Source organism: Thermococcus sp. LS1, assembly GCF_012027395.1.
GTDB lineage: Archaea > Methanobacteriota_B > Thermococci > Thermococcales > Thermococcaceae > Thermococcus.
Map to the genome: position 1 here is coordinate 219,975 of NZ_SNUJ01000001.1, position 110,636 is coordinate 330,610.

General features: G+C 53.2%; 114 protein-coding genes and 3 tRNA genes (2 of these 117 cut by a window edge). 60 read left to right on the plus strand and 57 right to left on the minus strand.

Features of this window, described 5'->3' with window-relative positions; translation table 11 throughout:
• Positions 1-120, minus strand: partial view of a thiamine-phosphate synthase family protein gene (locus E3E26_RS01230; RefSeq protein ID WP_167899557.1) — the beginning only. The gene continues 771 nt to the left of window position 1, outside the view; 120 of the gene's 891 nt are visible here — the first part of the coding sequence; the start codon lies at positions 118-120; the stop codon falls past the left edge of the window.
• Positions 121-239: 119 nt separating this feature from the next.
• Here E3E26_RS01230 and pyrB point away from each other — a divergent pair, with 119 nt between their 5' ends.
• Genes pyrB through E3E26_RS01245 form a run of 3 tightly spaced genes read left to right on the plus strand, consistent with a single transcriptional unit; the run spans position 240 to position 3,237 of the window.
• Positions 240-1,172: an aspartate carbamoyltransferase gene (gene pyrB, locus E3E26_RS01235; RefSeq protein WP_167899558.1), complete on the plus strand. Its 933-nt coding sequence runs from the start codon at positions 240-242 to the stop codon at positions 1,170-1,172.
• A 2-nt stretch (positions 1,173-1,174) separates the two neighbouring features.
• Positions 1,175-1,630, plus strand: coding sequence for an aspartate carbamoyltransferase regulatory subunit (pyrI, locus tag E3E26_RS01240; protein ID WP_167899559.1), 456 nt, complete (start codon positions 1,175-1,177; stop codon positions 1,628-1,630).
• Positions 1,631-1,674: 44 nt separating this feature from the next.
• Positions 1,675-3,237, plus strand: a complete 1,563-nt coding sequence (locus E3E26_RS01245; RefSeq protein ID WP_240911646.1) for a D-glucuronyl C5-epimerase family protein — start codon at positions 1,675-1,677, stop codon at positions 3,235-3,237.
• Here the strand turns inward: E3E26_RS01245 and E3E26_RS01250 are convergent.
• Positions 3,214-3,804, minus strand: a complete 591-nt coding sequence (locus E3E26_RS01250) for a hypothetical protein (RefSeq protein WP_167900085.1) — start codon at positions 3,802-3,804, stop codon at positions 3,214-3,216. The genes E3E26_RS01245 and E3E26_RS01250 overlap by 24 nt on opposite strands.
• 127 nt (positions 3,805-3,931) lie before the next feature.
• On the opposite strand from E3E26_RS01250, the gene E3E26_RS01255 reads away from it, so the two are divergent.
• The 4 genes from E3E26_RS01255 to E3E26_RS11345 all read left to right on the plus strand — a co-directional run bounded on the left by E3E26_RS01255 (position 3,932) and on the right by E3E26_RS11345 (position 7,161).
• A complete protein-coding gene (locus E3E26_RS01255; RefSeq protein WP_167899561.1) occupies positions 3,932-4,732 on the plus strand; it encodes a hypothetical protein in 801 nt (266 codons plus the stop codon).
• A complete protein-coding gene (locus E3E26_RS01260) occupies positions 4,729-5,301 on the plus strand; it encodes an AAA family ATPase (RefSeq protein WP_167899562.1) in 573 nt (190 codons plus the stop codon). Before E3E26_RS01255 ends, E3E26_RS01260 begins: the two co-directional genes overlap by 4 nt.
• A complete protein-coding gene (locus E3E26_RS01265) occupies positions 5,298-5,876 on the plus strand; it encodes a hypothetical protein (protein ID WP_167899563.1) in 579 nt (192 codons plus the stop codon). The genes E3E26_RS01260 and E3E26_RS01265 overlap by 4 nt, the downstream gene beginning before the upstream one ends.
• Before the next feature lie 208 nt (positions 5,877-6,084).
• Positions 6,085-7,161, plus strand: coding sequence for a DUF835 domain-containing protein (locus E3E26_RS11345; RefSeq protein ID WP_167899564.1), 1,077 nt, complete (start codon positions 6,085-6,087; stop codon positions 7,159-7,161).
• Between the two features lie 40 nt (positions 7,162-7,201).
• Here the strand turns inward: E3E26_RS11345 and glmM are convergent, their stop codons facing one another.
• The 9 genes from glmM to E3E26_RS01310 all read right to left on the minus strand — a co-directional run bounded on the left by glmM (position 7,202) and on the right by E3E26_RS01310 (position 15,343).
• Entirely contained in the window at positions 7,202-8,551 is a 1,350-nt protein-coding gene (gene glmM / locus E3E26_RS01275) for a phosphoglucosamine mutase (protein ID WP_167900086.1), read from the minus strand.
• Positions 8,552-8,610: 59 nt separating this feature from the next.
• Complete coding sequence (locus tag E3E26_RS01280) at positions 8,611-9,060, minus strand: hypothetical protein (RefSeq protein WP_167899565.1); 450 nt, start codon at positions 9,058-9,060, stop codon at positions 8,611-8,613.
• A gap of 260 nt (positions 9,061-9,320) precedes the next feature.
• Positions 9,321-10,037 (minus strand): hypothetical protein, encoded by a 717-nt coding sequence (locus E3E26_RS01285; RefSeq protein WP_167899566.1) that lies wholly within the window; start codon positions 10,035-10,037, stop codon positions 9,321-9,323.
• Positions 10,038-10,070: 33 nt separating this feature from the next.
• Positions 10,071-10,454, minus strand: a complete 384-nt coding sequence (locus tag E3E26_RS01290) for a hypothetical protein (RefSeq protein WP_167899567.1) — start codon at positions 10,452-10,454, stop codon at positions 10,071-10,073.
• Positions 10,455-10,458: 4 nt separating this feature from the next.
• Positions 10,459-12,153 carry a CGP-CTERM sorting domain-containing protein gene (locus E3E26_RS01295; protein ID WP_167899568.1) on the minus strand — a complete coding sequence of 565 codons (1,695 nt, stop codon included), beginning with the start codon at positions 12,151-12,153 and terminating at the stop codon, positions 10,459-10,461.
• Between the two features lie 13 nt (positions 12,154-12,166).
• Positions 12,167-12,913, minus strand: a complete 747-nt coding sequence (locus tag E3E26_RS01300) for a hypothetical protein (protein ID WP_167899569.1) — start codon at positions 12,911-12,913, stop codon at positions 12,167-12,169.
• Positions 12,910-14,304, minus strand: a complete 1,395-nt coding sequence (locus tag E3E26_RS01305; protein WP_167899570.1) for a hypothetical protein — start codon at positions 14,302-14,304, stop codon at positions 12,910-12,912. The genes E3E26_RS01300 and E3E26_RS01305 overlap by 4 nt, the downstream gene beginning before the upstream one ends.
• Positions 14,304-14,435, minus strand: a complete 132-nt coding sequence (locus E3E26_RS11235) for a hypothetical protein (RefSeq protein ID WP_255453686.1) — start codon at positions 14,433-14,435, stop codon at positions 14,304-14,306. Before E3E26_RS11235 ends, E3E26_RS01305 begins: the two co-directional genes overlap by 1 nt.
• Before the next feature lie 122 nt (positions 14,436-14,557).
• On the minus strand, positions 14,558-15,343 hold the full coding sequence (locus E3E26_RS01310; RefSeq protein ID WP_167899571.1) for a BtpA/SgcQ family protein: 786 nt from the start codon (positions 15,341-15,343) through the stop codon (positions 14,558-14,560).
• 150 nt (positions 15,344-15,493) lie between these two features.
• Here E3E26_RS01310 and E3E26_RS01315 point away from each other — a divergent pair, with 150 nt between their 5' ends.
• Genes E3E26_RS01315 through E3E26_RS01340 form a run of 6 tightly spaced genes read left to right on the plus strand, consistent with a single transcriptional unit; the run spans position 15,494 to position 23,384 of the window.
• Positions 15,494-18,712, plus strand: coding sequence for a transglutaminase domain-containing protein (locus E3E26_RS01315; RefSeq protein WP_167899572.1), 3,219 nt, complete (start codon positions 15,494-15,496; stop codon positions 18,710-18,712).
• Positions 18,705-19,691 carry a hypothetical protein gene (locus E3E26_RS01320; protein ID WP_167899573.1) on the plus strand — a complete coding sequence of 329 codons (987 nt, stop codon included), beginning with the start codon at positions 18,705-18,707 and terminating at the stop codon, positions 19,689-19,691. Before E3E26_RS01315 ends, E3E26_RS01320 begins: the two co-directional genes overlap by 8 nt.
• Positions 19,692-19,698: 7 nt before the next feature.
• Positions 19,699-20,670, plus strand: a complete 972-nt coding sequence (locus E3E26_RS01325) for an AAA family ATPase (RefSeq protein ID WP_370520083.1) — start codon at positions 19,699-19,701, stop codon at positions 20,668-20,670.
• Between the two features lies 1 nt (position 20,671).
• Positions 20,672-21,925, plus strand: coding sequence for a DUF58 domain-containing protein (locus tag E3E26_RS01330; protein WP_167899575.1), 1,254 nt, complete (start codon positions 20,672-20,674; stop codon positions 21,923-21,925).
• Positions 21,922-22,770 carry a hypothetical protein gene (locus E3E26_RS01335; protein WP_167899576.1) on the plus strand — a complete coding sequence of 283 codons (849 nt, stop codon included), beginning with the start codon at positions 21,922-21,924 and terminating at the stop codon, positions 22,768-22,770. The genes E3E26_RS01330 and E3E26_RS01335 overlap by 4 nt, the downstream gene beginning before the upstream one ends.
• A gap of 38 nt (positions 22,771-22,808) precedes the next feature.
• Positions 22,809-23,384 (plus strand): PH domain-containing protein, encoded by a 576-nt coding sequence (locus E3E26_RS01340; RefSeq protein WP_167899577.1) that lies wholly within the window; start codon positions 22,809-22,811, stop codon positions 23,382-23,384.
• A 39-nt stretch (positions 23,385-23,423) separates the two neighbouring features.
• Here the strand turns inward: E3E26_RS01340 and E3E26_RS01345 are convergent, their stop codons facing one another.
• From E3E26_RS01345 to E3E26_RS01355, 3 genes are all read right to left on the minus strand, one after another.
• Positions 23,424-25,580 carry an alpha-amylase family glycosyl hydrolase gene (locus tag E3E26_RS01345; RefSeq protein WP_167899578.1) on the minus strand — a complete coding sequence of 719 codons (2,157 nt, stop codon included), beginning with the start codon at positions 25,578-25,580 and terminating at the stop codon, positions 23,424-23,426.
• 40 nt (positions 25,581-25,620) lie between these two features.
• The gene (locus tag E3E26_RS01350; protein ID WP_167899579.1) at positions 25,621-26,283 is read right to left on the minus strand and encodes a DUF257 family protein; all 663 of its coding nucleotides are present in this window, start codon (positions 26,281-26,283) and stop codon (positions 25,621-25,623) included.
• 64 nt (positions 26,284-26,347) lie between these two features.
• Complete coding sequence (locus E3E26_RS01355; RefSeq protein ID WP_167899580.1) at positions 26,348-27,643, minus strand: TldD/PmbA family protein; 1,296 nt, start codon at positions 27,641-27,643, stop codon at positions 26,348-26,350.
• Between the two features lie 142 nt (positions 27,644-27,785).
• Here E3E26_RS01355 and E3E26_RS01360 point away from each other — a divergent pair, with 142 nt between their 5' ends.
• Positions 27,786-28,388: a hypothetical protein gene (locus E3E26_RS01360; RefSeq protein ID WP_167899581.1), complete on the plus strand. Its 603-nt coding sequence runs from the start codon at positions 27,786-27,788 to the stop codon at positions 28,386-28,388.
• Here E3E26_RS01360 and E3E26_RS01365 read toward each other — a convergent pair.
• Complete coding sequence (locus tag E3E26_RS01365) at positions 28,385-29,746, minus strand: TldD/PmbA family protein (protein ID WP_167899582.1); 1,362 nt, start codon at positions 29,744-29,746, stop codon at positions 28,385-28,387. The two genes, E3E26_RS01360 and E3E26_RS01365, sit on opposite strands and share 4 nt — an antisense overlap.
• A gap of 82 nt (positions 29,747-29,828) precedes the next feature.
• Here E3E26_RS01365 and E3E26_RS01370 point away from each other — a divergent pair, with 82 nt between their 5' ends.
• Together E3E26_RS01370 and E3E26_RS01375 are read left to right on the plus strand one after the other, a co-directional pair.
• Positions 29,829-30,338, plus strand: coding sequence for a metalloregulator ArsR/SmtB family transcription factor (locus E3E26_RS01370; RefSeq protein ID WP_167899583.1), 510 nt, complete (start codon positions 29,829-29,831; stop codon positions 30,336-30,338).
• Positions 30,335-30,589, plus strand: coding sequence for a hypothetical protein (locus tag E3E26_RS01375; protein WP_167899584.1), 255 nt, complete (start codon positions 30,335-30,337; stop codon positions 30,587-30,589). The genes E3E26_RS01370 and E3E26_RS01375 overlap by 4 nt, the downstream gene beginning before the upstream one ends.
• On the opposite strand, the gene E3E26_RS01380 is transcribed toward E3E26_RS01375, so the two are convergent.
• Genes E3E26_RS01380 through E3E26_RS01390 form a run of 3 tightly spaced genes read right to left on the minus strand, consistent with a single transcriptional unit; the run spans position 30,586 to position 32,871 of the window.
• A complete protein-coding gene (locus tag E3E26_RS01380) occupies positions 30,586-31,035 on the minus strand; it encodes a universal stress protein (protein ID WP_167899585.1) in 450 nt (149 codons plus the stop codon). The genes E3E26_RS01375 and E3E26_RS01380 overlap by 4 nt on opposite strands.
• A 3-nt stretch (positions 31,036-31,038) precedes the next feature.
• Positions 31,039-32,316, minus strand: coding sequence for an SLC13 family permease (locus E3E26_RS01385; RefSeq protein ID WP_167899586.1), 1,278 nt, complete (start codon positions 32,314-32,316; stop codon positions 31,039-31,041).
• A gap of 9 nt (positions 32,317-32,325) precedes the next feature.
• Positions 32,326-32,871, minus strand: coding sequence for a universal stress protein (locus E3E26_RS01390; RefSeq protein ID WP_167900087.1), 546 nt, complete (start codon positions 32,869-32,871; stop codon positions 32,326-32,328).
• Between the two features lie 117 nt (positions 32,872-32,988).
• On the opposite strand from E3E26_RS01390, the gene E3E26_RS01395 reads away from it, so the two are divergent.
• Complete coding sequence (locus tag E3E26_RS01395) at positions 32,989-34,908, plus strand: S16 family serine protease (protein ID WP_167900088.1); 1,920 nt, start codon at positions 32,989-32,991, stop codon at positions 34,906-34,908.
• Here the strand turns inward: E3E26_RS01395 and E3E26_RS01400 are convergent.
• From E3E26_RS01400 to E3E26_RS01410, 3 genes are all read right to left on the minus strand, one after another.
• Complete coding sequence (locus E3E26_RS01400; protein WP_167899587.1) at positions 34,903-36,180, minus strand: phosphoadenosine phosphosulfate reductase family protein; 1,278 nt, start codon at positions 36,178-36,180, stop codon at positions 34,903-34,905. The genes E3E26_RS01395 and E3E26_RS01400 overlap by 6 nt on opposite strands.
• A gap of 90 nt (positions 36,181-36,270) precedes the next feature.
• Positions 36,271-37,377: a M20 family metallopeptidase gene (locus E3E26_RS01405; protein ID WP_167900089.1), complete on the minus strand. Its 1,107-nt coding sequence runs from the start codon at positions 37,375-37,377 to the stop codon at positions 36,271-36,273.
• A gap of 341 nt (positions 37,378-37,718) precedes the next feature.
• Positions 37,719-37,796 (minus strand) — tRNA-Ala (locus E3E26_RS01410).
• Between the two features lie 372 nt (positions 37,797-38,168).
• On the opposite strand from E3E26_RS01410, the gene E3E26_RS01415 reads away from it, so the two are divergent.
• Entirely contained in the window at positions 38,169-39,437 is a 1,269-nt protein-coding gene (locus tag E3E26_RS01415; RefSeq protein WP_167899588.1) for an NADP-dependent malic enzyme, read from the plus strand.
• A gap of 31 nt (positions 39,438-39,468) precedes the next feature.
• A complete protein-coding gene (locus E3E26_RS01420; RefSeq protein ID WP_240911615.1) occupies positions 39,469-41,100 on the plus strand; it encodes an acyl CoA:acetate/3-ketoacid CoA transferase in 1,632 nt (543 codons plus the stop codon).
• Here E3E26_RS01420 and E3E26_RS01425 read toward each other — a convergent pair.
• The 5 genes from E3E26_RS01425 to E3E26_RS01445 are packed head-to-tail and all read right to left on the minus strand — an operon-like array spanning position 41,097 to position 45,016.
• The gene (locus tag E3E26_RS01425; RefSeq protein ID WP_167899589.1) at positions 41,097-41,615 is read right to left on the minus strand and encodes a FumA C-terminus/TtdB family hydratase beta subunit; all 519 of its coding nucleotides are present in this window, start codon (positions 41,613-41,615) and stop codon (positions 41,097-41,099) included. The genes E3E26_RS01420 and E3E26_RS01425 overlap by 4 nt on opposite strands.
• Positions 41,606-42,454 (minus strand): fumarate hydratase, encoded by an 849-nt coding sequence (locus tag E3E26_RS01430; protein WP_167900091.1) that lies wholly within the window; start codon positions 42,452-42,454, stop codon positions 41,606-41,608. Before E3E26_RS01430 ends, E3E26_RS01425 begins: the two co-directional genes overlap by 10 nt.
• A 60-nt stretch (positions 42,455-42,514) precedes the next feature.
• On the minus strand, positions 42,515-43,438 hold the full coding sequence (locus E3E26_RS01435; protein ID WP_167899590.1) for a hydroxyacid dehydrogenase: 924 nt from the start codon (positions 43,436-43,438) through the stop codon (positions 42,515-42,517).
• Entirely contained in the window at positions 43,435-44,082 is a 648-nt protein-coding gene (locus tag E3E26_RS01440; RefSeq protein ID WP_167899591.1) for a TIGR00153 family protein, read from the minus strand. Before E3E26_RS01440 ends, E3E26_RS01435 begins: the two co-directional genes overlap by 4 nt.
• Positions 44,083-44,116: 34 nt before the next feature.
• A complete protein-coding gene (locus E3E26_RS01445) occupies positions 44,117-45,016 on the minus strand; it encodes a 2-dehydropantoate 2-reductase (RefSeq protein WP_167899592.1) in 900 nt (299 codons plus the stop codon).
• Positions 45,017-45,061: 45 nt separating this feature from the next.
• Here E3E26_RS01445 and E3E26_RS01450 point away from each other — a divergent pair, with 45 nt between their 5' ends.
• The 6 genes from E3E26_RS01450 to E3E26_RS01475 all read left to right on the plus strand — a co-directional run bounded on the left by E3E26_RS01450 (position 45,062) and on the right by E3E26_RS01475 (position 49,618).
• The gene (locus tag E3E26_RS01450) at positions 45,062-45,781 is read left to right on the plus strand and encodes an RNA methyltransferase (RefSeq protein WP_167899593.1); all 720 of its coding nucleotides are present in this window, start codon (positions 45,062-45,064) and stop codon (positions 45,779-45,781) included.
• Positions 45,768-46,307 (plus strand): methylated-DNA--protein-cysteine methyltransferase, encoded by a 540-nt coding sequence (gene otg, locus E3E26_RS01455; RefSeq protein WP_167899594.1) that lies wholly within the window; start codon positions 45,768-45,770, stop codon positions 46,305-46,307. The genes E3E26_RS01450 and otg overlap by 14 nt, the downstream gene beginning before the upstream one ends.
• On the plus strand, positions 46,283-47,320 hold the full coding sequence (locus E3E26_RS01460; protein WP_167899595.1) for a tetratricopeptide repeat protein: 1,038 nt from the start codon (positions 46,283-46,285) through the stop codon (positions 47,318-47,320). The genes otg and E3E26_RS01460 overlap by 25 nt, the downstream gene beginning before the upstream one ends.
• 30 nt (positions 47,321-47,350) lie before the next feature.
• Positions 47,351-47,830, plus strand: coding sequence for a CBS domain-containing protein (locus E3E26_RS01465; RefSeq protein WP_167899596.1), 480 nt, complete (start codon positions 47,351-47,353; stop codon positions 47,828-47,830).
• A gap of 6 nt (positions 47,831-47,836) precedes the next feature.
• Positions 47,837-49,003, plus strand: a complete 1,167-nt coding sequence (locus E3E26_RS01470; protein WP_167899597.1) for a cation:proton antiporter — start codon at positions 47,837-47,839, stop codon at positions 49,001-49,003.
• A 279-nt stretch (positions 49,004-49,282) separates the two neighbouring features.
• Entirely contained in the window at positions 49,283-49,618 is a 336-nt protein-coding gene (locus tag E3E26_RS01475) for a nascent polypeptide-associated complex protein (protein WP_167731613.1), read from the plus strand.
• 39 nt (positions 49,619-49,657) lie between these two features.
• Here E3E26_RS01475 and E3E26_RS01480 read toward each other — a convergent pair whose 3' ends face one another.
• Complete coding sequence (locus E3E26_RS01480) at positions 49,658-50,017, minus strand: carboxymuconolactone decarboxylase family protein (protein WP_167731612.1); 360 nt, start codon at positions 50,015-50,017, stop codon at positions 49,658-49,660.
• A 110-nt stretch (positions 50,018-50,127) separates the two neighbouring features.
• Between E3E26_RS01480 and hflX the strand changes: the two genes are divergently transcribed.
• Complete coding sequence (gene hflX, locus E3E26_RS01485; protein WP_167899598.1) at positions 50,128-51,414, plus strand: GTPase HflX; 1,287 nt, start codon at positions 50,128-50,130, stop codon at positions 51,412-51,414.
• Here hflX and E3E26_RS01490 read toward each other — a convergent pair.
• Entirely contained in the window at positions 51,394-52,356 is a 963-nt protein-coding gene (locus E3E26_RS01490) for an inorganic phosphate transporter (RefSeq protein WP_167899599.1), read from the minus strand. The two genes, hflX and E3E26_RS01490, sit on opposite strands and share 21 nt — an antisense overlap.
• A gap of 228 nt (positions 52,357-52,584) precedes the next feature.
• Here E3E26_RS01490 and E3E26_RS01495 point away from each other — a divergent pair, with 228 nt between their 5' ends.
• The 9 genes from E3E26_RS01495 (at position 52,585) to E3E26_RS01535 (ending at position 60,766) form a co-directional block, all read left to right on the plus strand.
• Positions 52,585-53,142 carry a pyruvate/ketoisovalerate ferredoxin oxidoreductase subunit gamma gene (locus E3E26_RS01495; protein ID WP_167900092.1) on the plus strand — a complete coding sequence of 186 codons (558 nt, stop codon included), beginning with the start codon at positions 52,585-52,587 and terminating at the stop codon, positions 53,140-53,142.
• 39 nt (positions 53,143-53,181) lie between these two features.
• Positions 53,182-53,499: a 3-methyl-2-oxobutanoate dehydrogenase subunit delta gene (locus E3E26_RS01500; RefSeq protein ID WP_167899600.1), complete on the plus strand. Its 318-nt coding sequence runs from the start codon at positions 53,182-53,184 to the stop codon at positions 53,497-53,499.
• 10 nt (positions 53,500-53,509) lie between these two features.
• The gene (porA, locus tag E3E26_RS01505; protein WP_167899601.1) at positions 53,510-54,697 is read left to right on the plus strand and encodes a pyruvate ferredoxin oxidoreductase; all 1,188 of its coding nucleotides are present in this window, start codon (positions 53,510-53,512) and stop codon (positions 54,695-54,697) included.
• A gap of 5 nt (positions 54,698-54,702) precedes the next feature.
• The gene (locus tag E3E26_RS01510) at positions 54,703-55,638 is read left to right on the plus strand and encodes a 3-methyl-2-oxobutanoate dehydrogenase subunit beta (protein ID WP_167899602.1); all 936 of its coding nucleotides are present in this window, start codon (positions 54,703-54,705) and stop codon (positions 55,636-55,638) included.
• A 62-nt stretch (positions 55,639-55,700) separates the two neighbouring features.
• The gene (gene porD, locus E3E26_RS01515) at positions 55,701-56,018 is read left to right on the plus strand and encodes a pyruvate synthase subunit PorD (RefSeq protein ID WP_068665414.1); all 318 of its coding nucleotides are present in this window, start codon (positions 55,701-55,703) and stop codon (positions 56,016-56,018) included.
• An 11-nt stretch (positions 56,019-56,029) separates the two neighbouring features.
• Positions 56,030-57,214, plus strand: coding sequence for a pyruvate synthase subunit PorA (porA, locus tag E3E26_RS01520; protein WP_167899603.1), 1,185 nt, complete (start codon positions 56,030-56,032; stop codon positions 57,212-57,214).
• 10 nt (positions 57,215-57,224) lie between these two features.
• Positions 57,225-58,220 carry a pyruvate synthase subunit PorB gene (porB, locus tag E3E26_RS01525; protein WP_167899604.1) on the plus strand — a complete coding sequence of 332 codons (996 nt, stop codon included), beginning with the start codon at positions 57,225-57,227 and terminating at the stop codon, positions 58,218-58,220.
• Positions 58,221-58,353: 133 nt separating this feature from the next.
• Positions 58,354-59,271: an Mrp/NBP35 family ATP-binding protein gene (locus E3E26_RS01530; protein WP_167899605.1), complete on the plus strand. Its 918-nt coding sequence runs from the start codon at positions 58,354-58,356 to the stop codon at positions 59,269-59,271.
• 130 nt (positions 59,272-59,401) lie between these two features.
• Positions 59,402-60,766 (plus strand): hypothetical protein, encoded by a 1,365-nt coding sequence (locus tag E3E26_RS01535; RefSeq protein WP_167899606.1) that lies wholly within the window; start codon positions 59,402-59,404, stop codon positions 60,764-60,766.
• Here E3E26_RS01535 and E3E26_RS01540 read toward each other — a convergent pair.
• From E3E26_RS01540 to E3E26_RS01555, 4 genes are all read right to left on the minus strand, one after another.
• Positions 60,750-61,484, minus strand: coding sequence for a DUF2110 family protein (locus E3E26_RS01540; RefSeq protein ID WP_167900093.1), 735 nt, complete (start codon positions 61,482-61,484; stop codon positions 60,750-60,752). The two genes, E3E26_RS01535 and E3E26_RS01540, sit on opposite strands and share 17 nt — an antisense overlap.
• 41 nt (positions 61,485-61,525) lie before the next feature.
• Complete coding sequence (tfe, locus tag E3E26_RS01545) at positions 61,526-62,062, minus strand: transcription factor E (RefSeq protein ID WP_167899607.1); 537 nt, start codon at positions 62,060-62,062, stop codon at positions 61,526-61,528.
• 142 nt (positions 62,063-62,204) lie between these two features.
• The gene (locus E3E26_RS01550) at positions 62,205-62,489 is read right to left on the minus strand and encodes a hypothetical protein (RefSeq protein WP_167899608.1); all 285 of its coding nucleotides are present in this window, start codon (positions 62,487-62,489) and stop codon (positions 62,205-62,207) included.
• Between the two features lie 113 nt (positions 62,490-62,602).
• Positions 62,603-63,496, minus strand: coding sequence for an ADP-dependent ribose-1-phosphate kinase (locus tag E3E26_RS01555; protein ID WP_167899609.1), 894 nt, complete (start codon positions 63,494-63,496; stop codon positions 62,603-62,605).
• Between the two features lie 142 nt (positions 63,497-63,638).
• On the opposite strand from E3E26_RS01555, the gene E3E26_RS01560 reads away from it, so the two are divergent.
• A complete protein-coding gene (locus E3E26_RS01560) occupies positions 63,639-64,232 on the plus strand; it encodes a regulator of amino acid metabolism, contains ACT domain protein (protein ID WP_167899610.1) in 594 nt (197 codons plus the stop codon).
• On the opposite strand, the gene E3E26_RS01565 is transcribed toward E3E26_RS01560, so the two are convergent.
• A complete protein-coding gene (locus E3E26_RS01565) occupies positions 64,222-64,497 on the minus strand; it encodes an acylphosphatase (protein WP_167899611.1) in 276 nt (91 codons plus the stop codon). The genes E3E26_RS01560 and E3E26_RS01565 overlap by 11 nt on opposite strands.
• A gap of 73 nt (positions 64,498-64,570) precedes the next feature.
• Here E3E26_RS01565 and cutA point away from each other — a divergent pair, with 73 nt between their 5' ends.
• Together cutA and E3E26_RS01575 are read left to right on the plus strand one after the other, a co-directional pair.
• Positions 64,571-64,885: a divalent-cation tolerance protein CutA gene (cutA, locus tag E3E26_RS01570; protein WP_167899612.1), complete on the plus strand. Its 315-nt coding sequence runs from the start codon at positions 64,571-64,573 to the stop codon at positions 64,883-64,885.
• Positions 64,858-65,466 (plus strand): DUF99 family protein, encoded by a 609-nt coding sequence (locus tag E3E26_RS01575; protein ID WP_167899613.1) that lies wholly within the window; start codon positions 64,858-64,860, stop codon positions 65,464-65,466. Before cutA ends, E3E26_RS01575 begins: the two co-directional genes overlap by 28 nt.
• Positions 65,467-65,559: 93 nt before the next feature.
• Here E3E26_RS01575 and E3E26_RS01580 read toward each other — a convergent pair whose 3' ends face one another.
• Genes E3E26_RS01580 through E3E26_RS01640 form a run of 13 tightly spaced genes read right to left on the minus strand, consistent with a single transcriptional unit; the run spans position 65,560 to position 76,797 of the window.
• Positions 65,560-66,396, minus strand: coding sequence for a universal stress protein (locus E3E26_RS01580; protein ID WP_167899614.1), 837 nt, complete (start codon positions 66,394-66,396; stop codon positions 65,560-65,562).
• Between the two features lie 49 nt (positions 66,397-66,445).
• Positions 66,446-66,985: an Lrp/AsnC family transcriptional regulator gene (locus E3E26_RS01585; protein WP_167899615.1), complete on the minus strand. Its 540-nt coding sequence runs from the start codon at positions 66,983-66,985 to the stop codon at positions 66,446-66,448.
• A gap of 38 nt (positions 66,986-67,023) precedes the next feature.
• Complete coding sequence (locus tag E3E26_RS01590) at positions 67,024-67,329, minus strand: DUF6092 family protein (RefSeq protein ID WP_240911616.1); 306 nt, start codon at positions 67,327-67,329, stop codon at positions 67,024-67,026.
• A complete protein-coding gene (locus E3E26_RS01595; RefSeq protein WP_240911649.1) occupies positions 67,298-67,813 on the minus strand; it encodes a nitroreductase family protein in 516 nt (171 codons plus the stop codon). The genes E3E26_RS01590 and E3E26_RS01595 overlap by 32 nt, the downstream gene beginning before the upstream one ends.
• Before the next feature lie 21 nt (positions 67,814-67,834).
• Positions 67,835-68,875: an aminopeptidase gene (locus E3E26_RS01600; RefSeq protein ID WP_370520064.1), complete on the minus strand. Its 1,041-nt coding sequence runs from the start codon at positions 68,873-68,875 to the stop codon at positions 67,835-67,837.
• Complete coding sequence (locus E3E26_RS01605) at positions 68,868-69,530, minus strand: aspartate/glutamate racemase family protein (RefSeq protein ID WP_167899617.1); 663 nt, start codon at positions 69,528-69,530, stop codon at positions 68,868-68,870. Before E3E26_RS01605 ends, E3E26_RS01600 begins: the two co-directional genes overlap by 8 nt.
• 22 nt (positions 69,531-69,552) lie before the next feature.
• A complete protein-coding gene (locus E3E26_RS01610; RefSeq protein ID WP_167899618.1) occupies positions 69,553-70,635 on the minus strand; it encodes a DUF917 domain-containing protein in 1,083 nt (360 codons plus the stop codon).
• A gap of 14 nt (positions 70,636-70,649) precedes the next feature.
• Positions 70,650-71,336 carry an aspartate/glutamate racemase family protein gene (locus E3E26_RS01615; RefSeq protein WP_167899619.1) on the minus strand — a complete coding sequence of 229 codons (687 nt, stop codon included), beginning with the start codon at positions 71,334-71,336 and terminating at the stop codon, positions 70,650-70,652.
• On the minus strand, positions 71,336-72,292 hold the full coding sequence (locus tag E3E26_RS01620; RefSeq protein WP_167899620.1) for an ABC transporter ATP-binding protein: 957 nt from the start codon (positions 72,290-72,292) through the stop codon (positions 71,336-71,338). The genes E3E26_RS01615 and E3E26_RS01620 overlap by 1 nt, the downstream gene beginning before the upstream one ends.
• A complete protein-coding gene (locus tag E3E26_RS01625; RefSeq protein ID WP_167899621.1) occupies positions 72,279-73,256 on the minus strand; it encodes an ABC transporter ATP-binding protein in 978 nt (325 codons plus the stop codon). The genes E3E26_RS01620 and E3E26_RS01625 overlap by 14 nt, the downstream gene beginning before the upstream one ends.
• Positions 73,253-74,107, minus strand: a complete 855-nt coding sequence (gene nikC / locus E3E26_RS01630; RefSeq protein WP_167899622.1) for a nickel transporter permease — start codon at positions 74,105-74,107, stop codon at positions 73,253-73,255. The genes E3E26_RS01625 and nikC overlap by 4 nt, the downstream gene beginning before the upstream one ends.
• Positions 74,108-74,116: 9 nt before the next feature.
• Entirely contained in the window at positions 74,117-75,136 is a 1,020-nt protein-coding gene (locus E3E26_RS01635) for an ABC transporter permease (RefSeq protein ID WP_167899623.1), read from the minus strand.
• A 44-nt stretch (positions 75,137-75,180) separates the two neighbouring features.
• Positions 75,181-76,797 carry an ABC transporter substrate-binding protein gene (locus E3E26_RS01640; protein ID WP_370520065.1) on the minus strand — a complete coding sequence of 539 codons (1,617 nt, stop codon included), beginning with the start codon at positions 76,795-76,797 and terminating at the stop codon, positions 75,181-75,183.
• A gap of 248 nt (positions 76,798-77,045) precedes the next feature.
• Between E3E26_RS01640 and gcvT the strand changes: the two genes are divergently transcribed.
• From gcvT to E3E26_RS01710, 14 genes are all read left to right on the plus strand, one after another.
• Positions 77,046-78,242 (plus strand): glycine cleavage system aminomethyltransferase GcvT, encoded by a 1,197-nt coding sequence (gene gcvT / locus E3E26_RS01645; protein ID WP_167900097.1) that lies wholly within the window; start codon positions 77,046-77,048, stop codon positions 78,240-78,242.
• 31 nt (positions 78,243-78,273) lie between these two features.
• The gene (locus E3E26_RS01650) at positions 78,274-79,101 is read left to right on the plus strand and encodes a DMT family transporter (protein ID WP_167899624.1); all 828 of its coding nucleotides are present in this window, start codon (positions 78,274-78,276) and stop codon (positions 79,099-79,101) included.
• Positions 79,102-79,143: 42 nt separating this feature from the next.
• Positions 79,144-79,283: transfer RNA gene (locus E3E26_RS01655), tRNA-Trp, on the plus strand.
• Between the two features lie 209 nt (positions 79,284-79,492).
• On the plus strand, positions 79,493-79,729 hold the full coding sequence (locus E3E26_RS01660) for a hypothetical protein (RefSeq protein WP_167731608.1): 237 nt from the start codon (positions 79,493-79,495) through the stop codon (positions 79,727-79,729).
• A 107-nt stretch (positions 79,730-79,836) separates the two neighbouring features.
• Positions 79,837-80,964, plus strand: coding sequence for a fructose-1,6-bisphosphate aldolase/phosphatase (fbp, locus tag E3E26_RS01665; protein ID WP_167899625.1), 1,128 nt, complete (start codon positions 79,837-79,839; stop codon positions 80,962-80,964).
• Between the two features lie 155 nt (positions 80,965-81,119).
• Positions 81,120-83,081: a glyceraldehyde-3-phosphate:ferredoxin oxidoreductase gene (gene gor / locus E3E26_RS01670; RefSeq protein ID WP_167899626.1), complete on the plus strand. Its 1,962-nt coding sequence runs from the start codon at positions 81,120-81,122 to the stop codon at positions 83,079-83,081.
• Positions 83,082-83,171: 90 nt separating this feature from the next.
• Entirely contained in the window at positions 83,172-84,434 is a 1,263-nt protein-coding gene (locus E3E26_RS01675; protein ID WP_167899627.1) for an NAD(P)/FAD-dependent oxidoreductase, read from the plus strand.
• Positions 84,435-85,037: 603 nt separating this feature from the next.
• Positions 85,038-86,915, plus strand: coding sequence for a hypothetical protein (locus E3E26_RS01680; protein WP_167899628.1), 1,878 nt, complete (start codon positions 85,038-85,040; stop codon positions 86,913-86,915).
• A gap of 51 nt (positions 86,916-86,966) precedes the next feature.
• Positions 86,967-87,914, plus strand: coding sequence for a carbamate kinase (gene arcC / locus E3E26_RS01685; RefSeq protein WP_167899629.1), 948 nt, complete (start codon positions 86,967-86,969; stop codon positions 87,912-87,914).
• A gap of 47 nt (positions 87,915-87,961) precedes the next feature.
• Complete coding sequence (locus E3E26_RS01690) at positions 87,962-88,804, plus strand: ATP-dependent Clp protease proteolytic subunit (RefSeq protein ID WP_167899630.1); 843 nt, start codon at positions 87,962-87,964, stop codon at positions 88,802-88,804.
• A 146-nt stretch (positions 88,805-88,950) separates the two neighbouring features.
• On the plus strand, positions 88,951-89,853 hold the full coding sequence (locus tag E3E26_RS01695; RefSeq protein ID WP_167899631.1) for a coiled-coil protein: 903 nt from the start codon (positions 88,951-88,953) through the stop codon (positions 89,851-89,853).
• Positions 89,854-89,862: 9 nt separating this feature from the next.
• Positions 89,863-91,569, plus strand: a complete 1,707-nt coding sequence (gene arcS / locus E3E26_RS01700; RefSeq protein ID WP_167899632.1) for an archaeosine synthase subunit alpha — start codon at positions 89,863-89,865, stop codon at positions 91,567-91,569.
• 2 nt (positions 91,570-91,571) lie between these two features.
• Positions 91,572-92,630, plus strand: coding sequence for a hypothetical protein (locus E3E26_RS01705; RefSeq protein ID WP_167899633.1), 1,059 nt, complete (start codon positions 91,572-91,574; stop codon positions 92,628-92,630).
• 37 nt (positions 92,631-92,667) lie between these two features.
• The gene (locus E3E26_RS01710) at positions 92,668-92,964 is read left to right on the plus strand and encodes a DUF2103 domain-containing protein (protein WP_167899634.1); all 297 of its coding nucleotides are present in this window, start codon (positions 92,668-92,670) and stop codon (positions 92,962-92,964) included.
• Positions 92,965-92,980: 16 nt separating this feature from the next.
• On the opposite strand, the gene E3E26_RS01715 is transcribed toward E3E26_RS01710, so the two are convergent.
• Complete coding sequence (locus E3E26_RS01715) at positions 92,981-93,421, minus strand: emp24/gp25L/p24 family protein (protein ID WP_048055101.1); 441 nt, start codon at positions 93,419-93,421, stop codon at positions 92,981-92,983.
• Positions 93,422-93,546: 125 nt separating this feature from the next.
• Complete coding sequence (locus E3E26_RS01720) at positions 93,547-94,182, minus strand: hypothetical protein (protein ID WP_167900098.1); 636 nt, start codon at positions 94,180-94,182, stop codon at positions 93,547-93,549.
• A gap of 100 nt (positions 94,183-94,282) precedes the next feature.
• On the opposite strand from E3E26_RS01720, the gene E3E26_RS01725 reads away from it, so the two are divergent.
• The 3 genes from E3E26_RS01725 (at position 94,283) to E3E26_RS01735 (ending at position 97,962) form a co-directional block, all read left to right on the plus strand.
• Positions 94,283-94,894, plus strand: a complete 612-nt coding sequence (locus E3E26_RS01725; protein WP_167899635.1) for a class I SAM-dependent methyltransferase — start codon at positions 94,283-94,285, stop codon at positions 94,892-94,894.
• A 35-nt stretch (positions 94,895-94,929) separates the two neighbouring features.
• Positions 94,930-95,007: transfer RNA gene (locus tag E3E26_RS01730), tRNA-Gly, on the plus strand.
• Positions 95,008-95,241: 234 nt separating this feature from the next.
• On the plus strand, positions 95,242-97,962 hold the full coding sequence (locus E3E26_RS01735; protein ID WP_167899636.1) for a right-handed parallel beta-helix repeat-containing protein: 2,721 nt from the start codon (positions 95,242-95,244) through the stop codon (positions 97,960-97,962).
• Positions 97,963-98,032: 70 nt separating this feature from the next.
• Here E3E26_RS01735 and lrpA read toward each other — a convergent pair whose 3' ends face one another.
• Positions 98,033-98,458, minus strand: coding sequence for an HTH-type transcriptional regulator LrpA (gene lrpA, locus E3E26_RS01740; RefSeq protein ID WP_167899637.1), 426 nt, complete (start codon positions 98,456-98,458; stop codon positions 98,033-98,035).
• A gap of 70 nt (positions 98,459-98,528) precedes the next feature.
• Complete coding sequence (gene rlmD, locus E3E26_RS01745) at positions 98,529-99,782, minus strand: 23S rRNA (uracil(1939)-C(5))-methyltransferase RlmD (RefSeq protein ID WP_167899638.1); 1,254 nt, start codon at positions 99,780-99,782, stop codon at positions 98,529-98,531.
• Positions 99,783-99,890: 108 nt separating this feature from the next.
• Between rlmD and E3E26_RS01750 the strand changes: the two genes are divergently transcribed.
• Together E3E26_RS01750 and E3E26_RS01755 are read left to right on the plus strand one after the other, a co-directional pair.
• Positions 99,891-100,106 carry a helix-turn-helix transcriptional regulator gene (locus E3E26_RS01750; protein ID WP_167710965.1) on the plus strand — a complete coding sequence of 72 codons (216 nt, stop codon included), beginning with the start codon at positions 99,891-99,893 and terminating at the stop codon, positions 100,104-100,106.
• Between the two features lie 50 nt (positions 100,107-100,156).
• A complete protein-coding gene (locus E3E26_RS01755) occupies positions 100,157-100,990 on the plus strand; it encodes a MinD/ParA family protein (protein ID WP_167899639.1) in 834 nt (277 codons plus the stop codon).
• Here E3E26_RS01755 and pyrE read toward each other — a convergent pair.
• Entirely contained in the window at positions 100,940-101,497 is a 558-nt protein-coding gene (gene pyrE, locus E3E26_RS01760) for an orotate phosphoribosyltransferase (protein ID WP_167899640.1), read from the minus strand. The two genes, E3E26_RS01755 and pyrE, sit on opposite strands and share 51 nt — an antisense overlap.
• Positions 101,498-101,605: 108 nt before the next feature.
• Between pyrE and E3E26_RS01765 the strand changes: the two genes are divergently transcribed.
• Positions 101,606-102,325, plus strand: coding sequence for a hypothetical protein (locus E3E26_RS01765; protein WP_167899641.1), 720 nt, complete (start codon positions 101,606-101,608; stop codon positions 102,323-102,325).
• On the opposite strand, the gene E3E26_RS01770 is transcribed toward E3E26_RS01765, so the two are convergent.
• From E3E26_RS01770 to E3E26_RS01790, 5 genes are all read right to left on the minus strand, one after another.
• Positions 102,315-103,994, minus strand: coding sequence for an ATP-dependent DNA ligase (locus E3E26_RS01770; RefSeq protein WP_167900099.1), 1,680 nt, complete (start codon positions 103,992-103,994; stop codon positions 102,315-102,317). The genes E3E26_RS01765 and E3E26_RS01770 overlap by 11 nt on opposite strands.
• A gap of 49 nt (positions 103,995-104,043) precedes the next feature.
• Positions 104,044-104,946 carry a pantoate kinase gene (locus E3E26_RS01775; RefSeq protein WP_167899642.1) on the minus strand — a complete coding sequence of 301 codons (903 nt, stop codon included), beginning with the start codon at positions 104,944-104,946 and terminating at the stop codon, positions 104,044-104,046.
• 63 nt (positions 104,947-105,009) lie between these two features.
• Positions 105,010-106,668 (minus strand): Na+/H+ antiporter NhaC family protein, encoded by a 1,659-nt coding sequence (locus tag E3E26_RS01780; protein ID WP_167899643.1) that lies wholly within the window; start codon positions 106,666-106,668, stop codon positions 105,010-105,012.
• Positions 106,669-106,978: 310 nt separating this feature from the next.
• The gene (udg, locus tag E3E26_RS01785) at positions 106,979-107,566 is read right to left on the minus strand and encodes a type-4 uracil-DNA glycosylase (RefSeq protein ID WP_167899644.1); all 588 of its coding nucleotides are present in this window, start codon (positions 107,564-107,566) and stop codon (positions 106,979-106,981) included.
• A 9-nt stretch (positions 107,567-107,575) separates the two neighbouring features.
• Positions 107,576-107,935 carry a hypothetical protein gene (locus E3E26_RS01790; protein WP_167899645.1) on the minus strand — a complete coding sequence of 120 codons (360 nt, stop codon included), beginning with the start codon at positions 107,933-107,935 and terminating at the stop codon, positions 107,576-107,578.
• Positions 107,936-108,095: 160 nt separating this feature from the next.
• On the opposite strand from E3E26_RS01790, the gene tes reads away from it, so the two are divergent.
• Together tes and E3E26_RS01800 are read left to right on the plus strand one after the other, a co-directional pair.
• Positions 108,096-109,868, plus strand: coding sequence for a tetraether lipid synthase Tes (gene tes / locus E3E26_RS01795; RefSeq protein WP_167899646.1), 1,773 nt, complete (start codon positions 108,096-108,098; stop codon positions 109,866-109,868).
• A gap of 10 nt (positions 109,869-109,878) precedes the next feature.
• On the plus strand, positions 109,879-110,184 hold the full coding sequence (locus E3E26_RS01800) for a DUF3213 domain-containing protein (RefSeq protein ID WP_167899647.1): 306 nt from the start codon (positions 109,879-109,881) through the stop codon (positions 110,182-110,184).
• Between the two features lie 14 nt (positions 110,185-110,198).
• On the opposite strand, the gene E3E26_RS01805 is transcribed toward E3E26_RS01800, so the two are convergent.
• Positions 110,199-110,636, minus strand: the final stretch of a protein-coding gene (locus tag E3E26_RS01805) for a DUF2139 domain-containing protein (RefSeq protein ID WP_167899648.1). Its footprint extends 1,011 nt past the window's final position; the window shows 438 of its 1,449 coding nt (coding positions 1,012-1,449); the start codon falls outside the window, past its right edge; its stop codon occupies positions 110,199-110,201.

The window sequence follows — 110,636 nt, forward strand, 5'->3', positions numbered from 1 at the left end:
TATACCGAGGTACTCGGCAATCTGGACCTGCTTCATGCCGCTTTTGTACAGGCTTTCAGCTATCTTGGCCCTGAGGAATGGCATGAGTTCCTCGGCAATATAGAGGCTTGGCGTCCTCATAACATCACCCTAAAACCCGGTTATTGAAAATTCGAACCAGGGTTTAAAGCATTACTGTCAACAAATTTATGTCAAAAAATGTTTAAAAACCCATCGATTTTTACATCAGAAGGGCACTTATGGAATGGAAAGGACGCGACGTGATAAGCGTTAGGGATTTCTCCAAGGAAGACATCGAGTTTGTTTTGAAGATTGCTGAAAGGCTTGAGGAGGAGCTCAACGAGAAAGGCCATCTTGAGTACGCGAGGGGCAAGATTTTAGCCACGCTCTTCTTCGAGCCATCGACGAGGACGAGGCTGAGCTTCGAGAGCGCGATGCATCGCCTCGGAGGCTCTGTGATAGGATTCTCCTCCGCGGCCAGCACAAGCGTGAAGAAGGGGGAGAGTTTAGCTGACACCATAAAAACGGTCGAGCAGTACAGCGACGTAATAGTTATACGCCACCCGATGGAGGGCGCGGCAAGACTCGCCGCCGAAGTGGCTGAAATCCCCGTCATCAATGCCGGCGATGGAAGCAACCAGCACCCAACGCAGACTCTTCTCGACCTTTACACCATAAAGCGCGCCTTCGGGAAGATAGACGGCCTCAGAGTAGGCCTTCTCGGTGATTTGAAGTACGGAAGAACGGTGCACAGTCTGGCGGAAGCTTTAGCTTTCTACGATGTCGAGCTTTACCTCATCTCACCGGAACTCCTCAGGATGCCCAAGCATATAGTCGAGGAGCTACGCGAGAAGGGCGTTAAGGTCCACGAGACGACAGATCTGGAGGGAACGGTTCCCGAGCTGGACGTCCTATACGTGACGAGGATCCAGAGGGAGCGCTTCCCCGACGAACAGGAGTACCTCAAGGTCAAGGGAAGCTACCAGGTGAACTGCGCCGTTCTGAAGAACGCAAAGGAGAGCCTCAAGATAATGCACCCGCTCCCAAGGGTCGACGAGATACATCCAGAGGTTGACAGGACACCCCACGCCCTCTACTTCCGCCAGGTCTTCTCGGGCGTTCCGGTTAGAATGGCTTTGCTCGGACTCACTCTTGGAGTTCTGGAGGGATAAAGATGGCCGAGCTCAAGGTCACCGCGATTAAGGAAGGAACTGTCATAGACCACATTCCGGCCGGGAAGGGCCTCAAGGTCATCGAGATACTCAGCCTAAACAGGCCCAACGGGGGAGTTTTGCTCCTTGCCTCAAACGTCCACAGCAAGAAGCTCGGCAAGAAGGACATCGTCAAAATCGAGGGCAAGTTCCTGAGCGAGGAGGAAGTCAACAAGATATCGCTCATCGCGCCGACCGCCACGGTTAACATCGTAAGGGACTACAAGGTGGCGGAGAAGTTCAACGTGGAGATTCCGGACGAAATAGTGGGAATCCTCCGCTGTGCCAACCCCAACTGCGTGAGCAACCACGAGCACGTCGTTTCGAGGTTCTATGTCGTCTCGAAGAGGCCGCTAAAGGTGCGCTGCCACTACTGCGAGAGGACGATGGAGGAGGACGAGATTCTGAGCAACCTCTGAGAAAGGCTTATAATCCCCGCCCCTATTTTTTAATTGTGAGTGGTATGAAAAGAAACGTTGCGGCGTTAGTAGTTGCGTTCATTCTCATCGTGAGCATAGCCGGATTCGTTTACAGGGGGAGCCCAGCGGAGACGGACTCCACCGGAACCCAGAGCACAAAAAACGAGGGAGATATTAGGATATACGCAATGATCGAAAACGAAAACGCCGCCTTTGAGATGGCCCTTTTTAATATCGAGATCGGTGATGCAAAGATAAACGAGACCAACGTTCCAATGCTGGCATACACTGGAGCGCCCGGAAGGGTTGTGTTCAAGATTAAAGGATGGGCAATCAACTGGAACGGCGTCGAATTTGATGTCAGTGGAAAAGTAACCGTAAGCACAGAGGCCGGAAAGACCTACCTGATAACGCTGGAGCCCGTTCACGAGCCGGGCATCTTTGTTATGAGGCTCGACGAAAAGCTCAGCGGTGTCATCGGCCGGGACGTGCCGACCACCATATTTCTCGAGGATTCCACAGCTGTAGGGGATACCCTCGCGCGGGCAGGCTTTCCCAGCGAGCTCACGGTCAACAAAGAGCTGAGGGAGAAGTACCTTAACTTATGGAAGGAAACTGGGAACCTGAGCTACCTCCAGGCATACAGGGATTTAAGCTACCATATCAAAACACTTGGCCTGATGGCCAAGCTGGGCAACGTCGATGGGCCCGCAGTCAGGACTCTAGTTCTGGGCCTCAGGGCCACTGATTATTACTACTCCCACTGGAGCGAGCCAGGAAGGAAAGACATGATCCTTGTTTTCTTCAATGACTCCCCGTATTACGGGGCACTCAAAGTCGCTGACGGCCCGATGTGTAGCAGGCTGCCGTTCATCTACTACACCGCGAGGGGCTTCAACCTATATCCGGTTTCGGCCCTCCATTGGGCGGAGATATACTACGAGAGAGGCGATTACGAGGCCATGCTCGAAATCCTGGACGAGCTTCTTCCGTTCGCCACCTACGGAAGGTACAGCGGCACCGAATACGCTGTCTTCCACATCTATTTCCACTTCCAGAACGCGAGCATTCCATGGGTTTCAGGCTACGCCCAGGGCATGGCAGCAGGGCTTTACGCACTGGCATACAACCTCACTGAAAACGAAACTTATCTCGAAACCGCAAAGCTCTTCCTGAACTCATTCGACCTCCCGCTCAGTCAGAACGGCTTCGTTGTCCAGACGAAATATGGCCCCTGGTACTTGGAGTACAACTACTACCCGGAACAACTCGTTCTGAACGGCCATATAATAGCTCTCCAGGGGCTGTACCACTACTGGAAAGTCACCGGCGACGAGAGGGCTTACAATCTCTTCTGGGAGGGTGCAATGAGCGTCAAAAAAGCCCTGCCTGATTTTGACACCGGGGACTGGAGCAGGTACGCGAGCATCTACGACTCCTCGAGCGAGTTCTACCACAGGCTGCACATAAAGCTCCTCGTCTGGCTCTACATGAAAACAGGCGACGAGACCTTCCTGGAGTACGCGGAGAAGTGGGACGAATATCTAAAAGAAAGAGGACTAGAGCTAGAGAACATTCCCCGGCTACTCAAGGAGATGGGGAAGTGACCTCAACACGGGCAGCGTTGCCGCCAGACCAACGAAAACGTCAATGGCGCTCTGTACCGCGTTTGGAAGCCCTATCGCAATCCAGAAGGGAACACCCGTCCACTTCTCAACGGTGCTTATCACTGCCTCCCTCGGGACGCCGAGCCATATGGGGAGGGCGTAGTAGTAGTTGAGGGCCACCATGAGGGGTATTCTGATGGCTATTCCGGCGAGAAAGCCAACGATGGCGAAGAGGACAATTCTGTTCGTGGAAGCATTCTCGATGTCAAAGCGCGTTGTTCTCTTCGCTATTTCAAGGCCGATTAGAACTGCCAGGGTCGCGGTGGCCTTCATGCTGGCTCCGAGCCAGCTTGACGGGGAAATTATGCTCAGCCCAACGAAGAGCAGGAAAAGCGCTATCAGCCCCCCGGTGAAACCCGTGAGGAGGTAGACCATAACTATCGGGACCGCAACGAGGTCTATCTTCATGCCCCATATGGTGGGCATCTCTATTGGCATGACCTCAAGCATCAGCGAAAGACCGAGCATCATTCCGATTACCGCTATTTCTCTCGCTCTCACCTTCATCACCAGCCCGAAGTTTGTTCCATAATTTATAAATTTTTGTTCCTAAAATGGAACATTCGTGAGGACAGCCTCTAAAAGAATCCTTAAAAACCGGCCGGCCAAAATAGGGACGCTAAAAGGTGGTTCGATGATAGGCGTTGAAGAGATAACCAAGCTCGTGAGAGAAATCAGGTTAGAAAATGGATTTCCCGACAGCCCATTCAGGATAGATGAAGTTCGCTACGACCCCGAAGGAGACAAGCTTTTCATTATAGCCCACGATAGAACCGACAAGAGCGTCGTCATAGGCAACAGCTTCGTCATCGGAAAGCTGAAGGAAAGGCTCGGCATCAGGCAGGTAACCGTTTACTCAAATCTTGACCTCGAGATAAAACGGAGGAAGCTGAGGAAAAACGCTGAGCTCGTCAAAGGGACTGTTCTCCAGTTTCTCCTGCCAATAATCGAGGCCGAGCTAAACTTCCCGCCGAGAAAGTGGCCCGAAGTTGAAGGAGATCTAAAAACGCTCGTTTTCCTCAGCTTCAACGCAAAGGCTTTGCTCGGCTTCGCAGAGAGGCTCAACCCCCCATACGAGGCCGTCGGAATACGCTACGCGTTCCCGAAGATGAAATACGAGCCAATTGGGGGCGAACCGATGGAAGTTCTCTTCCCGGACGAGGAAAAGCTCCTGAACCTCGCGAAGGAGAGAAAAGCAAAGCTTGTTCTGGCCGATTTTCCCTTTGATCTGAAGTTTAAGGACGGAATAGCACTCCTTAATCCCTTCCGCTTCCTGCACATAGGCTTCTTCGAGCTGAAGTACCTGTTTGGCTTCGAGAAGCCCGTGGTGTACGATAAAAAGGCTCTCGTGGATTTTGTAATAGGCCTGACCTATGAGGGCCTGATGGAATCAACGGACGGTGCTAACTTAATCTGGAGGATGTGGCGGCGATGATAGTCGGTGTGGTTGGCAAGATAGCGGCCGGGAAGACAACGGTGGCGAAGTTCTTTGAGGAGAGGGGTTTCTGTAGAGTCAGCTGCAGTGACCCGCTGATAGACCTGCTCACCCACAACGTCAAGGACTACTCGTGGATTCCGGAGCTGCCTGAGAAGGCCGAGCCCACAAGAGAGAAGCTGATAGAGTTCGGCAAGTATCTTAAAGACAAATACGGCGGCGATATACTCATCAGGCTCGCCATAGACAAGAAGAGGCACTGCAAGAATATAATCATAGATGGCGTCCGCTCCAGGGAAGAAATCGAGGCGATAAAGCGCTTTGGGGGAAAGGTCATCTACGTCGAGGCAAAGCCTGAGATAAGGTTCGAAAGACTGGTAAGGAGGAAGGCAGGAAAAGATAAGAGCATCAAAAGCTTCGAGGACTTTAAGAGGATGGACGACGCCGAAGAGGAGCTGTACCAGACTTCAAAGCTGAAGAACATGGCAGACTATGTGGTAGTGAACGAGGGAACTCTGGAGGAGCTCCGTCGAAGGGTTGAGAAGATCATTAAAGAGGTGGTTGGATGAAGCTTCTCATCATTGCCCCCTGTTTGCTCAGCCCGTTTTACGTCTACAGGGGCCCGAGGGAGAAGGAGTACAAGACGGCGGAGGAGCTGAGAAAGCTTTTCGCTCAGCTTGGCGATGAGTGGCAGGTTCTGGCCTACCCATGCCCCGAATACGAGCTGATAGGCTGGCCAAGACCGCCCATGAGCAGGGAAGCTTACATGCATCTCGGGATGGTAGAGAAGGCAAAAACGATAGCCGACTTCGTAGGCCGGGTTCTGACTGAGGAGAGACCCGAGAAAGTGGTTTTTCTTGGGGTCAAGGGTTCTCCAACGTGCGGCGTCTTCCACACGAGCTCGAGTAACCCGGAGAGCTATCCCTACAAGGCTGTCCAGGAGTTCTTCTACTTGAGCAAGGAGGAGAGGCTGAAGCGCTCGAAGGAGCTCGTTGAGGGGCAGAAATTTAAGCTCATCCCGAGGGAGGGGATACTCTTCGAGGTTCTGAAGGCGAGGTTCCCCGATGCGGTTTACGTTGAGTTCGATAAGGAGGACATTGAAGGAAGCCTGAAAAGGCTTAAATCTCTCCTCGTCGAAACTTGAGCACTTATGATACGGCACACCCACGCCGTATTCGATCTCCTTATACCCATGATGATATTTCTCATCGGTTACGCTTCCCGATAGCTTTCCTGACGGCCTTCGCGAGGGTTGGGAAAAGCTTAAAAGACTAAAGTAGCCAGGCATTCATAAAACGTCAGCCTAAGATAACTAGACTTTTAACAAGTAAAATCGGGACAAACATAGGGATGTGTGTGGCAAAGTGGTATCCAGTGCTGAGATGGCACTCTTTGGTGTGAGTGCCGCTGTCATACTGGGTGCGGCGGGGGCTTTCTTCCGTATTTACCGGAAAACCAATCGCCGCTCGGTGCTCTTCCTCTCCGTGAGCGCCATCCTGGCTCTAGTGGAGACTTTTTATGACGTCCAGGGGAACTGGGTCGCCATGGTAATCTTTGAGGCAGCCTTCGCGTCCATCTTCACTTACGCAATCCTGAACCTGGTGGAGGAAGAAGGCCTGCTCCCAAGATACACAACGATATCTCTCCTCTCGTTCACCCCTCTCGTAATAGCCACATACTGGGCGATTCACGGCAGATGGGCCGGAATTGAGTTCGACTACACGTCCACGGTGATCCCCTACGCAGTCTCTGGCTTCTTTATCTTCATTTCCGGTCTCTTCATCTACGGGATAAGAACTATCTACGCCGAAAAGGCCAAGAGGCTCAGCATAGTGATAGTGCTGCTTGGAATCTACAAGCTCAGTTATCCATTTCACCGTGACGTGATGATGGCGAACGTAATAGGCCTCATTCTCATGCTGATCCTCGTGCTGTTCGGGATTTACTATATGAAGCGCCTTGGAGAGGAAGGAAGCTTCCGTAGAAGTCCCAGAAAGAAGGATAACGAATCCCCACACGGAGGTCTCATACCTGACGGCGAACAGTACAAGCAGCTAATGAGAACCCTAAAGCAGAAACAGCTACTGCTCTTCACCAGGGACATAGAATGGATGAGCTCCTCCAAGTGGGAGGTCTACTTCATTACAACGCTAAAAGGAGAGAACACGATATCCCCAACGAACCTGCCCAAGATGCTCGAGCTCTCCAAAAGGCACTTTCACGCTATGGGACAGTCCGGAGAAAGAGGGATAGTTGTTGTAGAGTGTGTGGAGTACCTGAAGGAGTACAGCGACTTTCAGACCGTTGTAAAGTTCCTGAGCAGGCTGATTGACATCTCTAAGGTTTACGGAGGAACCGTACTAATCCCCATCACCCAGGAAGCATGGAGCGAGAGGGAGTTGAGGGTGATGAAAAGGGTAATTTACTGACCTCCTGCCCGCCCTGAAGGGACAGGGCTTGAGTTTATAGTCAGGCCTTTTCTATGGCCTCCTTAACCAACCGCTCCGCCTTCTCCATCAATGCCCTGGCCTTTTCTTCCGTATGCGCCTCGAGGGTTATCCTCATTATCGGCTCCGTTCCGCTCGGTCTAAAGAGAATCCACCAGTCACCGTTCTCAATCCTGACGCCGTCGATGTCTATGAGCCGCTCGTAGTCGAAGGACTTCAGAGCCTCGTGGGCAATTATCTCCATGGCCTTTGCCTTCTTTCCGTTGGGACACGGGATCTTGGCCCTGAGCGTCACGTAGCGCGGGACTTCCTTGGCGAGCTCGCTTATCGGGCCGAGCCTGTCGATCATCTCCAGAACGAGTGCCCCCGCGAAGATTCCGTCCGGCGTCAGGTTCCACTGGGGAATGATCCAGGTTCCGCTCGGCTCGCCGCCGAAGATTCCGCCGTGTTTGGCAAGCTCATCGGCTACCGCAACGTCACCGACGCGCGTCCTCAGAACCTCACCACCAAGGGGCTTGATGTAGTCGTCCAGGGCAAAGCCGGCATCGACGGTTGTAACTACCTTACCCTTCCCGAATTTCCGGAGGGTGTATCCTGAAATGAGGCTCAGCATAACCTCATACTCCACGAAGTTGCCCTGGTCATCAACAACGCCTATTCTATCCGCGTCACCGTCGTGGGCGATTCCAACGTCGGCTTTCATAGCCTTAACAGTTTTAGCGAGCATGGCTAAGCTCTTCGCGTTCGGTTCAAGCTCCCTCACGAAGAAGCCGCTCGGGTGGGAGTTAAGGCTGATAACTTTGTTCCCAAGCTCGCGCTGGAGGTAGGGGCTGAGGATTGAGCCGGCGCCGTTGCCAGAATCGAGGACGACAGTGTAGCTTCCCTCAAGCTCAACCATCTCAAGGGCCGCTTTGATGTATTCTCCTTTCGGGTCGGCCCTCCTCAAGGTTCCAATCTCGTTCCAGGAGACTTTCCTGAAACTCCCGGAATCAATTATCGCCTCAAGTTCCGCCTCCATCTCGGGTGTGTAGGCCATGCCGTTGGCCTGCCACACCTTTATGCCGTTGTACTCCGGCGGATTGTGTGATGCAGTGATTGTAACTCCAGCATCGGCACCGTAGAGCTTTATTGCGAAGCCCGTCAGCGGGGTGGGGGCAAGGCCTATATCGATAACATCAACACCCGCGCTCAGAAGACCGCTTATCACTGCCTTTTTGAGCATCTCGCCGCTCGTCCTCGTGTCCTTGCCCACTACAACTGTTCCACCGCCGAGATAAGTCCCTAGAGCCCTTCCGACATTCAGAGCAAGCTCCGGAGTGAGCCTCTCGTTGACGACCTCCCTGATACCGCTGGTTCCAAAGTACTTCCCCATGAGCACCACCCGTGAGAATTATGGGGGGTATAGGGACGCGAGGAATATAATTTTTCCGCTCAGATGCTGAAGAAGCCGACGCCCTTCACCTTGACGCCGGCCACTTTGAAGGCCTCCTTGATCTTCTTCATGTTCATCGACCCGGGGCCGGCCTTGAACTTGAGGCTCTTGCGCCCCTTTATCTCCAGCTCGTCCATCTTCCCACTGTCATAGTCCCCAGTTTTGAGCTTGACCTCCTTGATGTCGGCCATCAGGACGACGAAGTTCTCCCCGGACTCTTCCAGTATCTCGCTCGGCTCCATCTCGTAGTACCTCCCGCTGTAGCCGGAGGTGACGCCGGCCAGGTAGCCGGGGATGCCGCTGGCCTTCTCCTTCCCCTTTGCGATTGTTTCCTTTGTGATGTGGGCCACTATGACCCTCTCGTTCGTTATCACGAGGTTGACCGCAGCCGAGCTCATGAATCCCTTCTTGTAGGAAACGTTGGGCACGACGTAAAGTACCTTCTCCATACAGATCATCTCCAGACTCAGAAAGGGCGAAAGAATCGTCCTCCTAAATGGCCTAAGGCGTCATCACTTATATACCCACCGCCCAACAGGCGTATATACGATGAGGGCATGTTCTAGACTAGGGATTTCTGCAAAGTACCCCCGGATATGTCTTAAAGCCGGCCTTGTGAAACTTTTCAAAAATCAAACCCAAAAGTGAAAATCCAAAAGATTTCGAAATTCTTCGCACATCTGCCTTGGCCTTCGAAACCCAAAGGGGTTCAGCTGCTGAAGGCCGCTATCTCCTTCCCCTCAGGGTTCAGCACGTGGATAACCACGTTTCCACCGAGTTTCTGGGACAGGTCGGACGCCATCTGTCTGTAAGTGTTTTCGGCGTCGCCTATCTCCTCTCTGCTCTCGAAGGAGCTCACGGTCTTCACGTTGTAGGGGTTGCTCCCCTCGAGGATTATGTCCCACGGCCCCTCGCCGACGAGCGAGACGGCGTAGTCAAGGACGGCCTTCGCCTTATCCTCACCAATGCCGGCGTACCAGACGTATATGGTGCCGGAGTTCACGTAGGAGTACCTGCTCTCCGCGGAGAAGAGCTCGCTTCCCTCGTCCGTCACGAGCTTCAGGGTCGATTTAGCACCCCCGAATACGTCCTGCGACATCTTCGAGGCCATCATCTCCACGTAGAACCTCGTGGCATCGTCTATCTGGTCCGGGCTGGTGTAAGGAGTGGTCACCTCGACGGTGTAAGCGTCCCCGCTCTTGCTCAGGTAGACGTTCGTTTCCCCGGTTATCTGGAAGGTCTCTCCAACGAAGTCGATGAGCGCCTTGGCCTGCGAGAGCGAAACATCGCCGGAGTAGTGCACAGTTACCTCGTTTATCGTAAGGGTCTTCTCTGTTTTCACGTTCGTGTCCGGGTTTTCACAGCCAGCGGCGATGACCAGAAGGGCCACCGCGAGCAGGGCAAAGACAAACCTTCCCATTCCCATTCCTCCAGCTTTTGCGTGAAAAAAAGAAAGGGCTCACTTCTTTTCCAGCACGTAAATTCCAACGCTGACTTTATAGGAATCCACGTTCAGGGGGCTCTTGTAGTCCACCCTGACCTGGAAGGGCTTGTTCGAGCCGTAAATCATGCTGTTCGTTTCCGACTCGGTCAGGACGTTGCCGTCCTGGTCCAGGATGGTTATCTTCTCAACGGTTCCCTCGCTGCTCGCGTTGATGTAGTACTTCCCAGGATCGAGGACGTGCGAGAGGTAAAAGACATCGCCGCTCACAGTTTCCGTTTTGACCTCGACCGGAACCTTGTCGTAGGTGCTGAGGTAGTAGTACTGCATGCCGAAGACCGCGACTATGCCTATGACTATGAGCAGGAAGAAGCCAACGATCAGCTTTTTGATCAGTCCCATTTCATCACCTCCTCCGGGTTATTGCAACCAGCAGTGCGAGCAGGGCCATTATCCCGGGCCCGCAGGTCACGTCTACCGAAACTCCCCCGTCCGTGCCTGTTCCCTCGCTGCTGGAGTCGCTGGATGGGCTTGTGAAGCCTGAACCTTCGGATGTGGCCGTTGGCGAGTGGGACGATGTAGCGGGGCTGGTCGAGGTCTCTATCCCTCCCTCAGATGAACCCGTCTGGTTGCAGGCTTCTTTAAGGTGGAAGTACTCGCTCGGGTGATCGTGAACCCATACCTCCACCGGGGCAATCTTATACCACTCCCATGTCGGGAGGTCGTCGAACTCAAAGGCCCCCTCAAAGCTGGCCTCGGCATAGAGGGGCACCTTCACGAACTCCACGTCGCCCTTTCCCAGATCCACGAAGTTCGGAACCCACGCGGTCAGCTCCCCGCCCTTCTCGACGTGGTGGACGTCACAGCCCGCAAAGCCCATGTCGGAGTCCAGTTTCAGGAGCCGGTCAGGGGGGAGGAAGATAGTGAAGCCGTTTCCGGCGCGGGATATATACCAGCTGTGAGGCTGAACGTCGTAGTAAACCTCGAGAACGTCTCCGGAAGGCGACATCTTAACGAGCGGGTCGAAGAAAACGTAGTTCCCGTCATCGGCAAGAGCAAAGCCGGCGGGAGATTCTCCCTGGTAGAGGGTTGTGTTCCAGAAGCCGCTCCAAAGGATGTTGCCCTGCTTATCGAGCTTCACCCAGATCGAAGCACCGCCGTCGTATTTTCCCGGCAGGCCGTTGGTGTAGAGCCATCCGTCGGGAACGCTGTAAAGCATCGGCCTTCCTCCGGAGAGGCTGTTGAAACCGCCCATCTTCCAGAGCTCACCGCCGTCTATAGCCTGCCTGTACTCCCTGACCCATTCAAGTTCTCCAGTTTCAGGGTCTATGCCCAAGATGCCGAAGTCCGGACCGCCGAGGGAGGAAGAGAATGCTATGGCAACTTCACTCCCGTCGAAGCCCACTGCGTTCACGTACTCGTGGATGCTCTCCCTGCCGTAGATGTGGATCCACTCCAGGTTTCCGGAGGAGTCGAACTTTATCGCCCCTATGTCGAGGGCCGAGGCTATGCCTTCCCAATCATATGGATCGTCCGGGTTTTTATGATGCATGTGCGCGTAGATGGGAGCCACAACAATGGCCCCATCGCCTGTAGGTTGAACCCTGATCCCCGCGTAGCCACCTGCGGAGTTCTTGAAGGCCCTCACCCAGACGGGATTTCCTGAGAAGTCGAACTTGACCAGCGTGAAAAGCGGGTCTCCCTTAATCCAGTCATCCGGTGCTGAGACGTTGAGGACGCCGTTCGTCCTCAGGACAGCGTAGATACCGTCCTCCCCAACGGCGATGTCGGATACGATCTGATACTGACCATAGGGGAGGTTGAGGGGGAGTTTCGGGCTGAGGCTGAAGTTCTTAGCCCAGAGGACCTCTCCCATCGGCGAGAGGTGTATCAGAACAGCCAGTCCAGCCCCGTGGCTTCCGAGGAGGTAGTAGTCCCCTGCGTTCCCCGGGACGAATGCCACGGGGTTGTAGGGACTATCGAACATCGTTTTATCCCGCTGGACGCCGTAGATGACCTCCCATGCGCTGGAGGGGCTTGCAAGGGGCAGGAAAAGTCCCAGAACAACGAAAAATGCAATAAAGATGCCGGATTTTTTCATTTTCCACACTCCCTTATGGTTTTCCGATTTCAACAACGCTTATCGAGTTCGCGAACTCCTCGGGTGAGAGTTCCCCGGAGAGGGCCTTCAGCAGGTCATCGCTGGAAACAGAAACGCTGACGTTCCTTTCCCCGAAGTAGATTATCTCCACCCTACTTACCCAGGGGGCATCCTCCAGAATGGCGAGGCTCATCTTGGCGTAGTCCCTCCAGAAGGAGTCCCCGTCAGCCAGGTACTCAAGAGAGACGCTTGCAGTGTCGTTTGTGACTTTAACGTCCTGAACAATCACGTCGAAGAGGCCCAGGTCGTTCTCAATCCTGAACTCCGGACGGCGAATGTCCTCAAAGAGGGGGTTATCAAAGTCCCCGTTTTTAACCGTTAGAGCCAACACAGGCTCATCCCCGAAGTAGGCCTCGACTCGAATATCTCCGGAGCCGTTGGCCTCGTAGGTCCTCTTCGCGAGGGCGTAGGCTGTATCCAGGAGGTTCCCGTCAATGGCGGGTGCCCTAAAGCGAACGACCGTCCCGTTGTCAGAGTTGAGTACGGTGACGTTCTCAATGGCCATCTCAGTGCTTGAAGTCCCGGTTCCACCGGAGGACGGGGTTTCTGTGGCGCTGGAGGCCTCTCCAAGGTTATTCGTCACGTTCTTGGCGGTGTCTATGACCTGTTCGGGGTTTAGATTGTCGGGAACCCGGAAGCTCCCGCTGAAGTAGATGTAGCCGCCTATAAGGAGGAGAAGGAGGAGCAGCTTCCCCTTCATATTATCCCCTCCTCGTAGAGCTTGTTTATGTAGAAGCGTATCCTCGCCTCCTGGTCCTTGAAGTCGCCCTTGGAGTTCCTGTTCATCATGTTGACCCTGTGCATTCCCATCGTGGTGTCCCTCATTTCGTCAATCGTGTTCCTGATGATGTCGCTGTACTTCATACCGGCCTTCTTGTAGCGAATGGCAACCTTCGCCGTCGTTTCAAACTCCCACCTGTAGTCCTGGGCCAGGGTCTTCTTTATTGCCACGCCCATCGAGTTGAGAACCACCTCTATCGGCTTCGTCTCGATGCTCGAAGGTATGGCGTTTTTGTAGGGCGACATCGCCTTCTCGCGGTTCTCTATATCCGACATGTCGTTGTAGAGCGACGCGCTCCTGCCGTCTACGTGCAGGTCCGTGGCTGTCTTCTTCACGGCCTCGCTGTCGGAGAAGACGTTGATGTCCTTGTCGGCCTTGAAGTAGTCCTTGAAGAGGCCCAGCGGCTTGGGGAGGTAGTTGGCAACCTGGTCGATGAAGGCATCGAGGGCTTTGTTGCCGTAGTACTTGGCCTTCCAGCCCAAGGCCGAGCTACCACCCGAGTAATCCGGGTTTGAATTGATTACCCTGACGACCTCTCCCCTCGGCGTTTTGATGACGACGAAACCGCCCCATTTTTCACCGAGTCCCTTGAGTCCCTCGTTGGTCTCCCTCATCCTCTTAACCGCGTTCGGGCTCAAATCCGTTCCAGAGAAGCCTTCTGGGCCTCCGGAGACATCAACGGAGGTGTTCACCGGGACCCTCACCGTGCTGTTGGGTATCCTACTGAGATATAGGTTCATGAGAACCGGAAGTGACCCCTCAAGGTCGCAGGCGGTCGTTCCCTTGATGTAGGATGCCTCCGCGGTTACCCAGTAATGGTCGCCAACGAGGGCCGCGTATCTGTCCCAAACCCATATTGTTTCCTGACCGTCGAAGTACCTCTTCGTCTGAACGAACTTGAGCTCGGCATAACCGGCCCCCTCACTGAACTCGTAGTGAGAGATTATTACACCCACCTTCTCATTGCTCCACTCATCTATGATGTCCTCCTCCCTGTCGGTGGAGTTCATGCCCTGCTTGATAAACCACCTGAACTGTTCAACAGCCTCGTTGTCGGTGTAGTAGGTTACCGCTATCCTAATGTAGTTGCCGTAGTCCGGGTTGTGATTGGGACAGAGGAAGTCCTGGTAAAAGATGGCATAGTTGGAACCCTCAGGGCCCCTTCCTCCGTTGCTGAAGGAGAGGATTAAACCGAGGGACTTCGCTTCTTCCTTCGTTATCGAGGGCAACCTGTCCGGGAACTGGGGCGCGGAAACCGGCAGGGCCAGTAGGAGCATAACGCCTATAAAAAGGACTAGTTTTTTGGACATCATACCAACCTCCGAAGGAGCCCCAGAAACCACCTCAGGAGCAGGATGAAAACTATAACTGCCCCAACAAGCAGGAGAAGCCCGAGTAGCGGGCCAAGAACGTTCAAGCCCGTGAGTGGTTCAGAGGGCATATACTCACTTCCAAGCAAACCCATCTCGCGGAAAAGAAAAGCGGGACAGGGTCTGCTTTTTAACGTATTACGCATTCTTGGGTAATAAGCCTTTCGGGAAAAAAGATTCGGAACTGTGGCGGTCAGACGCGCCGTTCCCGAAGTTCTTTCGCTAGCCTAACGAGTCTCTCGGCCCTTTCGGGATCTACCTCGTTCTTGACTTTTCCGCATCTCTTTATCCACGTGCCCACTATGAAGCCATCTGCATAGTTCCAAAGCATGGGCAGGTTGTCATAGCTCGTGCCCGAGCCGACTATGACTGGAACTGGAGAGATTTTTTTCGCGAGCCTCAGCCGCTCCAGATCAACGGGACTTCCAGTTGTCCTTCCACTTATTACTACAGCATCGGCTAAGCCCCTCTCGACGGTGTCCCTTATGGAGTCCTCGAAGTCCCCGAAGTGGACGGCGTGCTTGACGTGAACATCCGCGAAGACCTTGATTTTGCTTGGAAGAAGTTTTCTCAGCCTTGCAAGCTCGTGGGCTATGCCCTCTATGATTCCCTGGTCTGTGTAGGCTACTCCGCTCAGGACGTTCACTCTGATGAAGTCTGCCTTTACGGCGTAGGCAATCGAATAGGCCGCAACTCCGTCGTTCCTGAGGACGTTTATCCCGAGGGGAATTGAAACCTCCTCGCGTATGGCCCTGGCAACGACCGCCAGAGACGCGACTGTAGTTTTGTCAACGTACTTCGGGAAGGGGACGTCCCCGAAGTTTTCCACCATGATTGCGTCGAAGCCAGCTTTCTCAATCGTTCTCGCGTCCGCTATGGCTCGCTCAATGATGGAATCAAAGTCACCATCGTAGAGGTATGAACCCGGCAGAGGCTTGAGGTGCACCATCCCGATAAGGAGCTTTTTCTCAAAGTCCATGGAATATCACCAGTTAAGGTTGGCAGGGGAGATATTAAACTTTGCCCGAGTGGAAATTGATGCCCACTACTCAGCTCAAAAATCCATCAACGCTAAAACTTTTACACTATGGAAAAACTTTATATAAACTAAAGAGGAAATAGGAATATCATGGTGAGGCGAAAATACGTCGCATTTTTCACCCTCATCCTGCTCTCCACCCTGTTAGCCTCATCCGTACTGGGCCCAGCTCTGATAAGGGCCCCACCTCAGACGAAAAGCCTGGAACGGTTTCTTCTTCCCCGGGAGGAACCGGGAAACTACACCAACGAGACCGGTCCTCCGATAGAGGTTCCCGGGCCAACTCAGTTCATGCTACTCGTTACCGGCGCCGCCCACACTCACTACCTCAGGCTCAACGTCTACACGGACTACGTGGACGGAAGGTGGGTTACGAGAAACGCCACGGCCGTTCCGGGCAATGTCATCGCACCACCAGAGATAAATGTCCCCCACCACGCAGAGAGGGACGAAATTACGGTCATTTCGTTCTTCCCGCTCCACGGCAACCTTTACACCTCACTCTACACCACGAGGGTGAACGCACCCGGTATCGAGGCCGTTCCGGAATACAACCTATTCAGAACGAACCTGAACATCAGCACGTACTCCTTCTCGGCCGTCTCCTATACATTCGACTGGCCATATCTCCTAAACCTCACTGCTGAAAACCAGACTCTCTACCTAAGCGCACCCGAGGATGTTGAACTAAAGAACTTTGCGCTGAGTATAACCTCCGGAGAGAGCTTGGACTACTTGAAGGCACTGAAGATAGTGAGATACCTGGCGAACAACTACCGGTACTTTGAAAACCCCTCACCTCCGAATGATACGGACAGGCTGAAATGGTTCCTCTTCGAGTCAAAGGCAGGCAATTCCTACGACTTTGCATCAGCTTTAGTCATCCTCGCAAGGCTCAACGGCCTTCCAGCAAGACTCGTGGAGGGCGTTTACATCGACGCAGTTCCAGAGACGCAGGTAGTGACCGAAAAAAACCTGCACTTCTGGGCAGAGATTTACTTTGAAAAAGCTGGCTGGCTTATTTTTGATCCATTCCACCCAGATCCAAATCCCTTCATCCCCTTCGAGCTCGAGGTCTCGCCTACAAATATGACTCTCTCCCCAAGAGGATACGGCGAAATAACGGCGAAGTTCATGCGCGTTGCCAGCGGAACGAACGCGACGGTAACCGTAATGAATCCCACGGGAAAAACGATAGCAACCTTCGAGAAGCCGGGGATATACAACGTGAGAGTGGGGCCCTTTGAGGAGCCCGGATATTATCCAATCATGGTAAACGCCTCAACGAACGCCGGAGTTCCGCAGTCAATAGTGCACTTCATTCCAGTGATAGTCCCAGGGAACTTTACGGTAGTTCCCGAGGTGCCCGCTGCGTCTCTCGCCAAGGGAGATATTTGGTGGCTGGATCTCGACATAACCGGCGATGCCGAGAACCCAAAGGTAATAACAAGCTCGGAGCTCGTTTACTCCTGGACTACGGTCTGGGGCAAAGCGGGAGTCTCCATAGGCCTGCAGGCTCCCCACGATTCTCGATTGGGGTGGCACGTTGAGAAAATTGTCGTCGTAGACAAAGGGTACCGCTTCCCAGTTTACCTCCCCATCTTTGTGATAGAGAGAACTGATATACGCGTGATAGCTCCGAATACCGTTACGGCCGGCGATTCCTTCAAGATCGGAGGGGCTGTGAGCGGAACCATCACGGGAGAATTCCCAGAGTGGGGCATCATATATGCGTTCCTAAGCGACGGTCAGAGGGAAATTTTAATCGGCTACACCAACATCTCCAGAGAAATCTTCACGCTTCGGGCCAAGATACCGGAGTACATGTCCCCCGGAACAAAGGGTATATCAATCTACTACATCCCACCCATTGGACACCCCTATTTCCCCTCGAGGACTGAAACATTTGTGACGGTCAGGGGACTCGCGAAGTTCTCGGTGCCCGAGCTGGTTCTGGCGAGGCCCGGAAATATCACCATTGCAGGAACCCTTATTGGAGGGGACAAAAGGCCAATAGCCAACGTAAGCATAGAGTACTATCTCGATGGGAATCTCATTGGAACCGTCAACTCCTCCGAGAGGGGCGAGTTCTCAATAATTCTTCCAGTTCCTTCGGTAGAGAGCCATACCCTCACCCTGAGATATCCTGGGAGCTCTGACTACTCCCCCGCCACCGCGGAGGTAGATGTAGCCGCCGTCGAGCTAAAAATTCCAGAAACCACAGAGGCAGAGCTGGGCAGGCCTGTCAAGATAAGCGGAAGGCTCGTGGGGGTTCAGAACGCCACGCTAGAGGCTTACATCTATCCAGGAAAGACCTACACCATCCAGGTGGTCAATGGAAGCTTTACCTTAACCCTGGAGTCCTTCCCGACAGTGGGAGATAGATCGATAGAGTTCCGCCACGGAGCCTATACCCTGGGCAGAAGCACCGTGGTGGTGGTTTCTCCAGTCGAGATAAAGCTGCTGACGTCAAGGGCTGAAGGCAAGGAAGAGGCTCAGATACGGTTCCAAGTTGTGGACTCAACGAACGAGCCAATTAAGGGTGTGTCTCTAGATGTCGTGATAGACGGCCTCGTGAAGCGCGTGATGACGAACTCGTCTGGAGTGGCAACGGTTGAGGTTCCCGTGCTTGAGGACGAGGTGAACGCAACCGTTAAGGTCCTCTTCGAGGGCTCGACATACTACCTTCCAACCCAAAAGACCTTCCACGTCGTTATAGCAAGGAAGAGGAAGATTCCCTGGCTCTACATCGGAATCGCGCTTCTCATAGGTGCAGTCATCATCAGGTACAGGCTTGTGAGAAAAAAGCCTCCAGAGGCCAAGCGTGAGAAAATCCTGAAGATAATCTTCAACAACGGAATACCCCTCTTTAGGGAGGGCGAGACTATGGAGATAAGCATTGAATGCGAGGACGAACCTGAGCTCTACGTTGACGGCGAGCTCGTTGGAAAGGGCAGGGAATTCAGACTCAAGCTCCCGCTCGGTAAGCACATCCTCGAGGTTCGCTGCGGTGAGCTCGTCGAAAAAGCAACTGCGAGGATAGTAAAAAGCTACAACGAAGCCGTGGTTGACTACTACGAAAAATGCTTCCTGCCCTGGGCCAAAGAGCTCGGGCTGGACGTCGACGAGATGACCCCGAGGGAGATATCCACAATGCTGACGGATATGATGTATCCCTGGGAGCCGCTCGACCTCCTTACGGAGATATTCGAGAGGGCCAAGTACAGCCACCGTGAGGTGTCAAGGGAGGAGTTCATACGCTTCTACAGGGCCCTCCTCACCCTCGTTGGAGGTGGTTGCGTTGTTTAGGCCAAACTGGGGAAGGCTGACGCTGTACATTGGAGCCGTCGCGCTGATCTACGCCCTCTCCTCCCAGATCAAGTGGATGGGGGGGCTGGTTGTCCCTTCCATTGTCTTGGCGATTTTCATGCTGGCCGCGGACATCCTGGAATCCTCGGGAAAGAAAGTCGAGTCACTCATGATCCGCGTTGCTGGAAGTGCGGCTACGCTGGCATTCCTTCCTCCCTTCGAATGGAGAACCCCCGCCGCACTGATAATCCTGGGAGTTGGGACAGTGCTACTGGCTCCTCACCTCGAGAAGAACCAGAGAGTAATCAGAGGGACAGGACTTCTCCTCCTCTTCTACGGCCTGTCGCAGGTGAACGTCCTGCAGACAGTCGGCAACACCTTCCTCTACGCAGGAATGGCTCTGTTCATAGGCTACACGATAGCAGAGCTGGGCCAGAGGGGACGTTCATGGGCAGATGTCATAGAGCGCAACCTCGTTGGAATCGGCATCCTCGGCGGAATTCTTGGTCTGTACTCCAGCGTTAGAGGAGGGCTGAGTGAGAACTATCCCGGCCTGGTCTTCTACGGGGAGTGGCTCGTACTCGTCCTCGGCGTCATCGTCGCCGGCTCGATGGTCTACTCCTACGTGGGGGAGAGGGATCCGGAGAAGTACCTGCTCTCCCAATGGAGGCGTCATGAGTCGGAAACGATAGAGAAGCTCGGACCTGAGCTCGCTAAGGCCAGAGAGGCGGTGGAAGATTTTGTCGTCAGGGGAAAGAAGGGCCCGCTTATAACCTTCATTGCCTACTACGGAGCAAGACTCTTCGACGACAGAGCGCGTTTTGAGAGTCTCATCTCAAGGATAGCGGACTATGAGGGTAGAAAAACGTCGATTCTCACGCCAATCTGGATAAAGCACGCCTACGAAAGGAGTGAACTTGAGAGGAGGATGAAAATCGTCAAGGAGGTTTTTGACGAACTCAGGACGATGATGGGGTGATAGTATGATGGATGTTAAAGAGGCCTTTGAAATCTCACAGGGGATAATCGATAGGATTGGACAGGTTTACCTCGGCAACGAGGTAGTCATCAGGAAGACTTTGGCAGCCGCCCTCGTGAACGGCAACATCCTCTTCGAGGATTATCCCGGGCTCGGAAAAACGCTTCTGGCAAAGGCATTCGGAAAAGTTCTCGGCCTGAAGTACACACGTGTCCAGTTCACACCGGACCTCCTTCCAGCAGACATCCTGGGAACGAAGGTGTGGCGTCAGAACAAGGGAACCTTCGAGCTGATAAAGGGTCCGATCTTCACGCACGTTCTTTTGGCGGACGAGATAAACAGGGCGCCGCCAAAGACCCAGTCTGCTCTCCTCGAGGCTATGGAAGAGAAGCAGGTGACAATTGAAGGCGAAACCTTCCCACTGGAAAGGCCGTTCTTCGTGATTGCAACCCAGAACCCCATTGAGTTTGAGGGGACTTATCCGCTGCCGGAGGCTCAGCTCGACAGGTTTCTGCTGAGGCTCCGCGTTGGCTATCCCAAGAGCCTCGAGGATGAGATAGCCATTCTAGAAGCGCGTCTAAGCTGGGGCAAAGACGACCCGACGGGAGACATGGAGCCTCTGGTAGACAGGGAGACCTTTGTGAGGATGCAGGAAACCGTTGAGAGGGGGATTTTCATCAGCAGGGATTTGCTGAGGTACATAGCAGAGCTTGTGAGAAACGTCCGCTCCGACGAGAGGGTTGAAGCCGGGCCGAGCCCGAGGGGTGGAATAGCCCTCATGAAGGTGGCAAAAGCCAACGCACTCCTAAACAATAGGGACTACGTGCTTCCAGATGACATCAAGGTCTTTGCGGTTGATGCCCTCGCCCACAGGATTATGATCAAGCCCGAGTACGCCTTTGAGGGAATCAGTGGAGAGGAGATAGTCAGAGAGGCTCTCGAAAAGACGCCCGTGCCCAAAGAGGGCAGGAGTGGCTGATATGCGGAGGAACCTCGTAGGTTACATCCTCTGGGCACTCCTCCTGGGAACGCTCTTCCTGGCTCCCGGGATGATAAGCTTAGCTGTTATTCCGTTGACTGTTCTCGCACTGGCGACCCTCATAGATCCGCCGAGCGGTGTTACCGTCAGGAGAAAAATTTCAAAGCGTGAGATAAGGCTCGGTGACGAAATCGAGGTGCGTGTTGAGATCCACGTCGAGCGTGGAATTGGAATCGTCGTGGTCAAGGATCCACTCCCGAAGAACGTCGCGCTAACGGAGGGAAGCAACACGGCGGTTTTCTTCAAAGGGCTTGGTCCGCTGAAGGCTAGCTACTCCTACAGGATACGGCCCATTATGAGGGGCTTCTACACCCTGCCAAAGAGTGAAGTGACCACCAGAAACCCCCTCGGGACGCGCTACCTCTGGGGGGTTTACGGGGAGGAGCTCAAGCTTAGGGCGGTTCCAAGGGTTCTCCGGAGCGTGCCCATTGCCGAAACGAGGAGGAAGGCAAGGATAAGCGTTCCCGAGACCAGCTTCTCCATAAGGGGACCTATCTCAACGGACTTCAAGGAGATAAGGCGCTATCAGACCGGCGATCCAGTAAAGCTCATCAACTGGAAGGCAACTGCCAGAACGGGGCAGGTTCTCGTTAACGAGTTCGAGAGAGAGGGCAAGAAAACGGTGCTTTTCATCGTCGATGCCAGCGACTCAATGAAGGTCGGAACGGAAAGCGAGAGTCCCTACGAGCACGCCATGAACCTCGTGGCTTCGATGGCGTACCGCTTCCTCAGAAAGGACTACCACGTCGGTCTCTACCTGACTGGGGCAAGGAAGTTCCTTCCACCGGCAACTGGGCCGAAACAGCTCCACAAAATAGTGAAAACCATGATGGACTTCGAGAGGGTTCACGTTGAGGAGGAGGGCTTCGGCGACGCCGTGGAGAGGCTCAAGAGGATACTCCTTCAGTACACCCCCCTCGTCATCTACGTCTCCAACCTGCTGGAGGGCAACAAGAAGGAGGCCAAACGGGGAGCGCTCACAATCATGAACATCCATAGGGGGAAGACAAAGCCGGTAATAGTCGACATCTCTGTTTATCCGGCGCTCGATCCTGAGACGGGAACGCTCATCGAGATGGAAAAGAGGGCAGTTGTAAGGGAGCTCGAGGGGGCCGGGGCCTACATCGTCAGGTGGCTGCCCGGAGAAGAGGACATTGGTGAGATACTGAGCAAACTCCTGGGTGAGATAGGATGAGCTCAAAAACCCTCTTCATCCTCCTGAAGCTCGCGGTTGTGGGCCCTGCCATAGCCCTAACGGCACTCGCCTACTCGAGCCTATTCCCCGCGGAGAACAGGTGCCTCATAATGGCCTCGATAGCCGCCATACTTCTCGGCCTTTTCCTGTCGAGCAACTCCGCAGGTAGGGTGGTTTCTCTCTCGGCGATCCTCTACACCGTCCCCTACACCATCTGGGCTTCGCAGTTCCTCCCAATAGCGTTTCCAAAGGCATACAGAGAACTGAGCGAGACCATCTTTTCCAGCCCCTATCTCCCCAATCTCCAAGCCATATTCCTCCTAATCGGCCTGAGTCTGCTGGCAGACTACATCAAGACTGCGGAGGAATGGGAGGAAGTGCTTGAAAAGCTCGGGAGGAGAGGAATGGGAGTTCAGACCATGACCTACAGTGTTCCAGTAGTCCTCGGCGCGTTGGCACTTTCGCTTGGCCTTCTGAATCTCGGGGAGGTTTCAAACATCAGGATGAGCGCAATCCTCCTGCCAGTTATCCTTCTTGCCATCGGGTTAGCTATAGCCTACGGTTCCGTAGAGGGCGGAAAATATAGGAAAGTTGTGCTCGCCGTAGAGATTAGTTCCTCCCACGGGGGTGGAGAGGTGATAGTCCAGACATCGGAGGGAGAAAAAAGCTTCCCGATACGACCATCCGCAACTTTCGAGTGGGATGTCATCAGGATAGAAGCAGAGCTGAAAGAGAGGCCTAAGGGGGTCTTTCTGAAGAGGGGAGAGAAGAGAAAGCCCCTCAAACCCCTCATAGAGAGTGTTGATAGGGAGACGCTCTTTCTCCTGTATCGCGAGGAAAGTTAATATAACACGAACACCACAAGAACTGACGGTGAGTTAACGTGGAGAAGGAACTACCCAAGGCCGTACTCAGGCACCTTGAGCCCGGTGAGGAGGTGCTCTTTTCAATAAGGAAGAAGATCAGCCTGGAGAAGCCCAAGTGGCTTCTCGTGACTGACAGGAGGATAATATACCTCGACGAGAAGATCCTCGGAAGATACGAGATGAAAGCTATCCCTTACCAGAAGCTGGAGCAGATAACGGTGAAGCTTGGAGTAATGTCCTCGGAGTTCATAATCCAGGGAGAGGAGAACATCACCCTCAGACTCGGCTGGATGAACAAGGAAGAGGCGAGAAAGGCCATAAACGCTATAAAGGACGCCCTCAACGCTATAGCCGTCGAACCGGTTTCCATCGACGTGAAGAAGGGCCTGACTAGCGAGACGTGGACGTTAAAGAAGCCTAAGGAGTTCATAACGAGAACCGTGCCTGCGGGAGCCATCGTCCAGCATTCGCCTGCCAAAAAAGAAGAGGATCCGCTTGAAAAGCTCAAGAAGCTCAAGGAGCTCTACGATATGGGCGTTATTACTCAGGAGGAGTACGAGGAAAAGAGAAAGAAGCTGCTGGAGCAGATTTAGTTTTTCCGCTCCTTAATCCTCTTCATAAAGGGAGAAAAATCAAAGCCTGCCCTTTCTAAAGGCCAACAGGAGCAGGAGTGCTCCGAGTGTCACAAGGCCCGCATAGGAAATCCAGTCCGAGGATTCGCCCGGCATTTTTGGAGACGTTGTGGTCGGTCTTTCCGTCGGAATTTCTATGGGTTCTGTGCTAATGAGAACCGTTGAGTTTGCCCTCCCGTAGAGGGTGATGTTAAGCGGCTCAAGCTCACCCCATGGCAGACCCCTGTAGAGCTCGACCGAAAAGATCGTCCCGTTGGGAAGCGGCACGACTGTAAAGTAGTAGCCCGTGCTCGACTTTATAAGCGGCCTCGGTTCGGCCAGCTCCGGGAGGCTTCCTTTAATCCAAAGGGAGCCCGTCAGGTTGCTACCATTGACGACTATCAGTGAGGGAACATCTTCTCTGGAATAGTAGTGCAGCTTTACGGTGTTGCTCTTTCCGTAACTCGTCTCAACGTAGACGGAAATCCACGAGTCCTCAGTTTCCACCTCAGGGACCTCAACAAGTATCTGGTCGTCCTCCCACGAGAGCACCCTCGCCTTCTCGCCGCCGATGAAGACCTCTCCATCGTTTCCAAAGCCCGCTCCGGCTATGAGAACCCTCTGGCCCGGCTGAGCCGTGTAAGGCGTGAGCGAGCCTATGAGAGGTTCTTTCTGCTCGCCCTCCACGTGGAAGATGTAGATGGAATTGCGCGGGAGTGTCACGCTTGCTCTACCATTTTCAACCACCATTTCGGCTCCATGGAGGGTATCGACGTATCTCCCATCGCTCCAGTCGAGCGAAAGCGTGAGGTTTTTGTCCGGGCCCTTGTTCATGACCACAAGGAGTCTATGGGCCCCGAAGGCTCTCTCAAATGCCCAGACGTTGTAGTCAGCGTAGAGGTTTCTGAAGTCGCCGAAGGCTAAAGCGTCGTTGGTCTTCCTCAGCTCCGCAAGGGTTCTGATTATCCGCGCCGCCTCCGTTGTGTTGTTGAAGACCATCATGGGCCTGTTGTAGGGGTCGCCCTTTCCATCCTTGCTAACCAGATAGCTCTCGTCGCCGTAGTAGATGACCGGAATGCCCGGAAGGGTCATTGTCAGTGCCAGCGCCATGTGGTAACGGTCGAGACGATGGTTCTCGTTGAGGAAGCGAACGAGGTCGTGGCTGTCGAGGAAGTTGACCTGTTTGTTGGGATAAACAAAGAGCGAATAATAATCCTCAAGCTCCCTCGCGAGGTCCTTCATGCTCCCACCGTAGGCAAAGGTTCTCACGATGTCGTTCCTTATCGGTATACCTAGCAAGGGAGAGACGTTCGAGTAGCGATAGAAATGGTACATATCGTCGGTTTTTTGGGGGCTGAGGGAGTAGTACTCGCCGTAGATGAAGAGCGGCCTTTCAGAGCTCGAGTAGAGGTCCAGGTAGAAGCTCTCCAGCCAGCCCAGATCCATATGCTTTACCGCATCGATCCTGAAGCCGCAGGCGCCGGCCTCGACGAAGAGCCTCGCACCTTCCTTCAGGTATGAATCCACCCAGGGGTTGAGCTGATTGAAGTCGGCTAAGCCAAAGAGGTTAGCATATTTGAGCTGAAAGCCGAACCAGTCACCTATGTCCCCGTTGTGGTGATATATTAACTCCTTACTGCCGGTGTAAGGATTTATTGTCGCGTTTTTGACGTCGTAATAGTAGTTCGTCACGAGCGTTCCGTTGTCGTAGAGCGAGCCGAGTTCACCGTCCGTCGCAGGGTTCGAGTGATTGGGGACGTAGTCAACGATGATGCAGATTCCCCTCTTTTCCGCCTCTTCAACGAGCCTCTTGAAGGTTTCCCAGTCACCGAAGTGCTCCTCTATGCGCTTATAGTCGTGCGTCCAGTAGCCATGGTAGGGAGCGCTTCCACCGGCCATCCTGTTGATGTTGTCGTTCAGGGGCGAGAGCCAGATCATCGAGACACCGAGGCTCTGGATGTAGTCGAGCTTCTCTATAAGGCCCTCCAGATCGCCACCCCAGTAGAGGCGATAGTTGGTGTGCATTGGATCGTAGAAGGGTTCGTTGTTGCTCTGGTTGCCGTCGTAGAACCTGTCTACCATGACCTGATAGATGACCCCGCGCTCGGGGACACTGTACGCTTCCACTGAGGGCAGGATGAGAAGGAGTATGAAAACCAGCACGAGTGCTCGCTTCATTATATCACCAGAAGTGATAAGGAAAAGAGCTTAAAAAAGTTCACATTCCGGCTATGTCTCTGAAGCGCAGGGAGATGTTGGAACCCAGTATCCCATCGTTCGCCGCCTTGAGAACCCTGAGTCTGTACTTGCCCTTGTCGGCGTTCCATTGGAGCACAGTGCTGGCCGTCTCCTCGAGGAGGTCTAGGAGCTCCGGTACTTTCTTCTCCATAACATCCCTGTTCATGAAGTAGAGCGCGAAGCGGCTCTTCTTCCCAACGAACGTCGAGATATTACGGACGAGCCTTATAACCTCTTGCCTTTCAAGGGCCACGAAAAGCTTGTAAATGCCTAAGACGGGATTGCAAATGACCTCTTTTGGTATGACTTTCTCGTAAATTTTTCCATAATACTTGAAATCCAGGGAGTACTTATCAACCTCAACCCTTCCAATAACGTTTCCCACCCCGCGATTTCCGCCAATTTTTATTACGGGAACGCTCAAAAGATCGTCCGTGTTCAGACTCATGAGATCAAGCCTAGCAACGTATTCAGCGAAGGTGTCAGAGATGTCGTCGATTAAAATAGGAAGACCTTTTTCCATACACCTGCGACACATAAGATACAAGAGAAGCTCGGGTGAAGACACTGAACTGTATTCAACCAGCACGGTCTCTCCTGGCCTGAATTTAAAGAGTATTGAGTCAATTCCGTGGCCGACCATGCTTGTACCACCCAGTATATTTTTGACTACTAAAGTATAAAAGCTTACCGAGGGGATAAAGATTTCATATGATTTTGCCAATTGCCAGAACCTTGGGCGAATAAAAGGAGTCCCTTCTGATGAGCTCTTTTCCAACGGCCCTTATTGAGTTTAGAAGCTCAAAGACATTGCCGACGAGCATGTTATCCTTGAACGGCTCAACTTTACCATCTCTAACGACATATCCAAGCTCAACCGTCAGGGAAAAGTCGCCGCTTATCGGGTTTGCAGTGTGCTCGCCGAAGACCTTCTTGATTACAATTCCCTCAAAGTCCTCCAGACTCTCCTTTCCCGGCTCAACTACCACGTTGCTCGTCCCTATGTGGGGAACGGTTCTAAAGTCCCTCACTGCATTACCTGTGCTTTCCATGCCCAAAAGCCTTCCATAAGTCTCGTCAAGGAGAAATCCCCTCAGGAGACCCTCCTCGACAAGTACCGTTTTCCTTCCAGGATTACCCTCTCCATCAAAGGGGTAGCTCCCGACCCCGTTATCAATTGTGGCATCGTCAGTTATCGTCAGCTTCTCGCTGGCAACTCTCTTCCCAAGCTCGACAAAGCGCGAGCGGCCGTAGTGGACATTGTCTCCGAAGAGGTTCTCCAGAAAGATACCCACTATGGCCCTGAAAGCCGGGGGCTCGAGAAGAAGCTCGCCCTCGTACGGCCGAAACCTTTCCGCCCTCCAGCTCATATCCGCCTCCTCAATCGCCAGTTTTATTGCCCTTTCCAGCTCTTCAAACGGCTGGAGCGAGCGGTAGGACTGGTAGTATGAGCCGCTCCCGGTTCTTGTTCCCTTCTTAACCGCGTATGTACTCACGCTCATTCCGGTGCTTTTATCCTCTAGAGAAATTCCATTGGAGTTCACTATGCCGTAGAAGTTCACTCCAAATGCCAAGGAGCCAGAAAGAGTGTACTCCTCCCTTCCCGCCTTCAGCTCGATCATCCTTTCGGCGAAGTTTTGCGCCATGGCATGGGCGTCCTCAAAAGGTATCTCGTCTATACGCTTATCATATAGACCCCTAATCTTGGCAGGCTTTTTCTCAGACGGGAAGCCCCTGAAGGGAACCTCACTAACCTTGGCGAGCTTTATCGTTCTCTTCACAAAATTCTCAAGGGTCTCCCTATCATGGCCGAGGCCGGTTATATAGGAAAAGCCAAGTCTGCCTTTATAACCGACCCTGAGACCTATTCCAGAGTGGAACTTCCTCTGGGAGCGCTCGAGCTTCTCGTTCTCTACCTTAAAGGAACCGCCACGACCTCTCTCCCAGTAAATCTCCCACTCAACGTTTTCCCGCTCCAGGATTCTGATGAGTTCATCTATCATGCTCTCGACCTGTGAAGGTGTGGGTGCAGTAGTTTAAATTCTTTAGCTTACAGAATGTTACATGAAGCCAAGTATTTCAACAAGATTTGAAACTAACATAAAGGTTAAATAGTCCAAGTGTCAAAGTTATAGGGGAAACGCTATGAATTGGAGAAACCCCACACGGGTTATCGCTCTCATTGGGCTCTTAGTCATAGCGGTGTTCGCGTTCTCGACGCATAGGAACGAGCCTCTCCAGAAAGAAGACAACCAGAATGAGCTTGTCTCAATTCCACCGGGTTACGGTGAATTCAACGCTGGAAACGTCCGCATAGGAATCGATGGGCATTATGAATCCTATTATGCAATTGCAATCGGAGTGAATCAAAACGTAACCCTCCAAGGCGTGATTTTCTCTAGAGAGTACACAGTCGAAACTATGAGTGCTAGCGAGACCGAGAACTACTACGATGACAGGGCAGAAGTCAAGGCCTACCTCGGCGAGCCAAATCTTCCGAACGCCTGGAGCAGCGTGGAGCCGAAGCTCCAAGCAGTGTCAGGGATTGGGGTGAAGATAACCCCTAATGATATCGAGGTAGGTCCCGGAGAAAACGCGACCTTTGAGGTTAAAATAGACACCCATGGAGCCGTTCCAGGAAAAACCTACTACATCTACATAGTCGCCTTTGGGGAAAAGGGGTGGAAGGGCTGGGCTGTGCTGGAAGTGAAGATCTGGATGGTAACAACCTCAAATTACAACCCCTAACGTAGCCCTCCTACAACGGCCCTCGTTAGAACGTGCGGCCCGCCGTCGTCGACCGGAACCCACTGGCCCTTGCCGCAGTAGCCGGGGAACTCAACGGTCAGGTCATTCCCGATGGCGCGTATATTCCTCAGGACGTCGAGTATCTTGCCGGATAGAGCGACATCACGAACCTGCTCCTTTATCTCGCCGTTCTCGATTATGTAGCCCTCTTTAGCTCCAAAGGTGAACGTCCCGTTGGCGGTATCAACCTCACCGCCCTTGTCGCCTATCATGTAGAGGCCACGCTTAACCTCGCTCAGCATCTCCTCAAAGCTCCAGTCTCGGGGTTCAACGTAGGTGTTGGACATCCTCACGAGGGGCTGGTAGCTGTAGCCCTGGGCCCTGCCGTGACCATTAGGCTCTAAACCCAAAACTGCCGCTGTCTCTCTGTCGTTGAGGTAGTTAAGGAGAACGCCGTTCTTGATTATCTCCACGCGCTTCGCCCTGATTCCCTCGTCGTCGTAGATGTAGGAGCCGAACTTGCCGGGCAGAGTTGGGTCGTCAACGACGGTGAGCTCCTCCACGGCTATTCTCTCACCGAGCCTCCCCGTCAGGATGCTCTCGCCTGTCTTTATAGCATCTGCCTCGGCCGCATGACCCAGGGCCTCGTGGATGAAGACACCTGTAAGCTCAGGATCCATTATCATGTCAAACTCCCCCGAGGGAGGGGACTTCGCGCTGAGCAGGGAGATGGCCTTCTCCCTCACAAAGGCCGTCCAGCGGGTCAGATCAACTCCTTCAACCAATTCCCAGCCGGCTGCTCCCCCGAAGCTCTTCCAGTACTGCTGCATCTCGCCGTTGCCTTTGGCCGTGACCGAAAAGCTCAGCCTTATCCTCGGAACCACCGTCTCTATCTCACTCCCGAGGGAGTTGAAGTACAGCTGCTCCTTTAGGCCGTCTCCATAGGAAACGCTCCTGTTTGAAATGGAATCTCCTTTAAGGAGTGAATCAACCTCCTTGACAAGAGAAAGCTTGTCCTCGATGTCAACGTCCAAAAAAGATTGCTTGACCTTTATCTCCGCCCTGTCTTTTACTGGATCGCCAAGGTATATCCTCGAGTCACCCTTCGAGAGCTTCGCTATTTTCATGGCAGTTTCTATCGCCTTCTCCACCCTGCTCATGTCGTTGGCGCTCGAGAAGCCCCAGGCCCCATTGAAGGCCCTCACTCCGATGCCTATTTCGGTGTTGAGGGCAAGCTCCTCGAGCTGAGAGTTCTGCATGGTGAGGTGTGAGGCGGTGACCTTGGTTATCCGTATTTCATAATATAATATACCGTAACGTCTCGCCAGCTCCTCAGCTTTTCTCATCAATCTCTCCATGCTCTCACCGGAGGACATAAAAGGGAGAGCATTTATATTCGTTCCTATAGAGGGATGAACCACAAGAGTTTAAGTGTTGGACATGGAGAGGCGTAATGAAATCCTCCACCACATCCAAAGCAAACCCGGAATAACCTTCAGAGAACTGGCAAGAGAGCTGGGAGTAGGAATAGGCGACCTGCAATACCACCTCCACAGACTGGAGAAGGAAGGCAGAATTTTTTCAAAAAAGCTCGGCAAGAGGCGCTACATCTTCCCCAGGGGCTTCGAGAAGGAGTACCAGAAGCTCGTCATAGCGATATCAACGGAAACGAGAAGGAAAATCCTGCTCCTCCTCATGGAGGGATCTATGGGACAGAGCGAGATAGCAAAGCGCCTGAACCTCAGCCAGCCGACGGTGAGCTACCACATGGGGGAGCTGGTGAAGCTCGGGATAGTTGAGGCAAGGCGAGAGGGAAAGAACGTGATATACACCCTCTCCTACGATCCCGCGATAATAGCACGCGTAATAAGGGACTACCGCCCAAGCCTCTGGGAGAAGCTTGCCGACAGCCTGATAGACCTGCTCACAAGCGTGGGTGATGAGGAATGATTGAGACCGTCCTAGCGATTGTAGCAATAATCCTTGCCCTGGCTTTAGCCGGGGTGTCGCTCATAGCCTACAGGAAGAGCCACCTCCGCGCGGCGCTCTATCTTATAATTGCCTTCCTCCTGCTGGCGATAAAGAAAATACTGGAGGCACTTCACCTAGCCGCGTGGATAGAGAGAGACGTAAGCATAGCCGTAGGCGGACTGGAGGTAATCGTCCTGCTCCTCTTTGTCCTGGCAATATGGAAGCGTTAGCGGACGATCATGACAGGCGGCTCTATGGCGCCAACGACCTCCTCAAGCAGGCTTCCTATTCTCGTCTTTCCGCTCCTTCCGTAGGCCCCCATGACAACGAGGCCATACTTCCCGGAGTTTGCCTCCTCAAGGATTTTCTCCTTCGCGTTCCCCTCCACTATCCTGAATGAGCAGTTTATCCCTTCCTGGTGGCAGAGCTCGAGGAGGTTCGTCATTATGTCCCTTATGCTCTTCTTCATTTCCCTCCAGATTTCCTCCTCGAACTTCTGGACGTTCTTCAAATCCTGGCTCAGCATGCCCATGTTGAAAGCCAGGGCCTTTGCCTCCCTTTTATCGAGAACCGAGAAGAGGGTGACCTTACCCTTCTTTTTCTTGGCTATCGCGATAGCATGAAGCGCCGCCTTCTGACTCCACTTTGAGCCATCAACGAGCACGAGTATCTTCATCGTTCACACCCCTATGTACCTAATCCAGAGCAGCCCCATGCCAGCAGCAACCGTTGTGAACATTATGACCAGGCCTATCTTCAGGAAGTCCATGAAGGTGATTTTCACTCCCTCGCGGGAGGCTATACCAAGGACGACTATGTTGGCGGAGGCACCTATGGCCGTGCCGTTGCCTCCGAGACACGCACCCAAGCTTAAAGCCCACCAGAGGGGATACACGTCCATCGAGGTTCCCATCGACTTTATGAGTGGTATCATGGCGGCCGTCAGCGGAATATTGTCTACTACAGCCGACGCTATCGCCGAGAACCAGGTCACCATCACGAGTGCCTGGCCGGTTGTGTGAACGTAGCCCAAAAGCCACTGGGCGACATTATCTATAACGCCGGTTTCCACGAGGGAGCCAACTATTATGAACAGCCCCATGAAGAAGAATATCGCCGTCCACTCGATCTTTTCGAGTATCTCCGTGGGCTCCATCCTGCTCCACATGAGCAGAACCGAGGCTCCGGTAAGGGCAACGACGGCCGGCGGTATCTCCAGCCTGTCATGGACGAAGAAGAGCAGGACGACGCCAATTATCACGGTCACAGACTTTTTGAAAAGGGCGTAGTCCCTTATGGCCTCGTCCTCCCTCAGCCTCTCAATGGTGGAAAGAATCCTCTCCCTCTTCGCCCTGCTGGTCTTCATCTCATTCCTGTAGGCGATGTAGATTATTCCAAGCGCGATGGCCAGATCGATGGCAGCTATTGGCCCCATGTTCAGGAGGAATTCGGTAAAACTCAGCCCTGCCGCGGAGCCTATCATTATGTTCGGTGGGTCTCCAATGAGCGTCGCCGTTCCGCCTATGTTGGAGGCGAATATCTCCGCCAGGAGGAACGGGATTGGGTTAACGTCCATGAGGCGGGTTATGTAGAGGAGCATCGGGGTGAGCAGCAAAACCGTCGTGACGTTATCGAGGACAGAGCTTACAAGAGCTGTGACAAATGAAAACAGGATCAGGACTTTCATCGGACTTCCTTTTGCAAACTTGGCTGTTTTTATCGCTATGAACTCGAAGAGACCGCTCGCCTTGGCAGTGTTGACGATTATCATCATGCCTATGAGAAGGAGAAGCGTTCCAAGGTCAAGATACTCCGGGAGCCTCTCCCAGGGGACAATACCCAGGAAGAGAACTATCGAGGCCCCGAAAAGTGCCGCCACAGTTCTGTGAACTCTCTCGCTGATTATAAGCGCATATGTAAAGAGGAACACTGCAACCGCTATGATCACCTGATTCATCGGCATCACCTAATAGATTATCGTCGGCTTAACCACGTGCTGGACTATCTTGAGGACGACCGGGCTGAGCGGGGACATCTTGGTTATCTCCGAGCCATAGCCTCGCGAGATCACAAGGAGGTCAAACTCTTCGGCGAGTTTGATAACGGCGTCGCTCTTGCTCCCAAATATGTGCCTCTTGCTTACCCTCAGACCGATATCATCCAGGCCAGACGCTATCTCCGCGAGCATCTTCTCCCCCAGCGTCCTTTCAGCTATCTTCAGTTTCTCGGCCTCAAGCTTTCCGAGGGTCTGCTCAATCATTCTGAATGCCATGCTCTCAGAGACATAAACAAGTGTAACTGACGCCCCAGCGTAGGCCTCAAGCGTTTCGTAGAGCTCGGGTGGAATCTCATGGGCAAAGCGGTCAATGGGAATCAGAATCGAGTTTATCTCCGGAAGAACGAACTCCTCAGGCAGGAGAAGAAACTCCCGATAGCGCTTCGCTATCTCCTCGTACCTGTCGCCCGCGATGTTCTTGAACTTCTTCGCGATGAGTTTGCTGAAGATGTCCATAGCCACCCCCAACCTGGGAGGATAAAGAGGTGATTTAAGCTTTTTGCCGCCCATTTTAGAGGGTTGAACCACAAACGCTTTATTATGCCTTAACGAGCTAAAATCCGGGTGAGAAAAATGAAAAAGGCAGTAGTCTCGCTGCTAATACTAATGCTTCTGCTGCCGTTCGCGTCCTTCACAGCAGCTCAATGTCCCAGTGAAGGGCACACGGTGGTTCTCAAAGCTCCAGCCGTTTCAAGGACTGCCGAGGGAGAGCTCGTTGGTGTTGCCACGGACTTCGTCATAACCGTCGCCCCGGGAAGCGGACACGTCTATGTCGAGACGTGGCCGTTGGCGGAAGTGGACATGCAGGCGAGCGCGAGACTTGCGGCGCAGATAGCCGGAAAGGTTCTAGGCGTTGACATGAGCAAGTACGACGTTTTCATTCAGATAAAGGCCGATTCTCCAATCATAGGCGGCCCCTCAGCGGGAGGAACTATGACCGTCGGAATAATCGCGGCCCTTGAGGGCTGGCAGGTCAACCCGAAGGTCATGATGACGGGCATGATAAACCCCGACGGAACCATAGGGCCCGTTGGCGGGATACTTGAAAAGGCCGCCGCCGCTCATGACGTCGGTGCGGAGGTATTTCTCATTCCCCAAGGCCAGAGGATTCAGTACGTTGAAGAGACCCAGAAGAGAGAGATTGGGGGAATAGTCGAGATAAACACCCAGACCAAGAAGGTCGACGTCGTCGAGTACGCCAAGGAGCGCTGGGGCCTTCAGGTAATCGAGATTAAAGACATTTACGACGCCGTTTACTACTTCACCGGCCACAGAATTCCGAGGCCAGAGGCTCCGGCCTACGTCAAGATAGACACCTCATTCCTCAGGGACGATGCTCTGAAGGACTACGAGAACACAACTGCCTACTACCAGGAGACCCTGGAGAGGCTGAAGAAGAGCGACGTGAACTACGCGACTTACACGACCCTTATGGAGGCCCTCAACGAGGCCGCTGGAATACTGAACCAGTCAAAGAGCGCTCTCGACGACGGAAGGTACTACACCACCCTCAGCAAGGACTTCCAGGCGAGGATAATAATCCGCCACGTGGACTGGTACCTGGGTGTTAAGGGTCCTGAGGACGTCCAGAAGATTCTGAAAACCGTGGATTCCCAGATAAACGCCTCCGAGAGGATAGTCTCCAACGTCACGATAAGGGGCACTACGATGCTCCAGGCGGTGGCCGCCGCCGAGGAGAGGGTTGAGCAGGCAAAGAGCATACTCGACGAGGCCTGGAAGTACTACTACAGCAATGACTACTGGAATGCCGTTGGGGATGCCGCCTTTGCGTATGAGAGGGCAAAGACAGCCGTATTCTGGGCCCGGCTCGGCGAGAGATTCGCGGGCAACGAAGTCATAAGCAGGGAAATAGTCAGGACCACGGCGAGGGACTACATAGACAGCTCGAACCTAATAGTCACCTACATTGAATCCATGTACGGCGACGTCATAGGCAACGACCTCACCCAGAGCATCATCCAGGCGGAGCAGTACTACGAGGACGGAAAATACTCCGCGGCGCTCTTCACAGCAATGGAGGCGCGCGTCAGGGCTGAGGTCTTCCTCGACACGCTGGGCATAGACAACCAGACGATACTTCTCGACAAACTTCAGGGAATGAAAAACGACGCCAGGACTGCCATAGGGCTGGCGCAGAGCCAGGGAGTAACGCCCATCCTTGCGATAGCCTACTACGAATTCGCCGAGAGCTACGAGGAGAACGGAAGCCCCGAGGACATTCAGACGGCGATGATATTCTACATGTACGCAAAGGAAACCGCGGGGCTCTTCCTCAGCGCGCCACCGACACCAGTGAGCGTTCCGCAGGACAACACCACGGGCATTCCCCAGATAGTGATTCCGACCTCAACGGACTCCAAAACTGCAACGGACTCAGCAACGTCAACATCAAAGGCTCTAAGCGACGGACTGGTAATAGCGCTCCTCGTTGGAGCGTTCATCGTCGGAGCGGCCGTTGGTAAAAAGCTATGAATAGCCCGCGGGGAGGGCCTTCACTCCCCTCTTCTTTAACAGCTCAACCTCCCATTCTGCAAGACTCGGGCAGACTGTACAGCCCAGACGGTAGAAGCCTTCGTAATACAGTGGGTGCAGCTCGAAACCGCGCATGATGATGAAGAGCTGAACCATCATTCCGCTCCAGAACTTGATGGGCATGACCTCAAGGAACTTTCCGAGGATATCGTTCTTCCTCTCGATGACCGGAGGTTTAAGCCTCCTCCTTGCGCTCTCCCCGTCGCGGTCGCCGACCACCAGAAGCGGCCTCTCAAACTCACCTGCCGCTTTGTAGAGTGCCTCCACCTTTTTTCTCGTGCACCAGCGGTCCCTGTGGGTCGGCATGCCGAACTCATCGAGCGGCATCGGAACATCTACGCGGACTAAGTTGATTTTAAGTTTTCTGGCGAGCTTCTCAACGTATTCATCCGTGAGCGGCATCTCGTATTCCATTCTGACGTAGATAGCCGTGACGTCCTTGAAGACCTCGCTGGCCAGTATCAGTGTGGCAGTCGAGTCTTTCCCACCGCTCCATGGGACGATGATGTCATAATCCTCAAACTGCCGCAGGAAGGCCTTGCTCGCCTCTGCAAAGGCATCAATGTAATCCCGGTTGAGCTCTATTAGACTCTCAAGGGAAACGTCCTCTGGACATGGACATCTCCAGAGAACCTCAGTCGGAACGCCGAGCTTTTTGCTGACCTCGGCAACTTTGTTCGGACCGGAGAAGTAGACCTCCTGGTTCATTAGTTTTCTAAGAACGAGGGAGTTTTCTCCCAGCTCAACGTCGAGAATGCCTTTCATCGCCTTTCTAAAGTCCTCGCCGAGAGCCAGGTAGATGTCGTAGTCGGGGTTTATCTCGATGCCGAAGGGATTATCCGGATTGAGCCTGTAAGCGCCACTCCACTCGATTCCAAGTCTGAATCTGGCCTTTATCTCCTCCAGGTGGCCGTAGAGCTCATCGACGCGCATGTTTCTGACGCGCTTGGTTCTCAAGAGCCAAACGTAGAAGGGCTTTCCAGTCTCGCGAAGGATCGGCAAAACATCTTCCATCAAATCCTTCTCCTTCTCGCCGAAGAGCAGAATAGGAATGTAGGGGTCCCTCAGGAGTTCTTTGAGGACATTCTCAACCTCCCCAAGAGTCCTTCCGCCGCCGAGGCCCGAAACCTTTAGAAAACTCCCGTAGTTGCGCTCGTTTATGTACTGAAGGGCTTTGGCGTCTTTCCTTGCCCTGGCCATCACGTGGAACATAGAAAAAGATTTTAGGGGAAGCTTAAAACCTTTGCCGCCGATGACGAGAACTCCTTGGACTGAGCCGTGATGAAGACCGGTTTCCTGAGGCTATGCCAGAGCCTTCAGGTACTCCACGTAGACCTTCTTAACCCTCCTCAGTGACTCTACACTCACCCACTCATCGGCGGAGTGCCAGTTCCCTCCAATGGGCCCGTAAACGATTGTTGGCTTGCCCAGATATGTTCCGAAGTAGTTGAAGTCCCCGACGCTCCTGCCGTAAGTTATCTCCGGCTCCCTTCCGAAGAGCGAGCCGTGAATCTTTTTGAAGAGGTTCACAAAGCGGCCATTTTCCCTCACAGTGTAGGGCGGCATCTCAGGAGTTGGCCTCGGGAACCTCTCTATGTTGAGTTCGACTTTTAGATCGAGCCTCTCAGCAAGTTTTAGGAGTTCGCCCCTGACTTTTTCCCAATCCTCATCAACGACAACGTGCCTGTCTATTATCACCTTCGCATAGTCGGGAACGCTCAGGCCGTCGGCGGTTCCTTCGATGTGGAGCGTGCAGTACGAGCCCGTGCCGAGCTTCCTGTGCCTCTTGAGACGTATCCTCGAGAGGTTTCCAACGAGTTTCCCAAGCTCCTCAACAGCGTTTATTCCAAGCTCCGGCCGGGCTGCGTGGGCCTTTCTTCCAAAGGCCTCAACCTGGATCACGAACCGTCCCCTCGCGCCGAGCATCAGCTTCTCGTTAGTGGGCTCGGCGACTAGCACGAGGTCGGCATCACTAAGTTTTCCGCTCTCTATGAGCTTCCAGGTTCCCCGGGAATAGCCCTCCTCGTCGGAGACGGCGGTGAATATGATGTTCGGCCGCTCTCTTCTCGGAAGCTCAGCCATCTCAATGAAGGCAGTCATGATGGCGGCAAGGCCGGCTTTCATGTCCGCACTGCCGAGGCCGTAGAACCTATCGCCGTCGAGCTCGCCCCAGGGGTTCCTTGTCCAGTCCTTCGAGAGGTTCACGGTGTCCATGTGTCCGTTCAGAACAACGGTGTGACCCTTACCAGGGAGATAGGCAATCACGTCGTCGCCAAAGCCTTCAACCGGGAGGAGCTCCACCCTAAAGCCGTGCTCTTCAAGAAACGAGGCAATAAAACGGGAGATTTCTCCTTCTTCGCCAAAGGGAGAGCGAATGGAGACGAGCTTCTTGAGGAGTTCAAACTCCATGAGGATCACCAAAGACTAAAAATGGCAAGCATCTTAAAGCCCTTTCCCAAACACTTTTGCTTGTGCAGGCAAACTTTGTGGGACAAAGTCTGATCAAAGGATAAACTTCTCACTAAACGGGCAGGAAATGAGTTTGCATCTTTTTTAAGCTTGCCAATTTAAAGTGAGTTTAATTCAAAAAGCTGGCAAGTTAAGAGGTTTCCCCCTAATGCCCAGAGGGGCATTATTTTGATGCGTAAACCCTGAAGAGTGACAATTTAAATGTAAACTCGCTTAGAAGTGGGCAACTTAGAATGAGATGCCAACTTTGATCAAACTTTTCGACAGAAAAGTTTGTTTTTTGGTGGACCGGGCGGGATTTGAACCCGCGGCCTCCGCCTTGCGAGGGCGGCGCTCGTACCAGGCTGAGCTACCGGCCCACTCCCGGTTATAGTGAACCCGACCCAGCTTTAAAAAGTTTTGGTATATCAGAAACTTTGCCCAGCAAAGTTTCATCAAAGGTTGCATTCCGCTTCTTAAAGTCGACTATTTCTTGATTGGTTTACTGCATAGCCCTCGTTCTATAACGGTTTGCTGCAAGTATAACGCCTTTCGGGCGTTAAAAGGAGGAGAAACTTCTTCACTCGCCAGCTTTTTGAGTTAAACCCACGTTAAACTTACAATTTTGAAACAGAGATGCAGTCTATCTCCGCCCAGGAGTCTTCATGGAATGAATTAACATGCAAGGGTTAAAACAAATATTAGAACAAAGAGCTTTTAACTTCCACCTGCCAAATTCTCCCGGTGGTGTCATGCATCCTTTTGACTTTCACCGCAACAACTTCCCCGGCAACGGGAAGATTGAGATAATCCCCAAGGTTCCGCTCACGAGGGAAACCCTCAGCCTCGCCTACACCCCGGGCGTGGCAGAAGTTTCGAGGGCGATAGCGAAGGGCGAAGACCCCTGCGAGTACACCAACAGGTGCAATACTGTGGCCGTTGTGAGCGATGGCACGAGGGTTCTGGGCCTCGGAGATATCGGGCCTTCCGCGGCACTACCGGTAATGGAGGGCAAGGCGCTCCTCTTCAAGGCCTTCGGTGGTGTTGACGCGTTCCCACTCGTTTTAGCCGAAAAGGACCCGGATCGGTTCATCGAAGTCGTTAAGGCAGTTTCACCTTCCTTCGGCGGGATAAACCTCGAGGACATAGCATCGCCCAAGTGCTTCTACATCCTTGAGAGGCTCCGCGAAGAGCTCGAGATCCCAGTCTTCCACGATGACCAGCAGGGGACTGCCTCCGTTGTGCTGGCAGGCCTGATAAACGCTCTCAAGGTTGTTGGAAAGAAGCTTAGCGAGATAACCGTGGCACTTTTTGGAGCTGGAGCTGCTGGCTTTGCAACGCTGAGGATAATAACCTCCGCTGGCGTTAAGCTCGAGAACGTCCGCGTTGTGGAGCTGGTTGATGGCAAGCCGAGGATACTAACCTCAGACATGCCGCTGGAGGAACTCTTCCCATACCGCGGCGGGTTGCTTGAGAAAACGAATGGTGAAGGTCTTGAGGGCGGCCCGGAGGAAGCTTTGAAAGGTGCTGACGTGCTCATCTCCTTCACAAAGCCAGGGCCAGGCGTGATAAAGCCCGAATGGATAGCGAAAATGAACGATGACGCGATAGTTTTCCCGCTGGCAAATCCGGTTCCGGAGATTCTGCCCGAGGATGCCAAGAAAGCAGGAGCGAGAATAGTTGCAACCGGGAGGAGCGATTATCCCAACCAAGTGAACAACCTCCTTGGTTTTCCGGCGATATTCAGGGGAGCCCTCGACGTTAGGGCCAGAACCATTACGGACGGAATGATAATAGCGGCCTCAAAGGCGATGGCTTCAGTGATAGAGCCACGCGAGGAAGAGATAATCCCGTCACCGTTTCATCCGGATGTCCATCCGAAGGTCGCCAGGGCCGTTGCGGAGGAGGCTATGAAGGAGGGCGTCGCGAGGAGAAAGGTTAAGGGCGAGGAAGTGGAGGAAAACCTGCGCCGCTGGAGGAGGTTCTATGAGGAGATAGAGAGGCTCAACGCGAGACGGTAGGCATATAAGCCCCGCCGCTCTAAATGGAACAATGAGCGGCGGGGGTATGCTTATGAAGGTCGTCGATGCCGAGAGAGCCGTTGAGGCCGTTCCAGATAAAGCCGTTATAGCCGTTTCAGGATTCAACCTGCTCGTCGCACCAGAATACCTTCTCCTCAAGCTCTTCGAGCGCTACAAGGAGACGGGTCACCCAAAGGGCATATTTCTTGAGGTGAACCCGATTCCAACCGCCCCGGGCAGGGTTCTCGACAGAATCTTAGAGGAGCTCTACCACGAGAAAAACCAGGACTTCCTAGCCGGAATGCTCGTGACGTATCCCGGCTGGTCACCCTACATACAGAAGCTCATCGAGGAGAACCGGGTTGAAGGCTACACCTGGTCAATAGGTACCGCCTCATGGTTCTTCCGCGAGGTTGCGCGGGGAATTCCAGGAGTCCTGACGAAGGTTGGACTGGGAACCTTCCTAGACCCGCGGGAGGACGGCGGCTACCTCAATGAACTGGCGAGGAAGAAGAGGCGCTGTTGGATTGAGAGGGTCAAAATCGGTGGTGAAGAATACCTCTTCTACCGTGCCCCGAAGCCGAACGTTGCCTTCATAAGGGGAACCACCGCGGACGAGATAGGCAACGTCACGACCGAGAAGGAAGGGGCCTTTACGGAGATACTGAACCTCGCTCAGGCGGCAAAGGCTGAACCAAACAAGGGCATCGTGATAGCCCAAGTCGAGAGAGTGGCGAGGTATCCGTCGCTGAAACCTCAGGATGTAAAAGTTCCAGGTCCTCTCGTCGACTACGTGGTCGTTTCTCCTCAGGAATACCATAGGCAGAGCGCCAACGTGATCTACGACCCCAGGATTTCGGGAGAGGTCATTCCTCCGATGGATTCCGGCTCGGTTCCCAAGATGGAGCTGAGCACGAAGAAGGTTATAGCCAGGAGAATTCTGGTGGAGATGCTTGAGCTCGTCAAAAGACTCAACAGGCCGATACTCGTCAACCTCGGCATAGGAATCCCCGACAGGGTTGCGGGAGTTGCCATCGAGGAAGGTGTTGCCGACTGGGTTTTCACGACGGTTGAATCCGGTCCATTCGGTGGCATAGCCCTTGGTGGACCGGACTTCGGAGCTTCGATAGGGCCCTTCGCGATAATTTCCCAACCGGACCAGTTCGCCAACTACGAAGGTGGTGTAATAGACGCCGCCAGTCTGGGCTTCATGCAGGTGGACGAGAGGGGAAACGTCAATCCCTCGCTGCTTCCCGGTCGCCTGCCGGGTCCCGGAGGCTTCCCCGTGATTTCCTACGGCTCACCCAGGATGTTCTTCGCCGGTCACTTCACTGCAGGAAAGAAGGAGCTGAGGGTGGCCAACGGAAGGCTGGAGATAGTCAGGGAAGGGAGCGTCAAGAAGTTCGTGAGGCGCGTTTACAAGGTTGTCTACAACGCCGAACTCGGCCTGAGCAAAGGCCAGGAGGTTATCTACATAACAGAGAGGGCAGTCTTTAGGCTGACGGAGAAGGGGCTCGTGTTGGAGGAATACGCACCGGGTATAGACGTTGAGAAAGACATCCTGGGCCAGATGGAGTTCGAACCCCTAGTCAGCCCCAAACTCAGGGAGATGGACGAGAGGCTCTTCCAGGAGGAACCGATGGGCCTGAAGGACGAGCTCTAGCGGTAGAGCGAGTTTCCATAGGCATCGATGGCGACCAGCAGCGGGAAGTTCTCAACCTCGAGAACCCACACCGCCTCAGGGATTCCCAACTTACGGAGCCAGAGCACATCAACAACACGCTTTATACTCTTTGCCGCCAGAGAGCCAGCCCCACCTGTGAAGGCAAAGTACACCGCCCTGCCCTTAAAGGGCTCGGCATCCATTCCGCCCTTCCCTATTATCCCCCTGACACCCAGGCTTAGAATGGCGTCGAGGTAAACGTTCATCCTGGCGCTCGTTGTCGGACCGGCTGACACTATCTCGTAGCCTTCCCGGGTTCTCCTCACGACCGGCCCGCAGTGGTAGATAACCGCCCCCTCGAGCTCGATAGGAAGCCCTTTCCTGGGAATGTTCAGGATTTTCCGGTGGGCGGAATCGCGGGCAGTGTAGATGACCCCTGAAAGGTAGACGATATCGCCGACCTTCAGTCCCAAGACGTCATCGAGAGAAAGAGGCGTCCTGAGCTTCACTGCCATATCCTGACCCCTCCAGGAGTTATCTCGAGGAAGGCTCTCCTGTTGGCCCAGCACTGAACGACCAGCCCAACGGGAAAGCTGGCGGGATGCCGGTGGGCGTACTCGATTTTGACATCCAGGGCCGTCGTTTTTCCACCCATTCCCATCGGACCTATGCCGAGGGAGTTAACCCCCTCCAGAATATCTTCCTCGAGTCTGGCTATTCTCTCATCGGGATGACGCTCGCCGATGGGCCTCAACAGAGCTTTCTTGGCCAGCTTAATGGCCAGATCAGCGCTCCCACCTATGCCCACACCGAGGATTACCGGCGGGCAGGGCTTTCCGCCGCAGGCCTTAACCCTCTCGATGACGAAGCGCTTAACCCCCTCAAGGCCCTCCGCGGGGGTAAGCATCGCAAGTGCGGAGCAGTTCTCGCTGCCGCCACCCTTGGGGAAAACCGCTATCCTGATTTTATCTCCTTCCACGAGCTCCCAGTGTATTATCGGAACCATCCATCCAATGTTGTTTCCAGAGTTCTTCCCGGTGAGAGGGTCAACGGCATTGGGCCTAAGTGGTACCTCCTCGGTAGCCATCATACTCGCCTGGAGAATCCATTCCCGTATCTTCCCCAGATACGGGCTCTTTATCCCGGCCTCCACAAAGAAGGTGAGCGCCCCGGTGTCCTGACAGACGGGGATGCGCTCTTCCCTCCCGATTTCTATAGCCTTGAGGATATTTTCAAGGTTGAACCTCGCGATGGGGTTCTCCTCTTCCTCGTAAGCTCTCCTGAGGGCAGAAACTGTATCATCGGGAATGCGAGTAACCGCGAGTCGTATGGCTTCTACCAGCTCGTTAATCAATCGCCACTCACCGGGCAAAAATAGGAGCCAGAGTTTAAAAAGTTAACAGAAAGGAGGCAATCAGCCCTTCAGAATCTCGACTATCTGCTCGGCGACCTGGACGCCGGCCCTCATCTGGGCCTCGACGGTCGAGGCGCCGATGTGTGGGGTAAGGACAACGTTGTCGAACTTCGTGAGCGGGTGGCCCTCAGGCAGTGGCTCCTCCTCGAAGACGTCCAGGCCAGCTCCAGCAATCCAACCCTCCTCGAGGGCCTTGACGAGCGCTTCGGTGTCTATAACGGCTCCCCTGGCCGCGTTGATGATGATGGCGGTTGGTTTCATGAGCTTTAAGCGCTCCTCGTTTATGAGGTGGTAGGTGGCATCGATGAGCGGGACGTGAAGCGTAACAACATCGCTCTCCTTGAGAAGCTCCTCCAGGCTGACGAACTTTCCTCCGACTTCCTTGGCCCTCTCCTCATTCGGGTATGGGTCGTAGAGAAGGACGTTCATCCCAAGGGCCTTTGCTATCTTAGCCACGTTGTAGCCTATTCTGCCGAAGCCGACTATACCTATGGTCTTTCCTTCGAGCTCGATTCCCATGCACTGCTTCTTGGCCCAAACGCCCTCGCGCATCTTCCTGTCGGCGAAGGCTATCTTCCTGGCAACGGCGAACATGAGGGCGACGGTAAGCTCCGCGACGCTCCTGCTTGAGGCGGCCGGGCTGTTGACGACCTTTATGCCCCTCTCCTTGGCGGCCTCAAGGTCGATGTTGTCGAGGCCGACGCCAGCCCTTCCGATGACCTTGAACTTTGGAGCCGCCTCGATGACCTTCCTGGTCACCTTAGGCTTGCTCCTGACTATAATCGCCTCAACGTCCTTGGCGAGCTCTATCAGCTTATTCTCATCGGGATACTCCTCGTAAACTACCTCAAACCCAGCGTTCTTCAAAACCTCTATTGCCTTCTCGTGCAGCGGTGCGGCAACCAAAACCTTGACCACATTCATCCCCTCCTCTTTATTGCCATGAGCATGACCTGATCGGAGGCGTCCTCCGCGCGGTCGGCTATGTCGCCGATTTTCGTCAGTATCTGGTTCCATATAAGCTTTGCATAGGTCGTGACAGTCTCGCTCTCAAAAACCTTGCCCTTAAGGTCGTACTCAACTTCGTCAGCTCTCTCCTCGGCATCTTCAACGAGCTTTGCGAGTTCTATAGCCCTGTCAACGTCGGAGTTGAGCGCATTGACGGCCTCGACGAGAATCTTGTACGTCTCGATGGCGGAATCCACAAGCTTCATGAGCCCATCCCTGAGCTCAAGAGGAACCTTTGGCTTAGCGAGAACGAGCGTGTGGGCGGCACTTTCAGCAGCGTCTGCCACCTGATCAACCAGCTCCGAGAGCCTGACGTAATCGCCCCTGTTGGCAGGCAGAAAAGCTCCCTCGTAGAGCATCGTCTCTATACTTCTCCTGAGCTGGTCAGCCTTGCTTTCCAGCTGGTCCACTTCCCTTCCGAAAGCATTGGCCCTCTCAAAATCCCCCTCCAAGTAAGCGATCATAAGCTCCCTGAAGGCAACGAGGGACTCGTTGACGACCTCAAGGTGCTTTTCAATAGTATCAAAAACCCCACTTTCTTTTCCGCCGAATATGGGCATTTTTCCTCCCCCACAATAACTTCGATTGGTGGGTTTATCTACTTTGCTCCTCCTTGGCCTTGATGAGCGCCCAGAGAAGCTCGTTCCTTGGAGCTTCAAGCCCCACGCTCCTCGCGTACTCCACTATCTTTCCGTGAATGTAGTCGACCTCCGTCCTCTTTCCCCTCTTTATGTCCTGGAGGGTTGAGTTGTAGTTCTCGCGGGTTTTCTCTATCGTGTCCCAGAGAAGCTCCAGTGGGTGGATCTCGAACTCTATCCCCAGCTGCTGCGCCACCATGCATCCTTCGCGCGCTATATCCACGGAGATGCCCTCGAGGTAGGGGTTGTCCTTCAGAAAGCCGTTCTTCACCTCAAGAACCGTTCCGAGTCCGTTGATGACGGAGTTGACTATGGCCTTCGCCCACTTCCAGCCGATGACGTTCTCGGTTGTATGCGTTTCTATTCCGGCCCCGTTGAAGGTCTCCGCAACCTCTTCCACGAAGGGATGGGTTCCGGTAGGATACTTTCCTACGACCGTTATTCCCCTGCCGGTCCACTTCACCCTGCCCCACTCAACCAGCATGGCCCCGTTGGTGGTTATTCCCCCCATGACGTTTGGGGTTATCTTCAAAGCTAACTCCTCGTTCCCGAGGCCGTTCTGTATGCTCAGCACCCAAGTTTCTGGGCCGATGCAGTTCCTTGCGCACTCCAGGGCAGTTTTAGTTGAATACGACTTTGTGGCCAGTATGAGAAGATCGGGGGGCTCTTCAGGGGCGTAGAGGCTCGCATTAGGATAAACTGTGAACTCTTCAACACCAAGGACGTGAAGGCCGTTCTCATTTATCGCCCTCACCTGCTCCTCCCTGCCGATGAGCGTTACATCGTTTCCAGCCCTCGCCAGAAGGGCACCGAAAAGTGAGCCTATCGAACCCGCACCGAGGACGTAAACCTTCATCTCACCACCGCAACCGTTTAAAGCATCCTCCTTAAAGCCTTACCGATGAAGCTCAAGGTGATTCTGGTCGAACCTGAGGGGCCCGCAAACATAGGCATGATAGCGAGAACGATGAAGAACTTCGGCTTCAATGAGCTAGTTCTGGTCAATCCTAACATCACCGAGGAGAGCTATCTCTATGCAGTCCACGCGCGGGACGTTCTAGAGAGGGCCGTCATCGTCGAAACCTTCGAGGAAGCGCTGGAGCTCGTGGACCTGGCGGTGGGCACGACCGGGAAGCCGGGAAAGCGCTACATCCCGGACAGGGCACCCATGATGCCCTGGGAGCTGAGGGAAGCACTCAAGAGCTATCCCGGAAGGGTCGGCCTCTTCTTCGGGCGCGAGAGCATCGGCCTGAAGAACGAGGAGCTTGAGAGGATGGATCTAACGGTCACCATCCCGACAAGCGAGATTTACCCAGTCATGAACCTCAGCCAGGCCGTTGCGGTGATACTCTACGAGCTGGCCAAGGGCGGAAGGGAAGCCATCCACCCCTCGCTCGAACCGGCAACGCGGGAGGAGAAGGAGACCCTCATCAGAACCTGGGAGAGGCTTTTGGATGTTCTGGATTACCCGAAGGACCCCGAGAGGAGGGAGGTTTTCGTCAAGATTTTCCGGCGCTTCGTGGGGCGAACCATCCTCTACGGAAGGGAGGTTCACACGCTCATCGGACCCTTGAGAAAAGCGGCGTTAAGACTGGAGGAATGTGGAGATGCTGAGCGTTGAGCGCTTTGATATCGCGGGGAAGGAAGTCTGGATCGCGGTGATTTTTGACGAGAAAATCCAGGGGATTACCTTCTCCTTGGATGGGGAGGGATTTCTGAGGGAGAGAATCGCCAACATGGCGTTCTTCCTCAAGAAAAGGGGTGTCAATGTCGAATTAACCTTACTGGAGTCAGACTACCCCAGACTCGTCCGCGATGTCATTCTTGGAAAACTCGAGAACGAGGAGCTCCTTCCGGAGCTGGGTTTTCTGGGTGTAACATCCTTTGAGCGCCGCGTTTACGAATGGCTAACAAAAAGGGTTAAAAGAGGAAGCGTTGTAACGTATGGAGAGCTGGCAAAGACCCTTGGAACTTCCCCGAGGGCCATTGGAGGGGCGATGAAGAGGAACCCCTACCCCATAGTCGTTCCCTGTCACAGAGTCGTGGCCCAAGACGGGCCCGGCTATTACACGCCAAAGCTCGAGTACAAGACCTTCCTGCTGAAGCTTGAGGGGGTGGAAGAATGGACAAGCTCAAAGCGTACCTGATAGGATTCTTAATTGCCGTCATAGTGATAGCCGCCGGCATAGTCTGGTACGGTGGCTGGAAGCTGCTGCTCCAGGTGGTTTTAGCCCTTGGATTCCTCGGCGTCACGCTGATGCTGCTCTTCTTCACCGCGCTGACGTTCTACGCCGAGAGCTGGAAGTACGGAGGGATACTGGCGATTTTCACCGTCATCAGCGGCTATGGTCTCTACTTAAGTGCCACTTGGAATCGCACCGATTGGCAGCATCTTTACCCCGTTGGTTGGATAATAGTATTCTTCGTTGCCATTCTTGCCTTCGGCATATGGTACATCAGCGAGCCCGATCTGGGCCTGGCCGACCGCTTCCGCTCGGCCGAGAAGCTCGAGAGGATGGGCAAGTACAAGGCAGCAGCCAGAAAGTACGAGAAGGCCGGCAACTATCTGAAGGCCGCCGAGATGTACGAGAAGCTCGGCTGGATGGAGAGCGCCGCCTGGGCATACGAGAAGGCCGAGAAGTACGAGAAGGCGGCTGAGATATACGAGGCCCTCTATGAGAAGGAGAAGGACACCTACTACCTCAAGGAGGCCCACGAGTACTGGAAGAAGGCTGGGAACATGGACAGGGCAGCCAAGGCCCTTGAGAAGTACGCCGAGGAGGAGCCCTGGTTCTGGGAGGACGTCGCTAAGCTCTACGAGGAGCTGGGCAACGAGGAGAAGGCCAAGGAGGCATGGGAGAAGGCACTGGAGTACTACACCAAGGAAGCCCAAGAAGAGGGCGTCTTCTGGGAGGACGTCGGAAACATAGCGAGGAAGCTCGGAAGGGAGGAGCTGGCAAAGGAAGCCTACCAGAAGTTCCTCGAGTACTGCCTCAAGGAGGCCGAAGAAGATCCGATGTGGTGGAAGCACGTCGCTGAGGCCTACGAGTACCTCGGCGAGAAGGAAAAGGCCGAAGAGGCAAAGAAGAAGTACGAGGAGTACAGGGCAAAAATAATGAAGGCGAACGAGGAGACCTCAAAGTTCCCAGGGGAAAAGTAATCCCCTATTCCTTTTCTTGGAGGTGAGAAATTGTCAGGGGATAAACAACCAAAGGAGAGACCAAAGCTTAATATCCTCAAGCTGTCAAAGATGCCCATAGGGCTCGTGATGGAGAAGAACTTCCTCAGGCTTTCTCCCGATGATAAAATAGAGAAGCTCATAAAGGAGCTCGAGCATCCAACCTGCGCCGTCGTCATCGATGACGATGGAAAGCTCCTCGGATTCATTTCGATCGACGAGATAATCAACCTCATAATCCCCCCCTCAGACTACATTCTCGTGGGACTTGACGCAATCAAGGAGGCACACTTCGACTGGGACAGACCAGTGAAAGACATAATGAACCCCAGACCAATAATCCTCAGTCCGAACGACAGCCTCGGCTATGCCCTCGAAATGATGCTTGAAACCGGTATCAAGCAGTTTCCAGTTGTTGATAAGAAAAAGACCGTCCTAGGAACGTTTTCCGCCCAGAGTATTGTGAGGATTCTCAGGGTATTTGCCAGGTGAGTTCGTATGGAACTCGAGCTGATACTCTACCTAGCCCTCATGCTCGCAGTTGCCGAGACCTTTGGATGGATATTCGCAAGGATAGAGCAACCAGTTGTCCTAGGCCAGATTATCGGCGGCATACTGCTCGGCATGTTCTTTCCCCCAACTACAGAAGTGAAGGATATTTCAATGCTCGGTGTCCTGCTCCTCCTCTTCCTGGCAGGTCTGGAAAGTAGCGTTGATGAGCTAAAGGAAGCTGGTAAGGCTGGGCTCTCTGTGGCAGTGGTTGGAGTTGCAATTGCCTTTCTCATGGGTTTCGGCATTGTGTATCCCTTCAAGGGCTTTGAACAGGCTCTCCTCTACGGTGCCCTAATGACCCCAACGAGCGTGAGCCTGACAGTTAGGGTTCTCATGGAGCTTGACGCGCTCAAGACTGTTGAGGGCAACACCATACTGACGGCCGCTATAGTCGATGATATTCTCGGCATAGTCATCCTGAGTATTGTCATTTCCATGCTTGTCCAGGGAGGCATTAATCCAATTGGGATAGGACTCATCTTTGCCAAGGTTATCATCTTCATACTGGCCGCGATTTACGTTGTCCCGCCTGCGATAGACAGACTGCTGAGAAAGGTCGTCCACCTGGGCTTTGCCGATTCGACGATAACCCTATCGATGGCGACTCTCTTCGCTTTTGCCTATTTAGCGGAGCACATGAATTTAGCCTCTATCCTTGGAGCCTACCTCTTCGGTCTCAGTCTAAGCGAGACTGAATTCAGAAGGCCAATATTCGAGCACACAAGGATCCTAGCCCACTCTATGTTCATTCCGTTGTTCTTCGTTGACGTTGGCATGAACATTCCGCTCAGAAGCATCTCCGAGGTAGGAATCTTCGCACTGGTTTTCAGCCTCGGAGCGATAGCCAGCAAGGTTATAGGGTGCGGTCTCGGAGCTCTCCTGGCCGGACTTGACCGCAGACAGTCGCTTAGGGTTGGAATAGGCATGATTCCAAGAATGGGCGTTGAGCTCGCGATGCTCGCCATAGCTATGAACGCTGGTATAGTCGGTGAGGATGCCTACGTGGTCATCGTGCTGATGATATTCCTGAGCACGCTTGTCACGCCGCCTCTCCTTAAGATGGCATTCAAAGAGGAAGCCTCATCGGAATATTCTCCCAACCTTTTGAGCTAGGGATTTTCCTCAGGTTGCAGCGTGTCATTTCCTGTCCTTCTTGTATTTCTTCAGGTTTCCACGCCATAATGGATCTTTCCGCTTTTTCCATTCCCATATGATCAGGCCAATAACCAGCAACGCACCAGAACCCACGGCAAAAGTTGTCCAAGGAGATTTCCGCTTTTTGTCTTCCTCAAAATTCCTTCGGAAAAAATTTAAACATTACGCTCATAAATCGTCATCGAAACTCGCCAACCTTTTTAAAATCCAGCCCGGATTTTTCTCAAGGTGATAGCGATGATGGGAATGAACCCAAGGCAGATGAAGAAGCTCATGCGCCAGATGGGCATCAAGATGGAGGAGCTTGAAAACGTTGAGGAGGTCGTTATAAAGCTCCCAGACAGGGAGATAATCCTCCGTGACGTTTCAGCTATGGTGATAACCGCTCAGGGCGAGAAGAGCTACCAGATAGTTGCTGGCAGGGAGGAAGTAAGGCCAATCCTCAAGATTTCCGAGGAGGATATCCAACTCGTCATGGAGCAGGCGGGCGTTGACTACGAGACGGCAAAGAAGGCGCTGGAAGAGGCAGAGGGCGACCTCGCGGAGGCCATTCTCAAGCTCACTGAGGGCTGAGAAATTTTCCTTTTATTAAATACAAAGTAGAAAGAGAAATCACTCCGTTCCATGCTCTTTTTCAAAGGTCTCTATGGCCTTCATGAGCGGTATGAGGTGCATAAGTGCTGGACCGCCGGCCATGAGAACCGCGACGAGACCGGCCTCGATGAGCTCTTCTTTCTTAGCGCCCGCTTCGAGTGCCTTCTGGGTGTGGAGATAGATGCACCACTCACAGCCCTGAGCTATGCCGAGGGCAAGGGCAATAAGCTCCTTCTCCCTCGTTGTGAGGGCCTTGTTGTCAACAACCTCGCGGAGGAACCTAGAAAAGGCGGCTATCTCTTTCGGGTGCTCCTTGCCGAGCTTGTCAAGGAGCTCCTCTATTTCCTTCAACTTAACCTGGACGTCCTCACAGTCCATGGGGATCACCGTATAAAGATTGCATTCCAAGTTTAAAGGCCTATCCTAAACTTTGGGTTGAGAACTACCTGCTCCAAAAGGATATAAAGGGAGAAACTGAGGCTCTGACGATGAGAGCAATAGGGGTCATCAGAAAATCCAGGCGCGAGAGGATAAGCCGGGAAGAGTTCGAGGAGCTGTTAAGGAGTGCCGGCTACGAGGTAGTGGCGATTCTCGAACAGAACCGTGAGGAGCACCCTAAGTACAATATCGGAAAGGGAAAGTTCGAGGAGCTCAAAGAGCTCGTGAGAGAGCTTCAGCCGGATAAGGTCATCTTCGCCAACAAGCTCACGCCAAGTCAGGCCTACAACCTCTGGAAAGAGCTGAGGGTGGAGATAATAGACAAGTGGCAGCTGGTTCTTGAGATATTCGAGAGGCGCGCGCATTCAAAAGAGGCAAAGCTCCAGGTGGAGCTGGCGAGCCTGCAGTATGAAATTCCTCTCGTAAAGGAGGCCATCAGGAGAATAAAGCTCGGCGATAGGGCAGGATTCAAGGGAATGGGTGAGTATCAGACCCAGCAGTATCTTAAGCACATCCGCTACCGTATGGGCAAGATAAGGAAGGAGCTGGAGAGGGTAAAGGCGGACCGCGAGGTTAAAAGGAAGCGCAGGGAAGAGGTTGGCTTCATTTTGCTCGCCTTAGCGGGCTACACGAACGCCGGAAAGTCAACGCTCCTCAACACCCTCGCGAGGGAGGAGATAGAGGCGAGAGACCAGATGTTCACCACCCTGGACACGACAACGAGGCGCTTCAAGCTCGGCGGTAAGAGGGTTCTAGTCACCGACACGGTCGGCTTCATTGACGGCCTCCCGCCGTTTATCGTTGAAGCCTTCCACTCCACGCTGGAGGAGATAGTTAAGGCCGATATAGTCCTGCTCGTTCTCGATGTGAGCGAGCCCTGGCCGGAGATACGGAGGAAATTCCTGGCATCGCTCAACGTCTTGAGGGAGCTTAAGGCCTTGGATAAGCCTATGGTAGTCGTCCTCAACAAGAGGGACCTGACGAGCGAGGAGGACGTTAAAGATAAATCTGAGAGGATAATGGAAATAGTCGAGGAGAGGGGGATAAACGTCTCCCGTGTCGTTTCCATCTCGGCCAAGTTCGGTCAGCTGGAGGAGCTCTACGGAGCGCTGGAAGAGGTGGTACTAACCCTGCCCAAGTACGGGGCCTTCGAGATAACCGTGAGGGAGCCTGAGAAAGTCCCTCAGGTCATGGCTCTGATAAATGCTATCGGTGAGGTTTTGTCGGTTGAGTACGGCGAGGAGACGAAAATAGAAGCCTACATCCAGACGGGAATGATAAAGGAGCTGACGAGGCTGGGGGTCGAGATAAAGCGGCTAAACCAGCCCCACCAATGAGAAAGCATTGAAGATTCCAAGGGCGATGAATATCGCCGTCAGGGGCGTCGCCACCCAGCCAAAGACTATGTCCTTTATGACGGACTTGTCGACGCCTTCTCCCGCGATGAGGCCAACACCAATAACGCCGCCAACTATGGACTGACTGGAGCTCACCGGGAGACCGAAGATGTTGGCAAGGCTCACAGCTATTGCTGAGCCGAACTGTGCTGCAAAGGCCGAGATCGGGCCGAGGGCGGTTATCTTCTTTCCAACGGTGTGCATCACTGCGTAGCTGAAAGTTAAAGCGCCTATCGAGAGTGCTATCGCGCCAAAAATTCCCGCAACCTTTGGCTCCACGAAGCCGGCACCGACCAGAGGTCCAGATGCGTTCGCAACCTCATTGGTGCCGAAGTTGAAGGCCATGTAGGAACCGCCCAGTATAGCGAGAGCCTTGTAGAGGACCTCAATCGTCGAGACGCTTTTTATGCTCGAGATAACTTTGGAATAGAACTTGTACAGAATTATCGCCAGAATCCCGGACAGTATGGGTGAGACAACCCATGCGGAGGCTATTTTAACGAGCGTGTACCAGTTGATCGGAGCGTTGACAGCAAGACCAACTCCTATCACACCACCAACTATGGCCTGAGTCGTGGAAACCGGAAGGCCCTTGACGGTGGCTATCGTGACCCATACGCCAGCGGCGAGAAGCGCTATTACCGCCATCTCCATCGTTAGGTAGCCTTCGGGGACGATGCCCTTGCCGACGGTTTTCATAACCTTATAGCCCTTCAGATAGGCACCCATCAGGACGAATATCGCTATGGTGAGTGTTGCCTGCCGGAAGCTGAGTATTCCTGCACCCACCGCGGTACCCATGGCATTTGCCGAATCGTTGGAGCCTATATTCCAAGCGATGTAGAAGGCCACTGCTATTGCTGCTATCACTAGCCCGTCCATGGAGACCACCTATATAGTCTATATATCTCCCTTTAGACTATGGCTTAAAAATTTTGCCAATGACTGCACGAACTTTTTTCGAGAAATGATGCCCCAATCGTGCCATTGACGACTGACAAAGTTCATGCCTACCCAAAGACACCTGCCGAAGGCTGCTTAACCCAATACCGAAACTTAAATAAATGCAATAGATGAATAAGTTTTGACAAATTTAAGGAGGCAGGAATGATGATAGAGATTCGTTTTCACGGTAGGGGTGGACAGGGTGCAGTTACCGCTGCCAACATATTAGCTTCAGCAGCTTTCCTTGAGGGCAAATACGTCCAGGCGTTCCCGTTCTTCGGAGTTGAGAGGCGTGGAGCACCGGTTACGGCATTCACCAGGATCGACGAGAAGCCCATCAGGATTAAGACCCAGATCTACGAGCCGGACATAGTCGTCGTCCTCGACCCGTCGCTTCTCGACACCGTCGACGTTACCGCCGGTCTCAAGGACGGCGGAATCGTTATCATCAACACCGAGAAGAGCAAGGAAGAGGTTCTCGAGAAGCTCAAGAAGAAGCCCGCCAAGCTCGCTCTGGTCGACGCCACCACCATAGCCCTTGAGATACTTGGCCTCCCGATTACCAACACCGCCATTCTCGGTGCCGTTGCCAAGGCCACTGGCGTCGTCAGCCTCGAGCACGTCCAGAAGGCAATCCAGGACGTCTTCTCCGGAGCCCTCGGCGAAAAGAACGCCAAGGCTGCAGAAGAGGCCTTCAACAAGACCGTCGTTTACGAACTCTGATTCTCTTTCCTTTATAATCCTTACAAGGGGTGAAGAGAGTTGAACACGTTGTTCGGTGAAAAGAAAGAAGGGGCCACCAAAATCGTCCTCAAATCCGTGGACGAGTATCCAGAGGCCCCCATAACCCTGGGAACGACCCTCATCAACTTCACCGGTGACTGGAGGACGTTCATACCAGTCGTTGATGATAACAAGTGCGTCAAGTGCTACATCTGCTGGAAGTTCTGCCCCGAGCCAGCGATATACATCCGCGAGGACGGCTACGTTGGCATCGACTATGACTACTGTAAGGGCTGCGGTATCTGTGCGAACGAATGCCCAACCAATGCCATAACGATGGAGAAAGAGGAGAAGTGAGGTGTTGAGCATGGAGTACAAGCCGATTAGGAAGGTTGTGAGCGGCAACTACGCGGCCGCTTACGCCGCCAAGCACGCCCGCGTTGAGGTTGTGGCAGCTTACCCAATCACCCCTCAGACGAGCATCATCGAGAAGATAGCGGAGTTCATAGCCAATGGTGAGGTTGAGAACCTCCAGTACGTGGCCGTTGAGAGCGAGCACTCTGCCATGGCCGCGTGTATAGGAGCTTCAGCGGCTGGAGCGAGGGCCTTTACGGCAACCTCTGCCCAGGGTCTTGCTTTGATGCACGAGATGCTCCACTGGGCGAGCGGCGCGAGATTGCCGATAGTTATGGTCAACGTCAACAGGGCTATGGCACCACCGTGGAGCGTCTGGGACGACCAGACCGACAGCCTGGCCCAGCGCGACACCGGATGGATGCAGTTCTACGCCGAAAACAACCAGGAAGTTTACGACGGTGTTCTCATGTCATTCAAGGTCGCCGAGACCGTCAACCTGCCAGCGATGGTCGTTGAGAGCGCCTTCATCCTGAGCCACACCTACGACATTGTTGAAATGATCCCCCAGGAGCTCGTTGACGAGTTCCTCCCGCCGAGGAAGCCTCTCTACACGCTCACTGACTTTGACAAGCCGTTCTCAGTTGGAGCCCTTGGAACTCCTGCCGACTACTACGAGTTCCGCTACAAGATAGAGAAGGCCATGGAAGAGGCCAGGGAAGTCATCAGGAAAGTCGGCAAGGAGTTCGGCGAGATGTTTGGAAGGGACTACAGCCAGATGATAGAGCTCTACAGGACTGACGACGCTGACTTCGTCTTCATGGGCATGGGTTCACTCATGGGAACCGTCAAGCAGGCCGTTGACGTTCTCCGCGAGGAGGGCTACAAGGTCGGAGCAGCCAAGGTCCGCTGGTTCAGGCCGTTCCCGAAGGACGAACTCTACGAGCTGGCCAAGAACGTGAAGGGAATAGCGGTCCTTGACAGGAACTTCTCCTTCGGTCAGGAGGGCATACTCTTCAACGAGGCCAAGGGCGTGCTCTACAACACCGACGCTCACCCGATAATGAAGAACTACATAGTCGGCCTCGGAGGCAGGGACTTCACCGTGAACGACGTCAAGAAGATAGCCGACAACATGAAGGCCATCATCGAGAAGGGCGAGCTGGATGTAGAGGTGGACTGGTACCACCTTAAGAGGTGAGAATGATGGAGATTCCAGAGAACGTTAAGAAGAGGTTGAGCATTCCCGCGGAAGAGCACTTTTACGCAGGCCACACCGCCTGCCAGGGCTGTGGCGCCTCACTCGGCCTTAGGTACGTCCTCAAGGCCTACGGAAAGAAGACGATATTTGCAATCCCCGCATGCTGTTCAACCATCATCGCTGGCCCCTGGCCATACAGCGCACTCGATGCGAACCTGTTCCACACCGCGTTCGAGACCACTGGTGCGGTCATAAGCGGAATCGAGGCCGCTCTGAAAGCCAAGGGCTACAAGGTTAAGGGCGAGGACGGCATAATGGTCGTCGGCTGGGCAGGCGACGGTGGAACCGCCGACATAGGACTCCAAGCTCTCTCGGGCTTCCTTGAGAGGGGCCACGATGCGGTTTACATCATGTACGACAACGAGGCCTACATGAACACCGGAATCCAGAGGTCGGGTTCAACACCCTACGGTGCCTGGACCACCAACACCCCCGGTGGAAAGAAGCACTTCCTCGAGAAGAGGCACAAGAAGAAGGTCATCGACATCGTCATTGCCCACGAGATACCCTACGCGGCTACCGCAAGCATTGCCTACCCCGAAGACTTCATAAGGAAGCTCAAGAAGGCCCAGAAGACCCCAGGGCCGAGCTTCATCCAGCTCTTCGCGCCGTGTCCAACTGGCTGGCGCTCACCGACCGACAAGAGCATCGAACTGGCCAGGCTGGCAGTCCAGACCGCTTACTTCCCGCTCTTCGAGTACGAGAACGGCAGGTACAAGATCAACATGCCGAGCACCAAGAAGGAGCCCAAGCCCATTGAGGAGTTCCTCAAGCTCCAGGGCAGGTTCAAGTACATGACCAAGGAGGACATCGAGATCCTCCAGCAGTGGGTCCTCCACGAGTGGGAGAAGCTCAAGAAGCTCGCCGAGGTCTTCGGCTGAGCTTTCCATCTTTACCCTAAAGGTTTAAGTGTCAAATTGACAACTCACCCGAGGTGATATACATGGCCGAGAGTCCGTTTAAGGCCGATATTGAGAGGGTTCAGAAGGAGTATAGCGAAAAGATGACCCCGGGAGCGATTGTATACCTCCCGGGAAGCAGCGTCGTGAACAAGACAGGAAGCTGGAGAGTTTTCATGCCGGAGTTCAACAGGGACAAGTGCGTTAGGTGCTACCTCTGCTACATCTACTGCCCGGAGCCAGCCATATACCTCGACGAGGAGAACTATCCGGTCTTCGACTACGACTACTGTAAGGGCTGTGGAATTTGTGCGAACGAGTGCCCGACAAAGGCGATAGTTATGGTTAGGGAGACCAAGTGAGGTGGTGAAAGATGCCGATTAGGAAGGTTATGAAGGCTAACGAGGCTGCTGCCTGGGCGGCCAAGCTGGCCAAGCCAAAGGTTATCGCAGCGTTCCCAATTACACCCTCGACTCTAGTTCCTGAGAAGATAAGTGAGTTCGTAGCTGACGGAGAGCTTGACGCAGAGTTCATCAAGGTCGAGAGTGAGCACTCAGCGATTTCTGCCTGTGTCGGTGCTTCGGCGGCAGGTGTTAGGACCTTCACCGCGACCGCTTCTCAGGGTCTCGCTTTGATGCACGAGATACTCTTCATCGCCGCAGGAATGAGGCTTCCGATAGTCATCGCAGTTGGTAACAGAGCCCTGAGCGCCCCGATCAACATCTGGAACGACTGGCAGGACACCATCAGCGAGCGCGACACCGGCTGGCTCCAGTTCTACGCCGAGAACAACCAGGAGGCCCTTGACCTCATCCTGATAGCATTCAAGGTCGCCGAGGACGAGAGGGTTCTCCTTCCAGCCATGGTCGGCTTCGACGCGTTCATCCTGACCCACACCGTCGAGCCGGTTGAAATTCCCGACCAGGAGCTCGTTGACGAGTTCCTCGGCGAGTACGTGCCAAAGCACGCCTACCTCGACCCGGCCAAGCCGATAACCCAGGGTGCACTCGGATTCCCCGCTCACTACATGGAGGCCCGCTACGGCGTCTGGGAAGCCAACGAGGCCGCGAAGAAGGTCATTGATGAGGCCTTCGCTGAGTTCGAGAAGAAGTTCGGAAGGAAGTACCAGAAGATTGAAGAGTACAGGACCGAAGATGCCGACATAATCTTCGTCACCATGGGCTCCCTCGCCGGAACCCTCAAGGAGTACGTTGACCACCTCAGGGAGAAGGGCCTCAAGGTCGGTGCCGCGAAGATTACCGTTTACAGGCCGTTCCCGGTTGAGGAGGTCAGGGAGCTCGCAAAGAAGGCGAAGGTTCTCGCACTGCTCGAGAAGAACGTCACCTTCAGCGTCGGCGGAGCCCTCTTCCAGGACTTCAGCAGGGCCCTCGTGAACGTTGAAGACAAGCCCAAGATCGTTGACTTCATCCTCGGCCTCGGTGGCAGGGACGTCACTTTCAAGGACCTCGACGAGGCCCTCGAGATAAGCAAGAAGGCCCTCGCCGGAGAGGAGTTTGAGGAAGTCAACTGGATTGGACTGAGGAAGGAGATACTGTGAGGTGAGGAAGATGGCCGTTAGGAAGCCCCCGATTACCACTCGCGAGTACTGGGCACCCGGACACGCCGCCTGTGCCGGATGCGGTTGTGCCACCGCTCTCAAGCTCGCCACCAAGGCCTTCAGCGAGGCAATGGAGGAGAAGTTCGGCGATCCCAACGCATTCGCCGTAGCCCAGGCCACCGGATGTATGGAAGTCGTCAGCGCCGTCTTCCCGTACACCGCCTGGAAGGCCCCGTGGGTTCACGTCGCCTTCGAGAACGCTGCCGCAGCTGCCAGCGGTGTTGAGGCCGCCTGGAAGAAGCTCGGCAGGAAGGGCAAGATCCTCGCCATCGGTGGAGACGGTGGAACTGCTGACATAGGCCTTCAGGCTTTGAGCGGTATGCTTGAGCGCTGGCACAACGTCGTTTACCTGATGTACGACAACGAGGCCTACATGAACACCGGAATCCAGAGGAGCTCTTCGACCCCCTACGGTGCCTGGACCACCACCAGCCCGCCGGGCAAGTACTCCATCGGTGAGGACAAGCCCAAGAAGTGGGTCGCCCTTATTGCTGCAGCCCACCAGATCCCATACGTTGCAACCGCCAGCATAGGCAACCCCTTCGACTTCATCAGGAAGATGAAGAAGGCCGCCAAGGTCGACGGTCCGGCCTTCGTCCAGGTTCAGTGTACCTGTCCAACCGGATGGAAGAGCCCGCTTGAGAAGGGTGTCGAGATCGCCAGGCTCGCCATTGAGACCGGTGTCTGGCCGCTCTTCGAGATCGAGAACGGCGACATCTGGAACATCAAGATACAGGCTCCTGGCGGAGGCGCCAAGGTCAAGCGCGAGGGCGGCAGAGTCGTTGCCATTGAGTTCAAGAAGCCCATCGAGGAGTACCTCAAGCTCCAGGGCAGGTTCAAGCACCTCTTCAAGCAGCCAGAGGCCATTGACGTGATGCGCGAGCAGATCAAGGCCATGTGGAAGGTTCTCGGCGTCGATGTCATCCTCCCGAAGCCGGAGGAGTGACTTCCTCCTCTTTCTTCTTCTACCAATTTCCGCTTTCGCCTGATGATTGTTCCACAAAAATGCCCCATAAGGGCCTCTTTTATAACAAAACTTTTAAGCCCTTAGGCAGACCTAACTTCGGAGGTGGTTAAAAATGACTATCAAGACTCCCCCTACCCTGAACATAGCAGGATTGGGCGCTGACCCGCTCACCCAGAGGATAAACGAGAAACAGAAAAAGTGGAAGTACAAAATAGCCGTCCTCAGCGGTAAGGGAGGCGTCGGGAAGAGCACCGTTGCTGTCAACCTCGCCGCTGCCCTTGCAAAGAAGGGTTACTTCGTCGGAATCCTCGACGCGGACATACACGGGCCGAACGTGGCAAAGATGCTCGGTGTCGAGAAGGCCGACGTCCTCGCTGAGAGGATGGAAGACGGCAGGTTCGAGATGATTCCGCCAATGAACGACTTCCTTGGCCAGACTACACCGATAAAGGTTATGAGCATGGGCTTTCTCGTTCCCGAGGATCAGCCGATCATCTGGCGCGGAGCCCTCGTCACGAAGGCCATAAAGCAGCTCTTCGGCGACGTCAAGTGGGGCGAGCTGGACTTTATGATAATCGACTTCCCGCCGGGAACCGGCGACGAGATCCTCACCGTCACTCAGACCCTCCAGCTCGACGCGGCTATAATTGTCACGACTCCCCAGGAGGTTGCTCTCCTCGACACTGGCAAGGCCGTCAACATGATGAAGAGGATGGAAGTGCCCTACATAGCAGTCGTCGAGAACATGAGCTACCTCATCTGCCCGCACTGCGGCAACAAGATAGACCTCTTCGGGGAGGGAGGTGGAGAAAAGCTCGCCCAGAAGGAGGGCGTTGACTTCCTCGGTAAGATACCCATTGACCTCAAGGCCAGGGAAGCGAGCGACGCAGGAATCCCGATAGTCCTCTATGAGGACACCATGGCTGCAAAGGCCTTCATGGAGATAGTTGACAAGCTCATCGCCAAGCTCGAAGAGATGAAGGGCGAAGAGACCGAAGAGGAGAGCAGCGAGGAATCTAAGGAAGAGTAAAGCCTTTAAGCCCTTTTTCTCTATTCTTTATCGCGGCCGAGGCCGGCAGATGCCGTTGCCGTGAGGCCGCGCTGGGCCAGGCTACATTAACTTTTTAACCATGTTTGGGTATCTCCCTGGGAGGGATATGATGAAGCGAACCCTCGTTCTAATAACCCTCATCATCCTCATGGCTCCCCTCGTTTCTGCCGGTGAGTTGACCTATTATCCAAGCCGGGAAGCTTTTCAGGCTTTTCTGGACTCGAATTCGACTTACACTGTGGTTGCCGGGAACGAGACCTGGGCAAAGGCCTGGGCGTATTACGTCGATGAGAAGCTTTCAACTGTGAAGGAGCACGGAAACGAGACGCTAGTCCTTGTTGGGAATGTTTATAACAACCCCATGATGGAGGTTCTCTGGCCCCAGACCGGCCTTCCCGAAAACCAGTCCCTTCTGCCCGGGATCATCGTTCTCGACCACTCCGTTCTCATAACCGGCTCCGAGGACAACATCTACCTGACGGAGCGTGCCTTTGAGGAGCTTTGGAATCCTCCACTCGAATCAAAGATCGGCTTTGTGGTACTGCTCGTCATTATAGCCTGGGTCTTCCTGCTCACTCTCCGCAACGATAAGAGCCATGCCGGCAGCTTCTACAGCCTGGCCCTCTCCCTATTCATGCTATGGTATCTCACAGCCCCTATTCCAAAGATGAGTGAGGTTTTTCTTGAATACTTCTTCCAGGGACTCAAATTCGCCGTCGGGGGCTCTGTGGATTCTCCGTTAGGAGCAATGTTGGGTATACTATTCAAGATAGTGCCACCCATCGAGGAGAATCTCGTCTTTGCCCACTGGGTGCTCATCCTTCTGCTGATATCCTTCTCCTTCTATATCTCGCCAAAGCGCGCCCGCGAGTTAGGCTTCATAGTCTTCGGTCTCACCTTCGCCTCGCCAATGTTCAGGGAGCACCTCCATCACATCGACGGGAGTGTCCTCGGCCTAGCCTCTTTCCTCATCACGCTGGCAATAATAAGCAACGTGACTTTCTCGCCGGAGAGGGGGAAGACATTGTTACAGACGCTGATTCTGTCTCTGTTCACCCTGCTCACGATAGCGATAAATCCGTATCTCCTCCCAATTCCAGCCATCTTCGTGCTGGCTTTCCCTAAAAGGCATCTAAGAAACTATGCTTACTTACTTATGAGCGCACTCGGCGTGGCCCTCATGTATACCCAATTCGGCTTTCCGATGAACATACCCAACCACACGACCCCGGAGTGCTGGGACTACATAGCCAAGTTCTTCTTCAACACTGCCCTGGCGATCCTGGCCATAGCCTACGCGGTGATCTACAGAGAAAAAAGCATAAAAATAAGGGGCCAGACCCCATTCCTCATTATGCTGGCAATCTTTTACATTCCCCTCGCGCTGTTCATCCCGGAGATACTGCCCTACTGCTTCGTAATCCTTGCCTCTCTCACGGCGAGGATGCTCTATCAACTCACTCCCCAAACTTGATAGCGCCTATGATGGCACCCCTAAGGTGCGGGCCGATTTCCTTGATTATTCCCGGAGCCTGGGTGCCCTTCTTGAGTATCAGAAGCGTCTCCATCAATCCGAGCTCCTCCATGCGCTTGACGTCCCTGCCGTGCCCTGTCCTTATGAGGGCCTTCTCGACGTTCTCGCTTATTGTTCCTGTCACGAAGAGCTTGTCGTGGCCATCGCTCAGCCAGGATTTTATGCGCTTGAGCTGAGCATCGCTGAAGGCAAGCTCAACCTCCCTCGCGCCGAACTCAACTTTGGTAACTTCTACCTCTACGGGAAGGTTGTCGACCCAGCCGAACTTCCTTATCATCTCCCTGACCGGCATCTCTCCAAAGGTCTCCTTGAGGTAGTAGAGCGGTAGAAGGGCATCCTTAGGCTTTGGAGTGAATATTCCAATGTCAACGTAAGCCCCGTAGCCGACTTTTCCCAGGTCTATGAACCTTCCCCTGTAGGTTTTGCCTTCTTCAACAGCCTTGAGCCTGTAGGGAACCTCGCCGAACTCTTCCCTTACGAGGTTTGCTGAGATTTCCTCGTCCTCACCGTTGAGACTTACCCTGACCCACTGCTTCTTGACCGCTGAGAGCTTCCACTCAACTTCCAGATCACCGAGGAGGGCCTTGAGCTTTTTATCGAGCTTCAAAAAGCCGCTCCTGTCTCCGTAAACCTTCTCCAGAATAACTACTTCCTGCATTCTCACCATCCCCGAAGTTCATCAAACCAAACCATTCAAATCTACTTCTTCGACTTCCTCGGTTTCTTCCTGAGGCCGAGCTCGATCTCGAGCTCCTCTATGCGCCTCTTGAGCTCCTCGACGACGGCGGTGTTATCGTACTGCATGAGCATGTTGCCACATATCGGACACTGGAACTCGTACTCCATGGCCTCATCGAAGGTGAGCTTCGGATGGCCTGGAGTGCCACAGTGGTAGTAGATCTCGCTCGTCTCTTCCTCGAGCATCTCCTTGAGCTTCTTAAGCTCGGCCATCTTTTTGGAGCGGATTATCTCCGGAAGTCTCTTGGTTTCGAGGCGCCAGTAGTAGTAATACCAGCCGGTCTCCTTGTCCCTTATGCGCTTGAACTCTGCCAAACCCTGGTCGTAGAGCATGTAGAGAACTTTCCTGACGGTGTTGACCCGGATGCCGGTTATCTCTGCGAGCTCCTCATCCGTGGATTCCTTTTTCTTTTCGAGAGCCTTAATTACCTCAACGGCCTCCTCTCCGCCCATGTCCATAGCGAGTTCCAGGAGTTCCTTGTTCTTTCTCCTTGCCACAATAACGACCTCCAGAGAATATTTGACCACCCTGGGTTTAATCCCCAATGTTTGTCCAATAATAGACTATATGGACTGGAGTATATATAGGTTTTTGTCATATTTCCAACGCCAATGAACAGAAAAGAACGTTGAGTGAGAATCAATCGGTAAAGTACTCATTGAGCAGCTCCTTGGCGGAGGGCTTGTAAAGCTCTATTACCTCAATGTCCTCAATGACATTTCCTTCCCTGAGCTTGAGCCTGACTTTACCACCGTAAACCTGGAGATCATCGAGCATGCCGTATATTGCGTCCTCAGCTTCCAGCGGGCTCTTAAACTTCATGACGTATTCTCCGCTCTGGTCGATGAGTTTAACCCAGTACTCGTTCTTCCTCTTGAATGGCCGGGTAATTTTTGGTTTGAAGTTGTCCACTATGATTTCCAAACTGAGTCACCTCCGAAATCGGGGTTCACTGCTCTCTTAACCATTTGGGGTTCAATCTTTTAAGGGTTTCTAAAAAACTTAGGTCGGGGGCTGGGGCCCAGACTCGGAGGGATTCACTGGACTCGGAAGGGCAGTTCAAGACCGAGTTCTTCAGCAACCTTGACGACCTTCTCCAGCGGAACTATGGCCGTTCTTGCACCAACTTTCTGAACAGTCAGGTAAGCAAGCAGCATTCCCAGTTTAGCCGCATCCTCCAGGTTCCATCCATTGAGAACGCCGTATATCAGCCCAGCATCAAAGGAATCACCTGCACCCGTCGAATCGACGACCTCTGCGCTCAGCCCCCTGACTTCGCAGACATTTCCGTTCTCATTCCTCAGCAACGCGCCCCCGCCGTTGAGGGTCACGATAACGTTTTTCGCCCTGGCTTTGGAGAGGTCGAGCTCGCCGAACTTCCTCTTGAACTCATCCTCGTTCATTAGGAGGTAATCGACCTTCTCCTCGATTTCCTCAGGAAGATACGCTTCCCCTATGTCCAGAGAAACGGTTATGCCCCTCTCGTGTGCGAAATTAACTACATTAACTATGACTTCGGGGGGATTTGAAGAGAGGTGGATGTGCCTTGTCCTGGCAAGGTAGTCAAAATCGACCTCCTTCATGAGGTTAGCACCGGGATACTTCACTATCCTCTTGTCCTCCCCGTGTATCATGGCCACTGCTATCCCCGATGGAGCATCGACGACTCGTATACCGCCCGTATCAACGCCTATCCGTCTGAAGTAAGAAAGGTGCGCCTCACCTATCTCGTCCCTTCCGACGGCACCGAGAAAGCCCGTTTTCAGTCCAAAGTGGGCCAGCCAGGAGACCGTGTTGGCTGCCGCTCCGCCCAGACCGAAAAAGGCCTTCTCAGCACTCACCTTCTCATGAAACTCTGGAAAGCGCTCGACGAGCATTATGATGTCGTAGTTAAGGTTGCCGATTCCTATCACGTCGAACTCATCGCCCATCACACTCACCTCTGAAAAGTAGGATACGGGTGCCCCCGTTAATAACCTTGCGGTGCTCTAAAAGAGAAAATCCATAGTCCTCATGTAGGGGAAAGATTTAAATATCCATTCCTACCCATATATGAGTAAGAGGTGAACAAAAATGATGCTCATACTCGAGGCCTATTTCAAGAACTATCCTGCCAGAAGGAAGGTTGCAGAGTTCCTCTTCGAGAACGGCCTCAGTGTAAAGAACGGGAAGATATACCTCAGAGACGTTGAGGTGCCGATAAGCGAGCTGGCAAGGATCATTGGCGTCAACAGGAAGATAGTCTATCACACGATAGAGTACATCGAAAAGACCTATCCCCTCAAGCTCATATTCGAAAGGCTCAACCCGCTGCCGAGCCTGATAGACGTCGCCCCGCTGATGGGCTGGGAAGTGCTCGAGATAGAGCTGGAGAAGGACGCTTATTTAACCGGATTTTCGAAGGTTCTGGAGCTGCTGGCGAAGAATGGAGTTCCAGTAATGGAAGTCTTCAGCAGAAACCTCCGCGAGGAGCCGAGCAAGCTCTACATAGTCATCGACGGAACGCTACCCGTAGAGGTCTTCATGAAGGTCAAGGAAATGGAGGGCTTCAAGAAACTCATCCTCCACACGCCGGAAAAGGACAAGGAAAAGTTCGTCTGCAACTACTGTGAGGTCAAGTACTGCCCCAAGAGGGTGCTCCTCGAGAGGAGCGAGGTCAGCCAGTGACCTTGAAGCCTTCCAGCCCTTCAGGTTCTTCCCATTTTACCTCAACACGTGTGACCCTCGCCAGGGGCGGTCCTTGGTGGGCCCAGCCTATTAGAGCCTCAACCCTCTCAGGGTCGCCCTCCACTACAGCCTCCACGGTTCCATCAGGCAGATTCCTAACCCACCCACTCACGCCCAGCTTTCTCGCTTCCCTCTGCATGCTCCATCTAAAACCAACCCCTTGAACGCGGCCGTAGATTTTAAGGTGTGCCCGCACCCGCTCCATACCACATCCCAACGATACTAACCCCACAACCGATTTAAGCTTATCCGTCGAAAGTTCACTAGGAGGTGAGATAATGGAGATGATATTCGTTTACACGACATTCCCGGATTGGGAGAGCGCCGAAAAGACCGTTAAAACTTTACTCGAGAAGAAGCTCATCGCCTGCGCCAACCTAAGGGAGCACAAGGCATTCTACTGGTGGGAGGGAAAAATCGAAGAAGATAACGAAGTCGGTGCGCTCCTCAAGACGGACGTGAGCAAGTGGAAGGAGCTACGGGAGACGATAAAGGAACTCCACCCCCACACCGTGCCGCTAATAGCGAGGATAGACGTCGACAAGGTGAACGGGGAGTACGCGAAATGGCTCGAGGAAGTTCTGGGGCAATAAGGAAGGTGAAGCCCCAGATTAGGGTCGTAGGTTTTGATGACGGAACCTTCTCCTTTTCTTCAAAACTAGAGCGGGAAAAGACAGTTCTAATCGGCGTCGTCATGAAGGGCTCCCAGGAAGTAGTCGGCGTTCTCTCGCGCTGGATAACCGTCGATGGGCGAGATGCGACGAACGCGATGATAGACGCCGTTAAGAGCTCGCGCTTCAAGGATTTGAGGATCATCATGCTCAAGGGGATAACCTACGCGGGCTTTAACGTCGTTGATTTGGAGATGCTCCACCGGGAGACGGGACTTCCAGTGATAGTCGTCGTCAGGAAGAGGCCGGACTTGAGAGCCATGGAGGAAGCACTGAGGAAGCACTTTTCTGATGCTGAGGAGAGGATAACCCTACTAAGAAAAGCGCCACCTCTGGTGGAACTAATCCCCGGAAGGCTCTACCTCCAGGCGGTCGGCCTTGACTACGAAAGGGCTACTGAGGTGGTCAGAGTAACCACAAAAATCGGGCTCACTCCAGAGCCCCTTAGACTGGCCCACATGATAGCCAGTGCCGTGATAACTGGCGAGAGTACAAGGGAGTAGGTTTATAAGTGGGTAGGAAAAGGAAAAATCGACCGATGATGGCAACAGGGTAGCTACCGAAACTTGATGTGGAAGCCGTTCCAGTCTGAGGTCTCATTCGCACGGAACCAGGAGCACCGGGATTTTTGAATCTCTTATAACCCTCTCCGCCGTGCTCCCAAGGAGTAGGTCCTTTATGAAGCTCCTTCCCTTCTTGCCGATAACTATAAGTGTGGCTCCCTTCGCCAAAGAGGTTCCTATTATGGCCTGAGAGGCAGAACCAACGAGAACCTCAAGTTCAAACGGCGCCTTTATTCCCTTAGCTGACTTCTCGAGGTTCTTCTTGGCAACATCTATGTTGTGCTCGAGCTCTTCGACCTTACCATAATCAATGGAGTGAAGGAGTATACCCTCGTCCACGAGTTCCTCGAACTCCTTGACGATCTTTATTATCTTTATTGAGCACTTGGAGAAGTCCAGCGAGACGAGGGGACGCTTAAAGATTTCGGCACAGTCCACGGACAGCTCGAATTTATCATCGCTCTTCAAGTACTTAAGGAGGAGAACCGGCCTTTTGGTGGCTCTGGCGAGGTTCGATGCAGTGCTGCCAACGAACATTGTTCTCCAGATATTCTCGCCCATGCTCGGAATAACTACGAGATCGATATCGTTCTCTTCGGCCACCTCCGCGATCTCTATCGAAGGAATGCCTATCCTCACAATTGGGTTTACCTTTACGCCTTTCGTCTCCAGCTCTCTAGCGAGCTCCTCCAGCTTTTCGCGGTAGATGTCTTCCAGCTCGAAGGCCTCAAACTCGGCGACAGTTATGTCAACGACGTGAATGAGGTGGAGCTCCCTGACCCCCAAAGGGAGCAGCTTGGGAATACAGTTCCGAAGAGCGTGGAGCGAAACGTCGGAAAAGTCCGTTGGATACAAAATCCTTCCAAACATCTTGGTCACCTCGGTATTAATTTGGACGTTGATGCTTATTATCGTTGCTCTAGACATGCTTGTATTTCATCCGAGTTGTAAACAGTTTTGGACTGGAAACCGCCGGTAGTATCAGGGTTTTCTGGAGTATATCCCTCCCCTGAAGAAAGTCATCGATGGTTTTTTTGAGCTCCTTGAAGTCCTTGTCGAAGAACTTGATAACTGCGTCGTATTCCCCCATGTACTCATCTATCTCGAAGACCTTTTTGTGGGATATTGCTTCCTCCATGAACTCGGCGATTTTTTCTTTCGGTGCATCTTCCCGGAACTTGATGAGCACATCAGCCGATGCCAGGCCAAACTCCTCAAAGATGAAAAGGGCCATTATCCTTACGTAACCCCTCTCCTGAAGGCTTATCCTGTGCCTCCTTGCTGTGGGGACAGAAACACCCGTTATCCTAGCAAGTTCCGTGTCAGGAAGTCTGCCGTTCTCTCTTAGCGCAAGAAAGATCTTAACGTCCAGGTCACTCAGTTCACCCTTGCTCATCTCCCTCCAGAACTTTATGTCCTCCGGATTCCAAGAATAGGATTTTTTCTTTTTGTTCATCATATCGTGCCACCTAAATAAAGAATTTGGAAAAAATAGACTTAAGTTTTTTGATTCTTGATAATTCTAGCAAGTTCCCTTGACAATTCATCGGTCAGCTTCACGAACTCCTCACTGTCGTACATCAGGACATCAATGGCCTCTTCAACAAGTTCCTTAAGCTTGAGTATTTCCTCGCTGACCTTCCCTTCCTCCTCCATGATCTCTATGAGTCTTGAAGCTGCATCGAGTAACCTTAACGGACCGTAAAGCTTTGGTTCATCTATGCAACCCCTGGCGCTTGTTATCAAGAATGCCAAGAGCTGGAAGTGCCGGTCACTCAAAAGGCCTTCCGTACTCTTCAACATGGACCACCTCCTTCAGCGGTCTCCTCCTCGGCGGCTTTGGCCAGACCCTAGGATAACCAAAAATGAGAATGAGAACCGGCTCCACATGCTCTGGAATGTTTAAAAGTTCCTTGAGGGCCGTTTTGTTAAAGGAAAGTACTGGACAGGAGCCTATCCCCATAGAGTACGCCGCCAGCATCATATTCTGAGCCGCCATCGAGATGTCCATAAGAGCGCTTTCCTCTCCGAGCTTTCCGCCCCTTTTGGCCAGTTTCGTGTTTATGCAGAGCACCACCACCGTCGACGGGTTTCCAAACAGCCCTGGAGAGACCAGCTTTACCCTCTCGATGTTGTCCCGTTCCCTGACCACAATAAACTCCCAAGGTTGAACGTTGCTTCCGCTTGGAGCCCATATCCCAGCCTCAAGGATTTTCTTCAAGTCTTCTAGGGGAACCTCCCTCTCCTGAAACCTCCTGACGGCCCTTCTGCCTTCTATTGCTTCCATTACCTCCAACTTAGTTCACCCTTACTCCTTGAGAAGCCTCTTCTCCAACTTCTTCAGTTCGGGATAAACGTACTCGCCGTCCTTTATGATGTAATTCCCGTCGCCTTTGACAGTCGGGGCGAGGCATATGCCATCTGTGTGGCTCTTTGCGGGGCCAAACTTGCCCTTAAAGCTCTCGGCCTGGTTCCCAAGACCCCATTCAACGGCTCCCCAGACGCGCTCGTCCTCAAGGATATTTCCCGTGAGCTTTGCTCCCGGATTACACCCGTAGGACAGATGAGCTACGTTGAACATGTTTGGATCGTTGAAGCTACGCAGCCATCTCTCGAAGAACCTCGCCTCCCAGCCTCCCTCTACCCTCACGACCTTTCCTTCCTCAACCTCAAGAGTAATGGGCTCCTTTAGTATCCCGAGCTCCTGGGGGGGCCACACAGAGCCGTCGAAAACGATGGTTCCATTTATAGTTTCTTCTACGGGTGCCCAGTCTACCTGACCAAAGAGCATGTAGTCTCCGGGTCCTTTAACGTCACCCTCCGTGAACACGGGCCTCTCGGGATCGTTCTCGAATTTCACATTCATTCCGGCAGGACTGCTTATCTCCATCCTCCTGCTTTCTCTCGTTATCTTTGCCAGAACCCTCTGGAACTCAAGGAGAACCGAGACGTTTATCCTTCCGATGTTTCGGACCATCATGTCTCCCGTCATGCCAACGAGGCAGATATAGCGCACCTTCCCTTCAGCCATAACCCTGTCCCAGGGAGTCGAGTAGAGGAGCCAGCTCTTGTTGAACTCTATCCACACGTCTGCATTCCTCAGCGCCGCTTCAAGAGGCCTCATGGGAAGGTAAGGGTCCGCGGCCTTGCCAACATGGGGCGGCATCGAGTACCACAGAACGAGGGGCTTCGCTCCCACGAGCTTCGCCGCCTTGGCGGTAGCTTCGACCACGCTCCAATCGCTTCCCGTATCGGCCGTTATGACAACGCTCTCTCCGGGAATAACCTTCATGACATCTTTAACCAGTGTGTAGGCCCCCTCCTGAATCTCTATCGAAAGCTTATTCACCCCTCATCCCCCCAAGTTCCACAATATCCTCCACAATCTTAACCGCCGACGCCACGGGGTCTATGATGGGAACATCGAAGAAGGGCTGAACTTTCTCTGCAAACCCAGCGAGCCCCGTGCAACCCAAGACAATAACGTCAACACCGTCCGAAATGGCCAGAGCTATTTCCTCCCTAAGGAGGCGTATCGTTCTGTTCTCATCGATGCTTATTTCCGGAACTGAGATGTCTATCCCCCTTATACTTGTCACTCGTTTCTCCATCCTGTACTTCAATATCAATTCCTCGAAGAGGGGTATCGCCGTCTTTGAGACTGTGACTATACCCGTTTTCCTTCCAAGAACTGAGGCTATGGCAAGGGAAGCCTGACACGGACCAACCGTAGGGGTCGGGATAAGGGAGCGGATGACATCAACGGCTGGATCGAGGCAGCAGTTGACGATTATCCCATCGTATTCTTCATGGAGTTCCACGGCTTTTCTAACTATAAGCGGGAGAACCTCGGTCTCGGCAGCCCTGTTCTCTATTGACCTAGGGCCCCTTTCCAAACTTACGACCTCTATATGAGTACCCTCGGATGCAAACATTTCGTAGATTCTCTTGTCGGATTCGTTCCATTCCTCCGTTCCAACGGGGTTTATAACGAGCAGCCTCATGGGAACACCTCAAAATATGAATTCAACGGAGACGCTCCTCTATGGGAACGTACTCCATGTCGAGTCCCAGATACCTCGGCCCAAAGATCTCCAGGCCCTTTGGAGTCCTCCACAGTTCTGGGGCCGGGAATCCAACAACAACGTACTCGTTTCCTTTACTAACATGGGGGTTGGTCACTGGATGTCCGTCTGGGGTAAGCACGGATATGAGGTCAGGTATGATGACGTCAATCTCCCCGTTCCTCCAAGAGATTAGGTTTTCATTCTTGTACCAGACCCTGTACTTCTCTCCCTCGAACTCCCCGGTTCCCTCAAGCTCAAACTCTCCAACGGTGAATCCCCCCTCCTCACGCCATTCGGTCTCTGTAGCAACACCCCTGAAGAGTAAGAAGCCGTTCCCGGCTTTAATCAAGGCCGCTATTGGGTCCTCCCCATTCTCTCTGGCGGTCCTCAATGCCCGACCCATGGTTAGAGCGTGGCTTATGGCATCCTTCACGACCGCGTTTCTAAGCTCTTTTCCCCTGACTGGATGTGACGTGACACCAACGTTGGTCTTTATTGACGATGCTATGGCTCTGACGAGTCTCTCAGCCTGAAAGTCGTCTTTAACACGCCCCACCACTATCTCGTCCCCATAGGGTGTGACAACGGCAAACGGGGCCATCTTAACGCCAACTATGTAATACGTAGTATGTTGCAGCTCCGGGACTGACCTTCCAGCAGGATCGCCGTCCACTATGGGCCTTCCAAGCCTCGCTGCCGTTGCCAGTGCAGCCGCGGTGTTTGCTCCTCCAAGTTCGGTTGAAATAACTGCGGCAAATTCTTCCCCCATGAACTCTTCCAAGACCTTATAGGAACGAACGGCTTCACCTTCTTCGTAGACCGACCTGACTTTCTCACCAGCAAGTGAGCCGACAAAATAGGGCATGGGTACTATGCCATCGTCAGGAACCTCTTCAAGGCCTACCAACCTGAACTCGTTTCCTTCATCGAGTTCCTTTTTTACCATCCTCCAGCCCTCTTCGGGGTCACCGCCGCCACCCGTCCCAAGGACGGTGCAACCCTCCAAAAGGTCCTTCAAATCCTGTTCCGTCAACACCTTCATACTTCCACCTCCAGTCATTTTCCTGAAAACAATCCCTGTTCTCCGTGCCTTATGAACGGATACAAGGAGCGTGCGATTCCATAGGTTATCAGAAGGGGTTCAAGAACCGGCACCCCAAACCTACTCCAAACATCTTTCCTCAATCTATCCGCGATGTTCACGAACCCGGTACAGCCGAGAACTATGACATCAGCCCCATCTTCAGCGGCTTTTTCACAGGCCTTTAGAGTCTCCTCGTAGAGACTCTCCTCGTTTTTCAGTATACCTCCTACCGGGAGATCTATTCTCCTAACGGAGACGAGTTTGTCGAACAAGCCGTATTCCCTAGCCTGAATTCGTGTCCAGGATACCAGATTTTGTCCCGGCCCAACCACGGAAAACTCACCAAGCATAGCGGCGATGTGAAGGGTCGTTTCCCCAGCACCGAAGACTGGAACGTTAAGGTTCTCCCTGAGTTCAAAGAGACATGGGTCTGCAAAGCAGTTCAAGACAACTGCCGATGCACCTTGGAATTCGTTCAGATGCTTTAGGACGGAGGCACAGGCCAGGGTCTTCTGGGTGAAGTTCCCTATCTCCTCCGGCCCGTCCTTCAGCGTCACTATCCTGAAGTGATCCTCCGGGTAGTGCCGGGCAAGATACTCCTTCGTTTCCCGCTGGAAATTACCCTTTTCATCGTTTATTGGGTCCAGAATCACTATCATCACAGCTCACCCGCAAAATGGCATCTTACGAAGTGGCCCCTCTCCACCTCAATCATTTCAGGCTCCTCCCGCTTGCAGACATCCTTTGCGTAGGGACACCTCGTGTGGAATCTGCATCCACTCGGCGGGTTTATGGGACTGGGGATTTCTCCGATTACTGCTCCTTTCCCTATGTTTCTAGCCTTTGGATCTGGCACGGGTATCGAGCTCAAGAGCATCCTCGTGTAGGGGTGCATCGGATTATCGAAAACCTGCTCAATAGTTCCGACCTCAACGAGCTTCCCTAGGTACATGACGCCGACGTGATCTGCCAGATACCTCACCACTCCGAGGTCGTGGGAAATGAAGAGGTAGGTAAGTTCCCGCTCCTTCTGAAGTCTCTCAAGGAGGTTGAGAACCTGGGCCTGAACTGAGACGTCGAGAGCTGAGGTAGGCTCGTCCAGAACGAGGAACTCCGGATTCAGGGCAAGGGCTCTCGCTATAGCAACGCGCTGGCACTGACCGCCACTTATCTCATCGGGATATTTCCTCGCGTGTTCCTCGCTAAGCCCAACCGATTCAAGGAGACCTAGTACGGTGTCCTCAATGTCTTCATGCCCGTACTCCCTCAGGGGTTCCGCGATGATGTCAAATATAGTCAGTCGTGGATTGAGGGATGAATAGGGATCCTGGTATATTATTTGCATCTTGGGCCGTAGCTCCCGGAGCTCCTCCTTGGAGAGGGCCGTTACCTCGATGTCGTTGAAGTATACCTTTCCATCCGTAGGCTCGTAGAGCCGCAGGATAGTTCTTCCGGTGGTAGATTTCCCACTCCCACTCTCACCAACAAGCCCGAACGTCTCCCCATCGTGTATCTCGAAGGAGACACCGTCAACGGCCTTCAGCCACGTCGTTTTCTTTCTGATAAATCCCTGGGTTATCGGGAAGTACTTCCTGAGGTTTTCAACCCTTAACACCGGTTTCACCCCCGTATAAGTGACAGGCCACGAAGTGCCCAGGGGAGCGTTCGATGAGCTCTGGCTTTACCCTACTGCAGATGTCCTTCGCGTAGTCACATCTTGGATGAAACCTGCATCCCACCGGAGGGTTCAAGAGGCTCGGAACACTACCCCCAAGGGGTTTGAGAGGCTTCTTTGTCCTCGGGTCTGGGACTACCGATAGCAATCCTTGCGTGTATGGATGAAGGGGGTTCTCAAAGAGCTCTTCCGTCGGGGCTATCTCGACTATGTTGCCCGCGTACATTACCCCCACACGGTCACAGACTTCTGCCACAACCCCGAGGTCATGGGTTATGAGAAGAACCGAGAAATTGTACCTGTCCCTAAGGTCGAGTATCAGTTTGAGTATCTGCTTCTGGATGGTAACATCCAAAGCCGTGGTCGGCTCGTCCGCTATCAGAAGGGAAGGATTCGATGAGAGAGCCATCGCTATCATTATTCTCTGCCTCATGCCACCACTGAGCTCGTGAGGATATGAATTGAGTATCCTTTCAGGGTCAGAGAGCCCAACGGACTTCAAAAGGTTCTTGGCGTGCTCCCACGCTTCTTCCTTGTTTAAACCCTCGTGAAGTGTTATTATGTCGACCATCTGATCCCCGATCTTAAATAGGGGGTTCAGAGAAGTCATCGGGTCCTGGAATATTATAGAAATTTCTTTGCCCCGGAGCTTCCTCATTTCTTCTTCCGATTTTTCCAGCAAGTTCTCGCCCTTGAAGAGAATTTCCCCCAAAATCTGGGCGTTTGAAGGAAGCAGACGGAGCACGCTCAAGGCGGTTACACTCTTCCCGCATCCGGTTTCCCCGACGAGGCCGAATATCTCGCCCTCCCTTATCTCAAAGCTGACGCCGTTGAGAACCTTTGCAACGCCCCACATCGTTCTAAAGTTGATGTAGAGGTCGCGTATTTCGAGCACGTTGCTCATAGTAACCTCCTCCTCAGCCTCGGATCGATTACCTCCCTCACGGTGTCTCCAAGCAGGTTGAAGGCCATGACCGTGATGAATATCGCCAGTCCTGGGAAGACGGGATACCACCAGTAATTCAGGAAGTAGTCCTTCCCTTCACTGACCATTAAACCCCAGTCGGGTGTTGGAGGCTGGACGCCGAGTCCAAGAAAGCTCAGCGCAGCCGCTTCAAGAATGGCAGAGCCCATGTCCATGGTCGCCTGTACTATTATCGGAGAGAGGGAGTTCGGGAGCACGTGGCGCAACATAATCTTCCAGTCCGAAATTCCCATCGCCTTCGAGGCCTCAACGTAGGGACGCTCCTTCACAGAAATTGCCATCCCCCTGGCTAGCCTTGTGTACCATGGCCACCAGCTTATCGCGAGGGCAACGATGGCATTTGTCATTCCCCTACCGAGGCTCGTTGCTATGAGAAGGGCCAGAAGCAATGGCGGGAAAGCAAGGAAGATGTCGGTTATCCTCATGATTATAAGGTCCGTCTTGCCGCTGAAGTAACCAGCTATCAGTCCCAGAGGGACGCCTATCAGCAATGCCAGCGCAACCACCGAGAAGCCCATCAACAACGATGTCCTCGCGCCGTATATCACTCTGCTAAGGATGTCCCTCCCCATGTGGTCTGTTCCGAAGAGATGCGTTCTGCTCGGCGGTTGCAGCCTCTCCTGAAGGTTAGGCTCTCCAAGGGCCTGGTCGGGATACGGTGCGAGCACTGGGGCGAGAAGTGCCATAAGTATCAGGCCGACTATTATCGCTAGACCGATCAGAGAAAGTTTGTTCCTCAGAAGGATTTTAACTGTCTCTTCTTTCCTCATTTTCCTCCCTCACAGCCTTATCCTCGGGTCAAGTTTGACCTGGATTAGGTCAACTATCAGGTTGATGAACACGTAAGCCGTGGCCGTGATTATCGTGACTCCAAGAACCGCAGGATAATCCATGCTCAGGATCGCATAGGCCGCGTACCTGCCGAGACCGGGCCAGTTGAATATCAGCTCGACCAGGAAAGCCCCGACGAGGGTGTAGGCAAACGAAAGGCCCACCGTTATCAGCGCCGGGGCTATGGCGTTCTTCAGAGCATACTCGAAGTATATCTTCTTTGAGGGAAGGCCGTAGGCCCACGCGGTGCGGATGTAGTTCTCGTTTAGGACTTCTATCATCATCGACCGTACCTGCCGGGTTATCAGGCCGATGGGATACATGGCGAGAGTTAGGGCAGGCAGTATTAGATGCTTAAGCGCATCAACGAAGACCGGAATGTTCCACGTCAGCAGGGAGTCGAGGAGGTAGAATCCAGTTATTACGTGAAGAGGATGCTCTAACATGACAACCGTGTCAACCCTGCCCGCTAACGGGAGTATTCCAAGATGCTTAAAGAATATAAGCTGGAGCACGATTCCAAACCAGAAAGCGGGCAGTGAAACGCCGCTTATTGCAAAGACCCTGCCGAAATTGTCAACCCACGAATCCTTTTTGACGGCGGAATAAACGCCTAATGGGATGGCGATAACTATTGCTATGAACTCCGCGGCAAGTATCAGCTCAAACGTGGCCGTAAAGGCGGATTTTAAATCCACCGCAACGGGGTTGTGGGTTCTTATTGAGACCCCAAGGTCGCCGTGAAGGAGAGACCACAGATAGTAAGCAAACTGCTTGACCACGGGATCGTTGAGATGAAGCTGCTCCCTCGCCCTCTCGATGGCCTCCGGGGTTGGATGAGCACCGACCCACAGGGCCGCAGGGTCGGATGGAATTATCCTGGATACAAAAAACACGACGGTTACAACACCAATAATAACAAACACTGCCAACACAAGCCTGTATACGATGTACTCCCTGAACCTCATCGTCCCCTCCCCTCATCTACCGAATGGAGTAAAAGAAAAAGAAATCACGCCTTGTGCAGGTCATAGAAGAAAACCACCTGCGGATAGCCTGGGTTATCCTTGAACCCTGCGATGCTCTTGTGGTAGACGTAAACATCATCCGGGTTATAGAAGAATATTGCCGGAGCGTCTTCCATCAGTATCTCTTCAGCCTTCCTGTAGAGCTGGGCGGCCTTATCCTGGTTGATACCTTCCAGCGTAGCCGCCTCGTCAATGGCCTTGTCAAACTCGCCATTGCAGTAGTAGCAGAGGTTAAAGTTGATTTCCTCCTCACAGTGGAACATGTTGAAGAGGAAGTCATAGGGCGTCGGGTATGTTGGCCACCAGTACATCATGAGCACGTCTTGGGCCTTTGATGGGTCACTCTTTGCGAGGGCCCATTGCTGCTCCCAATTCATCGGCCTTATCTCAACCTCAACACCGAGCTTTTTCCACTCGGCCTTTATTATCTCAGCAACTTTTGCCTCTGCCTGGTCACCCTGAGTATACGTCAGCACGAGTTTGAATCCACCATTGGGATACCCTGCTTGGGCCAACAACTGCTTCGCCTTGTCAATGTCGTAGGTGTACATGTTCAGGTCTTCAAAGTGACCCAACATGCCCTTTGGAATCGGGCCTTTGGCAACCTCACCGTAACCATGGAGGACGTAATCAACGATGTCCTTGTAGGGAACAGCGTAGCTGAGGGCCTGTCTCACCAGTTTGTTATTCAGCGGCTCCTTCTTAGTGTTGAAAAAGGCATAGAGTTCCTGATAGGATGCTGTCTGGTCGACTTTAACGTTTGGATTCTCCTGGAGCTTCGGGAGGTCATCGAGTGGCAGATCCCTCGTTATCTGGATTTCCCCGCTCGTCACCATCTGCTCCCTCAGGGAGGCATCCGGCACTATCTTTATCACCGCAATATCGAACTGGTCGTTGCTCCAGCCGCCCCAGTAGTCACTGAATTTCTCAAGGACTATTTCCGTCTTTGGATCATATTTGTCTTTTACTATCGTGTATGGCCCCGTTCCAGCGTCTTGTCCCTGGTTGAGCCAATCGGCTATTGCGTTATCGTCCCCAATGGTCGAAAGATACTTGCTATCCATTATGTAAGCACCGTAGGCTGAGGAGGCTATTAACGGGAGGTTCGCCGGGTATTTTAGGTAGAACTTTATAGTGTAGTCGTTCACAACTTCCATTTTTTCAATGGGATCCCATATGAACGCCGGTCCCAGACCCATTCTGAGGGTTCTCTCAATGGACCATTTAACGTCCTCTGCCGTCATTGTGTTGCCGGTGTGGAATTTGACACCCTCCCTTAGATGGAAAGTCCAAATAGTTCCATTCTCGTTGCTCTCCCATGAGGTGGCGAGCCATGGCTCCAGCCCGTTGGGGGTGTACTTAACAAGGCACTCATAAACGTTCGCAAGGACTACTATGGAATTGGAAAACTCCGTGCTTGGGTCGAGAGTTATCATCTCGCTTCCGTATCCGTAGATCACGACGTTTGTTGTTTTCTCCGATGTGGAACTCTCACCGGAAGCAGTGCTTGTAGAAGTGCTCTCCTGCCCACTCAAGCATCCACTGGCCACCACACCCATAACGGTGATGACCAGCATAAACAGGGCAAGTTCCTTTTTCACAATACCACCCCTGGATTATGTTAATGATTTTATCACAGTTTCTTTAATGTTTTTATATTATTTAACTGTGTCTGTTCAAAATCTTCACAATTTTATGACCAACTTTATCAAGCATGTGGTTAACAATATTAACGGACATTAGTGTTATGATTTTATCATCAACGTTTTGATATGTTCTTTAAGATACCGGTTCATTTTACACAAAAGGATTATATGCCCAAGGGAGGATTTCGTGAGTGGTGATAGCTATGGTCAAGAGGGTTCACATCTTCGACTGGCACAAGGAAAACGCGAAGAAGGTTGAAGAGTTCGCCGGCTGGGAGATGCCTATCTGGTACTCCAGCATAAAGGAGGAGCACCTCGCCGTCAGAAACGGCGTCGGTATCTTTGATGTCTCCCACATGGGAGAGTTCATCTTCCGCGGTAAGGACGCCCTTGAGTTCCTCCAGTACGTCACGACCAACGACATAAGCAGGCCGCCGGCGATAAGTGGAACCTACACGCTCGTCCTCAACGAGAGGGGAGCGGTGAAGGATGAAACTCTGGTCTTCAACATGGGAAATGACACCTACATGATGGTCTGTGACAGCGATGCATTCGAAAAGCTCGAGGCCTGGTTCAACGCGATAAAGCGCGGAATAGAGAAGTTCGGCGAGCTCGACCTTGAGATTGAGAACAAGACCTACGACATGGCGATGTTCTCCATTCAGGGACCGAAGGCCAGGGATTTGGCCAAGGATCTCTTTGGCATCGACATCAACGAGCTCTGGTGGTTCCAGGCCAAGGAAGTCGAGCTCGACGGTATAAAGATGCTCCTCTCCAGGAGCGGGTACACCGGCGAGAACGGCTTTGAGGTCTACTTCGAGGACGCCAACCCATACCACCCCAATCCAGAGAAGAGGGGCGAGCCCGAGAAGGCCCTCCACGTCTGGAAGACAATACTCGAAGCCGGCGAGAAATACGGCATTAAGCCTGCCGGACTCGGCGCCCGTGACACCCTCAGGCTTGAGGCTGGCTACACGCTTTACGGCAACGAGACCAAGGAGCTTCAGCTCCTCAGCACCGACATCGACGAGGTTACTCCACTCCAGGCAAACCTCGACTTCGCCATCTTCTGGGACAAGGAGTTCATCGGAAAGGAGGCTCTGCTCAAGCAGAGGGAGCGCGGCATTCCGAGGAAGCTCGTCCACTTCAAGATGATCGACAAGGGCATCCCAAGGGAGGGCTACAAGGTCTACGCCAACGGCGAGCTCATCGGCGAGGTTACGAGCGGAACCAGCTCACCGCTCCTCGGCATCGGAATAGGTATCGCCTTCGTTAAGACGGAGTACGCCAAACCTGGCGTCGAAATAGAGGTTGAGATAAGGGGCAAGCCCAGAAAAGCCGTAACCGTTGCTCCCCCGTTCTATGACCCCAAGAAGTACGGCGCCTTCAGGGAGGAGTGAGGTTTTTATTCCCTTTTCCCCATCTTTCCCCATGTCTAAAAAGCACGCGATCGGAGCCGTTCTCCTCTGGTCAACGGTTGCATCTGCCTTCAAGCTCTCGCTCGGGTATCTAACTCCACTTCAGCTGCTCTTCTATGCCTCGCTAACTTCATTGCTCGTCTTTGGCGTTCTCTACGCCAAAGATTTCGCACCGAGAAGGGAAAACCTTCGTTCGGCCTATCTCGGGCTGATTAATCCGCTTATCTACTACACGGTACTCTTCTCGGCCTACGACCGCCTGCCGGCCCAAGAGGCACAGGCCCTGAACTACACCTGGCCGCTGATGCTGGTTGTCCTCTCTATCCCCCTCCTCGGAAAGAGACCCAGTGTTAGGGCAATAGCTGGCTTGTTCCTCGGCTTCCTCGGGGCCCTCGTCGTTGCAACGAAAGGGAACCTGGCCGAACTGAACTTTACAGACCCAGTCGGTGTTACATTAGGCCTCGGGAGCGCTGTGATATGGGCATCTTACTGGATACTGAACCTCCGCGACGAGAGACCCCTGGTTGAGAAGATGTTCTGGAACTTCCTTTTCGGCTTCATCTATGTAGCGACCGCAGCTTTCCTCACCGGAAGCTTCGCCCTCCCAGAACCAAAGGCTCTGGCCGGGGCTATTTACGTCGGCCTCTTCGAGATGGGTGTGACCTTCCTGCTCTGGTACAGAGCCGTGGAGAACGACATGGCCTTTGCCTCAAACTTGGCCTACCTCGTCCCCTTCCTCTCGTTAGTCTTCATATCGGTGGTCGTGGGCGAGAGCATAGCTCCGTCAACGGTTGTGGGACTGGCGATGATAGTTGGCGGAATCATTATTGGAAGGGAATAGCACAAAACTTATAAACCTCCCCTAGCTAAGGTTAAGCCGGATGGGGGCGTGGTGTAGCCTGGTCCATCATCGCGGGCTCCAGAGGTATGAGGACTTGCGGGTTTGCTGATTGGGGATGAGCCTTTGGAGCTCTGACCCGGAGAAACCCGCGGACCGGGGTTCAAATCCCCGCGCCCCCACCATTTCTGAAAAACTTCTTCCGGGAGTCTAACGCACACTGTTTCCTTTTGATAGACCCTTGCGTTTGTGAGCCCTTGCCTTTTCTATAGACATAGCACGGAGAAGTAACTGATGGGGATGCTCTGAAGCAGCTAGTAACCCCAACAGCCGGCCAGTACCAACGGAAGTTTTATTAACTTTGACTTACAAAAACATAATTAAGGTGATGGCTATGGAGGAACCGATTCTCATCGGAAAGGACAAGTTCAAGATAAGCGAAGACGAGACCGCCAGAAGAGAACTCAGGGTCATTAAGGTTCACGACGATGTCATCCAGATCCAGGAGGAAGTCCACGGCATCATAGCCCTCGTTGGCGCGAGCTCCAGCGTCAACATCAAGAAGGAGGAGCTCAAAAACCTCATCAAAGTCGCCAAAGAGAAGTTCGGCTGGACCGACATCTGCGAATGAAAGCTCTTCTTTTTTCCTTACCCTTTTGCCAAGTTCTTGTGTATCATCGACGGTGATATTAACGTTTTATAAGCATAAAAGTGATTAAAGCCATCGAGGTGGTTGCCATGGCCATTGGAGAGAAAATAACGATCAGTGTTATAAAGGCCGACATAGGCGGCTGGCCCGGACATTCCAGAGTCCACCCTCAGCTCATCGAGACGGCTGAGGAAGTTCTGGCGAAGGCAAAGGAAGAAGGCACGATAATCGACTTCTACGTGGCTTACGCTGGTGATGATCTGCAGCTCATCATGACTCACAAGAAGGGTGTTGACAGCCCGGATATACACGGACTCGCATGGAAGGCTTTCGAGGAGGCCACCGAGGTCGCCAAGGAGCTCGGCCTCTATGGTGCCGGCCAGGACCTTCTCAAGGACGCTTTCAGCGGTAACATCAGAGGAATGGGCCCAGGAGTCGCCGAGATGGAGATTACGCTTAGGAAGAGCGAGCCGATAGTTACATTCCACATGGACAAGACCGAGCCCGGTGCGTTTAACCTGCCGATATTCAGGATGTTTGCAGACCCGTTCAACACCGCTGGCCTCGTCATAGACCCCAGCATGCACATGGGCTTCAGGTTTGAAGTCTGGGACATTAAGGAGCACAAGCGCGTTATCCTTAACACTCCAGAGGAAGTTTACGACCTCTTAGCTCTCATCGGCGCCAAGAGCCGCTACGTCATCAAGAGGGTCTACCCGAAAGAGGGGCACAAGATAAGCAAGGACGAACCGGTAGCTGTTATCAGCACGGAGAAGCTCTACGAGATAGCCGGCGAGTACGTCGGCAAGGATGACCCAGTTGCCATTGTCAGGGCCCAGAGCGGACTTCCGGCCCTTGGAGAAGTCCTCGAGCCCTTCGCCTTCCCGCACCTCGTCAGCGGCTGGATGCGCGGAAGCCACAACGGACCGATAATGCCGGTTCCAATGCACCAGGCCAACCCGACCAGGTTCGACGGTCCACCGAGGGTCGTTGCCCTCGGCTGGCAGATAAGCCCAGAAGGAAAGCTCGTCGGCCCGGTTGACCTCTTCGACGACCCGGCCTTCGACTACGCCAGACAAAAGGCTCTCGAGGTAACCGAGTACATACGCAGGCACGGACCTTTCGAGCCTCACAGGTTGCCGCTCGAGGACATGGAGTACACTACCCTTCCAGGCGTCCTCAAGAAGCTCGAGGAGCGCTTTGAGGACATTGAGTGAGCTTTTCTTCTATTCTCTCTTCTAAATTTGTCACAAAAACCCCAGCGAACAGTTTTTATACTCCAAACGTTCTACATTTGTGATAGGTTCGGCGGAAGCCTTAAATATTCTTCATGCCAAAACTAACACTCGGAGTGATACAAAGAGGTGAGAGCATGAAGTTCACGGTTCTCAAGCTCAACCTAAGCGAAAATAAAGTTGAGAGCGAGGAGCTGGAAAAGGAAGGAATCTATGGAGTCATCGACTATGGAATCGAGCTCCACGAGAGCCTTAAAACCTATGAACTCAAGCCATATGATCCAGAAAATGTTGTCGTCATGGGAATGGGACCCTTTGCAGGCTCGACACTTCCCGGGGCTCACAGGCTGATGTTCTTCTTCCGCTCACCGCTCTATGGAACGCTCTTCCCCTCAGCCATGGGTGGAGCGGCCTACGCCTTCAAGAATGTCGGGGTTGACTTCGTCACCTTCGAAGGCAAAGCAGAGAAGCCCGTCGTGGTACTCCTCTACAACGACGGCGAAAACGTCAGAGTCGAGCTTCACGAGATCGATGTTGAGAAGGTCATCGAAATCTGGCGCGGCTACAAGGACGAAGAGGGTGTCTATGCTCTCACCCAGTATCTCATCGACACCTTCGGCGAGAAGTTTCAGGACATGGAGTACAGAATAGCAGTCGTCGGTCCAGCGGCCCTGAACACCAACTACGGCGCTATATTCTCTCAAGCGTTGAGGAACGGTAAGAGACTCGTTGGAAGCGAGGACTGGGCCGCCCGCGGCGGTTCCGGAAGCGTTCTCCTCAGGGCACACAACGTGGTCGGCATAATCTTCGGAGGAAAGCCAAAGAAGAAGGCCTTCCCAAAAGAAGACATCTCCAACTTCAAGATCGCCAAGACCATCGTTGAGGGCGTCCACAAGAAGTCATACAACGAGATTATCAGCGAGAAGACAACGAAGTACCGCTTTAATCCGAAGCTCAACACTGGTGGAACCTTCGGTGGAAACTATCCCGCGGAAGGCGACTTCGTCCCGATACTCAACTGGCAGATGCCGTACATACCGAAAGAGGAGCGCATAAGGATCCATGAAAACATCATGAAGCACTACTGGGAGCCCTTTAACGAGGAAGCCATCAAGCCTAAGAACTGGACGACCTGTGGTGAACCGTGCCCAGTGGTCTGTAAGAAGCACAGAAGGGGCCACCACGTCGAATACGAGCCCTACGAAGCCAACGGCCCGCTCAGCGGAAGCATAAGCCTGAGGGCAAGCGACATAAGCGTCCACGCCGTTGATGCCATGGGCTTCGACGCGATTGAGTTCGGCGGGACCGCAGCATGGATCCTTGAACTGGTTCACCGCGACCTGCTCAAGCCAGAGGAGGTCGGCCTCAGCGGAAAGCCCGAGTTCACCAAGGAGGCCCTTCTTGAGCGCCCGGTCGAGGCGAGTGAGGTCAATGCCAAGCTCGTGGCCGAGTTAGCGCACCGCGTTGCCTTTGCCGAAAACGAGTTAGCGAGGATAATTGGCTTCGGCAAGAGAAAGGCAAGCAAGATACTCGACGAGAAGTTCAAGGACAGGCTCAAGTACGGCGAGAGCTTCAGGGACTACGGCGTGTTCGTCCCGCTCGGCGAGAACGGTGAGATGACGCCGACGATGTACTGGGCCATAGGCAACTACATCCCGCTGCCGATTCAGGGAAGATACTGGACGTTCTATCAGTTCGGCGTCTTCCTTGAGCCTGAGGAGCTGGCGAGCAAGATAATAGCGAGCGCACTCTGGGAGTTCTGGTACGACAACGTCGGCTGGTGCCGCTTCCACAGGGGATGGATGAAGCCCGTCCTCAAGGCACTCTTCATGGACGCCTACGGAGAGAACGTTGACATGGAGGAACACGCGAAGAAGCAGATAAAGCGCCTTATTGAGTTCGCGAAGAAAGCCGGCTGTGAACCTGTCTTCTGGGACAGCATGCGCGTCATTGACCTCGTCGCTGCCGGCAGCGAGGAGTTCGGCAACGAACACTGGGCCGAGAAGTTCAAGATAGACAAAGTCGGAACGGCGAAAGAATACCTTGAAAAGGTGCTCAATGCGTACAGCGAGATGCTTGGAGTCGATTGGAGGCTCTAATCACTCTCTCCTGTTATTTTAACTGTTAAGTTCTCGACAAAGAACAACCCTTATATTTTCCCTCTTCCTCAGCTTTTCAGGTGAGATAGAATGAGGTCAGTGGTTATAGGCTCTGGAATCGGCGGACTGCTAACCGCATCATTCCTGGCTAAAAACGGCTACGAAGTTACTGTTCTTGAAAAAGCACCCTACATCGGGGGAAGATGCACAAACCTAAACTACAAGGGCTTTGGCCTCTCAACCGGAGCGTTCCACATGATACCCCACGGCGAAGATGGCCCTCTGGCCCATCTCCTTAAGCTCCTCGGTGCAGATGTTCAAATCGTGAACTCCAATCCCAAGGGCGTGATTTTCTATGAGGGTAGGACCTTTCACTACCGTGAGGGCTGGAAATACCTTAGCCTCACTGAGAAGGCTAAAGCAACAAAGCTCCTGCTTGACATCAAGCGCGAAAAGCTGCCTCGGGGAGAAGAAGCCGAGATGAGCGGCCGCGAGTGGATACGCGAAAGGGTTGGCGACAATGAGTTCGTTGACCTCTTCATCAAAAGCTTCCTCGGCTGGGCCGACAGCGTTCTGGACGTTCCAGCGATAGAGCTTGCCAAGGAGATAAAGGCCGCTTTGAGATGGGGCGGGCCTGGCTTAGTCAAGGGCGGCTGTAAGTCAATACCTGAGGCCCTCTCCGCGATAATCCGCATGAACGGCGGAAGGATACTCACAAAGAAGAAGGCGGTCGAGGTTGACCACGAGGCCAAGAAGGTAATCACCGCCGACAACGAAGAGCTTACCTACGACGTGCTCATCTCCAACGTCGGGATAAAGGAGACGGTAAGCCTCATCGGCAGGGATGCCTTCGATAGGGACTACCTCAAGCGTGTCGATGAATTAAAGCCCAGCGAGGGAATAAAGTACAACATTACCCTGAAGGGCGGGCCGAGGATAGGCAACACGGTGGTTTTCACCCTCGACACGGAAAGAATAAACGGCTACAACGAGCCGAGCTCGATAAGTCCAGAGCTCGCTAAAGAGGGCTACACCCTGATAATGCTCCACCACGCTTTGCAGAGCAGGAACGTGAAGGCCGAGCAGAAGAAGGGCATCAATGATATTTACAGGATATTCCCAGACATTGATAATGAGGGGGAAATTCTGCTGATTCAGACCTACCTCGACGGAAACCCCGTGAACCGCGTAGCGAGTGGCCAGCTCGTCGAAGACTTCCCGATAAGAGATATTTACGTCGTCGGCGACGCCTACAAGATGCCAGGCGGAATAGAGGTTGACGGCATAGCCCTGGGAGTCATGAGGGTTCTAGAAAAGCTCGGCCTCGGAAGCTTCTCTGAGTGGTATCTCTGAATTTCCTACCCATTTACCGAAACGCTTTTTTACAATTCCTCCGTACTGTGAAACGTGGTGGACCATGGAGAAGCTCTCCGCCCTTTTGATTATCATGCTCTTCTCATCGATGTGGCCAACCGGAACGAGCCCACCCACCGGCGACGCCCAGGATTTTGCCCTCAAGCTCCTCGGCACGGAGTACTACACGAACTCAAGCTCCCTCGGTGGGCTCCTCAACTTCACTATTGATGAGCTCTCGGAGTTCGCCTCGAAGAATGTCACCGACGATGCCCAGTACAGAGACCTGATGAAGTTCCTGGCAGGGATGAACACCTACGAGAGCACGAGGATAGCTCTCATTGAGACGAAGGATTACTATATCGCGAGCAAAGACCTTGAAGGGGTCATGTACGACCCGTTCACCGGCCTCGACAAGAGATGGGCACCGATGACCGCCAAGACCAGCGATGAGAACCTCGATGTAGCGTTCTTCGTCGGCACCTGCGGTATCTATCAGCCCCTCAACCCGGTTTACGGGTTCGAGTTCGACAGGTGGAAGTTCCTCAGCAGGGTCTTTGACCAGGGGACTTACCTCCTCAACGGCACCTACGTTCCCTACAGGTGCAACTGGACGATAGAAGAGACTCCAGCGGTATCTATCAGCCCCTCAACCCGGTTTACGGGTTCGAGTTCGACAGGTGGAAGTTCCTCAGCAGGGTCTTTGACCAGGGGACTTACCTCCTCAACGGCACCTACGTTCCCTACAGGTGCAACTGGACGATAGAAGAGACTCCAGGCAAGGTTCCGGAAGACGCGGTGGTCTACAACCAAACCCTCGGATGGATCAACCCCCATGCCGGTGAAGACTACGCCGTCGCGATAACGTACCGGTGCGGCTTTGGGGAATGGCACAACGGGATAAAAAGAAGCATCGAGGACACCAAGAACTTCATCGCGTTCCTCTACACCTGGGCCTACCGCGACTTTCCGGGGGATCCGTACTACGAGAAGAAAATCGCGACGGACGAGACGGTTTTCCCCAATGTTCTCGGCTTCAGGTTCGACGAGAAGGGCTACACAATCTACCTGAAAAGCAGGGGACCGCTCGTAAGCGACCTGCTCGCGGAGAAGTACCTCTTCTACCCTTCGATGCCGTGGGAGCTCTACTGGGCGATGGGAGAGCTTGTGGCAAACGAGTACCACTACCAAATCTGGGGAACCAACTACACCTTCATCCCGAAGCACGGGAGTTCCCTCTACGGAAGGGAGGAAATGCCGATAGACCTTGCGACTGAAGAAACCCTTCGTGACCTCTCAGACGTCATCGAGGCGATACTGGAAGGGAATGCACCGGAATTCCCAGGGATAAACTGGAGCTTGGCCAGTGAGAGGTTCAGGGCAGACCTGGATTTCTACCACCGCTACGGCCACATGCTTTTAGGGAACGGGCCGTACGTCTTCACGGAACTCGACGCCCTGGATATGATATACCGCCTTGAGAAGTTCAAGGGTGAAAGGGAAGTTCTTGGAAAACTCCTGCCAGCCGAGGGCACGCCAGAGGTTATGGTTTGCTACGGAAGGCAGAACCCCAGCGCGGTTATCAGGGATGTCCTCAACGGGGACCTCGACCTCTTCATGGACCCCCTACCGGCCAGCTACTATCGCGATCTCAAGTGGTATGAGGAAAAGGGCAGACTCAAGCTCTACCCCAAGGCGAAGAACCGCTACGGACTCGTTCTCAATCCAGCCCACAACGGAAGCGCTCCCCTCGTGGTGGAGGGCGATAAAGTCTACTTCAACCCCTTCGCAGTGAGAGAGGTTCGCCTCGCACTCAACTACCTCGTCAACAGGAGCTATCTTACCGAGGAGATTCCCTGGTCGGTCCCTGCCTTCGACAACCTCGGGCCGGTTCACCCCGGCGAGAAAAACGTGAGGAGAGTTTACGAGCTCCTTAACCTGAGTGAAGAGGGGAACTGGAGCTACGGAATGCGGCTGTTTGAGGAGGGTATGGAGAAGGTCAGGCTCCAGCTGGAGGAGGAAAATCACACTCTCGAAAGGGTCAACGGGACGTGGTACTTCGATGGCGAACCGGTGGAGATAATCCTCGTGGTTGACAACACGTACCGGTACAACCCAATGGACGAGAGCCCGTGGATAGGCCAATACATCAGTAAAATCTTCAGGGAACTGGGGTTCGGGGTGAAGTGGGAGTACTGGGACATCTACAAGGCCTACTACGAAATCTACAAGAAAGGGACGTTCTGGCACGGCTACATAATCCGCTTCTGGGGAACAACACCCCACTGGACTTCGAAGCCCATATTTGAGCCCCGGCACTTCCTCAACCTAACCACCAACATCACCCTCTCAGAGTTCCTGAACTACCTCGCAGAAATCAATGGCTTTGTCCCGAAGGAGCGGGAGGATGAGGACTTTACCTTTGCCAAGTTCTCCCACCTTTTCCCGAACCTTTTTCCAGTGAACAGGGCTGGCTCCTAACGAACGTTTTTATTCTCCTGAGCGTAGATAAGCATCCCGGAGGTGAGACTTATGAAGAGGGTAGTCATAGCTCTCGGCGGGAACGCGATTCTTCAGCGAGGTCAAAAGGGCACTTACGAGGAGCAGATGAGCAATGTTATGAAAACTGCCAAGCAGATAGTCGATATAATCCTCGATGGCGATTATGAGGTTGTAATCACCCATGGAAACGGCCCCCAGGTCGGTGCCCTTCTCCTCCATATGGATGCTGGGCAGCAGCTTCACGGCATCCCAGCCCAGCCCATGGACGTTGCCGGAGCGATGACTCAGGGCCAGATAGGATACATGATCCAGCAGGCGATAAGAAACGAGCTGAAGAGGAGGGGCGTTGAGCGACCAGTTGCGACTATAGTCACCCAGACGCTCGTTGACAAAAACGACCCGGCTTTCCAGAACCCGAGCAAGCCGGTCGGCCCGTTCTACGACGAGGAGACGGCAAAGAGGCTCGCGAAGGAGAAGGGCTGGGTCGTGATTGAGGACTCCGGCAGGGGCTGGAGGCGCGTTGTGCCGAGTCCGGATCCAATAGGTCACGTCGAGGCCCCAGTGATTCAGGATCTAGTTGAGAAGGGATTCATAGTCATAGCCAGCGGCGGCGGTGGCGTTCCCGTTATCGAGGAGGACGGAATGCTCAAGGGAGTTGAGGCCGTCATAGACAAAGACCTTGCCGGAGAGAAGCTCGCAGAAGAGGTAAACGCCGACATCTTCATGATTCTAACCGACGTGAACGGTGCGGCGATAAACTACGGAAAGCCCGACGAGAGGTGGCTCGAGAAAGTCACCGTCGAAGAGCTCAAGCGCTACTATAATGAGGGCCACTTCAAGAAGGGCAGCATGGGGCCAAAGGTTCTCGCCGCCATACGTTTTGTCGAATGGGGCGGCGAGAGGGCGGTTATAGCCGCGCTGGATAAGGCCGTGGAAGCGCTCGAAGGCAAAACCGGGACTCAGGTCATAAAGGGCTGAACCAAAGCCTATAAATATCTCTTCTTCCCTCCTCATTTGGTGGTAGCATGAGCGACGCGACTACCGGATTCTTCGGCTCACTCCTGTGGTGGCTGTTCTTCCTCTACCTGCTCCTCTGGCCCCAGATGCAGTACAGGGGGCTGCAGATGGCAAGGGCGAGAATACTACAGAGGCTCTCCAAAAAACGCGGCTCAACGGTCATAACAATGATCCACAGACAGGAGAGCGTTGGACTCTTCGGAATCCCCTTCTACAAGTTCATCAGCATCGAGGACAGCGAGGAAATTCTCAGGGCCATCAGGATGGCGCCGAAGGACAAGCCAATTGACCTGATAATTCACACTCCAGGAGGCCTCGTGCTGGCAGCAACCCAGATAGCGAGAGCTCTAAAGGATCACCCGGCGGAGACAAGAGTCATAGTACCCCACTACGCAATGAGCGGCGGAACGCTCATAGCGCTCGCGGCGGACAAAATAATAATGGATCCACACGCGGTTCTCGGACCGGTTGACCCACAGCTTGGCCAGTACCCAGGACCGAGCATAGTTCGGGCCGTCGAGAAGAAGGGCGTCGACAAGGTCGACGACCAGACGTTAATCCTGGCGGACGTTGCCGAGAAGGCCATAAAGCAGGTCAGAGACCTTGTCTTCGATCTCCTGAAAGACCGCTACGGCGAGGAGAAGGCTAAAGAACTTGCCCAGATACTGACCGAGGGCAGGTGGACTCACGACTACCCGATAACCTACGAGACCGCTAAGGAGCTCGGTCTCCACGTCGAGACTGGCGTTCCTGAGGAAGTGTACGCCCTCATGGAGCTCTACAAGCAGCCAATGAAGCAGAGAGGCACAGTCGAGTTTATGCCGTACACTCCTAGGGGTGAGAACCCCTGAAGGCTTCATTTTTCATTTACTTCCACCCATTTTTGGACCAACCACAAAGTTTCAGCCAAAAAGTTTTTATTTACTCTCGCCGTTCACCTACCAGATGTTTGGAGTAAGCTCACGGGCTGTTCTAAAAAGAGGGAAGGGGAAGAGAGATGCAAGTGAAAGTGGACCCAGAGGAAATTAAGAGGATCAAGAGGGAGATTGAGGCCCTGGAAAAAGAGAGAAACGAGATAAGGGCCAAACTTGAGGAGCTCGAAAAAGAGCTTCAAATCTGGATTCAGAAACGGGATGAGAAGAATAACGAGGTAAAACAGCTCCGCCAAAAGGGCAGGGAGTATAAAGCCAAAAGAGATGAAATCAATCAGCAGATTCAGGAGCTGAAGAAGAACCGCGAGGAGATCAACGCGAAGCTTGACCTCCTCTATCAGGAGATACTCGAGTACAGGACCAAGAGGGACGAGTACAACCAGCTCAGAAGGCTTAAGATGCCGCCCGAGAAGATACAGGAGCGCATAGAGAAGCTCGAATGGGAGCTCCAGACCAACCCGAACATAACCCCAGAGCGCGAGAAGCAAATCGTCGACCAGATTCAGGTTCTCGCAACCGAGCTCGAGATAATCCAGCAGGCCGAGAGGTTCCACAACAAGCTCGTCGAGACCAGGAAGAAGGTCGACCAGCTCAAGAAGGCAAGGAGAGCCATCAGCATGGAGATCCAGAAGCTCGCCAACCAGAGCCAGCAGTTCCACGAGCAGATGATAAAGGCCTTCAACCAGGCTGACGAGGTCAAGAAGGAGGCCGACGAGTACCATCAGAAGGTCGTCGAGCTCCGCGAAAAGATCAGGGAAGTCAGGAAGGAGCTCCGCGAGATCGAGAGGAAGATAAGGGAGTACGACGAGAAGCACAAGGAGCTCATTGCCTACAGGCTCGTCGCCAGGATGCGCGCCAAGAAGGACGCCAGCTTCGAGAAGGCAGTTGAGGCACTCGAGAAGTTCAAGCGCGGCGAGAAGCTCACGCTGGACGAGCTGCTGCTCCTCCAGAGGTACAACCTCGTCTGAGGCCTGACCATGGAGGTACTCAGGCACGAAGGGCCTGGAAGGCTGGGCCTCGTAAGGCTGGGGGAGTACTCCTTCAGAACTCCAGCTTTGGCAGGGATAGATTTTACTATCTCCCCGTTCAATTCCTTCTTCCACCCCAAAGAGCCGGGTGATTATGACTTCAACCTTGCCCCGGCAATACCTCTCGGCTTCTACACGCCGGACGAGGTTATCCAGAAGGCCATAGGAAGGCTCTGGAGCATAAATTATGAAGGATTCAACGCGTTCTATCTGCCTGCACTCCGCCGGATGGAATACCTCCCCGAGTTCTTCAAAATAATCGAGCGCTATGGCTTTGAGGCAGTCTACCTCGGCAACTCAAAGATTCTGGTCAGGGAGTACCGCTACTTCGTGAGAATTTTAAGGGAACTCCGCGAGAGGTTTCCGAACATCATGATAATTGCCGATTTGGAGCCATTCTTCTATCCGCTGGCAGTTTACCTCGGTGTTGATGCCTTTGACACCCGCTCGCTCAAGCTCTACGACTTTGAGGGCAAGGCCTTCACTCAGTACAGCCCCTTCATCTGGAGGGAAGGCGAGAACTCTCTTGACTTCGCCCGTGAGACAATCCTTCTCGTCAGAAAGGCCCTCGAAGAAGGAAAGCTCCGCTATCTGGTTGAGAACTTCTTCCCGACGCAGTACAACGCTGGCATTCTCAGAATAGCCGACCTAGAGCACGGCGATTACCTCGAAAAATACACGCCGATCCAGAAGGAGACGGTCTACTTCATCAGCGACGCCTCGATAAGGAGACCTGAAGTGAAGCGCTGGCACTCCCGCGTGGTTGAGCGCTTCGTCCCGCCGGAAAACACCGAGCTACTTCTCCTCTTCCCCTGCTCGGCCAAGAAGCCCTATTCATTCTCGCGCTCCCACACGCTCTACCGCAAAGCTGTGAAAGAGGCGCTCGGCTCTGGCATTGCCAAAGTCCACGAGCTTATCCTTACCTCACCCTTCGGCGTCGTCCCGAGAGAGTGGGAGTGGCTGGCTAAGTACGACATAGTCGTCACCGGCCACTGGAGTGAGGAAGAGATTAAACCAGCGGCAGAACTCCTCGCGAAGACGCTGGAGAAGTACCCGAAGGACGTTCCGATAATAGCTCACCTCGACGAGGCCTACGTCGAGATAGCCAAGATAGCCGCTGAAATGACAGGCAGGGAGATAATCTTCACCCGTGTTGAGAACGGGACCACGAGCAAGGAGAGTCTCAGGTCACTGACTGAAACCCTCAGGGAGTTCAAGCTTGAGGGAACCAAGGAGGATAGGACATACCGCTACTTCGAGGGCATAAGGAAGGTCTTTGACTTCTATTTTGGTATTGGCGCTGGAGAAGCCGTCCTGCCGGATAAAGGCCAGGTTAAGGGCTCCAAGATGCTTCGCCTCTTCGTCGACGGCCAGCAGACGGGAACTTACAAGGACGGCGTGATAAGCGTGACGCCCTTCGGCATGCAGAGGATTTATGATGCAACCAAGTCCTACTGGGTGAAGATAGACTTCGACCTTCGCGGTGATGTCTTCGCAGTGGGTGTTGGCGAAGCCGATGAGAAAATCCGCCCGGACGATATAGTGGGTATCGTCAGGGACGAGAAGGTCGTCGGTGTCGGCAAGGCCGTCCTCAGTGGCGAGGAGATGGTCAGGGCTAAGAAGGGCGTTGCCGTGAAGGTAAGGAAGAGGGCATAGCTATGAGGAGGGCCATTGGACTGCTTTTCTTAGCCCTGGCAGTTCTCGCCCCTCTTCCTCAGGCTTCTGCAGGGTACAACGGGGCCGAAAAGCTGGAGTTTGATGTGGTCGTCATCTCAGGCGATTCAGCTATCCTTTCGGTGACTTACACAACGTACTCCCCCTCCATGAGCGGTTCGCTCGTCCCCACCGTCTGTTGTCTGAGCTTCAACTTCTACGCCAACTCCAGCGGGACATACCTAATAGACGAATCATGGGAGAAGCCAGTGGTTCACTGGTACAGGGGTTTCTACTACGTCTTCATCACCCCAACAATCGGAAACAACTCACTTGAAGTCTTCCGTCTGGGGGAGGACTGCTTTGAGAGGGTCACCACGATAAGGCCGGAGATTGAGGACTATCAGATGGACTTCGCCATCGCGATGCCCTACCTCGTGGTCAGGGTTGCGCCGTGGAAGCTCGTGGCGATAAACATCGCCAAGAACGTGACGGTCGATACGCTGGACCTGACCAGAGCGGAGAACGGAGCCTACTTCAAGGGCGTGACCATCGTTAAGGAGGGGAGCAGAACCCGCCTCGTCGGGGATAACCCGGAAAGTCCACCATCCCCCCTTAAGCCGGACCTGCGGGACGGAAACCTTATCGTAGCCCTGGGCAGGGGGAAGGTTTCCATACCCCTGGAAAGGCTCAGACCCTACCTCTGGAGCGAGGAGGAGGCGGAACATATCAGAGTTTACCCGCTGGAAAGTGGCATTTTGATGATCCCTCCCGATGTGATGCACTATTTCGCGCCCGATGCGAACTCCACCGGCGAGCTCCTCATCTTTGGGAACGAGAAAGTCCCTGTGCGTTCGATTTCAGCGGTTTACGTCATCCACTACAACGGGACTTTGAAGGCGTTCAAGCTTGGAGAGCCCGCGGGCAGCGGGTTCATTGTGAATGCCGAGAACGTGTCGTTCAGAGCCTGTCATCCCCCGGAGACGCATGAAGTCGCCTTCTGGACTGCCGTCATTCTCCTGGCCGTCATAGGGTTCGTGGGGTTCTTCGTGGTGAAGAAATGAGAGAAAACGCTAAAAAGCCCACCTAATATTCTCAAACATGCCCAAGCACTTCAAGAAGGGCGTCAAGAGGGAGCACCACTTTCTCAAAGGCCTTGAAAAGCTCCTCGAAGAGATAGCTCAGATTCCCGGAGTTAAGAAGGTGATCCCAGGCAGGATATATGCGAGTGACTCAAGGGGCTTCGAGATAAAGGTCTCGCGGGAAACGACCACCGGGTTGAAGCTGATAGCGAAGAGCGATGGATCAGTTCAGGATGTCTTTCTTGTCGTTGACAAGGCTGACAGGGAGAGAGTCTGGAAGGAAATCGAGAAGCTGAGTGATGAGTGGAAAAATTAAAAATAACGGCTTCAACTCATCCAATGTACACCAGCTTAGCATTTATAGTAACATCCTTAGATGAAATCAGCGAGAATGTGTTGTCGAGCACTAGATAGTAGGTACCACCACCATAGAGATTAACAGTAGTATACACCTTTGTCACTTGACCACTATTGTACACTACTCTTCCATTCGAATCGACAATTTTGACAATAATGTCATCTCCGGAGCCTCCTTTAGCCTCAAACTCCAATTTAACCCTGACATCACTGGCATCATAAGGGACACTAAAACTGAATTTTCGTGTAGTTCCAGGATCCACAGTATATGTGCCACTAGCTATAGTTATAGTCCTCTCATGAGGCACAGCTTCTTGAACCGTCTCTGGAGCAAAAGCCATCAAACCCAAAAGTACTATCACTATAATGCCTATCACAGCTCCTACTCCAATTAGGAGTTTTTTCGTCTGCACCATGGTACCACCCACATTACTATGACTATTTAGTTTAAAAAAGTTTCCACAATAATACAAAGTAGTAATGATCTAGTGACAGAGAACAAAAGAACATACAAGCGGACAGAAAAATAGTCCAAAGCCTATTAAATCTCTCCCTTCCCCTCGAAAAACGCCTCCAGCTCCTCGTCGCTGATGTCTTCAGCATCATCGATGTATCCAAGATTTTTCTTCTGAAGGTCTATCAGCCCGGGAGTTAGAAGGAGCTTTCCGTCCAGCTTCGGTATCGCATAGTGCAGCGTTATCTCACTGAATTCGTCGAGCTTTATCGTCGGGTTCTCCTCGTACTCAATCTCCTCCAGCTTTTTACCGTCTGCTATGAGCTTGGCAACTATCGAAGCGCCATCTATGGAGTACTGCGGCTTTCCTATGTGGCGAACCTTCACTCCCTCCATGCGCGAGGTTATGAATTCCTTCGTCCTTCCGCGGGGCACGGCATCGCCGAGGATTCCACCGACTACTATCATGGTGTCCTCGTCGATGTCCTCGGGCTTGAGCTCCTCCTCGGCCTGGAGGTCAAGGACAATAATTTTCGAGCGGTCAAAGGGAAACTTTGTAACGCTCTCCGTGATGACGTTCCCGAGCTTTGCCAACCTCTCGCGCTCATCCTCGCGAACGTTGGTGAATATCAGCCTGTCTCCCCACCACTTCGCAACGTGGCTGTACTCCAGCCAGAGCCAGTCACTTATCTCTTCAAGATGCTCGATGATCAGGTACGGCATTCCTCTCACCGAGGGGGCTAAGGCCGAGCCTCTTAAAAGCCTTGCTTGTAGGCAAGAATGTCCAGCAACGGTTTTAAGCACAAAAACTCCAGCAAATCCCATGAGCTTTCGGGAGAAGTACGCCAGACTTGGGGAACGCTATAACTTCCTCGAAAAACCCCTCGACAGGTTCTTCTGCCCGCTGAGACAAAAGGCCATAAGCTTTGTTAAGGGAAAAACTCTTGAGATAGGCGTCGGCGTTGGCAAGACCCTTCCCTATTACCCTCCCAACGTCGAGCTCCATGCAGTCGACGCCGTGCCTGAGATGGTCAAGATAGCAGAGAAGAAGGCCAGAGAACTCGGTCTGAACGCCCGATTTTATGTCATGGACGCTGAAAAACTGGAGTTTCCAAGCGAAAGTTTCGATACTGTGATTTCATCCTTTGTCTTCTGCACTGTGCCGAATCCAGAAAAGGCTATGAAAGAGATTTACCGAGTCTTAAAGCCCGGCGGCAGGGCAATATTTTTGGAACACACGAAGAGCGAGTGTGAGCTCTTAAACTGGCTGTTTTTAAAGCCTCTGGACCTCTTCCTCGGCTGGCTCATAGAGGACAACACTCTAAGGGAGACGCACAAGCTCGTTAGAAAATACTTTAAAGTCGAGCACGAGGAAAGCAACTACAGGGGCATAGTCAGGCTCATAGTGGCAAGAAAAGAACGGTCCTCAAGGTAAAGCTTTTAAATTCCGGGTTGCTTATTATTAACCGCGCGGTGGTAGTCTAGCCTGGTCTAGGACACCGGCCTCCCAAGCCGGTGACCCGGGTTCAAATCCCGGCCACCGCACCATCCTTCTTAGCTGTTATTGCAACAGCGTCGATTCTTCAATCCTCGGTTCTCCCGACATTAGTCGAATTGCAGTTGCACCTTTCTAGTTCATTCTTGGCAAAATAAAAAATTCATATCCAAAAAATCAAGTTAAAACCTGAATAGATTCAAGACTTGATATTACATATAGCAAAGGTTATATAATTGAATCTCATATCATTGGAAGATTAAGTGTGATGCCCAAGGGGTGATACCATGAAAAAAGTCCAAGCTGCGTTCTTGATGATGTTTTTATTGTTTGCAGTCATGCCTGCAAGGTACGGGCTGCTCAGTGCACAGCCGCTCTATGCGGAAGTGTGGGTCAATGACGATGCTCCTGCTGACTGGTATGGAGGCAACCACGTCGCCACACTGCAAGAAGCCGTCTCTCTCGTTGCTGAAAACGGGATAATCCACGTTCTTCCTGGAGAATACTACGAAGATGAACCGATCGAGATCTCCAAACCTGTAACAATAATTGGCTACGAGTTCCCAATAATTGATGGTATCATAGATATACAGAACACCCAGAACATTCTCATCACCGGCCTTAACTTCACGAGTACAGACATCTGGTACGCGATTTACCTCTACAACGTTACCAACGTCGTTATAAAAGGAAACCAGTTCGGTCCCCTAGACGATGGATACGGAGTGTATTCTGAGTACGTGCAGAACCTAGAGATAATGGATAATGTGTTCCTTGAGAACTATGAGGCCGCGGTCTATGCTGAGTACGTATGGGGCCTCACCATTGAGGGGAACGAGTTCGTAGAAAACGGAGAGAGCGACTACGGGGCAATCTACATGTATGAGACCAGCATGGCGACCATAAGGGGAAACGCCTTCTCAAACAACTATTACCAAGACATCTACATAGATTGGGCCGTTTCGTTTTTGGTCATAGAGAACAACACCTTCATCGCGAATCCTGACTACAATGACTACTGCATTTACGCCTATTCTCTCACGGAAACGACGATCAGGAACAACGTAATCTCGGGGTATGAGTTTGGGATTTACATCTACTACTCGGCCAACAACGTGATAGATGGAAACCTTATTACCAACAGCGTTTCGAGAGGAATCTACGTTGGATGGTCCAGCAACCACCTTATCAAGTACAACGTAATTGAGAACACGACAGGCTCCTATGAGCCTCTGGGAGCGTACCTGTACTACTCAGACTACTCCAAGTTCGAAGGGAACTACATCAAAAACGCCAATCACTCTGGAGTCAGAATGGAATATATAAAGAATGTTACCCTCTTTGAGATACCTTCCGTTGATTATCAATGGCTGGAACTAGACCCCGCAGACGCCGACGTTGTAATAACCGGCGACGACCACGATATTTACTATGACACAGGCGATTATTACGCACTACCCTTCACGTTCCCGTTCTTCGGGAGGAACATAACGGCCATAGACGTCAACACCAATGGATTAATAGAACTCCTGGAGAACGGGGAGAGCTGCAACGAGTGCGATGACTACAACACCCACATAGACAAAGACCATTTCGGTCACATGGATGCAATATTTGCCCTCAACGATGACCTAGCTGCAGTCGGCGACGGATACGTTGCCATATACAACCTCACGGACAGGGTTGTCATTGACTACTACGTTATAACATACCCTGACTGGGACTATTATGGATTTATTTCGGACTGGAGCGGCGACTTCAACATCACGGACTACTACCTCCGCTTCCAGGTGATACTCTATGAAGATGGCAGGGTAAGGTGGAACATAAAGGACTTCAAGCCCCTGATGAACTACGGTGACTACTGGGTCGGGGTATATGCCCAGGAGGAGAATATGGAAGGAGTTGCCAGCGACCTCCTCTACGGATTTAACCTTGGAGGCGGGAAGTCCTATGAGTTCTCCGGTTCCTCCGGAGAGCCCATGAAGAACGACGTTGTTTCGTACAACATCATCGAAAACGGAACCTACCGGGGCATCTACGTCAGGGAGTCCGGTAGCGTTCTGATAAAGGGCAACGACATCTCAAAGTTCGGAGACAGTATACTGCTTATGGGCTCAACAAACGTGGATATCCTGGGCAACTACATACACGATTCAGAGTACGGGATATCCTCCCAGAGCAGCGACATGGTGGAAATCCACCACAACAGCATAACGGGCAACGACGTTGGTGTCTATAACCCATTGGAACCCTGGATCAATGCAACCCTCAACTGGTGGGGAGCCCCAGATGGACCGAGTGCCATAGAGGGAGCCACCTACACGGGTACAACCCCCACGGGAAGCGGGGACAGCGTCAGCGATTACGTTTACTTTGACCCCTGGCTAACCACGGATCCGGGCCTCGCGGCCAAAATTGAGTTCTCATCCCTTCGCGTTACCCCAACGTCAGTAAATCCGGGGGATCCGGTTACGGTCTCAGCCATGGTAGAGAACGTCGGCACGCTCCTTGGAGAGTACACTGCGGAACTGAAGATCGACGGAACCGTTACTGAGGTATCGACCGGGCTCGTTATTCCAGGAGATTTAATCGATGTCGTCTTCACACCGGTGTTCAACGAGAAGGGAACTTACGAGGTCACAATAGACGGTCTCCCACCAATCAAAGTCTACATTGGCGTCGAATCCAGACTCGCGACCTATAATGCCCTCTACCAGATGGCAATAATCTGGACGAACCTGTTCTTCGCGGCCAGCGATGACTTCAACGAGCTTTACCTCCAAGCCCAGGAAAGCGGAGTGGACAATGAGACCCTCTCTCTTGCAATGGAGACCTACGAGAACGCCACAGAAGTGATCCTCCACGCCTGGAACGAGGAAGACTTGGAGCACCTGCGCAGAACACTTTGGAACATGAGGGGAGTGATTCCGAGGGTTTACGAGATAAGGGATGCTTACCTAAAAGTCAAAGAGGCAATCTCAATACTTGAGTCGGCCATGAGTTGATGCCCTTTCCTTTATTTATTGGTTCCAGCAAGCTAAAATAAAGACTAAAATAAAGAAGTGAAAAAAGGATTCACTTCAGCTTCTCGAGGATTATGGCCGGGCAAACCTTGGTGACGCCGTTGAGTTTACCTATCCTGTTGGAGATTATGTCCGAAAGGTCCTCTCCGTCCTTGGCCCAGACCTCGGCCATTATCATGTGGTCGCCGCTCGTGAGGTAGACGTTCCTCACGAACTCGAACTCCTTGAGCTTGTTTGCGACCTCGAATATCTTCTCGGGGAGTGTGTCAACCCCGGTAAGGCTGACGAGGTTGTAACCGAGCTTCGACGGATCAACCACGATGGTGTACTGTCGTATAACCCCTGCCTCCTCGAGAGCCTTGACCCTCTTCCTGACGGCCGTCTCGCTGATGCCCAGTACCTTCGCTATCTCCGTGAACGGAGTGCGGGCATCTTTGGTGAGCATGTCGATTATAATCTTGTCCCTTTCATCAAGCATTTTTTCATCACCTCTATCCAATGTTATGCAGACCAAGTATATTAAGTTTTTGAACTTATCGGTTCTAAAGCTAAACCTTGAGTTTAAGTTTGACAACCACTTCAACGTGGGGAGTGTGAGGGAACATGTCGAGACCAACTGCCCCTTCCACAGAGTACTTTCCGGACAGCTCCTCCAAGTTCAGTTTAAGGGTCTTTGGATTGCAGGAGACGTAAACGATGGTCTGCGGTTCATCTTTTAAGATTTTCCTAATCAGCTTTGGATGCAAGCCCGCTCTCGGCGGATCGAGGATTATCGTGTCGTATTTCGCCAAGTTCTCGACGTCTTTGTCCTCTCCAACCACAAAGGTTGCATCAACTCTGTTCAGCTCCGCGTTCCTGTTGGCCATCTCCACCGCGAAGGGGTTAATCTCGATGCCCTCAACGGTAAAGCCCCTCTTCGCAAGGTAAACGCCAAAGGTTCCGACGCCCGAATACAGATCGAGAACCCTCTCACCCTCTACAAGTTTGGAAACCTCCCTGACCAGGTTGACGGCCTGATAGCTGTTGGTCTGGAAGAAGCTGTTGGGGTGGATGAGATATGTAACATCGTCCAGCCTCTCGCGTATGAACTCGCCCTTCCAGAAGCGCTCTACATCGCCGTAGGAGACATCGCTTGGTGTCCTGTTCACGCTCCAGTAGATGGAATCGGCGTAGTCAAAGTAGCTGGGAAACTCCGCCGGGAGGGTCCCCTCAGAGGTCACGAGGTTCACCATGAGCTCGCCCGTAAACTTGCCCTCGCGAATAACTACATACCTCAGAAAGCCCTTGTTTTTGCCTATCTCATAGAGGCTCGGCTTGTGGTCCTCTATAAACTCCCTGAGCGAAAGGAGAACTTTCCTGCTGGTTTTTCCAAAGACGGGACACTCCTCGATGTCCACGACGTTCCACCAGGTGCCCCGCCTTCTGAAGCCAATTCCGTTTGTCGAAATGACAACATCAATACGATTTCTGTGGCCATATATCTCCGGTGAAGGAATAACTTCGACATCAAAACCAAGAATCTCCAAAAGCTTGTCGGATTTGAACTTCAGCTGCTCATCGTATGGAAGGTGCTGCAAGAGACAGCCGCCGCAGGTTCCAAAATACGGGCACTTTGGCTCGGTTCGAATCTCAGAAGGCTCAACTACCTCATAGTCGGTTGCTATCAGGGTTTTTTTCTTTCTCCTCCACCGCCTAACTTCGACGAGGTCGCCTGGAGCGGTGAATGGAACGTGAATTTCCCGTTTATCCAGCCTGACGACACCCAGCCCTTCCAAATCTAGTCTCTCAACGACTCCCCTCATGATTTCTCCTTCAGAGGGGACCTTATAAATCTGCCCTTGAACGAGTGTCAAAGGTCGTTTCGGAAGGTTTATTTAGGAAGAGAAAGTAATAGAATAATGGTGCCGTTAATGTTCGGCAGGCGTAAGGATGTTGTTTACAAAGTCCTCGCCACCAAAAAGAGGGCCGTGGCCCTTCAGAGCCTGAGCGCCGAGCTCGAGACTCCCATGCCCGCGGTTCTTAAAACTGTAAAACAATTAGAATCAGACGGTCTCGTAGAGGTTTTCTACGGTCGGGATAAAGCCTCAATAATGGTGAAAGCAAAGACCATTGAGGATTACATCTGAGGCTTCTTCAATCATTTTTTTAGAATTAAAACACCAAGGAGGCCTAGCCAGTGGTATCAGTAGTCATAACCGGTAGGGGTGGGGCAGGAAAGACCACCATGACAACTAATTTGAGCACTTACTTCTCCAAGAACAACTATAGAACTCTGGTCATAGATGGCGATCTTTATCTCCCAAAGCTCGCCTTCCACTTCGGCATATACAACCCGGTCTACAACCTCCACACCTTGCTAAAGAACCCCGAAATGAGGGTTCTGGATGCGGTCTACCACGACGTCAAAACGGGTGTCGATGTGCTCCCAGGGAGTTCAAAGCTCTACGACGTCCTTGACCTAGACCAGAGGAGGCTCAGAGACATCGTGAGGGAGATCCAAACGAGGTACCAGATCACGGTCATAGATTCACCGGTCGGAATACCCTTTGATACAATTTCGACCTTCAGACTCGCCCAGTACCAGCTAATCATAGTGGAGATAGAGCGCTGTCCGATACACTCGGTTCACAGAATGATAGAAAACGAAGTCATCAAACTGAAGGCCCTCGGAGAGGCCTACGGCCTGAAGGTTGGGGTCATACTCAACAAGGTCAGGGAGTCCTCGCAGAACGTCGACGACATAGTGGAGTTCCTTGAGTACAGTGTTGACATTCCGGTTGTGGGGATAGTGCCCTATGACTACAGGGTTCCAGAGGCAACCAACGAGGGGAGGCCCGTTGTTGACTACGCCCCCCACTCAAAGGCGTCCAAAGCCATAGCCGAGGCGGGCGACATCCTGAACGAGTGGATATTTGGGAAAAAGAAAAAGGAAGGATCCCGCGACAGGCTCTACGTGGCATTACTCTCCCTTTTGCGAGGAAGCAGAATCCCTGCGGGCAAAAAGCTCTGAGACCGTGACGAGCGGGAGGAAAACATACTTCTCTGCTATTTTTTCTTTGGCCCCTTCTTCCCTGTCCACAACAACGCTTATAGCAACAACTTCCGCACCTTCTTTCTCAAGAATCTCTGCCGCCCTGAGAACGCTGCCTCCAGTAGTTGTGACGTCCTCGACCAGGAGAATTCTGTCGCCGGGCTTCACTTCGCCCTCTATCTGCCTACCGGTGCCGTATTCCTTCTTTTTCTTCCTGACGATGATGAGGGGCTTATCCGTTTCGAGGGCTAAGGCAGTGGCTATCGGAACCGCTCCAAGCTCAGGGCCGGCCACCTTATCGAACTCAAGACCCAGCTCCTCGGCCCTCGATTTCATCAGCTTTGCAATGAGCCTCAGTGCCTGTGGATTCGTGATGAGCTTTTTGATGTTGATGTAGTAGTCGCTCTCCTTTCCGGAGGTGAGAACAAAGCGCCCGAAGAGTATAGCCTCCTCCCGAAAGATCATCTCGATGAGCTCGTCCTTCATTCTGGACACCTTCATGTCAATAATTGCGTGGATTCAAGGGGAAGATAGACACGAAGTTTAAAAATCTTAGCGTCAGGTTAATAAGAGATAAAGGAGAGAAAAAATATTATGCTGACCGCTGAGAGGGCTATCGAGTACTACTTCGCGATTGTAGTCATCGTCGGAGGTCTCAGCGTTCTCCTCGGGGTTAAGTACACGCTCAGAACGTGGAGAGACCTTCCGAAGGCTGGATGGCGCGGCAGGAGCTTTGGGCTGGGACTTCTGGCATTGATACTTGCCTCATTCCTCGAGCTCCCCGTTCTTCTCCTTGAGAGCTGGCTGGCGTTGGCTTTTACAGCAGGCTTCATCGAGGAGATTATCAAACTCCTCCCGCTGGGATTCTTCAGGAACTCCCCCGGATGGGAGAAGTGGAAACTCGTGATTGGAACTGGCCTCTTCCTCGGTCTTATGGAGGGCATCCTTTACATAGCCGGAATAATTGCCCTCGGAGAGGATGTATACCTGATCAGTGTTAGGGCGGTTCTCATCGGACTCCACACCGTCTGGGCAGCGATCTCGATAGGTTTCCTGCTGGGTGGAAGTGGCTGGGGAAGGTTCTACGGACTGGCCTTCTCAATGGCGGCACATACCCTCTACGACCTGCCTCCGCTGGCCGTCGTCCAGGGACTGTCTGCCGGGGCGGTGGCGATTTTGGGAGCGGTCTCGACAGCCTTCATGCTCGCCACTCCCTTGATGGCAAAGAGAGCGGCCAGGCTGGCACTGAAGCTCGTTCCAGAGGAAGAGAGTGAAGAAGAAACGGAGGAGCCAACTTCAGAATTCACTTTTTAGCCTTGAACCTCTCCTGGAACTCGTAGAGCTGGGCGATGCGCTCTATCGTGTCGGCCTCTTCAGGACTTTTATCCTCTCTCAGGGCCACGTAGCGCGGGAACCTTAAGGCGAACCCGCTCCTGTACTTCGGACTCCTCTGTATCTCCTGGTAGGTGACCTGGATGACTATCTTCGGCTCAATCTCCACGAACTTGCCCTCGCCGCCGGTGATGAGGGGCTTGAGCATCTTGGTGAACTCAACGAGGTCTTCATCGGTGAAGCCGCTGCCAACCTTCCCGACCGGCACGAACTCACCGCTGTGCGGGTCATAGGCCGCAACCAGGAAGGAGCCGAGCAGGTGCGCCCTTCTTCCCTCGCCCCACTCCGCTCCGATTATGACAAGGTCGAGATCCTCCATGGTGGGCTTTATCTTGAGCCACTTCTTGCCCCTGTTTCCGGGCTCGTAGACGGAATCGAGCCGCTTCGCCATGAGACCCTCGTGGCCGAGTTCAAGGGCATTCTTGTAGAACTTCTCGGCCTCCTCGGCCTTCTTCGTAACCAGCTGCTGGGCAAGCTTGATCTTTTCGCCCTCCTCGATGATTTCTTCGAGCTTAGCTCTTCTCTCGCGGAAGGGTGTGTCGATCAGGGCCTCTCCATCGACGTAGAGGACGTCGAAAAGGTTGAGCTCCAGCGGGATCTTCTCTATCATCTCCTCGATGTTGTATTTCCTCCTGAAGCGCCTGAGGACGTACTGGAAGGGCCTTGGCCTTCCACCCTCACCCACAGCGACAAGCTCGCCCTCAACTATCGCTTTTTCAGGCTTTATGCTCGCCTTTATGGCATCAACGACCTCGGGGATAGAGCGCGTGACGTTCTCCAGCCGTCTGGAGTAGATTACAACCCTGTCGCCGTCCTTGTGAACCTGAACTCTCGCTCCATCGTACTTTATTTCGAATGCCGCCTCGCCGCCCATCTCGAGGAGAGCCTCCTTGACGCTCGCCGCATTCTGGGCGAGCATCGGCCTTATCGGCTTCCCAATCTGAATGTGAACCTTCCCCAGACCATCGTTGCCCTCGAGCTTCGCCACCTTTGCAACGTAGCCGAAGTCGCTCGTGAGCATATAGGCACGCTCAACGAGCTCGGCTTTGACCTTGAAGGCTTCGGCTATGGCATCGCGAAGTATGCCCTCGGCAACGCCCGTCCTCATCATGCCGAGAACAGTTCTCGCTATGTATTTACCCTCTTCCGGCTGGGCGTCCATGAAGATGTTGGCGAGATACTTCAGCTTCCTGTCCTGGCTTCCCTCGCCGCTCGCTTCGGCTATCTTAATGAAAGTCTGATAAACGCGCTTTATCGTGAGCGGCTGGCTGAAGAAGCTCTTCTGCTTCTTTTTCTTTAATGCCAGGGCAACGCTCTCACCCAGATCACCAGTGTCCTTGACGGAGTTCTCTATTTCCCTCTCAGGAACACCGGTTGCCATAGATACGGCCTTTATTAGGAGCTTCTCACCAACACCAAGCTCCCTCTCATCCCAATCGGGGAAGACCTTACCTAGAATCAGGTAGGGAACCACCTCGAGCAGCTCATCTGGAGTTTTCTTCAGAAAGTCGGCCACGAACTTAGTCTTGAGCGTTTTGAGGGTAGTCTTCTCGAGCCTGCGGTAAAGGTCAGAAAGTTCAGCGTATTTCATGTCTCCCATGCTCACCACCAAGGAGAATAGGAAGTAAGGGGATAAAAGACTATCCGACCCACCTGCCAACCTCGGGCTTGCCCGTGAAAACATCGACAACGTCGAACGGAACCTCCAGGTCAGTGAGGATATTCCGAGCTTTTTCAACTTCTTCCGGTTTGATGAGGGCAAACAGACCCCTGCCGAGCATTATCATCGAGCTCGGGTTTGAGATTACTTTGTCTAGCTCTCTGGCTAGTTCAAGGAGCTCGCCGTCCAGCAAACCGGTCCTTTCGGCGAACTCCCTTGCGAGGATCATCATGCGCTCGGGCTTAGGTTCTGCCAGAAGCTTCTCCAGGGCTTTAGAACCCTCGGCTTCTATGGCGTTGATGACGTCCCCATCGAGAACCTCTTTGGTAGAGAGCCTGCCGAGTGGGACGACGAGGACCTTATAGTCCTCGAAGAACAGGTTATCGACCAGGCCTATCCCCGGACCTCCGGCCTTAACCCGAACCTCTATTCCGCCCGCGAGCTGTGCAACGACATCACCTAAGCCACCCTTGTTGAGAACCTCGTGTCTGTGCGCCGTCTGCGCAGCCCTGAGCCACGTCCCACCGAAGGAATAGCTCAGAGCCAGAGCCGTGCCCAGAGCCCCACCGGCACTGTTGCCAAAGCCGTAGCCGTTGGGAAAGTCGAGGTACTGCCATATCTCAACCTCACCTGTGAAATCCATTGGAACGAGCTCTTCAGCGACGGAGTAGCTTATCACGGCCTCGTCCTTCTTCACGGGCTCGCCGTTGAAGGCCACGTGAATGTGCCTCTCGAGCGTTCCGGTTTCAACGCTCACGAAGACGTTTGTGCCCTTTGAGAGGTTAACTCCAGCCCCCAGAGAGCCTGCTTTGAGCGGATCATCGTGAAAGCGCGGGACGAAAAAGGCTGTGATGTGGGCGGGAACGAAAGCTCTAATCAGCATCACTCTCACCTCCAAGAAGAGTCAGTGCCAAGGGCTTAAAAAGATGATAGAAAAAGGAAAAGCTCATTCCTCGGCAACGTAGATGGGCACCTTGCCGTGCGGTATGCCATACTTCTTGCCGTACCACTCGCTGAGGACGTACCACGCACCGACGAGGAGGGCTATACCCAGCGGCAGGAGTATCACCCAGCTCGTAACTCCCAGGGCAAACAGGAGGTACAGCACGCTGCCAATTCCCGCAACTGTGAAGGCATAGGGTATCTGGGTTGTGACGTGGTCTATGTGGTCAGAACCACTGAACATGGAGCTCATGATGGTGGTATCACTGATAGGTGAGCAGTGGTCACCGAAGATGCTTCCGGTAAATGTGGCTCCGATGGTGGCGAAGACTATCTCGTTGACCTGACCGTTGGTAAAGGCCAGGCTGAGCTGGACTCCGAGCGGAACCATTATGGCGAAAGTTCCCCAGCTGGTTCCCGTGGTGAAGGCAACGAACATCGCGGAGAGGAACATTATCAGCGGCATCCATGGTCCGAGGTTCGCCCCAGAGCTGGTCGCAAGGCTGATGACGTAGTCGCCGGTTCCGACGCTTTCAGCGGCGGTTCCAAGGCTCCAAGCAAGGACAAGGATGGTGTTGGCGAAGAGCATCTGCTTCATTCCCCTGACTACTGTGTCCTCCCACTCTTCCACCGTCATTTTCCTCCTGCCCAAAAGCATTATGCTGGCAACGACGACCATTGCGAAGGAGCCCCAGAGGAGTGCTGTTGCAGCGTCGGCCTCACGGAAGGACTCAATGAAACTGTAGTTGAGGAAGTTGACACCGAACGGGTTCTCCAGATCGGTCCACCAGCCGAGATCCTGACTGTAGGCTTCAAGGTTGGCCGCTCCGGTGTACCAGAGACCAAGCATGGAGACGCCGACGAGGACGAGGATCGGAATCACAAAGTCCCAGAGGCTTCCGCCCTCCTTGGGCGTGCCTAGGTCAACCTCGGTGGTCATGAGCGGCTTCGCACCGTCACGGAGGACTTTGCCCTCGGTCCTGGCGCGATATTCCGCCTTCAGCATGGGGCCGTAGTGCCTGTGGGTGTATGCAACGATGAAAACGAGTAGTATTGCCAGTATCGAATAGAACCTGTAGGGAACGCTTGAGAGCCAGGCGTCGTAGGTTCCGTAGACGACGTTGGCACTGTCGAATCCCTTTCCTATCATGAGCAGCTCGTATCCTATCCAAGTTGAGACGAGTGCCAGTCCAGCTACCGGTGCCGCGGTAGAGTCGTCTATGTAAGCGAGCATCTCCCTGGAAACCCTCATCCTGTCGGTTATTGGCCTCATAGTGTTTCCGACGACTATGGTGTTGGTGTAGTCATCGAAGAACACCAGTACACCAAGGATCCATCCGAGGATTGAGGCTCCCCTGCTGCTTTTGACCCTCCTTACCAGGGAAGCCGCCAGCGCGTGGACTGCGCCGGACTTGTAGATAAGTCCGACACCCGCTCCGATCAGGAAGTCAAATATGAGTATCCTGGCGTTCCAGTCGCTTGTAACGCTACTGACAATCCACTCCAGCGTCTGGGTTGTTCCGACCACTGGATTGCCGCCTGCAACCATCACTCCACCAATCCAGACGCCTGCGAACAGCGCTAGGATGACCCTCTTTGTCCAGATAGCTAAGATAATGGCAACCAATGGGGGCAGTAATGCCAACACACCGAAGTCCGACACATTTTCACCTCCTGAGGTGTTTCATGCAAAGGGATACGGGAAGAATATAAAGCTTTCTGTATATCCTTTGTCGTATTGTCGTATTCTCGAAAAATTTTCGGGAACGCTTCCATCCATTAAAGGCTTAGTTACTGCATTCAGGGCAAATTTTATGAATTTCTGCATTAATGGAGACTTTCAAGTACATTAATGCTCACTAATACCATAAAAACCTTTCCCAGAAAAAGCTTCAGAAAAGCGCAATTAAACCTTAAAAAACGCTAAGAAAGAGAAAATCATTCAGAAGAGTAATTGAGAAGTTAAGAAATTTTCACAAAGATTCTCCAGTCAGCTCTCTCAGCTTTTGGAAATCCTTTCTGAGCTCCTCTTTCAGCGCTGGGCGGTAAAGGGCCACGGCCGGGTGGTACATTGGCATTATGACGATTTTTCCAAACAGCGTGTGGGCTTCGAAGGTCTTTCCATGGATTTTGCTTATGGGTTCGACCTCGAAGCCGAACTTCTCGAGTATGTAGCGCATCGAGTGTCTCCCAAGTGGAACGATGACCCTCGGCCTTATGATGTCTATCTGCCTGTCTAGGTATGGTGAGCAGGCCTTTATTTCATCCTCCGTAGGGTCGCGGTTGTCAGGCGGACGGCACTTGACTATGTTCGTAATGTAGACATCATCCCTGCTCAGGCCTATTTCAGCCAGGAGTTCGTCGAGAACCTTTCCGGCCCTTCCGACAAACGGCAGACCCTTCTGATCCTCCCAGTAGCCGGGGGCTTCACCAACGAACATTATTTTGGCGTCGTAGCTTCCAGAGCCGGGTACGGCGTTGGTTCTGAGCTCGCCAAGGGAACACTTCCGGCAGGATTTTATTTTCTCCTCGAGCTTCTTCATCAGCTCTTCCTTGCCCATGGAAACACCTCAGCGCTTAAGTGCGAGCGTCTTCTGAGTGAGATAAGCCTTGAGAAACTCGACCCAGGCGGTGTAGTAGCCCTTCTCGTACTCGTCGCGGAACTCGTGCTCGAGGATTCCCTCAAAGTGCTCGAGCAGCTTCTCAGCCTTCTCCCGGTCATGGTCTCTTATAAGCTGGACTATCAGAGCATCGGGGTCATTATCTTTTATGGCGCTCATGAAGCCGTTTATGGCCTTGCTGTAACCCCTTCCCCACTCGTCGCTCCCGGCCATCTTCTGGAGCTTCTCGAGGTGACCTTTGGCCTTGGTGAAGTCCCTCCTAAGGAGCGCGCGGAGGAACATCTCCATCCTCATCTCTCTCGCCGGCATTCTACCACCGCATTAAGTTTGAGCCTTGGCTTTTAACCCTTCGCCTGCTACCCAAACATGTACCATACCTATGAAGGAAAATCTGCATATTTACGCAAAAGTTTTTATACCTGTGGATTGGAGAAATGACTAGAAGTTGGAGTTGAAGAGGTGAACCCCTATGGCCGAGAGCGTTGGTGAAGTACCCAGCGGCGAAAAAGAGTTCGAGCAACTCACGAGGAGGGTCAGGGATATACTGGAGTTTCCAGAGATAAGCGAGGAAGAGTTTGAGGAAATGTTGAAGAACGCGAGCAGGGCCTACGGTGGGCCGCTGCCGCACAGGACGTACTCCCTCTGTCCCGAGACGAGGAAGGTTGTTCCCGCTTTGATCTGGGAGAAAGATGGAAAGGTCTGGATAACAAAGCGCTGTCCTGAAGGCCTGATCACCGATGTTTATTATGAGAGCGTTGAGCAGTACTACCGCTTCCAGAAGTGGAGGTACGATTTCAATCTCATGAGCTTCAACGTTGAGAATTCAGGTGTCAACTGTCCCTTCGATTGTGGACTCTGCGCCAGGCACCGCTCCCATACCAACCTGCTCAACATCGTTCTGACCAACCGCTGCAACTTGAGCTGCTGGTACTGCTTCTTCTACGCTAAGGAAGGCCAGCCCATCTACGAGCCGACGCTTGAGCAGATCCGCATGATGCTCCGCAATGCAAAGAAGGAGTATCCCATCGGAGCCAACGCCGTCCAGCTCACGGGCGGAGAGCCAACACTGAGGGAGGATCTCATCGAGATCATCAGGATAGCCAAGGAAGAGGGCTACGACCACGTCCAGCTCAACACCGATGGAATCAAGCTCGCCTTTGAGCCAGAGCTGGTCAAGAAGATCAGAGAAGCTGGAGTCAACACGCTCTACCTGAGCTACGATGGAATGACGCCCCAGACCAACTGGAAGAATCACTGGGAGATTCCGCTCATCTTTGAGAACGTTAGGAAGGCCGGCGGACCGGGAATAGTCCTCGTCCCAACCACCATAAGGAACGTCAACGACCACGAGCTCGGCGCCATAATCAACTTCGGCCTCAACCACCTTGACATCGTCCGTGGCGTTAACTTCCAGCCGATTTCCCTCGTTGGAAGGGTTCCCAAGAAGGAGCGCCAGAGGTTCAGGATAACTATTCCGGGGGCAATAAAGCGCATAGAAGAGCAGACCAACGGTGCAATAGCCATAGAGGACTGGTACCCGATACCGATCGCCGGCCACATAGCGAGGTTCTTTGAAGCCTTCACAGGAAGCAAGTACTACATGACGAGCCACTACTGCTGTGGAGCGGCAACCTACATCTTCCTCGACAGGAAAAAGAAGAGGGTAGTGCCGATAAGCAGGTTCCTCGACGTCGAGGGCTTCGTCGAATACCTCGAGACCAAGGCTGACGAGATAGAGAACTGGAAGCACCTTGGAAAGCTCCAGAAGCTCAAGCTCGGAGCTGAGATATTCATCAAGTTCAAGAGCTTCTACGATGAGAAGTACGCGCCGGAGGGACTCGACGTCCTCGACCTCATAAAGAACGCCTTCATGCACGGCAACTACGACGCCCTGGGCAAGTTCCACATCAACGCGCTCTTCCTCGGAATGATGCACTTCATGGACGAGTACAACTACGACGTTGAGAGGGTTGAGCGCTGCGTCATCCACTACGCCCTGCCCGACGGGAGAATAGTGCCATTCTGTACCTTCAACGTGATTCCAGAGCTCTACAGGGACAAGGTGCAGGCACAGTTCAGCTACACCTGGGAGGAGTGGAAGACTCTGCACCCGGACTGGGACTACAAGAAGGACAAGTACGTCAGAACCAAGGAGTTCGTCGAAGAGATGAAGAACAGTGAGCTCTACAGGAAGACCTACATCGAGATAGAGGACTACTTCGGGGTAAACACCAAGGCCTGAGGTGATCGAGATGACCGTGAACGGGGAAAAGAGGCTCACCAAGCTCAGCTTCAAGTTCGGCACCATAGACTGGGAGATGGCAATGGTCAAGCAGTACGAACTCCTGAAGAACGCGGGTGTGTGGAGAGCGTTCATCAACGGCTACTCCAAGAACGGCTTTGTGGTCTTCGACGAGGAGAAGCTGAGCAGGGAGGAACTCCTTGAAAAGCTCAAGGAGCTTGAGCCAGAAGTTGTCGGGGAGGAACACCTAACGGTTGCGGAGCTCCTGGAGTCCAGCCACTCCTGGGGCAATATACTCGGCAGGATGGAGTCCTGAGAGGATAAAAGAAATCAGCGGAGCTCTATTCTCACTTTTCCTTTCATGTCCTCTTTTTCAAGCTCAAAGGACACTATCCCGCTGAAGGAGCTCAAGTCCAGGATGTTCTTTCCGCGCCTCAGCTCGAAGGTCTCTGCGTAAGCCCCAGCCGGGGGAAGCGAGAGGTCGTACTCGTAAACGGTGACCCTGTTGTCGGAGCTGGCATAGAAGACTGCCCTCGGCTCAGTGTAGCCATCGAGCGGAATTCCTCCAAAAGTTCCTGCGCCGAAGTTCCTTGCCATGCTCGGGAGGGCGAGGGGTATGGAGAAGCTCACCGCCGGGGGTCTGTCCTGGAGAATCTTCTCGTCGAGCACGACTATGTCCCTGTTCCCCGTGTCAAATGGGGTGGCCTCGGTTGCCCCGGTATTGGGCGCGGTGTTGGTACCAAGGAGTATTTTTCCATCCACCTTCTC

What these genes read in the sequence shown, in the direction of transcription:
- E3E26_RS01380 (WP_167899585.1), bottom strand. Translation starts at nt 31,035, where the DNA reads ATGAAGATACTCGTGCTCGTTGATGGCTCAAAGTGGAGTCAGAAGGCG.
- E3E26_RS01290 (WP_167899567.1), bottom strand. Translation starts at nt 10,454, where the DNA reads ATGGGACTGATCAAAAAGCTGATCGTTGGCTTCTTCCTGCTCATAGTC.
- E3E26_RS01445 (WP_167899592.1), bottom strand. Translation starts at nt 45,016, where the DNA reads ATGAAGGTTTACGTCCTCGGTGCGGGTTCGATAGGCTCACTTTTCGGT.
- E3E26_RS01595 (WP_240911649.1), bottom strand. Translation starts at nt 67,813, where the DNA reads ATGGAAGCAATAGAAGGCAGAAGGGCCGTCAGGAGGTTTCAGGAGAGG.
- E3E26_RS01245 (WP_240911646.1), top strand. Translation starts at nt 1,675, where the DNA reads ATGAAAAGAAACGTTGCGGCGTTAGTAGTTGCGTTCATTCTCATCGTG.
- porA (WP_167899601.1), top strand. Translation starts at nt 53,510, where the DNA reads ATGGAGTACAAGCCGATTAGGAAGGTTGTGAGCGGCAACTACGCGGCC.
- E3E26_RS01705 (WP_167899633.1), top strand. Translation starts at nt 91,572, where the DNA reads ATGAGGAGGGCCATTGGACTGCTTTTCTTAGCCCTGGCAGTTCTCGCC.
- rlmD (WP_167899638.1), bottom strand. Translation starts at nt 99,782, where the DNA reads ATGAGGGGAGTCGTTGAGAGACTAGATTTGGAAGGGCTGGGTGTCGTC.
- E3E26_RS01425 (WP_167899589.1), bottom strand. Translation starts at nt 41,615, where the DNA reads ATGGCAGTGAAGCTCAGGACGCCTCTTTCTCTCGATGACGTCTTGGGA.
- E3E26_RS01770 (WP_167900099.1), bottom strand. Translation starts at nt 103,994, where the DNA reads ATGAAATACGCTGAACTTTCTGACCTTTACCGCAGGCTCGAGAAGACT.
- E3E26_RS01475 (WP_167731613.1), top strand. Translation starts at nt 49,283, where the DNA reads ATGATGGGAATGAACCCAAGGCAGATGAAGAAGCTCATGCGCCAGATG.
- E3E26_RS01305 (WP_167899570.1), bottom strand. Translation starts at nt 14,304, where the DNA reads ATGTCCAAAAAACTAGTCCTTTTTATAGGCGTTATGCTCCTACTGGCC.
- E3E26_RS01540 (WP_167900093.1), bottom strand. Translation starts at nt 61,484, where the DNA reads ATGCAGGAAGTAGTTATTCTGGAGAAGGTTTACGGAGACAGGAGCGGC.
- E3E26_RS01300 (WP_167899569.1), bottom strand. Translation starts at nt 12,913, where the DNA reads ATGAAGGGGAAGCTGCTCCTCCTTCTCCTCCTTATAGGCGGCTACATC.
- E3E26_RS01720 (WP_167900098.1), bottom strand. Translation starts at nt 94,182, where the DNA reads ATGCCGTACCTGATCATCGAGCATCTTGAAGAGATAAGTGACTGGCTC.
- E3E26_RS01345 (WP_167899578.1), bottom strand. Translation starts at nt 25,580, where the DNA reads ATGAAGCGAGCACTCGTGCTGGTTTTCATACTCCTTCTCATCCTGCCC.
- E3E26_RS01495 (WP_167900092.1), top strand. Translation starts at nt 52,585, where the DNA reads ATGATAGAGATTCGTTTTCACGGTAGGGGTGGACAGGGTGCAGTTACC.
- E3E26_RS01310 (WP_167899571.1), bottom strand. Translation starts at nt 15,343, where the DNA reads ATGGACTTTGAGAAAAAGCTCCTTATCGGGATGGTGCACCTCAAGCCT.
- pyrE (WP_167899640.1), bottom strand. Translation starts at nt 101,497, where the DNA reads ATGAAGGACGAGCTCATCGAGATGATCTTTCGGGAGGAGGCTATACTC.
- otg (WP_167899594.1), top strand. Translation starts at nt 45,768, where the DNA reads ATGCTGAGCGTTGAGCGCTTTGATATCGCGGGGAAGGAAGTCTGGATC.
- E3E26_RS01260 (WP_167899562.1), top strand. Translation starts at nt 4,729, where the DNA reads ATGATAGTCGGTGTGGTTGGCAAGATAGCGGCCGGGAAGACAACGGTG.
- E3E26_RS01390 (WP_167900087.1), bottom strand. Translation starts at nt 32,871, where the DNA reads ATGGACATCTTCAGCAAACTCATCGCGAAGAAGTTCAAGAACATCGCG.
- E3E26_RS01400 (WP_167899587.1), bottom strand. Translation starts at nt 36,180, where the DNA reads ATGTTCCACGTGATGGCCAGGGCAAGGAAAGACGCCAAAGCCCTTCAG.
- E3E26_RS01265 (WP_167899563.1), top strand. Translation starts at nt 5,298, where the DNA reads ATGAAGCTTCTCATCATTGCCCCCTGTTTGCTCAGCCCGTTTTACGTC.
- E3E26_RS01450 (WP_167899593.1), top strand. Translation starts at nt 45,062, where the DNA reads ATGAAGCTCAAGGTGATTCTGGTCGAACCTGAGGGGCCCGCAAACATA.
- E3E26_RS01395 (WP_167900088.1), top strand. Translation starts at nt 32,989, where the DNA reads ATGAAAAAGGCAGTAGTCTCGCTGCTAATACTAATGCTTCTGCTGCCG.
- E3E26_RS01560 (WP_167899610.1), top strand. Translation starts at nt 63,639, where the DNA reads ATGATGCTCATACTCGAGGCCTATTTCAAGAACTATCCTGCCAGAAGG.
- E3E26_RS01605 (WP_167899617.1), bottom strand. Translation starts at nt 69,530, where the DNA reads ATGAGGCTGCTCGTTATAAACCCCGTTGGAACGGAGGAATGGAACGAA.
- E3E26_RS01280 (WP_167899565.1), bottom strand. Translation starts at nt 9,060, where the DNA reads ATGGAGAAGGTACTTTACGTCGTGCCCAACGTTTCCTACAAGAAGGGA.
- E3E26_RS01650 (WP_167899624.1), top strand. Translation starts at nt 78,274, where the DNA reads ATGTCTAAAAAGCACGCGATCGGAGCCGTTCTCCTCTGGTCAACGGTT.
- porA (WP_167899603.1), top strand. Translation starts at nt 56,030, where the DNA reads ATGCCGATTAGGAAGGTTATGAAGGCTAACGAGGCTGCTGCCTGGGCG.
- E3E26_RS01690 (WP_167899630.1), top strand. Translation starts at nt 87,962, where the DNA reads ATGAGCGACGCGACTACCGGATTCTTCGGCTCACTCCTGTGGTGGCTG.
- hflX (WP_167899598.1), top strand. Translation starts at nt 50,128, where the DNA reads ATGAGAGCAATAGGGGTCATCAGAAAATCCAGGCGCGAGAGGATAAGC.
- E3E26_RS01695 (WP_167899631.1), top strand. Translation starts at nt 88,951, where the DNA reads ATGCAAGTGAAAGTGGACCCAGAGGAAATTAAGAGGATCAAGAGGGAG.
- E3E26_RS01350 (WP_167899579.1), bottom strand. Translation starts at nt 26,283, where the DNA reads ATGGTCGGCCACGGAATTGACTCAATACTCTTTAAATTCAGGCCAGGA.
- arcC (WP_167899629.1), top strand. Translation starts at nt 86,967, where the DNA reads ATGAAGAGGGTAGTCATAGCTCTCGGCGGGAACGCGATTCTTCAGCGA.
- E3E26_RS01790 (WP_167899645.1), bottom strand. Translation starts at nt 107,935, where the DNA reads ATGCCGGCGAGAGAGATGAGGATGGAGATGTTCCTCCGCGCGCTCCTT.
- pyrB (WP_167899558.1), top strand. Translation starts at nt 240, where the DNA reads ATGGAATGGAAAGGACGCGACGTGATAAGCGTTAGGGATTTCTCCAAG.
- E3E26_RS01480 (WP_167731612.1), bottom strand. Translation starts at nt 50,017, where the DNA reads ATGGACTGTGAGGACGTCCAGGTTAAGTTGAAGGAAATAGAGGAGCTC.
- E3E26_RS01775 (WP_167899642.1), bottom strand. Translation starts at nt 104,946, where the DNA reads ATGCTGATTAGAGCTTTCGTTCCCGCCCACATCACAGCCTTTTTCGTC.
- E3E26_RS01610 (WP_167899618.1), bottom strand. Translation starts at nt 70,635, where the DNA reads ATGAAGGTGTTGACGGAACAGGATTTGAAGGACCTTTTGGAGGGTTGC.
- E3E26_RS01710 (WP_167899634.1), top strand. Translation starts at nt 92,668, where the DNA reads ATGCCCAAGCACTTCAAGAAGGGCGTCAAGAGGGAGCACCACTTTCTC.
- fbp (WP_167899625.1), top strand. Translation starts at nt 79,837, where the DNA reads ATGGCCATTGGAGAGAAAATAACGATCAGTGTTATAAAGGCCGACATA.
- porD (WP_068665414.1), top strand. Translation starts at nt 55,701, where the DNA reads ATGGCCGAGAGTCCGTTTAAGGCCGATATTGAGAGGGTTCAGAAGGAG.
- E3E26_RS01635 (WP_167899623.1), bottom strand. Translation starts at nt 75,136, where the DNA reads ATGAGGTTCAGGGAGTACATCGTATACAGGCTTGTGTTGGCAGTGTTT.
- E3E26_RS01375 (WP_167899584.1), top strand. Translation starts at nt 30,335, where the DNA reads ATGATTGAGACCGTCCTAGCGATTGTAGCAATAATCCTTGCCCTGGCT.
- arcS (WP_167899632.1), top strand. Translation starts at nt 89,863, where the DNA reads ATGGAGGTACTCAGGCACGAAGGGCCTGGAAGGCTGGGCCTCGTAAGG.
- E3E26_RS01765 (WP_167899641.1), top strand. Translation starts at nt 101,606, where the DNA reads ATGCTGACCGCTGAGAGGGCTATCGAGTACTACTTCGCGATTGTAGTC.
- pyrI (WP_167899559.1), top strand. Translation starts at nt 1,175, where the DNA reads ATGGCCGAGCTCAAGGTCACCGCGATTAAGGAAGGAACTGTCATAGAC.
- E3E26_RS01750 (WP_167710965.1), top strand. Translation starts at nt 99,891, where the DNA reads ATGTTCGGCAGGCGTAAGGATGTTGTTTACAAAGTCCTCGCCACCAAA.
- E3E26_RS01365 (WP_167899582.1), bottom strand. Translation starts at nt 29,746, where the DNA reads ATGGAGAGATTGATGAGAAAAGCTGAGGAGCTGGCGAGACGTTACGGT.
- E3E26_RS01415 (WP_167899588.1), top strand. Translation starts at nt 38,169, where the DNA reads ATGCATCCTTTTGACTTTCACCGCAACAACTTCCCCGGCAACGGGAAG.
- E3E26_RS01405 (WP_167900089.1), bottom strand. Translation starts at nt 37,377, where the DNA reads ATGGAGTTTGAACTCCTCAAGAAGCTCGTCTCCATTCGCTCTCCCTTT.
- E3E26_RS01660 (WP_167731608.1), top strand. Translation starts at nt 79,493, where the DNA reads ATGGAGGAACCGATTCTCATCGGAAAGGACAAGTTCAAGATAAGCGAA.
- tes (WP_167899646.1), top strand. Translation starts at nt 108,096, where the DNA reads ATGGCCGAGAGCGTTGGTGAAGTACCCAGCGGCGAAAAAGAGTTCGAG.
- E3E26_RS01370 (WP_167899583.1), top strand. Translation starts at nt 29,829, where the DNA reads ATGGAGAGGCGTAATGAAATCCTCCACCACATCCAAAGCAAACCCGGA.
- E3E26_RS01315 (WP_167899572.1), top strand. Translation starts at nt 15,494, where the DNA reads ATGGTGAGGCGAAAATACGTCGCATTTTTCACCCTCATCCTGCTCTCC.
- E3E26_RS01725 (WP_167899635.1), top strand. Translation starts at nt 94,283, where the DNA reads ATGAGCTTTCGGGAGAAGTACGCCAGACTTGGGGAACGCTATAACTTC.
- E3E26_RS01555 (WP_167899609.1), bottom strand. Translation starts at nt 63,496, where the DNA reads ATGGGCGATGAGTTCGACGTGATAGGAATCGGCAACCTTAACTACGAC.
- E3E26_RS01420 (WP_240911615.1), top strand. Translation starts at nt 39,469, where the DNA reads ATGAGCGGCGGGGGTATGCTTATGAAGGTCGTCGATGCCGAGAGAGCC.
- E3E26_RS01590 (WP_240911616.1), bottom strand. Translation starts at nt 67,329, where the DNA reads ATGTTGAAGAGTACGGAAGGCCTTTTGAGTGACCGGCACTTCCAGCTC.
- E3E26_RS01535 (WP_167899606.1), top strand. Translation starts at nt 59,402, where the DNA reads ATGAAGCGAACCCTCGTTCTAATAACCCTCATCATCCTCATGGCTCCC.
- E3E26_RS01360 (WP_167899581.1), top strand. Translation starts at nt 27,786, where the DNA reads ATGAATTGGAGAAACCCCACACGGGTTATCGCTCTCATTGGGCTCTTA.
- gor (WP_167899626.1), top strand. Translation starts at nt 81,120, where the DNA reads ATGAAGTTCACGGTTCTCAAGCTCAACCTAAGCGAAAATAAAGTTGAG.
- E3E26_RS01625 (WP_167899621.1), bottom strand. Translation starts at nt 73,256, where the DNA reads ATGAGCAACGTGCTCGAAATACGCGACCTCTACATCAACTTTAGAACG.
- porB (WP_167899604.1), top strand. Translation starts at nt 57,225, where the DNA reads ATGGCCGTTAGGAAGCCCCCGATTACCACTCGCGAGTACTGGGCACCC.
- E3E26_RS01575 (WP_167899613.1), top strand. Translation starts at nt 64,858, where the DNA reads ATGGCTCGAGGAAGTTCTGGGGCAATAAGGAAGGTGAAGCCCCAGATT.
- E3E26_RS01675 (WP_167899627.1), top strand. Translation starts at nt 83,172, where the DNA reads ATGAGGTCAGTGGTTATAGGCTCTGGAATCGGCGGACTGCTAACCGCA.
- E3E26_RS01325 (WP_370520083.1), top strand. Translation starts at nt 19,699, where the DNA reads ATGGATGTTAAAGAGGCCTTTGAAATCTCACAGGGGATAATCGATAGG.
- E3E26_RS01460 (WP_167899595.1), top strand. Translation starts at nt 46,283, where the DNA reads ATGGACAAGCTCAAAGCGTACCTGATAGGATTCTTAATTGCCGTCATA.
- E3E26_RS01735 (WP_167899636.1), top strand. Translation starts at nt 95,242, where the DNA reads ATGAAAAAAGTCCAAGCTGCGTTCTTGATGATGTTTTTATTGTTTGCA.
- lrpA (WP_167899637.1), bottom strand. Translation starts at nt 98,458, where the DNA reads ATGCTTGATGAAAGGGACAAGATTATAATCGACATGCTCACCAAAGAT.
- E3E26_RS01715 (WP_048055101.1), bottom strand. Translation starts at nt 93,421, where the DNA reads ATGGTGCAGACGAAAAAACTCCTAATTGGAGTAGGAGCTGTGATAGGC.
- E3E26_RS01510 (WP_167899602.1), top strand. Translation starts at nt 54,703, where the DNA reads ATGGAGATTCCAGAGAACGTTAAGAAGAGGTTGAGCATTCCCGCGGAA.
- E3E26_RS01335 (WP_167899576.1), top strand. Translation starts at nt 21,922, where the DNA reads ATGAGCTCAAAAACCCTCTTCATCCTCCTGAAGCTCGCGGTTGTGGGC.
- E3E26_RS01435 (WP_167899590.1), bottom strand. Translation starts at nt 43,438, where the DNA reads ATGAATGTGGTCAAGGTTTTGGTTGCCGCACCGCTGCACGAGAAGGCA.
- E3E26_RS01800 (WP_167899647.1), top strand. Translation starts at nt 109,879, where the DNA reads ATGACCGTGAACGGGGAAAAGAGGCTCACCAAGCTCAGCTTCAAGTTC.
- glmM (WP_167900086.1), bottom strand. Translation starts at nt 8,551, where the DNA reads ATGGGGAAGTACTTTGGAACCAGCGGTATCAGGGAGGTCGTCAACGAG.
- nikC (WP_167899622.1), bottom strand. Translation starts at nt 74,107, where the DNA reads ATGAGGAAAGAAGAGACAGTTAAAATCCTTCTGAGGAACAAACTTTCT.
- E3E26_RS11235 (WP_255453686.1), bottom strand. Translation starts at nt 14,435, where the DNA reads ATGCCCTCTGAACCACTCACGGGCTTGAACGTTCTTGGCCCGCTACTC.
- E3E26_RS01585 (WP_167899615.1), bottom strand. Translation starts at nt 66,985, where the DNA reads ATGATGAACAAAAAGAAAAAATCCTATTCTTGGAATCCGGAGGACATA.
- E3E26_RS01385 (WP_167899586.1), bottom strand. Translation starts at nt 32,316, where the DNA reads ATGAATCAGGTGATCATAGCGGTTGCAGTGTTCCTCTTTACATATGCG.
- E3E26_RS01255 (WP_167899561.1), top strand. Translation starts at nt 3,932, where the DNA reads ATGATAGGCGTTGAAGAGATAACCAAGCTCGTGAGAGAAATCAGGTTA.
- E3E26_RS01615 (WP_167899619.1), bottom strand. Translation starts at nt 71,336, where the DNA reads ATGATAGTGATTCTGGACCCAATAAACGATGAAAAGGGTAATTTCCAG.
- E3E26_RS01355 (WP_167899580.1), bottom strand. Translation starts at nt 27,643, where the DNA reads ATGATAGATGAACTCATCAGAATCCTGGAGCGGGAAAACGTTGAGTGG.
- E3E26_RS01580 (WP_167899614.1), bottom strand. Translation starts at nt 66,396, where the DNA reads ATGTTTGGAAGGATTTTGTATCCAACGGACTTTTCCGACGTTTCGCTC.
- E3E26_RS01285 (WP_167899566.1), bottom strand. Translation starts at nt 10,037, where the DNA reads ATGGGAATGGGAAGGTTTGTCTTTGCCCTGCTCGCGGTGGCCCTTCTG.
- cutA (WP_167899612.1), top strand. Translation starts at nt 64,571, where the DNA reads ATGGAGATGATATTCGTTTACACGACATTCCCGGATTGGGAGAGCGCC.
- E3E26_RS01530 (WP_167899605.1), top strand. Translation starts at nt 58,354, where the DNA reads ATGACTATCAAGACTCCCCCTACCCTGAACATAGCAGGATTGGGCGCT.
- E3E26_RS01490 (WP_167899599.1), bottom strand. Translation starts at nt 52,356, where the DNA reads ATGGACGGGCTAGTGATAGCAGCAATAGCAGTGGCCTTCTACATCGCT.
- E3E26_RS01565 (WP_167899611.1), bottom strand. Translation starts at nt 64,497, where the DNA reads ATGGAGCGGGTGCGGGCACACCTTAAAATCTACGGCCGCGTTCAAGGG.
- E3E26_RS01440 (WP_167899591.1), bottom strand. Translation starts at nt 44,082, where the DNA reads ATGCCCATATTCGGCGGAAAAGAAAGTGGGGTTTTTGATACTATTGAA.
- E3E26_RS01295 (WP_167899568.1), bottom strand. Translation starts at nt 12,153, where the DNA reads ATGAAAAAATCCGGCATCTTTATTGCATTTTTCGTTGTTCTGGGACTT.
- gcvT (WP_167900097.1), top strand. Translation starts at nt 77,046, where the DNA reads ATGGTCAAGAGGGTTCACATCTTCGACTGGCACAAGGAAAACGCGAAG.
- E3E26_RS01330 (WP_167899575.1), top strand. Translation starts at nt 20,672, where the DNA reads ATGCGGAGGAACCTCGTAGGTTACATCCTCTGGGCACTCCTCCTGGGA.
- E3E26_RS01470 (WP_167899597.1), top strand. Translation starts at nt 47,837, where the DNA reads ATGGAACTCGAGCTGATACTCTACCTAGCCCTCATGCTCGCAGTTGCC.
- udg (WP_167899644.1), bottom strand. Translation starts at nt 107,566, where the DNA reads ATGGGCAAGGAAGAGCTGATGAAGAAGCTCGAGGAGAAAATAAAATCC.
- E3E26_RS01250 (WP_167900085.1), bottom strand. Translation starts at nt 3,804, where the DNA reads ATGAAGGTGAGAGCGAGAGAAATAGCGGTAATCGGAATGATGCTCGGT.